76 protein-coding genes and 2 pseudogenes (2 of these 78 cut by a window edge) are annotated in these 115,343 nt (G+C 72.0%); 35 read left to right on the top strand and 43 right to left on the bottom strand.

Features of this window, described 5'->3' with window-relative positions; translation table 11 throughout:
- The 4 genes from ACLJPL_RS20760 to ACLJPL_RS20745 form a co-directional block, all read left to right on the top strand.
- Positions 1–1,201, top strand: partial view of an urease subunit alpha gene (locus ACLJPL_RS20760; RefSeq protein WP_411082358.1) — the 3' portion only. The gene continues 521 nt to the left of window position 1, outside the view; only the last 1,201 of its 1,722 coding nucleotides appear in the window; the start codon falls outside the window, past its left edge; it ends in the stop codon at positions 1,199–1,201.
- A 19-nt stretch (positions 1,202–1,220) separates the two neighbouring features.
- The gene (locus ACLJPL_RS20755) at positions 1,221–1,883 is read left to right on the top strand and encodes an urease accessory protein UreF (RefSeq protein ID WP_411082357.1); all 663 of its coding nucleotides are present in this window, start codon (positions 1,221–1,223) and stop codon (positions 1,881–1,883) included.
- A 65-nt stretch (positions 1,884–1,948) separates the two neighbouring features.
- Entirely contained in the window at positions 1,949–2,626 is a 678-nt protein-coding gene (ureG, locus tag ACLJPL_RS20750) for an urease accessory protein UreG (protein WP_411082356.1), read from the top strand.
- The gene (locus tag ACLJPL_RS20745; protein WP_411082355.1) at positions 2,623–3,411 is read left to right on the top strand and encodes an urease accessory protein UreD; all 789 of its coding nucleotides are present in this window, start codon (positions 2,623–2,625) and stop codon (positions 3,409–3,411) included. Before ureG ends, ACLJPL_RS20745 begins: the two co-directional genes overlap by 4 nt.
- 174 nt (positions 3,412–3,585) lie before the next feature.
- Here ACLJPL_RS20745 and ACLJPL_RS20740 read toward each other — a convergent pair whose 3' ends face one another.
- From ACLJPL_RS20740 to ACLJPL_RS20715, 6 genes are all read right to left on the bottom strand, one after another.
- Positions 3,586–4,302: a lysophospholipid acyltransferase family protein gene (locus tag ACLJPL_RS20740; protein ID WP_411082354.1), complete on the bottom strand. Its 717-nt coding sequence runs from the start codon at positions 4,300–4,302 to the stop codon at positions 3,586–3,588.
- Between the two features lie 198 nt (positions 4,303–4,500).
- Positions 4,501–4,659, bottom strand: a complete 159-nt coding sequence (locus tag ACLJPL_RS20735; RefSeq protein ID WP_411082353.1) for a hypothetical protein — start codon at positions 4,657–4,659, stop codon at positions 4,501–4,503.
- Between the two features lie 68 nt (positions 4,660–4,727).
- A complete protein-coding gene (locus ACLJPL_RS20730; RefSeq protein WP_411082352.1) occupies positions 4,728–5,675 on the bottom strand; it encodes a cytochrome c oxidase assembly protein in 948 nt (315 codons plus the stop codon).
- Between the two features lie 109 nt (positions 5,676–5,784).
- Positions 5,785–6,810, bottom strand: coding sequence for a 6-phosphofructokinase (locus ACLJPL_RS20725; protein ID WP_073881335.1), 1,026 nt, complete (start codon positions 6,808–6,810; stop codon positions 5,785–5,787).
- A gap of 163 nt (positions 6,811–6,973) precedes the next feature.
- Positions 6,974–7,699, bottom strand: coding sequence for a type 1 glutamine amidotransferase (locus ACLJPL_RS20720; RefSeq protein ID WP_411082351.1), 726 nt, complete (start codon positions 7,697–7,699; stop codon positions 6,974–6,976).
- A gap of 34 nt (positions 7,700–7,733) precedes the next feature.
- Positions 7,734–8,972: a MurT ligase domain-containing protein gene (locus tag ACLJPL_RS20715; protein ID WP_411082350.1), complete on the bottom strand. Its 1,239-nt coding sequence runs from the start codon at positions 8,970–8,972 to the stop codon at positions 7,734–7,736.
- Positions 8,973–9,086: 114 nt separating this feature from the next.
- Between ACLJPL_RS20715 and def the strand changes: the two genes are divergently transcribed.
- The gene (def, locus tag ACLJPL_RS20710) at positions 9,087–9,641 is read left to right on the top strand and encodes a peptide deformylase (RefSeq protein ID WP_411082349.1); all 555 of its coding nucleotides are present in this window, start codon (positions 9,087–9,089) and stop codon (positions 9,639–9,641) included.
- On the opposite strand, the gene ACLJPL_RS20705 is transcribed toward def, so the two are convergent.
- Positions 9,638–10,312 (bottom strand): TetR family transcriptional regulator, encoded by a 675-nt coding sequence (locus tag ACLJPL_RS20705; RefSeq protein WP_411082348.1) that lies wholly within the window; start codon positions 10,310–10,312, stop codon positions 9,638–9,640. The genes def and ACLJPL_RS20705 overlap by 4 nt on opposite strands.
- A 187-nt stretch (positions 10,313–10,499) precedes the next feature.
- On the opposite strand from ACLJPL_RS20705, the gene ACLJPL_RS20700 reads away from it, so the two are divergent.
- Positions 10,500–11,726 carry an acyl-CoA dehydrogenase family protein gene (locus tag ACLJPL_RS20700; RefSeq protein ID WP_411082347.1) on the top strand — a complete coding sequence of 409 codons (1,227 nt, stop codon included), beginning with the start codon at positions 10,500–10,502 and terminating at the stop codon, positions 11,724–11,726.
- 85 nt (positions 11,727–11,811) lie between these two features.
- Here the strand turns inward: ACLJPL_RS20700 and ACLJPL_RS20695 are convergent, their stop codons facing one another.
- Positions 11,812–12,300 (bottom strand): glutathione peroxidase, encoded by a 489-nt coding sequence (locus tag ACLJPL_RS20695; RefSeq protein WP_411082346.1) that lies wholly within the window; start codon positions 12,298–12,300, stop codon positions 11,812–11,814.
- A gap of 50 nt (positions 12,301–12,350) precedes the next feature.
- Positions 12,351–12,875, bottom strand: a complete 525-nt coding sequence (locus ACLJPL_RS20690) for a GNAT family N-acetyltransferase (protein ID WP_411082345.1) — start codon at positions 12,873–12,875, stop codon at positions 12,351–12,353.
- A gap of 111 nt (positions 12,876–12,986) precedes the next feature.
- On the opposite strand from ACLJPL_RS20690, the gene ACLJPL_RS20685 reads away from it, so the two are divergent.
- The gene (locus ACLJPL_RS20685; protein WP_411082344.1) at positions 12,987–13,253 is read left to right on the top strand and encodes a DUF6011 domain-containing protein; all 267 of its coding nucleotides are present in this window, start codon (positions 12,987–12,989) and stop codon (positions 13,251–13,253) included.
- A 37-nt stretch (positions 13,254–13,290) separates the two neighbouring features.
- On the opposite strand, the gene ACLJPL_RS20680 is transcribed toward ACLJPL_RS20685, so the two are convergent.
- Positions 13,291–14,157 (bottom strand): acyl-CoA thioesterase, encoded by an 867-nt coding sequence (locus ACLJPL_RS20680; RefSeq protein WP_411082343.1) that lies wholly within the window; start codon positions 14,155–14,157, stop codon positions 13,291–13,293.
- A 46-nt stretch (positions 14,158–14,203) separates the two neighbouring features.
- Complete coding sequence (locus ACLJPL_RS20675) at positions 14,204–16,777, bottom strand: DEAD/DEAH box helicase (protein ID WP_411082342.1); 2,574 nt, start codon at positions 16,775–16,777, stop codon at positions 14,204–14,206.
- Between the two features lie 77 nt (positions 16,778–16,854).
- Between ACLJPL_RS20675 and ACLJPL_RS20670 the strand changes: the two genes are divergently transcribed.
- A complete protein-coding gene (locus ACLJPL_RS20670) occupies positions 16,855–17,646 on the top strand; it encodes a metal-dependent hydrolase (RefSeq protein WP_411082341.1) in 792 nt (263 codons plus the stop codon).
- Between the two features lie 91 nt (positions 17,647–17,737).
- Positions 17,738–19,273 carry an ATP-dependent DNA ligase gene (locus tag ACLJPL_RS20665; RefSeq protein ID WP_411082340.1) on the top strand — a complete coding sequence of 512 codons (1,536 nt, stop codon included), beginning with the start codon at positions 17,738–17,740 and terminating at the stop codon, positions 19,271–19,273.
- A 37-nt stretch (positions 19,274–19,310) separates the two neighbouring features.
- Here ACLJPL_RS20665 and ACLJPL_RS20660 read toward each other — a convergent pair whose 3' ends face one another.
- Positions 19,311–20,672, bottom strand: coding sequence for an NAD(P)/FAD-dependent oxidoreductase (locus tag ACLJPL_RS20660; protein ID WP_411082339.1), 1,362 nt, complete (start codon positions 20,670–20,672; stop codon positions 19,311–19,313).
- Positions 20,673–21,249: 577 nt separating this feature from the next.
- Between ACLJPL_RS20660 and ACLJPL_RS20655 the strand changes: the two genes are divergently transcribed.
- Positions 21,250–22,875 (top strand): fused MFS/spermidine synthase, encoded by a 1,626-nt coding sequence (locus tag ACLJPL_RS20655; protein WP_411082338.1) that lies wholly within the window; start codon positions 21,250–21,252, stop codon positions 22,873–22,875.
- Between the two features lie 18 nt (positions 22,876–22,893).
- Here ACLJPL_RS20655 and ACLJPL_RS20650 read toward each other — a convergent pair whose 3' ends face one another.
- From ACLJPL_RS20650 to ACLJPL_RS20630, 5 genes are all read right to left on the bottom strand, one after another.
- On the bottom strand, positions 22,894–24,675 hold the full coding sequence (locus tag ACLJPL_RS20650) for an ABC transporter ATP-binding protein (RefSeq protein WP_411082337.1): 1,782 nt from the start codon (positions 24,673–24,675) through the stop codon (positions 22,894–22,896).
- Positions 24,672–26,534, bottom strand: coding sequence for an ABC transporter transmembrane domain-containing protein (locus ACLJPL_RS20645; protein WP_411082336.1), 1,863 nt, complete (start codon positions 26,532–26,534; stop codon positions 24,672–24,674). Before ACLJPL_RS20645 ends, ACLJPL_RS20650 begins: the two co-directional genes overlap by 4 nt.
- Before the next feature lie 162 nt (positions 26,535–26,696).
- Positions 26,697–28,169, bottom strand: a complete 1,473-nt coding sequence (locus ACLJPL_RS20640; protein ID WP_411082335.1) for a Gfo/Idh/MocA family protein — start codon at positions 28,167–28,169, stop codon at positions 26,697–26,699.
- Between the two features lie 235 nt (positions 28,170–28,404).
- Positions 28,405–31,422, bottom strand: a complete 3,018-nt coding sequence (locus ACLJPL_RS20635) for an FAD-binding and (Fe-S)-binding domain-containing protein (RefSeq protein ID WP_411082334.1) — start codon at positions 31,420–31,422, stop codon at positions 28,405–28,407.
- A gap of 141 nt (positions 31,423–31,563) precedes the next feature.
- Positions 31,564–32,079, bottom strand: coding sequence for a MarR family winged helix-turn-helix transcriptional regulator (locus tag ACLJPL_RS20630; RefSeq protein ID WP_411082333.1), 516 nt, complete (start codon positions 32,077–32,079; stop codon positions 31,564–31,566).
- A 106-nt stretch (positions 32,080–32,185) separates the two neighbouring features.
- On the opposite strand from ACLJPL_RS20630, the gene ACLJPL_RS20625 reads away from it, so the two are divergent.
- Positions 32,186–34,000, top strand: coding sequence for an ABC transporter ATP-binding protein (locus ACLJPL_RS20625; RefSeq protein ID WP_411082332.1), 1,815 nt, complete (start codon positions 32,186–32,188; stop codon positions 33,998–34,000).
- Between the two features lie 133 nt (positions 34,001–34,133).
- The gene (gene mltG / locus ACLJPL_RS20620; RefSeq protein WP_411082331.1) at positions 34,134–34,985 is read left to right on the top strand and encodes an endolytic transglycosylase MltG; all 852 of its coding nucleotides are present in this window, start codon (positions 34,134–34,136) and stop codon (positions 34,983–34,985) included.
- Positions 34,986–34,997: 12 nt separating this feature from the next.
- Here mltG and ACLJPL_RS20615 read toward each other — a convergent pair whose 3' ends face one another.
- The 6 genes from ACLJPL_RS20615 to ACLJPL_RS20590 form a co-directional block, all read right to left on the bottom strand.
- Positions 34,998–36,104, bottom strand: coding sequence for an NAD(P)-binding domain-containing protein (locus tag ACLJPL_RS20615; protein ID WP_411082476.1), 1,107 nt, complete (start codon positions 36,102–36,104; stop codon positions 34,998–35,000).
- Positions 36,105–36,183: 79 nt separating this feature from the next.
- A complete protein-coding gene (locus ACLJPL_RS20610; protein WP_411082330.1) occupies positions 36,184–37,377 on the bottom strand; it encodes an LLM class flavin-dependent oxidoreductase in 1,194 nt (397 codons plus the stop codon).
- A complete protein-coding gene (locus ACLJPL_RS20605) occupies positions 37,374–38,405 on the bottom strand; it encodes an ABC transporter substrate-binding protein (RefSeq protein ID WP_411082329.1) in 1,032 nt (343 codons plus the stop codon). The genes ACLJPL_RS20610 and ACLJPL_RS20605 overlap by 4 nt, the downstream gene beginning before the upstream one ends.
- Before the next feature lie 48 nt (positions 38,406–38,453).
- A complete protein-coding gene (locus tag ACLJPL_RS20600) occupies positions 38,454–39,308 on the bottom strand; it encodes an ABC transporter ATP-binding protein (protein ID WP_411082328.1) in 855 nt (284 codons plus the stop codon).
- Positions 39,281–40,165, bottom strand: a complete 885-nt coding sequence (locus ACLJPL_RS20595; protein ID WP_411082327.1) for an ABC transporter permease — start codon at positions 40,163–40,165, stop codon at positions 39,281–39,283. The genes ACLJPL_RS20600 and ACLJPL_RS20595 overlap by 28 nt, the downstream gene beginning before the upstream one ends.
- 302 nt (positions 40,166–40,467) lie before the next feature.
- The gene (locus tag ACLJPL_RS20590; RefSeq protein WP_350692898.1) at positions 40,468–40,551 is read right to left on the bottom strand and encodes a putative leader peptide; all 84 of its coding nucleotides are present in this window, start codon (positions 40,549–40,551) and stop codon (positions 40,468–40,470) included.
- 92 nt (positions 40,552–40,643) lie between these two features.
- On the opposite strand from ACLJPL_RS20590, the gene ACLJPL_RS20585 reads away from it, so the two are divergent.
- Both ACLJPL_RS20585 and ACLJPL_RS20580 read left to right on the top strand, forming a co-directional pair.
- The gene (locus ACLJPL_RS20585) at positions 40,644–41,066 is read left to right on the top strand and encodes a YjbQ family protein (RefSeq protein ID WP_411082326.1); all 423 of its coding nucleotides are present in this window, start codon (positions 40,644–40,646) and stop codon (positions 41,064–41,066) included.
- A 206-nt stretch (positions 41,067–41,272) separates the two neighbouring features.
- Entirely contained in the window at positions 41,273–43,234 is a 1,962-nt protein-coding gene (locus tag ACLJPL_RS20580) for an acyl-CoA dehydrogenase family protein (RefSeq protein WP_411082325.1), read from the top strand.
- 65 nt (positions 43,235–43,299) lie between these two features.
- On the opposite strand, the gene ACLJPL_RS20575 is transcribed toward ACLJPL_RS20580, so the two are convergent.
- Entirely contained in the window at positions 43,300–44,829 is a 1,530-nt protein-coding gene (locus tag ACLJPL_RS20575) for a substrate-binding domain-containing protein (protein WP_411082324.1), read from the bottom strand.
- 251 nt (positions 44,830–45,080) lie between these two features.
- Here ACLJPL_RS20575 and ACLJPL_RS20570 point away from each other — a divergent pair, with 251 nt between their 5' ends.
- On the top strand, positions 45,081–45,485 hold the full coding sequence (locus ACLJPL_RS20570) for an FKBP-type peptidyl-prolyl cis-trans isomerase (protein WP_411082323.1): 405 nt from the start codon (positions 45,081–45,083) through the stop codon (positions 45,483–45,485).
- 448 nt (positions 45,486–45,933) lie between these two features.
- Here the strand turns inward: ACLJPL_RS20570 and katG are convergent, their stop codons facing one another.
- On the bottom strand, positions 45,934–48,189 hold the full coding sequence (katG, locus tag ACLJPL_RS20565; protein WP_411082322.1) for a catalase/peroxidase HPI: 2,256 nt from the start codon (positions 48,187–48,189) through the stop codon (positions 45,934–45,936).
- A 367-nt stretch (positions 48,190–48,556) separates the two neighbouring features.
- Between katG and ACLJPL_RS20560 the strand changes: the two genes are divergently transcribed.
- On the top strand, positions 48,557–48,967 hold the full coding sequence (locus tag ACLJPL_RS20560) for a Fur family transcriptional regulator (RefSeq protein ID WP_411082321.1): 411 nt from the start codon (positions 48,557–48,559) through the stop codon (positions 48,965–48,967).
- 192 nt (positions 48,968–49,159) lie between these two features.
- On the opposite strand, the gene ACLJPL_RS20555 is transcribed toward ACLJPL_RS20560, so the two are convergent.
- The 4 genes and pseudogenes from ACLJPL_RS20555 to ACLJPL_RS20540 form a co-directional block, all read right to left on the bottom strand.
- Entirely contained in the window at positions 49,160–49,774 is a 615-nt protein-coding gene (locus ACLJPL_RS20555) for a TetR/AcrR family transcriptional regulator (RefSeq protein WP_411082320.1), read from the bottom strand.
- Between the two features lie 214 nt (positions 49,775–49,988).
- A complete protein-coding gene (locus tag ACLJPL_RS20550; protein ID WP_411082319.1) occupies positions 49,989–51,587 on the bottom strand; it encodes a succinic semialdehyde dehydrogenase in 1,599 nt (532 codons plus the stop codon).
- 15 nt (positions 51,588–51,602) lie between these two features.
- Entirely contained in the window at positions 51,603–52,529 is a 927-nt protein-coding gene (locus tag ACLJPL_RS20545; protein ID WP_411082318.1) for an acetoacetate decarboxylase family protein, read from the bottom strand.
- Between the two features lie 200 nt (positions 52,530–52,729).
- Positions 52,730–53,974 (bottom strand): annotated as a pseudogene (locus tag ACLJPL_RS20540) (NADH:flavin oxidoreductase/NADH oxidase family protein).
- A gap of 479 nt (positions 53,975–54,453) precedes the next feature.
- Here ACLJPL_RS20540 and ACLJPL_RS20535 point away from each other — a divergent pair.
- Together ACLJPL_RS20535 and ACLJPL_RS20530 are read left to right on the top strand one after the other, a co-directional pair.
- Complete coding sequence (locus tag ACLJPL_RS20535; protein WP_411082317.1) at positions 54,454–55,221, top strand: dienelactone hydrolase family protein; 768 nt, start codon at positions 54,454–54,456, stop codon at positions 55,219–55,221.
- Between the two features lie 206 nt (positions 55,222–55,427).
- Positions 55,428–56,402, top strand: coding sequence for an alpha/beta hydrolase (locus ACLJPL_RS20530; protein ID WP_411082316.1), 975 nt, complete (start codon positions 55,428–55,430; stop codon positions 56,400–56,402).
- 457 nt (positions 56,403–56,859) lie between these two features.
- On the opposite strand, the gene ACLJPL_RS20525 is transcribed toward ACLJPL_RS20530, so the two are convergent.
- The 3 genes from ACLJPL_RS20525 to ACLJPL_RS20515 form a co-directional block, all read right to left on the bottom strand.
- Positions 56,860–57,753, bottom strand: a complete 894-nt coding sequence (locus ACLJPL_RS20525; RefSeq protein ID WP_411082315.1) for a bile acid:sodium symporter family protein — start codon at positions 57,751–57,753, stop codon at positions 56,860–56,862.
- Positions 57,754–58,203: 450 nt separating this feature from the next.
- Positions 58,204–59,763, bottom strand: coding sequence for a glycerol-3-phosphate dehydrogenase/oxidase (locus tag ACLJPL_RS20520; RefSeq protein ID WP_411082314.1), 1,560 nt, complete (start codon positions 59,761–59,763; stop codon positions 58,204–58,206).
- Positions 59,760–60,398, bottom strand: a complete 639-nt coding sequence (locus ACLJPL_RS20515) for a TetR/AcrR family transcriptional regulator (protein WP_411082313.1) — start codon at positions 60,396–60,398, stop codon at positions 59,760–59,762. Before ACLJPL_RS20515 ends, ACLJPL_RS20520 begins: the two co-directional genes overlap by 4 nt.
- Positions 60,399–60,479: 81 nt before the next feature.
- On the opposite strand from ACLJPL_RS20515, the gene ACLJPL_RS20510 reads away from it, so the two are divergent.
- From ACLJPL_RS20510 to ACLJPL_RS20500, 3 genes are all read left to right on the top strand, one after another.
- A complete protein-coding gene (locus tag ACLJPL_RS20510; protein WP_411082312.1) occupies positions 60,480–62,075 on the top strand; it encodes an FAD-binding oxidoreductase in 1,596 nt (531 codons plus the stop codon).
- 224 nt (positions 62,076–62,299) lie between these two features.
- Positions 62,300–63,193: a diacylglycerol/lipid kinase family protein gene (locus tag ACLJPL_RS20505; RefSeq protein WP_411082311.1), complete on the top strand. Its 894-nt coding sequence runs from the start codon at positions 62,300–62,302 to the stop codon at positions 63,191–63,193.
- A 61-nt stretch (positions 63,194–63,254) separates the two neighbouring features.
- A complete protein-coding gene (locus tag ACLJPL_RS20500; protein WP_411082310.1) occupies positions 63,255–63,527 on the top strand; it encodes a DUF3253 domain-containing protein in 273 nt (90 codons plus the stop codon).
- 196 nt (positions 63,528–63,723) lie between these two features.
- On the opposite strand, the gene ACLJPL_RS20495 is transcribed toward ACLJPL_RS20500, so the two are convergent.
- Together ACLJPL_RS20495 and ACLJPL_RS20490 are read right to left on the bottom strand one after the other, a co-directional pair.
- The gene (locus ACLJPL_RS20495; RefSeq protein WP_411082309.1) at positions 63,724–64,662 is read right to left on the bottom strand and encodes an SDR family oxidoreductase; all 939 of its coding nucleotides are present in this window, start codon (positions 64,660–64,662) and stop codon (positions 63,724–63,726) included.
- 332 nt (positions 64,663–64,994) lie between these two features.
- Positions 64,995–65,789 carry a hypothetical protein gene (locus tag ACLJPL_RS20490; protein WP_411082308.1) on the bottom strand — a complete coding sequence of 265 codons (795 nt, stop codon included), beginning with the start codon at positions 65,787–65,789 and terminating at the stop codon, positions 64,995–64,997.
- 281 nt (positions 65,790–66,070) lie between these two features.
- Between ACLJPL_RS20490 and ACLJPL_RS20485 the strand changes: the two genes are divergently transcribed.
- Complete coding sequence (locus ACLJPL_RS20485) at positions 66,071–66,577, top strand: hypothetical protein (RefSeq protein ID WP_411082307.1); 507 nt, start codon at positions 66,071–66,073, stop codon at positions 66,575–66,577.
- A 149-nt stretch (positions 66,578–66,726) separates the two neighbouring features.
- On the opposite strand, the gene ACLJPL_RS20480 is transcribed toward ACLJPL_RS20485, so the two are convergent.
- From ACLJPL_RS20480 to ACLJPL_RS20455, 6 genes are all read right to left on the bottom strand, one after another.
- On the bottom strand, positions 66,727–67,224 hold the full coding sequence (locus ACLJPL_RS20480) for a MarR family winged helix-turn-helix transcriptional regulator (protein WP_411082306.1): 498 nt from the start codon (positions 67,222–67,224) through the stop codon (positions 66,727–66,729).
- Between the two features lie 294 nt (positions 67,225–67,518).
- Positions 67,519–70,401, bottom strand: coding sequence for a BTAD domain-containing putative transcriptional regulator (locus tag ACLJPL_RS20475; RefSeq protein ID WP_411082305.1), 2,883 nt, complete (start codon positions 70,399–70,401; stop codon positions 67,519–67,521).
- Positions 70,402–70,577: 176 nt separating this feature from the next.
- Positions 70,578–71,402 (bottom strand): shikimate dehydrogenase family protein, encoded by an 825-nt coding sequence (locus ACLJPL_RS20470; RefSeq protein WP_411082304.1) that lies wholly within the window; start codon positions 71,400–71,402, stop codon positions 70,578–70,580.
- On the bottom strand, positions 71,395–72,462 hold the full coding sequence (locus ACLJPL_RS20465; protein WP_411082303.1) for a 3-dehydroquinate synthase family protein: 1,068 nt from the start codon (positions 72,460–72,462) through the stop codon (positions 71,395–71,397). The genes ACLJPL_RS20470 and ACLJPL_RS20465 overlap by 8 nt, the downstream gene beginning before the upstream one ends.
- A gap of 68 nt (positions 72,463–72,530) precedes the next feature.
- Entirely contained in the window at positions 72,531–73,442 is a 912-nt protein-coding gene (locus ACLJPL_RS20460) for an ROK family protein (protein ID WP_411082475.1), read from the bottom strand.
- Between the two features lie 93 nt (positions 73,443–73,535).
- Entirely contained in the window at positions 73,536–73,970 is a 435-nt protein-coding gene (locus tag ACLJPL_RS20455) for a type II 3-dehydroquinate dehydratase (protein WP_411082302.1), read from the bottom strand.
- A gap of 160 nt (positions 73,971–74,130) precedes the next feature.
- Here ACLJPL_RS20455 and ACLJPL_RS20450 point away from each other — a divergent pair, with 160 nt between their 5' ends.
- The 9 genes and pseudogenes from ACLJPL_RS20450 (at position 74,131) to ACLJPL_RS20410 (ending at position 103,359) form a co-directional block, all read left to right on the top strand.
- Positions 74,131–75,297, top strand: a complete 1,167-nt coding sequence (locus ACLJPL_RS20450) for a DegT/DnrJ/EryC1/StrS family aminotransferase (RefSeq protein WP_411082301.1) — start codon at positions 74,131–74,133, stop codon at positions 75,295–75,297.
- Positions 75,294–76,415: a Gfo/Idh/MocA family protein gene (locus ACLJPL_RS20445; protein ID WP_411082300.1), complete on the top strand. Its 1,122-nt coding sequence runs from the start codon at positions 75,294–75,296 to the stop codon at positions 76,413–76,415. Before ACLJPL_RS20450 ends, ACLJPL_RS20445 begins: the two co-directional genes overlap by 4 nt.
- Before the next feature lie 273 nt (positions 76,416–76,688).
- Complete coding sequence (locus tag ACLJPL_RS20440; RefSeq protein ID WP_411082299.1) at positions 76,689–77,381, top strand: HAD-IA family hydrolase; 693 nt, start codon at positions 76,689–76,691, stop codon at positions 77,379–77,381.
- A 314-nt stretch (positions 77,382–77,695) separates the two neighbouring features.
- Positions 77,696–91,885, top strand: coding sequence for an SDR family NAD(P)-dependent oxidoreductase (locus ACLJPL_RS20435; RefSeq protein ID WP_411082298.1), 14,190 nt, complete (start codon positions 77,696–77,698; stop codon positions 91,883–91,885).
- Between the two features lie 119 nt (positions 91,886–92,004).
- Positions 92,005–97,656 (top strand): type I polyketide synthase, encoded by a 5,652-nt coding sequence (locus tag ACLJPL_RS20430; RefSeq protein WP_411082297.1) that lies wholly within the window; start codon positions 92,005–92,007, stop codon positions 97,654–97,656.
- A gap of 144 nt (positions 97,657–97,800) precedes the next feature.
- Positions 97,801–100,428 (top strand): annotated as a pseudogene (locus ACLJPL_RS20425) (type I polyketide synthase); the annotation flags it as partial.
- 24 nt (positions 100,429–100,452) lie between these two features.
- The gene (locus tag ACLJPL_RS20420; RefSeq protein WP_411082474.1) at positions 100,453–100,812 is read left to right on the top strand and encodes an acyl carrier protein; all 360 of its coding nucleotides are present in this window, start codon (positions 100,453–100,455) and stop codon (positions 100,810–100,812) included.
- A gap of 4 nt (positions 100,813–100,816) precedes the next feature.
- Positions 100,817–101,602, top strand: coding sequence for an arylamine N-acetyltransferase family protein (locus ACLJPL_RS20415; RefSeq protein WP_411082296.1), 786 nt, complete (start codon positions 100,817–100,819; stop codon positions 101,600–101,602).
- A complete protein-coding gene (locus ACLJPL_RS20410; protein ID WP_411082295.1) occupies positions 101,599–103,359 on the top strand; it encodes a bifunctional 3-(3-hydroxy-phenyl)propionate/3-hydroxycinnamic acid hydroxylase in 1,761 nt (586 codons plus the stop codon). The genes ACLJPL_RS20415 and ACLJPL_RS20410 overlap by 4 nt, the downstream gene beginning before the upstream one ends.
- A gap of 134 nt (positions 103,360–103,493) precedes the next feature.
- On the opposite strand, the gene ACLJPL_RS20405 is transcribed toward ACLJPL_RS20410, so the two are convergent.
- Entirely contained in the window at positions 103,494–104,804 is a 1,311-nt protein-coding gene (locus tag ACLJPL_RS20405; RefSeq protein WP_411082294.1) for a 3-deoxy-7-phosphoheptulonate synthase, read from the bottom strand.
- On the bottom strand, positions 104,801–107,587 hold the full coding sequence (locus tag ACLJPL_RS20400) for an AAA family ATPase (protein ID WP_411082293.1): 2,787 nt from the start codon (positions 107,585–107,587) through the stop codon (positions 104,801–104,803). The genes ACLJPL_RS20405 and ACLJPL_RS20400 overlap by 4 nt, the downstream gene beginning before the upstream one ends.
- Before the next feature lie 458 nt (positions 107,588–108,045).
- Here ACLJPL_RS20400 and ACLJPL_RS20395 point away from each other — a divergent pair, with 458 nt between their 5' ends.
- Positions 108,046–109,950: a multicopper oxidase family protein gene (locus ACLJPL_RS20395; protein ID WP_411082292.1), complete on the top strand. Its 1,905-nt coding sequence runs from the start codon at positions 108,046–108,048 to the stop codon at positions 109,948–109,950.
- A gap of 100 nt (positions 109,951–110,050) precedes the next feature.
- On the opposite strand, the gene ACLJPL_RS20390 is transcribed toward ACLJPL_RS20395, so the two are convergent.
- The gene (locus ACLJPL_RS20390; RefSeq protein WP_411082291.1) at positions 110,051–111,502 is read right to left on the bottom strand and encodes an NDP-hexose 2,3-dehydratase family protein; all 1,452 of its coding nucleotides are present in this window, start codon (positions 111,500–111,502) and stop codon (positions 110,051–110,053) included.
- Positions 111,503–111,777: 275 nt separating this feature from the next.
- Between ACLJPL_RS20390 and ACLJPL_RS20385 the strand changes: the two genes are divergently transcribed.
- The 3 genes from ACLJPL_RS20385 to ACLJPL_RS20375 all read left to right on the top strand — a co-directional run.
- Positions 111,778–112,779 carry a Gfo/Idh/MocA family protein gene (locus ACLJPL_RS20385; protein ID WP_411082290.1) on the top strand — a complete coding sequence of 334 codons (1,002 nt, stop codon included), beginning with the start codon at positions 111,778–111,780 and terminating at the stop codon, positions 112,777–112,779.
- Complete coding sequence (gene rfbH / locus ACLJPL_RS20380; RefSeq protein WP_411082289.1) at positions 112,776–114,323, top strand: lipopolysaccharide biosynthesis protein RfbH; 1,548 nt, start codon at positions 112,776–112,778, stop codon at positions 114,321–114,323. The genes ACLJPL_RS20385 and rfbH overlap by 4 nt, the downstream gene beginning before the upstream one ends.
- A gap of 191 nt (positions 114,324–114,514) precedes the next feature.
- Positions 114,515–115,343 carry the 5' portion of an ABC transporter permease gene (locus ACLJPL_RS20375; RefSeq protein ID WP_411082288.1) on the top strand. The gene runs 140 nt beyond the window's last position, so only the first 829 of its 969 coding nucleotides appear in the window; the start codon lies at positions 114,515–114,517; its stop codon lies beyond the right edge, outside the window.

Here is a 115,343-nt window from a genome sequence, read left to right as displayed (position 1 = left end):
CACCACCATCACCCCGGGACCCTGGCACCTCGCCCGGATGTTCGAGGCCCTGGAGACCTTCCCCGTCAACATCGGGCTGCTCGGCAAGGGCAACACCACATCCCGCGACGCCATGTACTCCCAACTGCGCGGCGGAGCACTGGGATTCAAGATCCATGAGGACTGGGGCGCGACCCCGGCCGCCATCGACGCCTGCCTCACCGTCTGCGAGGAGACCGGCGCCCAGCTCGCCATCCACACCGACACACTCAACGAGGCCGGGTTCGTCGCCGACACCCTCGCCGCCATCGCCGGGCGCTCCATCCACGCCTACCACACCGAAGGCGCGGGCGGCGGGCACGCGCCCGACATCATCACCGTGGTCTCGGAGCCGTACGTCCTGCCGAGCTCGACCAACCCGACCCGGCCGCACACCGTCAACACCATCGAGGAACACCTCGACATGCTGATGGTCTGCCACCACCTCAACCCGGCCGTCCCCGAGGACCTGGCCTTCGCGGAGTCCCGCATCCGACCCTCCACCATCGCGGCGGAGGACATCCTCCACGACCTCGGCGCGATCTCGATCATCTCCTCGGACTCGCAGGCGATGGGCCGCATCGGTGAGGTGATCCTGCGGACCTGGCAGACCGCCCACGTCATGAAGAAGCGGCGCGGCGCGCTCGCGGGGGACGGGGCGGCCGACAACCACCGGGTCCGTCGCTATGTCGCCAAATACACCATCAACCCGGCGGTCGCGCAGGGCCTGGACCGGGAGATCGGCTCGGTGGAGACCGGCAAGCTCGCGGACCTCGTGCTGTGGGACCCGGCGTTCTTCGGTGTGAAGCCGCAGACCGTGATCAAGGGCGGGCAGATCGCCTACGCGCAGATGGGCGACGCCAACGCCTCCATCCCGACCCCCCAACCGGTCATGCCCCGGCCGATGTTCGGCGCGCTGGGCCGGGCCGCCGCGCGCGGCTCCCTCAACTTCGTCACCGGGACGGCCATCGAGGACGGGCTGCCCGAACGGCTCGGCCTGGACAAGCGGTTCACGCCGATCACCAGCACCCGAGGCGTGACCAAGGCGGACATGCGGGAGAACGACGCGATGCCGCACGTCCACGTGGACCCCGACAGCTTCGCCGTCACCATCGACGGCGAACCGGTCGAGCCCGCACCGGCCACGGAACTGCCCATGGCCCAGCGCTACTTCCTCTTCTGAGCAGACGGGACCCCCAGCCATGTCACGCGCAGCCCTGCTCGTCCTCTGCGACGGACGGTTCCCCGCCGGCGGTCACGCCCACTCCGGCGGGGCCGAACCGGCCGTCACCCAGGGGCGCATCCGCAACGCCGACGACCTCGCCGCCTTCTGCCGGGGCCGCCTGCACACCACCGGGCTCACCTCCGCCGCCCTCGCGGCGGCGGCCGCCCACGGGCTCGATCCGCTCGCAATCGACGAGGCGGCCGACGCCCGTACGCCCTCGCCCGCCCTGCGGGCCACCGCCCGCAAGCTGGGCCGGCAGATGATGCGGGCCGCCCGCGCCACCTGGCCGGGCCCGGAGCTCGACGCGCTCGCCACGGCCCGGCCGCGCGGCGCCCACCAGCCCGTCGTCCTCGGCCTCACCGCCCGGGCGGCGGGGCTGGGGCCGAAGGACGCGGCGCACTGCGTGGCGTACGAGACGGTCAGCGGGCCGGCCACCGCCGTGGTCCGGCTGCTCTCCCTCGACCCCTTCCAGGCCACCGCCGTACTCGCCCGCCTCGCACCCGAGCTGGACGAGGTCGCCGCTCAGGCCGCCGAGGCCGCCCGACAGGGCGTCGACGCCCTGCCCGCCGCCTCGGCCCCGCTCCTGGACATCACCGCCGAGGCGCACGCGGCCTGGCCCGTCCGCCTCTTCGCCTCCTAGGGCCTATCCGGTCCTGATCCGCCGGACACGCCCCGGCCGGCCCCCTCACCCCGACAGGAGCCCCCATGCACCTCGGCCACACCCACGACGGCCCCGCAGCCGTCAGCGCCGACGCCGCCCGCCCGGACGGCACCCGGCGCGCCCTGCGCATCGGACTCGGCGGGCCGGTCGGATCCGGCAAGACGGCCACCGTCGCCGCCCTCTGCCGCGAACTGCGCGACCAGCTCTCCATCGCCGTCGTCACCAACGACATCTACACCCAGGAGGACGCCGCCTTCCTCCTGCGCAACGCCGTCCTGCCGCCCGAGCGCATCCAGGCCGTGGAGACCGGCGCCTGCCCGCACACCGCGATCCGCGACGACATCTCCGCCAACCTCGAAGCCGTCGAGGATCTGGAGGACTCGGTGGGCCCGCTCGACCTGATCCTGGTGGAGTCCGGCGGCGACAACCTCACCGCCACCTTCTCCAAGGGGCTCGTCGACGCCCAGGTCTTCGTCATCGACGTGGCCGGCGGCGACGACATCCCGCGCAAGGGCGGCCCCGGCGTCACCACCGCCGACCTCCTGGTCATCAACAAGACCGACCTCGCCCCGTATGTCGGCTCCGACCTCCAGCGGATGGCCCGCGACGCCAAGGAGCAGCGCGGCGAACTCCCCGTGCTCTTCACCTCGTTGACCTCCGCCGAGGGCGTCGGACCGGTCGCCGGCTGGGTGCGGGCGCAGCTCGCCTCCTGGACCGCATGAGCGTCCGCGCCACCGCCCGGCTCCGCGCCGAACCCGACGCCCGGGGCTCCACCGCCCTGCCCGTCCTGGAGAGCGCGGGACCGCTCGCCCTGCGCCGCACCCGCTCGCCGCTGCGCCCGTACGCCCGGGTCACCATCGTCGGCGCGATGAGCGCCCCCCTCAACGGCGACCGCCTCGCCCTGGAGGCGGAGGTCGCGGACGGCGCACGCCTCACCGTCGACGCGGCGGCGGCCACCGTCGCGCTCCCGGGCGCACGGGGGGACGGCGAGCCGTCGACGTACGCCGTGGATCTGAGCGTGGGGGAGGGGGCCGTCCTGCACTGGCTCCCCGAACAGCTCATCTCCGCGCACGGCAGCGACCTGCGCCTGGACACCCGCGTCGAACTGGCCGCCACCGCAAGGCTGTTGCTCCGCGAGGAGCAGATCCTCGGCCGCCACGGCGAGCCCACCGGCGCCCTCACCACCCGGCTCACCGTCCGCAGAGCGGGCCGCCCGCTCCTGGACCAGCGACTGGCCTTCGGACCCGGCGCACCCGGTGGCTGGGACGGCCCCGCCGTCCTCGGCGGCCACCGGGCGGTCGGCCAACTCCTCCTGGCCGACCCGGCCTTCGAGGAAGCCCCGCTCCCCGCCCGCCTCCTCGGCCCCACCGCCGCCCTCACCCCGCTGGCCGGCCCCGCCGTCCTGGTCACGGCGGTGGCCGCCGACGCCCGCCTGCTGCGGGCGATCCTGGACGAGGCGATGCGCGAGCTGCTGGACGGGCTGAAGGCGGACCGCTGCGAGGGCTGAGACCGCTCGGAGGAACGCCCCCGGCCCACCGCCACGGACGCCCGCCGGACCGGGATCGGCCCGCCCGGTTGCCCCGCCCTGCTCACTCGCGCCCCGGTCATGGTCCGCCGCCCCCCCCTCAAAGGAAGGCCGGCCCACCCGGACCAGGCCGCTCCGCCCGTGGGGGATCCGCGCTCAGCGTCGCAGCTTCGGGAACTTCCTCGGCGGCGCGGCCTCCTGCTCGGCCGCCTTCACCTTCGCCGCGTACTCGTCCACGTACTCCTGTCCGGACAGTTCGAGGATCGCGTACATGATCTCGTCCGTCACGGCCCGGATCACGGCCTTCTGGTTCTCCATGCCCGCGAAGCGCGAGAAGTCCAGCGGCTCGCCGAACCGGATCGCGACCCGCTTGATCTTCGGGACGACCTGGCCGGGCGGCTGGATCTCGAACGTACCGAGCATGGCGCAGGGGATCACCGGTACCTGGGCGGTGATCGCCATGACCGCCACCCCGACCTTGCCCTTGTAGAGCCGGCCGTCGTGCGAGCGGGTGCCCTCGGGGTAGATGCCCAGCAGCTCGCCCTTGCTCAGCACTCCCAGGCCCTCGCGGATCGCCGCCTGGCCCGCGTCCTTGCCGGACCGGTCCACCGGGATCTGGCCAGCGCTGTGGAAGAACGCGGCGGTGAGCCTGCCCTTGATTCCCGGGCCGGTGAAGTACTCGGCCTTCGCGAGGAACGTGATGCGCCGCTTGATGATGGCGGGCATGAGGAAGTGGTCCGAGAAGGAGAGGTGGTTTCCGGCGACGATCGCCGCGCCGTCCTCCGGGATGTTCTCCAGCCCCTCGATGCGAGGGCGGAACAGCACCCGCAGCACGGGCCCCAGGACCACATATTTCAGGATGTAATAAAACACCTTGTGGGTGCACCTCGCTCTGCCGGGTCGGCGTCAGGGCTGCGTACTACCAGGTCGTCGGGGTGAAGAGGACCGTCAGTTTAAGTCCCCGCCACCCTCCGGCGACCGTGGTGAACCGGTCACCCGGCTCGTACCCCTTCGCACAGCCGACAGGCCCCCGACGCCCCCGTACGGCGGGCGGGCGGGAGGTCGGGCCGGTCAGGTGTCCTGGGCGGCCAGCATGCCGAGGGTGCACAGCCCCAGCACCACCCAGCCGAACCAGAGCCAGCCGCTGCTTCCCAGCGCCACCGTGTACGCCGTCACCGTGACCAGCGCCCCGACCGTCACGTATCCCATGGTTCTCGTCGATCCGGACATGCGCGTAGCCTCCTCGGGTCGGCCGCGCGGCCGTTCACCCCATGGTCACCCCGAGGACGCCTCCCGCGCTACTGTCGCGCCTGCAATGACGCGAGATAGGCGTTGTACGCCGCCAGCTCCTTGTCGCCGTCGCGGTCGGCGGCCCGGTCCGTTCGCCTGGCGGTGCGCTGCTCGGAGCGGTACCACTGGTAGACCAGCGCGATCAGCACCAGCACGGAGGGGATCTCGCTGAACGCCCAGGCGATGCCGCCCGCCCAGTTCTGGTCGGTGAGGGCGTCGATGCCCAGGGACGCGGGCGGATTCCGGTATGTCTCGACCATCGGCGTGCTCGCCATCATCAGCGCGATCCCGAAGAACGCGTGGAACGGCATCCCGGCGAACAGCTCCAGCATCCGCATCACATAGCCCGGCCGGTGCGGGCCCGGGTCGACGCCCATGATCGGCCAGAAGAAGACCAGGCCGACCGCCAGGAAGTGCACCATCATCCCGATGTGGCCGGGCTTGGAGCTCATCAGGAAGTCGAAGACCGGCGTGAAGTACAGCGCGTACAGGCTCGCGATGAACAGCGGAATCGTGAACGCCGGATGCGTGATGATCTTCATGTACCGGCTGTGCAGCAGCTTCATGAGCAGCTCGCGCGGCCCGATCCGGCCCCGGGCGGCCGGCGGCAGCGCGCGCAGCGTCAGCGTCACCGGGGCCCCGAGCAGCAGCAGGATCGGCGACAGCATGCTGATCACCATGTGCTGCACCATGTGCACGCTGAACATGACCATGCCGTAGTCGTTCAGCTTGGTGCACATCACCAGCGCGATGCTCAGCACGCCCACGACGAAGAAGACGATCCGGTTGACCGGCCAGCCGTCCCCGCGCCGACGCAGCCGCACCACGCCGTACCCGTACAGGGCGAGCGCCGCGACGCAGCCGGTCAGGAAGAACGGGTCGGGTGAGAACTCCAGCCCCCGTCCCAGCGTGAACGGCGGCAGATCCATGTTCATGCCGTGCCCGCTGTGATCCATCTGTTCACTCCCGATGGGGACACGTCCCCGTTTCGTGCCGGTTGTCCGGTACAGCGTAGAACTGCCCCCGGGCGCGGTCGCGGCCGGGGGCAGTTCTACGGACCGGGTCCTACAGCACGCACTCCGCTTCGGCGTACCGCTCGGCCGGGACCGTCTTCAGCGTCTCGACCGCCTCCGCCAGCGGGACCATCACGATGTCGGTGCCGCGCAGCGCGGTCAGCATCCCGAACTCGCCCCGGTGCGCCGCCTCCACCGCGTGCCAGCCGAACCGGGTCGCCAGGACCCTGTCGTACGCGGTCGGGGTGCCGCCGCGCTGGACATGGCCGAGGATGACCGGGCGGGCCTCCTTGCCGAGCCGCTGCTCCAGCTCCCCGGAGAGCTGCGTCGCCACCCCGGCGAACCGCTCGTGGCCGTAGATGTCCTTGACGCCCTGCTCGAACTGCATGGAGCCCGCACGGGGCTTGGCGCCCTCGGCGACCACCACGATGGCGAACTTCTTGCCCGCCGAGAAGCGCTTGCCGACCAGCTCGGTCAGCTCGTCGATGTCGAAGGGGCGCTCGGGCACCACGATGGCGTGCGCGCCGGCCGCCATCCCGGAGTGCAGGGCGATCCACCCGGTGTGACGGCCCATGACCTCGACGATCAGCACCCGCTGGTGCGACTCGGCGGTGGTCTTCAGCCGGTCCAGCGCCTCGGTCGCGACCCCGACCGCGGTGTCGAAGCCGAAGGTGACGTCGGTGGAGGCGATGTCGTTGTCGATGGTCTTGGGTACGCCGACGATGGGGAGCCCGGCCTCGGACAGGAGGTTGGCCGCCTTCAGCGTGCCCTCGCCGCCGATCGGGATGATGGCGTCCAGGCCGAGGTCGGCGACATGGCCGCGGGCCCGCTCCACCCCGTCCCGCAGATGCGCGGGCTGGACCCGGGAGGAGCCGAGGATCGTGCCGCCGCGGGCCAGGATGCCGCCCACCGCGTCGAGGTCGAGCTTGCGGTAGTCGGCCTCCAGCAGGCCCTTCCACCCGTCGTGGAAGCCGATGACCTCGTCGCCGTGGTCCACCACCGCGCGGTGCACGACGGAACGGATGACGGCGTTGAGGCCGGGGCAGTCGCCGCCGGAGGTGAGTACGCCAATGCGCATGGCCCGAGAACCTTTGCAACGTTAAGTCGATGACCGGACCACGTCGTCCGGTTGGATCCCCGCCACCCTACCGGCGCAGGGTGGCGGGACCGAACCGGCCGTCCGCCTGCTGGACTCCGCTCAACCGAGCGGAAATCGCCTCAGGCGGGCCGGGCCGACGACCTCAGGCGGGCTGCGTCGCGGAGGCGATCCGCTCGGCGCGCAGCGCCTCGTACCAGCGGTCGTCCGTGGGCGGCAGCGCGTTCACGTCGAGGGCCAGTTTCAGCAGGTGGTCGGCGATCTGCGGGTTGCGGGCCATCACCGGGCCGTGCATGTACGTCCCGAAGACCGTGTCGTTGTACGCGCCCTCCGTGCCGTCCCCCGTGCCGTTGCCCCGGCCGAACCGCACCCGGGCGAACGGCCGTGCGGTCGGGCCGAGATGGGTGACGCCCTGGTGGTTCTCGAACCCGGTCAGCGGCTCAAGCCCGAGGTGCGGGTCGATGTCCGCCAGTACGTCGCCGACGCACCGCGCGCCCTCGCCGCGGGTGGAGACCACGTCGAGCAGACCGAGACCCTGCTCGCGCTCACCGAGGTCGTTGATGAACTCGTGGCCGAGGATCTGGTAGCCCGCGCAGACCGAGAAGATGATCGCGCCGTTGGAGGCGGCCCGGCTCAGCCCGCCGTCGCGGCGCAGCCGCTCCGCCGCGAGGCGCTGGGGCCGGTCCTCGCCGCCGCCGATCAGATAGATGTCGCCGGACGTCGGCACCGGCTGGTCGCTGCGCACGTCGACGCGCTGCACGTCCAGCCCGCGCTGCCGGGCCCGCCGCTCCACGACCAGGGCGTTGCCCTGGTCGCCGTAGGTGCTGAGCAGGTCGGGGTAGACCCAGACCAGACGCAGACCGTTACTCATGCTTCGTCCTCTCCGGAGGTGGCCGGGGCCGGGGTCAGTTGCCGACACGACGGCGCAGATCCTGGAAGGCGGTGTAGTTGGCGATGACCTCGATACGGCCGGGCGGGGCGTACTGCACGGCCTCGTCGAGGCTCTCGCAGACCCGGAAGTCGAGTCCGGCCACTTCGAGGCGGACCGCGAGGTCCAGCTTGCGGTCGCCGAGCACGAAGATCGGGTGGCCGGCCAGCTGGGTGTAGTCGACGTCCCAGAGCCAGGAGGTGTCCGTGCCGTCCGCGCCGCGCGCGTTGACGGAGAGGATCACCGGCGTCGGCGGCGGGTCGATCAGCGAGAACGTCTCCAGCCAGCCGGCCGGGTTCTTCGCCAGCAGCAGGCGCAGCTCACGGTTGTTGAAGGCGACGACGTCATAGCGTCCGGCGACCGCCTGCACCTGGTACATGCGCTCCAGCGCGACCTGCGGCGGCACCCCGAAGACGGCGGCGACGGCGGCCGAGCTGGTGGCGTTCGCCTTGTTCGCGCGGCCGGGCAGCTGGAGGTGGATCGGCCAGGCCGAACCGTGCGGGTCCAGGACGTAGTCGCCGTTGAGCGCCCAGCTCGGGGCGGGGCGGCGGAAGCCGCACTGCCCGCAGAACCAGTCGTCGCCGGGGCGCTGCATCACGCCGCCGCAGGACGGGCAGGACCAGGCGTCGTCCTTCCACGCCTGGCCGGCCGCCACCCACACCACGTTGGGCGAGGAGGAGGCCGCCCAGACGACCAGCGGGTCGTCGGCGTTGGCGATGATCACGGCCTTCGAGCCGGAGAGGCCCTCGCGCCAGTGCTCGGCCATCATCCGGGTCTCGGCCGCGCGGTCCAGCTGGTCGCGGGAGAGGTTGAGCAGGGCGATCGCCTTGGGGGTGGTGTCGCGGGCGACGCCTGCGAGGTACTTCTCGTCGACCTCGATCACGCCGAACTTCGCGTCCGAGCCGCCGGCCAGCGCCGAGGTGATGCCCGCGGGCATGTTCGCGCCGAGCGCGTTCGACACGACGGGCCCGGCGGCCCCCAGTGCCTCGGCGATCAGCCGGGTGGTCGTCGTCTTGCCGTTCGTCGCCGACACGAGGATCACGTCCAGGTGCTGCGCCAGCCGCCCCAGCAGGTCGGGGTCGAGTTTGAGCGCCACCCGGCCGCCGATCACCGATCCGCTGCCCCGCCCCGCGGCGCGTGACACCGCCGCCGCGGCCTTGCCCGCCGTCACGGCCAGCTTGGCCCGCGGCGACAACGGCTCCGTGTTGCCTGCCATCGTCCTAGATCCTCCTTGCATCGGTCCGCGCCCAGCCTATCGATGTCCGGCGCGGCGACCGCACCTCGGCACCACGGGAAGTCCCGGGCGGCGGCGGAACGTACGCTTGCCGCCATGCGAAACCGCCCGATCCCCGGCAGTTCCGGACTCGTCCGTGAGATGAGTCTGCTCGGCGACCCGTTGCTCCACCGCGCCTGTGAGGACGTCACGGAGTTCGGCCCGTCGCTCGCGAGGCTGGTCGAGGACATGTTCGCCACGATGTACGCCGCGCAGGGTGTCGGGCTCGCCGCCAACCAGATCGGCGTCCCGCTCAAAGTGTTCGTCTACGACTGCCCGGACGACGACGACGTCCGTCATCTGGGACACGTCGTCAACCCCGAACTGGTCGAGGCGGACGGACTCACCGTACGCGGACCGGAGGGCTGTCTGTCACTTCCGGGCCTGGAAGCGGGCACGGAACGCTTCGACCATGCGGTGGTCGAGGGCCTGACGATGACCGGCGAGCCGGTGCGGATCGCGGGGACGGGGTGGTTCGCCCGGTGCCTCCAGCACGAGTGCGACCACCTGGAGGGCCGGGTCTACACCGACCGGCTGACGGGGCTGCGGAGGTCCCGGGCGCTGCGGGCCGCGCGCCGGGCGCCGTGGGCCCGCAAGGACACCACCTCTTAGAACCCCGGGCCGCCCTTGAGGTCGCGGTCGCCCGCCTCCGCCAGCCGGCCCCACAGCAGGTCGGCGAGGCTGCGCACCAGCCGCTCGCGGGAGCAGGGCCGGTCGCCGAGCCACCAGTCGCCCGCCGCGTGCATCATGCCGACGATCCCGTGGCCCCAGATGCGCGCCATCTGCTCGCTGTCCGGCCCCAGGTCCACCCGCTCGGCGATCACCTGGCCCAGCTCCTCGCCGAGGCGGCGCAGCAGCGGGGCGGAGTGGCGGCCGACGTCGAAGCCCTGCTCGGTGGAGAGGGCCGCCTCGGCGGAGGCGGCGGAGTCGTCGGAAGGGTGCATCAGGAAGCGGTAGACCTGGGGGCGCGCCTCGATCGCGGCGAGATAGGTGTCGAGCGTGGACTCCACCCGCGCGCGGCGCTCCGCGGGGGCGTCCAGGGCCGCGCGCAGGGCGCTGAGGAGGGCGTCGGTGTGGCGTTTGGCCAGCGCGCGGTAGAGCCCGCCCTTGTCCCCGAAGTGGCGGTAGAGGATGGGCTTGGTGATCCCGGCCTCGGCGGCGATCGCGTTCATCGACGCCTGCGGGCCGTCCCTGAGCACCACCCGGTCCGCCGCTTCGAGCAGTTCGCGGCGGCGGGCCTCGGCCGCGGTCCGCGCCCGCTCGGCGCCTCGTGCGGTCTCCATGTCGTCTCTCCCACCCCTGGCCGTGCGACTTCTTCACCTGTTGCTTCTTCGCGCCTGCGCAACGTAACACCCTGCCCCGCGCCCCCGTCGATCAGCTCCGGGACGGTTGACAGCGGCTACTGTCCGGTAACAGACTGCGGTTACCGCAAGTAACGCATGCTTTTCACGGCAGTGCATGGAGGGGAACATGGCCGAGTTCACGCTTGACCTCAACGACGACCAGAAGCAGGTCCGTGACTGGCTTCACGGCTTCGCGGCGGACGTCATCCGCCCCGCGGCCTCGGAGTGGGACGAGCGTGAGGAAACGCCCTGGCCCGTCATCCAGGAGGCGGCCAAGGTCGGCATCTACTCCCTCGATTTCTACGCCCAGCAGTTCTTCGACCCTACGGGGCTCGGTATCCCCGTGGCTATGGAAGAGCTCTTCTGGGGCGACGCGGGCATCGCCCTGTCGATCGTCGGTACGGGCCTGGCGGCCGTGGGCGTCCTTGCCAACGGCACCGAGGAGCAGATCGGCGCCTGGATCCCGCAGATGTACGGCGACGCGAACGACGTGAAGGTCGCCGCCTTCTGCTCCTCCGAGCCCGACGCCGGCTCCGACGTCGCCTCGATGCGTACGCGTGCCGTGTACGACGGGGCCAAGGACGAGTGGGTCCTCAACGGCACCAAGACCTGGGCGACCAACGGCGGCATAGCCAACGTGCACGTGGTGGTCGCCGTCGTCGACGCCGAACTCGGCTCCAAGGGGCACGCCTCCTTCATCGTGCCGCCGGACACCCCCGGCCTCTCCCAGGGCCAGAAGTTCAAGAAGCACGGCATCCGGGCCTCGCACACCGCTGAGGTGGTCCTGGAGGACGTCCGCGTCCCCGGCCACTGCCTGCTCGGCGGCAAGGAGAAGCTCGACGAGCGCCTCGCCCGCGCCCGGGAGCGCGCCAAGTCCGGCGGCGAGCGCGTCAAGAACGCGGCGATGGCCACCTTCGAGGCGTCCCGCCCCGCAGTCGGCGCCATGGCCGTGGGCACCGCCCGCGCGGCGTACGAGGTCGCCCTCGACTACGCGAAGACGCGCACCCAGTTCGGCCGCCCGATCATCGACAACCAGGGCATCGCCTTCCAGCTCGCCGACATGCGCACCCAGATCGACGCGGCCCGGCTGCTGGTCTGGCGCGCCTCCTGGATGGCCACCACCGGCAAGCCGTTCACCTCGGCCGAGGGCTCCATGTCCAAGCTCTACGCCAGCGAGACCGCCAAGAACGTCACCGCGCAGGCCATCCAGATCCTCGGCGGCAACGGCTTCACCCGGGAGTACCCGGTCGAGCGGATGCACCGGGACGCCGCGATCTACACCATCTTCGAGGGCACCAGCGAGATCCAGCGCCTGGTGATCGCCCGCACGCTGTCGGGCATGCCGATCCGCTAGCGGGCAAGCAGGCAAGCGAGAGGGGGCCGTCCCGGGCGCATGCCCGGGACGGCCCCCTTCCGCACCCTCAAGGGGCTCGAAGCGCTCAGGCAGGCAGCTGCGCCTCGATCGCCGCCACGACCTCAGGCGACTCCGGCTCGCTGCGCGGGCGGATGCGGGCCACTGGCTCACCGGCCGGCGAGATCACGAACTTCTCGAAGTTCCACTGGACGTCCCCGGCCTCCCCGTCCGCGTCGGCCAGCTTCGTCAGCTCCGCGAACAGCGGGTGCCTCTCGGCCCCGTTGACGTCGAGCTTCTCCAGGAGCGGGAAGGTGACGCCGTACGTCGTCGAGCAGAAGGTCTGGATCTCCTCCGCGCTCCCCGGCTCCTGCCCGGCGAACTGGTTGCAGGGCACGCCGAGCACGGTCAGGCCCCGGTCGCCGTACGTCTGCTGCAACCGCTCCAGGCCCTCGTACTGCGGGGTCAGCCCGCACTTGGACGCCACGTTCACCAGCAGGACCGCCCGGCCGCTGTACGCGCCCAGCGTGGTCGGCTCGCCGGTGAGGGTGTGCAGCGGAATGTCGTGCAGCGTCATGAAGCTCTCCTGATCATCGCGTGCGTGGTGCTCATTGTGCCGCCCGCCGCTCAAGAGGCGGCGAGCTCCTTGTAGTAGAAGGTCGTCGGCTTGAGCCTGCCCGCCGGATCCGCCGCGTATCCCGGCACCGAGCCGACTTCCGTCCAGCCCGCCCTGCAGTACACCTGCTCGGCCAGACTGCCGCTCTCGGTGTCCAGGATCAGCAGCGTGATGCCCTCGACCTCGGCGTACGCCTCCACGGCGGCCAGCAGCGCCCGGCCGAGGCCCTGGCCCCGGGCGGCGGGGCGGACCATCAGCTTGGCGACCTCCGCGCGGTGGCGGGCGTTCGGCAGCGGCGCGCGGACCAGGGCGATGGTCCCGGCGACCCGGCCGCCCTCCCGGGCGATCCAGATGGAGACCTCCCCGGACTCCACGGCCCCCGCCCGCGCCCGCCACCAGACGGCGGCCTTCTCCCGGTCCAGCGGGGCCAGGAAGCCCACCGACGAGCCCTCCTCGACGGTCTCCACCAGCAGCTCGGCCATCTCGTCGGCGTACGTGACCAGCTCGGGGCCGCTCACATGGACGATCTCGGTCATGGGTACGGGGTCCTTTCAGACGGACGGCGGCGGTGCGGCTCCGCGGCGGTGCGAGGGCCGGGCGCACCCGGTCGGGGCCCGGTGCTGCTTCCGATGAGGAAGGATCTTCCTGTGCAGTCTCCCGAACCATTCCCAGAACCGCTGCCCGCAGTCGACCGCGAGGAGCATTCCGGTGACGCGGTCGAACGCCAGGAGCAATCCGGTGACGCTCCGGCCCGCCGGCTGATCCGCTGCCGCCTCTGCGGCCGCCCCCTCACCGGCGCCGACTCCCGCCGCACCGGCCTCGGCCCGTCCTGCGACGCCAAGCTGCACCCCGCGCCGCCGGACATCCGCACCCGGCGGCACGAAGTGGAACAGGACCCGCTGCCGGGCACCTGACACGGGGCCGTAGCGGAGCCGCTGACACGGGGCGGTGTCAGAGCCGCCGGAACAGCCCCTCCTGCACCACCGACACCAGCAGTCGCCCCGAGCGGTCGTAGATCCGGCCGCGCGCCAGACCGCGCCCGCCCGTCGCGATCGGGGACTCCTGGTCGTAGAGGAACCACTCGTCCGCCCGGAACGGCCGGTGGAACCACATCGCGTGGTCCAGAGAGGCCATGTCGAAGCCGCGCGGGCCCCACAGCGGCTCCACCGGGATGCGCACCGCGTCCAGCAGGGTCATGTCGCTCGCGTACGTCAGCGCGCACGTGTGCACCAGCGGGTCGTCGCCCAGCGGGCCGACCGCCCGCATCCAGACCGCGCTGCGCGGGTCGGCGTCCTTGATCTCCTCGTGGGTCCAGCGCAGCCGGTCGGCGTAGCGGATGTCGAAGGGCTGGCGCCGGGCCATCCGCTCGAACGCCTCCGGCAGCGCGCCCAGGTGCTCGCGCACCTCGTCGGCGACGGTCGGCAGCTCCTCCGGGTCCGGGACGATCCGGGCCGGCGGCAGCTGGTGTTCGAAGCCCGCCTCCTCGGGGCGGTGGAAGGAGGCCGTCAGGTTGAAGATCGTCCGGCCCTCCTGGACGGCCGTCACCCGGCGCGTGGTGAAGGACCGGCCGTCGCGCACCCGCTCCACCTGGTAGACGATCGGCACGCCGGGACGCCCCGGGCGCAGGAAGTAGGCGTGCAGCGAGTGCACCGGCCGCTCCCCGTCCGTGGTGCGGCCCGCCGCCACCAGCGCCTGGCCCGCCACCTGCCCGCCGAAGACCCGTTGCAGGGACTCCTCCGGGCTGTGGCCCCGGAAGATGTTGACCTCGATCCGCTCCAGGTCGAGAAGATCGACCAGGCGCTCGGCAGGGTTCGTCATGCGTGCGCTCTCCGCTTCCGTGTCCACTCGCTCGCCAGGGGGCCGCTCACAGCTGGCCGACCTCGGTGACCCGGACGACCGCCCGGCCCTCCTCGTCGGACGCGGCGAGGTCCACCTCGGCCTTGATGCCCCAGTCGTGGTCGCCCGCCGGGTCCGCGAACGCCTGCCAGACCCGCCACAGGCCGTGCGCCGGGTCCTCCTCGATCTTCAGCAGCTTCGGGCCGCGCGCGTCCGGGCCGGTGCCGATCTCCTCGTGCGCGTCCCAGTACCCGTCCAGGGCCTCGCCCCACGCGTCCTCGTCCCAGCCGGAATCCCCGTCGAGCTCGCCCAGGTCGCGCACCCGGTCCAGCGCCGCCAGCTCCACCCGCCGGAACATCGCGTTGCGCACCAGCACCCGGAAGGCGCGCGGATTGGCCGTGACCGGCTTGACCTCGTCCGCCCGCTCCTGGGCCTGCTCGGCGGTCTCCACCTCCGGGTTGGCGAGCTGCTCCCACTCGTCCAGCAGACTGGAGTCCACCTGGCGCACCATCTCGCCCAGCCAGGAGATCAGGTCCTGGAGGTCCTCGGACTTGATGTCGTCCGGGATCGTGTGCTCCAGCGCCTTGTACGCGCTCGCCAGATACCGCAGCACGATGCCCTCGGTCCGGGCCAGCTCGTAGTGCGAGGTGAACTCCGTGAAGGTCATGGCCCGCTCGAACATGTCCCGGATCACCGACTTCGGGGACACCGGGTGGTCGTTCACCCACGGGTGGCTCTTGCGGTACACGTCGTAGGCGTGCCAGAGCAGCTCGCTCAGCGGCTTGGGGTACGTGACCTCCTGGAGCCGCTCCATCCGCTCCTCGTACTCGACCCCGTCCGCCTTCATCTGCCCCACGGCCTCGCCGCGCGCCTTGTTCTGCTGGGCGGCCAGGATCTGCCGGGGATCATCGAGCGTCGACTCGACGACCGAGACCATGTCCAGCGCGTACGAAGGGGATTCGGCGTCCAGCAGGTCGAACGCGGCCAGCGCGAACGTCGAGAGCGGCTGGTTCAGCGCGAAGTCCTGCTGGAGGTCGACCGTCAGCCGCACGATCCGCCCCTCGGCGTCCGGCGTCTCCAACCGCTCCACCACCCCGCCGTCCAGCAGCGAGCGGTAGATCGCGATGGCCCGGCGGATGTGCCGCAACTGCGCCCGGCGCGGCTCGTGGTTGTCCTCCAGCAGGTGCCGCATCGCCTCGAAGGCGTTGCCGGGCCGGGCGATCACCGACAGCAGCATCGTGTGGGTGACCCGGAAGCGGGAGTTCAGCGGCTCGGGCTCGGACTGGATCAGCTTGTCGAACGTCGTCTCCGACCAGGCGACGAAACCCTCGGGGGCCTTCTTGCGGACCACCTTGCGCTTCTTCTTCGGGTCGTCGCCCGCCTTCTTGACGGCCTTCTCGTTCTCGATGACGTGCTCGGGGGCCTGCGCCACGACGAACCCGGCCGTGTCGAACCCGGCCCGCCCGGCGCGCCCCGCGATCTGGTGGAACTCCCGCGCCCGCAGGGTCCGCACCCGGGTCCCGTCGTACTTGGTGAGCGCCGTGAACAGCACCGTGCGGATGGGCACGTTGACGCCGACGCCGAGGGTGTCCGTACCGCAGATCACCTTCAGCAGACCCGCCTGGGCCAGCTTCTCCACCAGCCGCCGGTACTTGGGCAGCATCCCCGCGTGGTGCACCCCGATGCCGTGGCGCACGTAACGGGAGAGGTTCTGGCCGAACTTGGTGGTGAAGCGGAAGCTGCCGATCAGATCGGCGATCTTCTCCTTCTCCTCCTTCGTGCACATGTTGATGCTCATCAGCGACTGCGCCCGCTCGACGGCCGCGGCCTGCGTGAAGTGCACGATGTAGACCGGCGACTGCCGGGTGTCCAGCAGCTCGGTCAGCGTCTCGGTGATCGGCGTGAAGCGGTACTCGTAGCTCAGCGGCACCGGACGGGTCGCGGACCGCACCACGGAGGTCGGGCGGCCGGTGCGCCGGACGAGGTCCTTCTCGAACATCGCGACGTCGCCGAGCGTCGCCGACATCAGCACGAACTGGGCCTGCGGCAGCTCCAGCAACGGGATCTGCCAGGCCCAGCCGCGGTCCGGCTCCGCGTAGAAGTGGAACTCGTCCATCACGACCTGGCCGATGTCGGCGTACTTCCCGTCGCGCAGCGCGATGGAGGCCAGCACCTCGGCCGTACAGCAGATCACCGGGGCGTCCGCGTTGACCGAGGCGTCGCCGGTGAGCATGCCGACGTTCTCGGTGCCGAAGAGCTTGCACAGGTCGAAGAACTTCTCCGAGACCAGCGCCTTGATCGGAGCGGTGTAGAAGGTGACCTTGTCCTGGGCCAGCGCCGTGAAGTGCGCCCCCGCCGCCACCAGGCTCTTCCCGGATCCGGTCGGGGTGGAAAGGATCACGTTGGCCCCGGAGACCACCTCGATCAGCGCCTCCTCCTGAGCCGGATAAAGCGTGATGCCCTGGCTCTCGGTCCACGAGGAGAAAGCCTCGAAGAGGGCGTCCGGGTCGGCGGTCTGCGGCAGCTGGTCGATGAGGGTCACGCCCCCATCTTGCCTGTCTCGCGACCGGATCAGGGAACCGGCGGGCGGCACCAAGATCATGGGCGATACGCTGCGCACTCAACCAGCCCGCGCCGCACCGGTGATGGGCGCACCACGCTCTGGGGGCGGAACAAGCCATGATGGGACCGGCACACTCGCTGTCCGGGGCGGCGGCCTGGCTGGGGGTGGGCGCGGCGGCGGCCGCCGCGGGCCACACGATGCCCTGGCCCGTCCTCGTCGTCGGGGCGCTGATCTGCGCCGGAGCCGCGCTCGCCCCCGACCTCGACCACAAGTCCGCGACCATCTCGCGCGCTTTCGGCCCGCTCTCCAAGGTGCTCTGCGAGATCACCGACAAGCTCTCGTACGCCGTCTACAAGGCCACCAAGAGCAAGGCCGACCCCCGCCGCACCGGCGGCCACCGCACCCTCACCCACACCTGGTTCTTCGCCGTCCTGATGGGCGCCGGCTGCTCCTTCGCCGCGGTCAGCGGCGGCCGCTGGGCCGTCCTCGCGATCCTCTTCGTCCACCTGGTCCTCGCCGTCGAGGGCCTTCTCTGGCGGGCCGCCCGGGTCTCCAGCGACGTCCTCGTCTGGCTCCTCGGCGCCACCAGCGCCTGGATCCTCGCCGGCGTCCTGGACCAGCCCGGCAACGGGGCCGGCTGGCTCTTCGACGCCCCCGGACAGGAGTACATGTGGCTGGGCCTGCCCATCGTGCTCGGTGCGCTCGTCCACGACATCGGGGACGCGCTGACCGTCTCGGGGTGTCCGATCCTGTGGCCCCTCCCGATCGGAGGCAAGCGCTGGTACCCGCTCGGACCGCCGAAGTTCATGCGGTTCCGGGCCGGCAGCTGGGTGGAGATCAAGGTGCTGATGCCCGCGTTCATGGTCCTCGGGGGAGTGGGCGGGGCGGCCGCCCTCAACTACATATGACGCACCGGCCCCGCGGCGGACGGGACTACAGATGACGCACCGGCCCGGCGGTGGACGGGCGGCGCGGCCGGGCCCGTAGCACCATGGCTCCATGCTGCTCGCCGAGCTCGCCCAGGTCTCCCTGGAGGTCGCCGCCACCTCCGCCCGCTCCCAGAAGGTGGCCCTGCTCGCCGGACTCTTCCGGGACGCCGGACCCGAGGACGTCCCCGTGGTCATCCCGTACCTCGCCGGACGGCTGCCCCAGGGCCGTATCGGCGTCGGCTGGCGCAGCCTCGGGGACCCCGTGGAGCCCGCCGCGGACGCCACCCTCACCGTCGCCGGGGTCGACGCCGAGCTGACCGCGCTCGCCGCGATCTCCGGCACCGGGTCCCAGGCCCTGCGCCGGGAACGCCTGCGCGCCCTGTTCGCCGCCGCCACCGCCGACGAGCAGCACTTCCTGCGGGCCCTGCTCACCGGGGAGGTCCGCCAGGGCGCCCTGGACGCCGTCGCCGCCGACGCCCTGGCCAAGGCCGCAAAGGCCCCGCCCGCCGACGTCCGCCGGGCCGTGATGCTCGCCGGATCGCTCCAGCGGGTGGCCGGGGCGCTCCTCGCGGAAGGACCCGGGGCGCTCGCCGCCTTCCGCCTGACCGTGGGCCGGCCCGTCCAGCCGATGCTGGCCCACACCGCCGCCTCGGTCACCGAAGCCGTCGACAAGCTCGGCCCCTGCGCCGTCGAGGAGAAGCTCGACGGCATCCGCGTCCAGGTGCACCGCGACGGCGACCGGATCCGCGCCTACACCCGGACCCTCGACGACATCACCGACCGGCTGCCCGAACTCGTCACCGCCGTGGCGGCGCTGGAGACCGGGCGCTTCATCCTGGACGGCGAGGTGATCGCGCTGGGGGACGACGGCAGGCCGCGCCCCTTCCAGGAGACCGCCGCCCGGGTGAGCTCGCGGCGGGACGTGGCCGCCGCTGCCGCCGGCGTACCGATCGTCCCCGTCTTCTTCGACGCCCTCTCGGCGGACGGCGAGGACCTGCTCGACCTCCCCTTCGCGGAGCGCCACGCGGCCCTGACCCGACTGGTTCCCGAGCCCCTGCGCGTCCGGCGCGCCCTGGTGGCCGACCCGGCGGACGCCGACGCGCGCCGGGCCGCCGAGGCGTTCCTCGCCGCGACCCTGGAGCGCGGCCACGAGGGCGTCGTCGTCAAGGACCTGGCCGCCGCCTACAGCGCGGGCCGCCGGGGCGCGTCCTGGCTGAAGGTCAAGCCGGTGCACACCCTGGACCTGGTGGTGCTGGCCGCCGAATGGGGGAGCGGACGGCGCACCGGCAAGCTGTCCAACCTGCACCTGGGCGCGCGCCGCCCGGACGGGACGTTCGCGATGCTCGGCAAGACCTTCAAGGGGCTCACCGACGCCCTCCTGGAGTGGCAGACCGAGAAGCTGCGGGAGCTCGCGACCGACGAGAGCGGCCACGTCGTCACCGTACGCCCGGAACTCGTCGTGGAGATCGCCTACGACGGACTCCAGCGCTCCACCCGCTACCCGGCCGGCGTCACCCTCCGCTTCGCCCGGGTCCTGCGCTACCGCGAGGACAAGACCGCGCAGGAGGCGGACACGGTGGAGACGGTCCTGTCCCGGCAGCACTGAGCGCGCCCCGCCGAAGCGGGGCGCGCTCGCCCGGTGCTCAGTGCCGGATGACCGTCGACTCCGTGTGCTCCTTGATCTGCTCGGGCGTCAGATAGGCGTCGGTGTACTCGAAGTCCCGCAGCGTCGCCGGTTTGCGCGCCTGGAACCCGGTCCGTACGAAGTCGTCGCCGGCGACCGCGTTGAGCATCCAGTTCGTCATGACCCGGGTCTTGGCGACGTTCGTCCGCAGCGCCGACCAGTGGTAACCGCGCGCCACCGCCTGCGCGGGCAGCCCGTGCAGCTCGACGCCGAGCGGCTTGGAGACCGCGTCCTTGCCGCCGAGGTCGACGACGAGCCCCAGGTCCCGGTGGACGTAGTCCTTGAGCGGCTGACGGCGCAGCGAGGCGATCAGGTTGTCCGCCGCCACCTTGCCCTGGCGCATCGCGTGCTGCGCGGTCGGCGGGCAGACCGCCCCGTCGCCCTTCGCCAGGTCGGGCACCGCCGCCGCGTCACCGAGCGAGAACACCCCGTCCGCGCCCGGCAGCCTCAGCTGCGGCGTCACGGCGAGCCGTCCCCGTACCGTCTCGGCGTCCAGTGTGGCGATCAGCGGGCTCGCGGCCACCCCCGCCGTCCAGATCAGGGTCCGGCAGGGCAGCACCCGGCCATCGGTGAACGTCACTTCCTCCGGCCCGGCCTTGGCGATGGAGACCCCGAGCGACACCTCGATGTTCCGCCGGCGCAGCACCTCTAGGGCGCTCCTGCCCAGCTTGTCGCCCAGCTCGGGCATCAGCTTGGGCGCGATGTCGATCAGATGCCACTTGATCAGCTTCGGGTCCAGCCGCGGATAGTGCTTGACGGCGTTGGTGGTGAGGCGCTGGAGGCAGGCGGCCGTCTCGGTGCCCGCGTAACCGCCGCCGACCACGACGAACTGGAGCCGGGAGGCCCGCTCCGCCTCGTCCTGGCTGGCGTCGGCCAGATCCAGCTGGGCGATCACGTGATCGCGTACGTACGCCGCCTCCGCCAGCGTCTTCATCCCGCGCGCGTGGTCCAGCAGCCCCGGGATGTCGAACGTCCTGGTCACGCTGCCGGCCGCCAGCACGATGTAGTCGTACGGCTCGTTCACGGTCTCGTCCGTGATCTTCCGGATGACGCAGACCTTCGCCACGGGGTCCACACCGATCGCTCCGCCGGGGATGATCCGGGTGCGGTGGCGGCGGCTGCGCCGCAGGGAGACCGCCACCGACTGGGGGGTGAGCACGCCGGAGGCCACCTGGGGCAGCAGCGGCAGATAGAGCTGGTAGGAGAACGGCGTGACGAGCGAGATCTCGGCCTCGCCCGGAGCGAGCCTGCGCTCCAGCCGTCGTACACATTCGACACCTGCGAAGCCGGCGCCGACGACGAGAATCCTGGGTGGTGCCACGGTCTGCGTCCCTTCTCGGGCTTGCGTGGTTCTGCGCTCGCCTGCCCCGTTTACCGGCCGATGCACTCCTCATCCTCACCGGATGCCTCCCGGTCCGCCTCCCGGCAGGCGGGAACGCGCCGCCGCACGGTGGATCCGGGCGCTCCGGGCCGTATCGGTCCAGCACCTCCCGCAGCAGCGGCCCGCTGCCCGGCAGGAGGCACCAACCGCGCTCCGCGTCGACGGCGAGCGGGGTCAGGACGGGCTCCGGCACCCACCGCGCCAGGGCCTCGGCGAGCCCCGCCTCGAGGGCGGCGGCGGGCGCGACGGCCTTGAACCACACGGGCGGGCGGTCCGCGACGGGCAGCCGCACCGGCACCGACCAGGGCCGCAGCCGCACGCGCGACGGCCCCGACTCCCGCAGGCCGAGGGCGGCGAGGTTCTCGGCCGCCCGGCCGAGAGCCCCGGCCCGCCAGGCCGGCTCCGCCCGGTGGGGTGAAGGCGTCTGCGCCCGGGACCCGTTGGGACGCGGAGTGCGGGCGTCCGCATCTCGCGGGGGCCACGGGGGAGTTCGGCCGCCGCATGCGAGGATGCTGCCGTGACCACATCGCCCTCCTCTCCCGTGGCCGACGAACCGCCCCGCGACCACGACCCGGACCTCCGCGACCCGGACCCGGGGCCCCGCGAAGGCGATCCGGGCCTCCGTGACCAGGGGCCGGGTCCGGGCGACCAGGGCTTGGGCCACCGCGCCGCGGCGGTCCTCGTGTTCGGGTCGTCGGCCGCCGTCCTGGTGGTCGAGATCGTCGCCCTGCGGCTGCTCGCCCCGTACCTCGGCCTCACCCTGGAGACCAGCACCCTGGTGATCGGCATCGCCCTCACCGCGATCGCCCTCGGCTCCTGGCTGGGCGGGCGCATCGCCGACCAGGTCGAGCCGCGCCGGCTCATCGGCCCCGCGCTGGGGGCGTCGGGCGTGGTCGTGGCGCTCACGCCCGTTCTGCTGCGCACCGTCGCGGAGCTGGCTCCGGTGCTGCTCCTGCCGGCCGCGGCGGTGACGCTCCTCGTGCCCGGCGCGCTGCTCTCCGCGGTGACCCCGCTCGTGACCAAGCTGCGGCTCACCAGCCTCGCCGAGACCGGGACCGTCGTGGGGCGGCTGTCCGGGGTGGGCACCTTCGGAGCCATCGTCGGCACCGTCCTCACCGGCTTCGTCCTGATCTCCCGGCTGCCGGTCAGCTCCATCCTGATCGGCCTCGGAACCCTGCTGGTGATCGGCTCCGCGCTGGTCGAGTGGCGCACGCGCCGATGGAGCCGCGCCACCGCCCTCGCGCTCGCCACCGTGGTCGTCGGCGGGCTCGCCACCGCGATCGCGCCCGGCGGCTGCGACGCGGAGACCAGATACCACTGCGCACGCGTCCTCGCGGACCCCGGCCGGCCGGGCGGCCACACGCTGGTCCTGGACGGCCTGCGCCACTCCTACGTCGACGTCGAGGACCCCACGCACCTGGAGTTCGGCTACGTGCGCGCCATCGCGTCGGTGGTCGACACCGCCTTCCCAGAAGGCGAGCCGCTCGCCGCCCACCACATCGGAGGCGGCGGCCTCACCTTCCCCCGCTACCTCGCCGCCGCCCGCCCCGGAACCCGCAGCCTGGTCTCCGAGATCGACGGCGGGGTCGTGCGCATCGACCGCGAACGGCTCGGCCTGGGACGGTCCACCGGCATCGACGTACGCGTGGAGGACGCAAGGCTGGGCCTGAAGCGGCTGGAGGACGGCAGCCGCGACCTCGTCGTCGGCGACGCGTTCGGCGGCATCAGCGTGCCGTGGCACCTCACGACCTCCGAGGCGCTGAAGGACGTACGCCGGGTGCTCAAGGACGACGGACTGTACGTCGCCAACCTCATCGACCACGGCCGGCTGGATTTCGTCCGCGCCGAAGTGGCCACCCTCGCCGACGTCTTCCCGAACGTCGCGGTCCTCGGGGCCCCCGTCGACATCGGCCTCGAACCGGCCGCGACCCCCGTGGGCGGCAACCTGCTGGTGGTCGCCTCCGACCGGCCGGTCGACGCCCCCGCGATCCAGAAGGCCCTGGACGCCCGGGATACCGGCTGGAGGATCGCCACCGGTGCCACCGTCGCCTCCTGGACCGGCGACGCCCCGGTCCTCACCGACGACTACGCGCCCGTCGACCAGCTCCTCCAGCCCCACCGCACCCGGGTCACCGCTCGGTGACCCCTGCCGGACGGCGGCTCACCCGTGCCAGGACCGCCACAGCGCCGCGTACGCGCCGTCCGCCGCCACCAGCTCGTCGTGGCTGCCCAGTTCGCTGATCCGGCCGTCCTCCACGACCGCGATGACGTCCGCGTCGTGCGCGGTGTGCAGCCGGTGCGCGATCGCCACCACCGTACGGCCCTCCAGCACCCGGGCCAGTGAACGCTCCAGATGGCGGGCCGCCCGGGGGTCCAGGAGCGAGGTCGCCTCGTCCAGGACCAGCGTGTGCGGGTCGGCCAGCACGAGCCGGGCCAGCGCGATCTGCTGCGCCTGCGCCGGGGTCAGCGCGAACCCGCCCGAACCGACCTCCGTGTCCAGCCCCTTCTCCAGCGCCTTCGCCCAGCCGTCCGCGTCCACCGCGGCCAGCGACGCCCACAGCTCGGCGTCCCGCGCCCCCTCCCGGGCCAGCAGCAGATTGTCCCGCAGCGAACCGACGAAGACGTGGTGCTCCTGGTTGACCAGGGCCACATGCTCACGCACCCGCTCCGCCGTCATCCGCGACAGCTCGGCGCCGCCGAGCGTCACCTCGCCGGTGCGCGGGGCGTAGACACCGGCCAGCAGCCGGCCCAGCGTCGACTTGCCCGCGCCCGAGGGCCCGACCAGGGCGAGCCGGGTCCCCGGAGCCACGTCGAGCGACACCTCGTGCAGGACGTCGACGCCCTCCCGGTACCCGAAGCGCACGTCGTCCGCCCGCACGTCCCGGCCGTCCGGACCGACCTCCGCCTCACCGGCGTCCGGCTCGATCTCCCGCACGCCGACCAGCCGCGCCAGGGACACCTGCGCCACCTGGAGTTCGTCGTACCAGCGCAGGATGATGCCGATCGGGTCGACCATCATCTGGGCCAGCAGCGCCCCCGTGGTCAGCTGCCCGACCGTCAGCCAGCCCTCCAGCACGAACCAGCCGCCGAGCAGCAGGACCGCGCCGAGGACCGTCACGTACGTCGCGCTGATGACCGGGAACAGCACCGAGCGCAGGAACAGCGTGTACCGCTCCCACGCCGTCCACTCGGTGATCCGCCGGTCCGACAGCCCCACCCGGCGGGCGCCGAGGCGGTGCGCCTCCACGGTCCGCCCGGCGTCCACGGTCTCGGCGAGCATGGCGGCGACGGCCGCGTAACCGGCTGCCTCCGAGCGGTACGCGGACGGGGCGCGCCGGAAGTACCAGCGGCAGCCCAGGATCAGCACCGGCAGCGAGACCACGACGGCCAGCGCCAGCGGGGGAGCGGTCACGGTGAGCGCGCCGACCAGCAGCCCGGCCCACACGACGCCGATCGCCAGCTGCGGCACCGCCTCCCGCATCGCGTTGGCCAGCCGGTCGATGTCGGTGGTGATCCGGGACAGCAGATCGCCGGTCCCGGCCCGCTCCAGGACGCCGGGCGGCAGCCCCACCGACCGTACGAGGAAGTCCTCGCGCAGATCGGCGAGCATCTCCTCGCCCAGCATGGCCCCGCGCAGCCGCATGCTCCGGGTGAACACCGTCTGGATCACCAGCGCGAGCGCGAAGACCGCGGCGGTGCGCTCCAGATGCAGGTCGGTGACCCCGTTGGACAGGTCCTCGACCAGACCGCCCAGCAGATAGGGTCCGGCGATCGACGCGGTGACCGTCACCGTGTTGGCGGCGATCAGGAGGACGAAGGCTTTGCGGTGCCGCCGCAGCAGGCTCCGTACGTAACTCCGCACGGTGGCGGGGCTGCCCACGGGGAGCGTCGTGGCCGACTCCGGGGCCGCGGGGTCGTGCGCGGGTGGTGCGACGCCGATCATGCCCTCTCCTCGATTTCCTGGGTGTTCTTCATCGCGGGGGCCGTAGTGACGCCCGTCAGGGCGTTCGCGGCCGCCTCTTCGTCGGTCTCGCGGGTGACGACCGCCCGGTAGCGCGGTTCGGTGCGCAGCAGGTCGCGGTGGGAGCCCACGGCGACCACCGAGCCCGCGTGGACGAGGACGACCCGGTCGGCCACGTCCAGCAGCAGCGGGGACGAGGCGAACGCGACCGTCGTACGGCCCCGGCGCAGCTTCGCGACCCCGGCGGCGACACGCGCCTCGGTGTGCGAGTCGACGGCGGAGGTCGGCTCGTCCAGCACCAGCGCCTCCGGATCGGTGATCAGCGACCGCGCCAGCGCGAGGCGCTGGCGCTGGCCGCCGGAGAGGGATCTGCCGCGCTCGGTGATCCGGGTCCGCATCGGGTCCCCGACGTCGTCGGGGGACGCCTGGGCCAGGGAGCTGAGCACATCGCCGCACTGCGCGGCCTCCAGCGCCTGATCGGCGGTGACCAGGCCCGATGACGGTACGTCCAGGAGCTCCCGGAGGGTGCCCGAGAGCAGCACGGGGTCCTTGTCCTGGACCAGGACGGCGGCCCGCGCGGTGTCCAGGGGGAGTTCGTCCAGCGCCACCGCCCCGAGGAGGACGGAGGGGGTTTTCTCGATCGCCGGGGAGTCGCTGGTCTGTGAACCGTCGGCTTGGGGGTCGCCCGTCTGGGCGTGGCCGCCGAGACGTTCGGCCAGCCGTCCCGCCTCGTCCGGATCGCCGCAGACGACGGCGGTGAACTGCCCCTGGGGGGCCATCAGTCCGGTGACGGGGTCGTACAGATCGCCCTTCGGGGCCACCCCTTCGACCGTGGCCGTCCGGTCGCTGCGGCGCAGCGACAGCACCCGTACCGCGCGCTGCGCGGACGGCCGGGAGAAGGAGTAGGCCATCGCGATCTCCTCGAAGTGCCGCAGCGGGAAGATCATCAGCGTGGCCGCGCTGTAGACCGTGACCAACTGGCCCACGTCGATGCGGCCGTCCCGCACCAGCGTGGCTCCGTACCAGATCAGGGAGATCAGCAGGATGCCCGGCAGCAGTACCTGGACCGCGGAGATCAGCGCCCACATCCGGGCGGAGCGCACGGCCGCCTTGCGGACCTCCTGGGAGGCGCGGCGGTAGCGGCCGAGGAACAGCTCCTCGCCGCCGATGCCGCGCAGCACCCGCAGTCCGGCCACCGTGTCCGAGGCCAGCTCGGTCGCCCGGCCCGCCTTCTCGCGCTGCTCGTCGGCGCGGCGGGTGGCGCGGGGGAGCAGCGGCAGCACGGCCAGGGCCAGCAGCGGCATCGCCACGGCCACCATCACGCCGAGGGTCGGGAGGTAGACGACCAGCCCCACGCAGACCACGACCAGGGCGGTGGCGGCGGCCGCGAAGCGGGAGAGGGCCTCGACGAACCAGCCGATCTTCTCCACGTCGCCCGTCGAGACGGCGACGACCTCACCGGCCGCGACCCGCCGGGTCAGGGCCGAGCCCAACTCGGCGGTCTTGCGCGCCAGCAGCTGCTGCACCCGGGCGGCGGCGGTGATCCAGTTGGTCACGGCGGTGCGGTGGAGCATGGCGTCGCCCACTGCGATCGTGATGCCCAGGAGCGCGACCAGCCCGCAGGCCAGCGCCAGCCGTGAACCGGATCGGTCGACGACGGCCTGGACGGCGATGCCCACGGTGACCGGGAACCCGGCGATGCTCAACTGGTGGAGCAGGCCCCAGCCGAGGGCCTTCAGCTGCCCGCCGAGCTGGTTGCGCCCCAGCCAGTACAGGAAGCGGGGGCCCGACCGTACATCGGGGTCGCCGGGATCCGAATACGGAAGATCGCGAATCTGCATGACGTCCCAGGGCTCGGAATGCGGAGGCCGCGCGGACCTCGGAAGAACGGGCTGACCAAACCGTGCAAGGTTCGCTGCCCGCCACCCTCCGGGGCAAGGGGTTTTCCGGGCGGGCGGCCGCCCCCGGGGCCCCGTGCCGAGCCGCACGGGACCCCGCCGACGTCACGCGGCCGGCTTCTCCGAGTCCATCCCGGACCTGGCCTTCTTCCACGCGCCCCGGGTGAAGTCCGGTATGGGCAGCGGCGCCCCCTTGGCCTTGATGGAGAGGTGGCTCAGCGGCACGGGGGCCGTCCAGACGGCCGCGTCGTACACGTCGAAGTCCGGGACCAGACCCAGTCGCATGCACTGCATCAGCCGGAACACCATGATGTAGTCCATCCCGCCGTGGCCGCCCGGCGGATTGGCGTGCTCCTTCCACAGCCAGTGGTCCCACTCGGCGTACTTCTTGAAGTCGTCCCACTGGTGGTTCGTGTTCGTGGGCTCCAGATAGATCCGCTCCGGGTAGTCCTCGAAGACGCCCCGCGTACCGCCGAGGCTGTTGATGCGCGAGTACGGGTGCGGCGACGACACATCGTGCTCCAGCCGGATCACCCGGCCCTTGGCGGTCTGCACGAGGCTGATCGTCCGGTCGGCGCCGATGTACGACTCCTTCCAGCTCGGGTCGCCGGACGGCATGTGCTCCTCGCGGTACGCGGCGAGGCCGAGGGCCGGGGTGCCGACGCTGGTGATGCTGACGGCCCGGTCGCCCCGGTTGACGTCCATGTAGTTGGCGACCGGCCCGAACCCGTGGTTGGGGTAGAGGTCGCCGCGCAGCCGGGTGTGCCAGAGCCGCCGCCACGGGCCCTCGTAGTAGTCCGGGTCGAACATCAGCTCGCGCAGATCGTGGTTGTAGGCCCCCGCGCCGTGCAGCAGGTCCCCGAAGAGACCCGCGTGCGCCATCCGCAGCACCCGCATCTCGTTCTTGCCGTAACAACAGTTCTCCAGCTGCATGCAGTGCCGCCGGGTGCGCTCGGAGAGGTCGACGAGCTGCCAGAGCTCCTCCAGCCGCATCGCGATCGGACACTCCACGCCGACGTGCTTCCCGTTCAGCATCGCCGCCTTCGCCATCGGGAAGTGCAGCTCCCAGGGGGTGGCCACATAGACGAAGTCGATGTCGCCGCGCCGGCAGAGGTTCTCGTAGTCGTGGTCCCCCTTCGCGTACACGGCCGGGGCGGGCTGCCCGGCGGCCGTGACCTTGGCGGCGGCCTTCTCCGTCTTGTCCCGGACCGGGTCGCAGACCGCGACGACCCGGACGCCGGGGACCGCGAGAAAGAGGTCGATCATGCTGTCGCCCCGGTTGCCGAGGCCCACGATGCCGACCCGGACGGTCGAGCGCCGCTCGAAGGGGACGTCGGCCATCGTGCGGCCCTGGCGGGCGGGAGCGGCGGCCACGGCTTCGGCGGCCTCCGGGGCCGCGCTCCCGGCGGCCGACGCGGTCCCGCCCGTGAGGGAGCCGAGGCCGAGGCCGGCGCCGGCCACGCCCGCCGTGGTCCACAGCACCGAACGGCGGCTGGGATCCTGCCGGTCGACGTCCTCGGCGCTGTTGTGCGGGGGGAGGTCCTGCGGTGTCCGTCCGGGCAGGGCGTCGTCGTTCATCGAGCCTCCAGGTGGGGTGTGGGGGTTCTGGACGTGCACGAGCGAGACCCCTCCCGTACGCGCGTGAACGCCCCCGGGACCGGCCTCGGTTAGGACCCTGGACGGTGAGACTGATGGTGCGCAAGAGAGCCAATTGGACTCTCGTCCTCAAACCATGGACTTTTCTCCCGGGCGTGCGAATGCCCCGACTGGTTCAACCAGTCGGGGCATCGGGACCCGGGACGAACAGGGACTTTCAGCGGTTCGGCGGCCGGGTGGCGCGCTCCAGCTCGATCAGCGCCGAGCGGTAGGGGCGGCCGGTGGCCCGCTCCATGCCGATCTCGCACATCCGGTTGGCCGACAGATAGGCGTCGTAGTCGCGGGAACCGACCTCGGCCGCCTCCTTCGCCGTGGCCGAATCGGTCAACTCCTTGTGCAGCATGCCCCGGTCGCCCGCGAAGGCGCAGCATCCGGCGTCGTCCGGGACGGTCACCTCCTCGGCGCAGGCGGCGGCCAGCGCGCGCAACTGCTCGACGTCCCCCAGGTGTTCCATGGAACACGTCGGGTGGACGACGGCCGATCCGGTCCTGGCGACCACCGTCAGCTCCGGCAGCAGCTCGTCGGCCGCCCACACCAGCGAGTCCACGACGGTCAACTCCCGGTGCAGGGCCCGGTTGTCCTCGCTGAGGTAGGGCACCACCTCCTCGGCGATGCCGAGCGTGCAGGAGGACGCGTCCACGACCAGCGGCAGAGCTCCGCCCGCCGTCCAGCCCCAGGCCGCCTCCACGATGCGGTTGGCCATGATCCTGTTGCCCGCGTCGTATCCCTTGGAGTGCCAGATGGTCGCGCAGCACGTCCCCGCCACGTCCTCGGGGATCCACACCGGCTTTCCGGCCCGCTCGGACACGGCCACCACGGCCTCGGCCAGGGAAGGGGCGGGAGCGCCGTCGTGCCCGCCCTCCGGTCCCGCTCCCGGCCTGCCCTCCGGTGCGGCTTTCGGCCCCGCTCCCGGCCTGCCCTCCGGTCCGGCGAAGATGCGGTTCACGCAGGCCGGGTAGTACACCGCGCTCGCCCCGGCCCGTGCGGTGCGCGGCAGATCCCGGGCGGCGGCTCCGGGGAGCTGCGGCAGCCATTCCGGTACGAGATCGGGGCGCACGGCCTTGCGGGCGAGCCGGGTCACGGACGCGGGGAGCCGGTCGCCGCCCCGCTCCCCGATGGCGTTCCCCGCCGCCACGGCCAGCCGCGCCGACGCCTCCACCACGCGGAAGTTCTTCGCGGTGAGCGCGGCGATCCGCTCCTCGCGCGGGGTGTGCCTGCGGTGCCGGAAGTCCTTCATCATCGCCCCGGTGTCGATGCCGACCGGGCAGGCGAGCTTGCAGGTGGAGTCCCCGGCGCAGGTGTCCACCGCGTCGTACCCGTAGGCGTCGAGCAGCCCGGCCTCCACCGGGGAGCCGTCCGCCTGGCGCATCATCTCGCGGCGCAGCACGATCCGCTGGCGCGGAGTGGTCGTCAGGTCCTCGCTGGGACAGGTCGGCTCGCAGAAACCGCACTCGATGCACGGGTCGGCGACCGCCTCCACCTTCGGAATGGTCTTCAGCCCCCGCAGATGGGCGCGCGGATCACGGTCGAGGACGATGCGCGGCGCGAGCACCCCCTCGGGGTCGATGACCCGCTTCGTCCGCCACATCAGCTCCGTCGCCCGCTCACCCCACTCGCGCTCCAGGAACGGCGCGATATTGCGGCCGGTGGCGTGCTCCGCCTTGAGCGACCCGTCGAAGCGGTCCACGACCAGGGCGCAGAACTCCTGCATGAACGCGTCGTACCGCTCGACGTCGGCGGGTCGCGCCGCGTCGAAGGCGAGCAGGAAGTGCAGATTGCCGTGGGCCGCGTGGCCGGCCACGGCGGCGTCGAAGCCGTGCCGCGCCTGGAGCTCCAGCAGGGCCTCGCAGGCGTCGGCCAGCCGGTCCGGCGGGACCGCGAAGTCCTCCGTGATCAGCGTCGTACCCGAGGGGCGGGAGCCGCCGACCGCCGTGACGAACGCTTTGCGGGCCTTCCAGTACCCGGCGATCGTGCCCGCGTCCCGGGTGAAGGCGTTGGTGACGGACGCGGCCGGAACCACCAGGTCGAGCCCCCGCATCACCTCGGCCGCGGCCTCCTCGAACGCCTCCTGGCCCGCCGCGTCGGGGGCGCGGAACTCCACCAGCAGCGCGGTCGTCCCGCGAGGCAGCGCCGCCCAGTCGGCCGGAACGCCCTTCACGCTGACGGAGGCGCGCAGGGTGTTGCCGTCCATCAGCTCCACCGCGATCGCCCCCGCCTCGTTGAACCGGGGGACGGCGGCAGCGGCGGCGGTGAGCGAGGGGAAGAAGAGCAGCGCGCCGGTGACCCGGCGGTCCAGCGGCAGGGTGTCGAAGACGGTCTCGGAGATGAAACCGAACGTGCCCTCGGATCCGACCATGAGCCCGCGCAGGATCCGCACCGGCGTCTGCCCGTCGAGGAAGGCGTCCAGGCGGTAGCCGTTGGTGTTCTTGATGGCGTACTTGGCGCGGATGCGGGCCGTCAGCTCCTCGTCCGCCTCGATCTCCGCCTTCAGCGCCAGCAGCCCGGCGCACAGCTCCGGCTCCGCGCGGGCCAGCTCCTCGTCGGCGGCGGGGTCGGCGGTGTCGACGACGGTGCCGCTCGGCAGGACGAAGGTGAGCGAGGCGAGCGTGCGGTAGGAGTTGCGGGTGGTGCCCGCCGTCATGCCCGAGGCGTTGTTGGCGACGACCCCGCCGACCGTGCAGGCGATGGCGCTCGCCGGGTCGGGGCCCAGCAGCCTGCCGTACCGGGCGAGCGCGGCGTTGGCCCGCATGACGGTGGTGCCGGGGCGGATGCGGGCCCGCGCCCCGTCGTCCAGCACCTCGACGCCGGTCCAGTGACGGCGTACGTCGACGAGGATGTCCTCGCCCTGCGCCTGGCCGTTGAGGCTGGTTCCGGCGGCCCGGAAGACGACCTCGCGGCCCTTGCCGTGGGCGTACGACAGGATCGCGGAGACGTCGTCGACGTCCTCGGGGACCACCACGACCCGGGGGAGGAAGCGGTACGGGCTGGCGTCGGAGGCGTACCGCACGAGGTCGGAGACCTTCCAGAGCACCTTGTCCGCGCCGAGCAGGGCGGTCAGCTCCGAGCGCAGGGGCTCCGGGGTGCCGGCCGCGCTCCGGTCGGTGACCCGGTCGGGGGCGGGTTCGCGCGCACTGCCGGGGCGGAGGGCTTCCGGGTCGGGCTCCAGCAGCGGCATGTCGGGGTCCCCTCGCGGTCGGTGCGGTCGGTGCGGTCCGGCGGTCGGCGCTGTGCCGGGGGCCGGGCGCCGCATGCGCGGTCCCGGTGGCTCATACCCCGTCACGGGTCCCGGCACCTGGCCGCGCCGCCGGTCCAGGTCTCAGCAGTGGCGCTCCGGCATTCCGTCGACCAGAGCGGAGAGCAGTCCGCCGAGCACCTCGCGCTGGCCGGCGGTCAATGGAGCCAGGATCTCCTCCGCGGCCGCCCGGCGCGCGGCGCGCAGGGAACGGAGCGTGGCGCGCCCCTCGTCGGTGATCTCGATGCGCACCACCCGGCGGCTGTCCGGATCCGGGGCGCGGCGGACCCGCCCGCTCGCCTCCAGGGCGTCGACCAGCGTCGTCACGGCGCGTGGGACGACGTCCAGCCGCTGGGCGAGATCCGCCATCCGGGGGGCCGCGTCGTAGCTCGCGACGGTCCGCAGCAGTCGGAACTGGGCCGGGGTGATGCCGATCGGCTCCAGCTGGCGGCTCTGGATGCGGTGCAGCCGGCGCGTCAGCCGCAGCAACTGCTCGGCGAGCATCCCGTCGGAGTCGCGGTCACGATCGCGATCACGGGACCGCTCGGCGGCGGCTGCCGCATCCGCGGCGCCGGCGTCGGGGGAATCGGGGGCGTCCATGCGGGAACAATATCAGGACCCCGTTCATTGTGAGTATAGGTAACAATGAGCTAAGCTCTGAACGCCGGACGCATCCGGCCGTTCCTCACGCCCCACGAAGGAGCCCATGAAACCCGACGCGATCACCTGGACGCCCCCACCCGACGCCCGCGCCGCCGCCGACCGGCCGTCCGGCGAGGTGCGCCGGATCCTCCGCCTCTTCCACCCCTACCGAGGCCGGCTCGCCGTGGTCGGGCTGCTGGTCGGCGCCTCCTCCCTGGTGTCGGTCGCCTCCCCGTTCCTGCTGCGCGAGATCCTGGACACCGCGATCCCTCAGGGGCGCACGGGGCTGCTGACGCTGCTGGCCCTCGGCATGATCCTCACCGCCGTGATGAACAGCGTCTTCGGCGTGCTCCAGACCCTGATCTCCACCACGGTCGGCCAGCGCGTCATGCACGATCTGCGCACCGCCGTATACACCCAGCTCCAGCGGATGCCGCTCGCCTTCTTCACCCGCACCCGCACGGGCGAGGTCCAGTCCCGCATCGCCAACGACATCGGCGGCATGCAGGCGACGGTCACCTCCACCGCGACCTCGCTCGTCTCCAACCTCACCGCCGTCATCGCCACCGTCGTCGCCATGCTCGCGCTCGACTGGCGGCTCACCGTCGTCTCGCTGCTCCTGCTGCCGGTGTTCGTCGCGATCAGCCGCCGCGTCGGCCGGGAGCGCAAGAGGATCACCACCCAGCGGCAGAAGCAGATGGCCGCCATGGCCGCCACGGTGACCGAGTCCCTCTCGGTCAGCGGCATCCTGCTCGGCCGCACGATGGGCCGCTCCGACTCCCTGACCAAGGGGTTCACCGAGGAGTCCGAGCGCCTGGTCGACCTGGAAGTGCGGTCCAGCATGGCCGGCCGCTGGCGGATGTCCACCATCGGCATCGTGATGGCCGCCATGCCCGCCGTCATCTACTGGGTGGCCGGCCTCACCTTCCAGCCGGGCGGCGCCGCCGTCTCGATCGGTACGCTCGTCGCCTTCGTCACGCTCCAGCAGGGCCTGTTCCGCCCGGCGGTGAGCCTGCTCTCCACCGGTGTGCAGATGCAGACCTCCCTTGCCCTCTTCCAGCGCATCTTCGAGTACCTGGACCTCACGGCGGACATCACCGAACCGGACCAGCCCGTCCGGCTGGAGAAGATCCGCGGCGAGATCGCCTTCGAGAACGTCGACTTCAGCTACGACGCCACGAGCGGCCCCACGCTCAGCGGCATCGACGTGACCGTCCCCGCGGGCGACAGCCTGGCGGTCGTCGGCCCCACCGGCTCCGGCAAGTCCACGCTCAGCTATCTCGTGCCCCGGCTCTACGACGTCACCGGCGGCCGGGTCACGCTCGACGGGGTCGACGTCCGCGACCTGGACTTCGACACACTGGCCCGAGCGGTCGGCGTCGTCTCCCAGGAGACCTACCTCTTCCACGCCTCCGTCGCCGACAACCTGCGCTTCGCCAAGCCGGATGCCACCGACGCGGAGATCGAGGCCGCGGCCCGCGCCGCGCAGATCCACGACCACATCGCCTCCCTGCCCGAGGGGTACGACACCCTCGTCGGCGAGCGCGGCTACCGCTTCTCGGGCGGCGAGAAGCAGCGCCTGGCCATCGCCCGCACGATCCTCCGCGACCCGCCGGTGCTGATCCTCGACGAGGCGACCAGCGCCCTCGACACCCGTACGGAACACGCGGTGCAGGAAGCGATCGACGCGCTCTCCGAGGGCCGCACCACCCTCACCATCGCCCACCGCCTCTCCACCGTCCGCGACGCGGACCAGATCGTCGTCCTGGAAGGCGGCCGCACAGCCGAGCGCGGCACGCACGAGGAACTGCTCGACCGCGACGGCCGCTACGCCGCTCTGATCCGCCGCGACTCCCATCTGGCCCCGGCTGCTCCGTGAGCGCCTACGCCCGGGACCGCACGGCGGCGCGGCCGCCCCCGTGCAGGGCGGCGGGTACGGCGTTCGTGTCGCCGGAGCCGACGCCGAAGCCGAGGTACCGGCGGGGAGCCACGGCCCGGGTTAACGTGCCCGCATGGTGAACGAGTCCCCGGACGCCCGTCCCCGTCGCAGACTCCGCCCGACCCGCCGCGGAAAGATCGTGCTCGTCGTCGCCGCGCTGCTCCTCGCGTCGGCCGCCGTAGTGATCCCGCTGACCGTGATCGGGCCGGAAGAGGAGAAGCAGCGGCAGCCGCAGAGCACCCTGGTGATCCCCGAGGGCTGGCGCGCCTCACAGGTCTACGCCGCCGTGGACCGCGCGCTCGCCCTCAAGCCCGGCAGCGCGAAGAAGACCGCGTCGACGGCGGACCTGGCCCTGCCGGACCAGGCCGAGGGCAACCCCGAGGGGTACCTCTTTCCGGCCACGTATCCGCTGGACCCGACGACCACGCCCGCCGGGCTGCTGCGCTATATGTCGGACACCGCCCGCAAGCGGTTCGGCGCGGACCACATCACCGCCGGAGCCCAACGGAACAACGTCTCCGTCTACGAGACGGCCACCATCGCCAGCATCGTCCAGGCCGAGGCCGACACCGCGTCCGACATGGGCAAGGTCGCCCGGGTCGTCTACAACCGGCTGCTCAAGGACATGCCGCTCCAGATGGACTCCACCATCAACTACGCCCTGAAGCGCTCCACCCTGGACACCACCACCGTCGACACCCAGCTGGACAGCCCGTACAACAGTTACGTACGCAAGGGCCTGCCGCCGACGCCCATCGGGAACCCGGGGGAGGAGGCCCTGCGCGCCGCCATCAGCCCCACGCCCGGCCCCTGGCTGTACTTCGTCACGGTCGGCCCCGGGGACACCCGCTTCACCGACAGCTACGACGAGCAGGTGAAAAACGTCGAGGAGTTCAACCGCAACCGCCGAGCGGCCACCGGCTGACGGCGGCAGCGGTCACACGACCGCCCCGGCCCTCGCCTCCACGCCCCGCCGGCCATCCGTCGCCCCGGTCTCCCGCAGCAGCCGCAGCACCGAGCGCACGGCGGTGCGCCCCGCCCGGTTGGCGCCGATGGTGCTGGCGGAGGGGCCGTAGCCGACGAGATGGACGCGTCCGTCCCGTACGGCCCGGGTGTTCTCCGCACGGATGCCGCCGCCCGGCTCGCGCAGCCTGAGCGGGGCCAGATGGTCCACGGCGGGCCGGAAGCCGGTCGCCCACAGGATCACGTCCGCCTCGACGGTCCGGCCGTCGTCCCAGGCCACCCCGTCCGGGGTGATCCGGTCGAACATCGGCAACCGGTCCAGCACCCCGTCCTCGCGGGCCCGCCGCACCGCGTCGGTGACCGGCAGCCCGGTCACGCTCACCACGCTCTGCGGCGGGAGCCCGTTGCGTACGCGCTCCTCCACCATCGCCACGGCCGCCCGTCCCCACTCCTCGGTGAACGGCTCGTCGCGGAAGACCGGTTCGCGCCGGGTCACCCAGAAGGTCTCGGCGGCGTACTCGGCGATCTCCATCAGGTGCTGCGTACCGGACGCGCCGCCCCCGACCACGATGACGCGCCGCCCCGCGAACCCCTCGGGCCCCGGGTAGTTCGCCGTGTGCAACTGCCGCCCCCGGAAGGTCTCCTGACCCGGATAGCGCGGCCAGAACGGCCGGCCCCAGGTGCCGGTCGCGTTGATCAGCGCCCGCGGGGCGTACACACCCTCGGACGTCTCCACCAGCAGCCGCCCGCCGCTTCCCTCCCGTACGGCGCTCACCTCCACGGGCCGGTGCACGCGCAGCCCGAAGCGCTCCTCGTACGCCGTGAAGTACGCGCCGATCACCTCGGACGAGGGCCGGTCGGGGTCCGCGCCGGTCAGCTCCATGCCCGGCAGTGCGTGCATCCCGTGGACCTTGCCGTACGTCAGCGAGGGCCAGCGGAACTGCCACGCCCCGCCCGGCCGGGGCGCGTGGTCCAGGACCACGAAGTCGCGGTCCGGCTCCAGACCGACGCGGCGCAGGTGGTGGGCGGCGGACAGCCCCGCCTGCCCGGCGCCGATCACGACCACGTCCAGCTCGCGCACCCCAGAAATGTTCACGCTTCTACTAACTGCTCGGGCGCCCGGGATCTTCCCGGACGCCCGGCACATCTCACCGCGGGGCTCAGCGCCCTCCCGCGACCAGCAGCGGCGCCCCGCCGGGAGCCGAAGCGGCCCGGGACTCCAGCAGCGGGGACGCCGGTACGGTCGACAGCAGCCCGCGCCGCGCCAGCTCGGGCGTCACGCCCTCGCCGAACCAGTACGCCTCCTCCAGATGCGGATAGCCCGAGAGCACGAAGTGCTCCACGCCCAGCGCGTGGTACTCCTCGATCCGGTCCGCGACCTCCGCATGGCTGCCCACCAGCGCGGTCCCGGCCCCGCCGCGCACCAGGCCGACGCCCGCCCACAGGTTCGGCGCGATCTCCAGCTTGTCCCGCGAACCGCCGTGCAGCGCCAGCATCCGCTGCTGCCCCACGGACTCGCTCCGCCCCAGCGCCTGCTGAGCGGCCGCGATCGTGTCCGCGTCGAGGTCGCCCAGCAACCGGTCGGCGGTGGCCCACGCCTCGGCCGACGAGTCACGCGAAATGGTGTGCAGCCGGATGCCGAACCGGACCGTACGCCCCTGCTCCTCCGCGAGCCCGCGAATCCAGTCGATCTTCTCCTTCACCGCGGCCGGCGGCTCCCCCCAGGTCAGATAGACGTCGGCGTGCGCCGCCGCCACCGGACCGGCGGCCGCCGATGACCCGCCGAAGAAGATCTCCGGCAGCGGATCCGGCGGCAGCGCGGTCAGCCCGCCCTCCACCTGGTAGTGCTCGCCGTCGAAGTCGTACGGCTGCCCGCTCCACGCGCCCCGCACCACCGACAGGAACTCCGCCGTCCGCGCATAGCGCCGGTCATGGTCCAAGTGGTCCCCGAAGCGCCGTTGTTCGGTCGAATCGCCCCCGGTCACCACGTTCAGCAGCAGCCGCCCCCGGGTGATCCGCTGATAGGTGGCGGCCATCTGCGCGGCCAGCACGGGCGAGATCACCCCCGGCCGGAAGGCCACCAGGAACTTCAGCCGCTCGGTGTGCTGGGCGAGCGCCACCGTGGTCAGCCAGGCGTCCTCGCACCAGGTGCCGGTGGGCGTCAACACGGCCTCGAAGCCCAGCTGTTCGGCCGCCTTGGCGATCTGCGCCAGATACTCGATGTCCGGGGCGCGCACCCCGCTCACCGGGGTGATCCGGTCGCGCTTGATGCCGCCGTCGGTGTACGCGTGCCGGTCCACGAGCGTCCGGCCGTCGCCCCCGGTGGGCAGGAACCAATGCAGATGTACGTTCACGACGAGCCCTTTCCGTACGAGCGGGGTGCGGTGGAGGAGGCGGGGAGGTCCCGGTTGAAGCGGGTGTCGACGTAGTCCTTGAAGTCGAACCGCCGTGGGATCAGCTTGAGTTCGGCGAACGTGTCGGCGATCTCCTGCTCGGAGGCGATGGCGGCGTCGTCGATCGCCACCGGGACGCGCGTGCCGTAGGTGAGCTTCACGGCGTCCAGCGCCACCTCATAGGGCAGCCCGGTCTCCTTCGCCCACACCTTCGCCCAGTCCTCCGGGTGCTTGAAGACCCAGTTCTGCGCCCGCTCCAGCCGGACGAGCAGATCACCGATGGCCTTCGACTTCTTCGCGTCCTTGAGCGACGCGGGCGAGGCGACCTGGAAGCCGAGCCCGTTGACGACCCCTTCGCCGGTCGTGAGCACCCGGGCGTTCCCCGTCCGCAGGATCTGCGAGGTGTACGGGTCCCAGATCGCCCAGGCGTCGACCTTGCCCCGGCTGAACGCGGCCAGCGCGTCGGCCGGCTGGAGGTAGTTGAGCTTCACGTCCTTGATGGAGAGGCCGGCCTCCTTGAGCGAGGCGACCAGCTGGAAGTGGGCCGAACTGCCCTGCGCCACCGCGATGGACCGGCCCTTGAGCTGCTCGGGCTTCTTGAGCGGCGAGTCCTTCGGGACGACGATCGCCTCACCGTCCGACGAGCCGTGGCTCGCGCCCACGACGACGATGTTGGAGTCGGACCCGGCGGCGAAGACGGGCGGGGTGTTGCCGACCCCTCCGATGTCCACCGCACCGGCGCTCACGGCCTCCAGCAGTGGCGGGCCGGAGGTGAAGGTGGACCACTTGATGCGGTAGTCGAGGTCGTCGAGCTCTCCGGAAGCCCGCAGGATCGCCTCATAACCCCCCTTCTGGTCACCGACGTTGAGCGTGACGCTGCCCTTGCCGTCGGTGCTGCCTCCCGACCCGGCGGAGGAGGCGCCGCCACCGCAGGCGGCGAGGAGCAGGGTGAGTGGGAGGAGCAGAGCGGGCAGGGTACGGCGTTTCATGGTGGATCTCCGTGATGGGGGGTGAGCGTGGGGAAATGAGGAGTCGGGTCAGACCTTCGTGTGCGCGGCGGCAACCGCCTCCTGCTGCCGGCCGGTCCCGGCGTCGACGCCACCGTCCTGGACGCCGTCCTCGACGTCGTCCTCGCCGCCGCCTTCCCCGACGCCCAGCTCGCTCAGCAGCCGCGAGCGCAGGTCGGCGAAGCCGGGAGCGCCGACCCCGCGCGGGCGGTCCAGGGCGACGGGCGTGTCGTACGCGATGCCGCCGTCCCGCATCACCAGCACCCGGTCGGCCAGCAACAGGGACTCGTCCACATCGTGGGTGACCAGCAGCACCGCGCAGCCGCGCCGCTGCCAGAGCTCCGCCACGAGCTGCTGCGCCTTGATCCGGGTCAGGGCGTCCAGCGCGCCGAACGGCTCATCGAGCAGGAGCAGATCGGGCTCCCGCACCAACGCTCGGGCCAGCGAAGCGCGTTGGGCCTCACCGCCGGAGAGCGTCTTGGGCCACGCGCCCGCCCGGTCGGTCAGCCCGACCTCCGCCAACGCCTTCTCGGCCACGGCCCGTCGGGGCTTTCCGGGCAGGCCGAGCAGGACGTTGCGCCAGACCCGCTTCCAGGGCATCAGACGCGGCGCCTGGAAGGCCACGGCGCGCCGCCGGGGCACCAGGACCGTGCCGGCTATCTCGCGGTCGAGCCCGGCCAGCACCCGCAGCAGGGTGGACTTGCCGCATCCGCTGCGGCCCAGCAGCGCGGTGAACTCCCCGGCTTTCAGGGTGAGATCGAGGCCGTCGATGACCGCCCGCCCGTCGAAGGCCCGGGTGAGCCCTTCGACCCGTACGGCGGCTTCGGGCTCCCCGGCGGGGGAGGGGGCCGGGGCGGTCACTGGCCGGTGAAGGTCGGTCGCCATTGCAGCAGCAGCCTTTCGAGGGTGCGGACGATGACGTCGGCGGTGAGGCCGAGGAAGGCGTACACGACGAGGCAGACCACGATCACGTCGGTCCGGAAGAACTCCCGGGCCTGGTTCATCAGGAACCCGATCCCGGCGTCCGCGTTGATGGACTCCCCGAAGACGAGCGCCAGCCAGGCGGTGGCGAGGGAGTAGCGCAGCCCCGTCATGGCCCCGGGCAACGCCCCCGGCAGCACCACATGACGTACGAGCCCCCAACGGTTGAGCCCCAACGACTCACCGGCTTCGATGAGTTGGGCGTCCACCCCGCGAATCCCCGCGTACACGTTCAGATACAGATGGAAGGCGACCCCGAGCGCGATCAGCGCCACCTTCGGCGCCTCACCGATCCCGAGCCAGATGATGAACAGCGGAATCAGCCCCACCCAGGGGACGGTCCGCAGCATCTGCACGGTCGCGTCGACGAGGTCCTCACCGAGCCGCGAGAGCCCCGAGACCAGCGCGAGCGCCGTCCCGACGACCCCGCCGAGCACCAGCCCCACCGCCACCCGCTGGAGCGACACGCCCATGGCGGCGGGCAGCGTCCCGTCAGCGATCAGATCGGCCCCCGCCCGGGCGATGGTCCCCGGCGACGCGAGCACGTCCGGATGCAGGACCCCCGTGGCGCTGGACACCTGCCACAGCGCGAGCAGCAGCAAAGGCCCCACGGTGCGCCGCAGCCATCGCGGCACGGACCGCAGCCGGGCCCGCCGTGCGGAGGCGGGGACGATCGGCTCCAGATCGGGCGGCGTGCGCCTGGGCGCGGAGGACTCCTTCGAGGTGATGGACGGATCGGGCGGGGCATGGCTGATGGTCACGAGGACTCCACGGGAGGTCGTACGGGGGCGCCGATCGGGAACGACGACGTGCACCCGGCGCCACGCCGACCCGCCTCCTGACGACGACTGCCGCGCCCGGGCCGGACGGCCCCCGGGCGGCTGGAGATCCCGGGAGGCCAAAGGCCCTTGGGGGTCAGGAGACCGGCAGGTCAGCGGCAGCGGGACCGCTGACCTGCAGGGCGAAGCAGCACACAGGAGTGCGCGACGGGGAGGGTGCGGCCGAAGGGGCGGGACAGGCGGAGGGCCCGGTCAGAAGGAACCCGAAAGGCGCTGAGGGAACGTCAGCAGCCGCGACGACACGCGGCGGATGCCACCCGCAGCAGGTCGATGTGACCGCGCGAGGTGAGCAGAGCTGATCGGAACATGGCGATGAACGTAGCCATCCGGTCAGGACACGGTCAATGGCGTCTCGGTGCGTGGACGTGTCATCTCGTCCCATGGAAGAGAAGATGGAGGCATGTCCGATTCCTTCACCACCACGGTACTGAACATCACCACGGGTACGGCCGAGAGCGTCACGGACCTGACGCGTGACTGCGAAGAGTTCCTCACCCGGGCGGCGGCGGGCCGGGACGGTCTGCTGAACGTCTTCGTACCCCACGCCACCGCCGGCATCGCCGTCCTGGAGACGGGAGCGGGCAGCGACGACGACCTCCTGGCCGCCCTCCACCACCTGCTCCCGGCGGACGACCGCTGGCAGCACCGCCACGGCAGCCCGGGCCACGGCCGCGACCACGTACTCCCCGCCCTGGTCCCGCCGCACGCCACCCTGCCGGTGATCGGGGGGAGCCTGGAGCTGGGGACCTGGCAGTCGGTGTGCCTGGTCGATACGAATCGGGACAATCCCGAGCGCCAGGTGCGGCTGAGTTTCCTGGGCTGATCAAGAGCACTTCCACGGGGCGTGGCCCCGGCCCCGCCCGGAACCATGACTCGCGGGTTCAGGCAGGACGGGCGCGGACCGCGGCGCGGGGAACCGGCGCCACCCGTCGAGCCGGCCGGACGACTTCGCCCGCCGTCCGCGTGAGGTACTCGACGGCGCGACGTGAGGTACCGCGTGATCGCTCCCGGGCGGGGTAGCGAAAGGGCATGACCACTGACGAAACATCGCCCGCCCCCGACGGATACGTGCGGCCGGAGCTCGACGTCCGGGCCCTGACCGAGGTGCTCGACGGCGAGTACGCCGAGGTCCGTGACCTGGTCCGCGCCAACCTGGTGACGTACGCCTCGGTTCTCGAGGAGGCCGACGAGCTGGGCCCCGACGCGTTCCGCGAGCGGGTGCGCGAACTCGTGGTCGAGATGGCGGCGACGGGGCAGACCGGCATGGGCTTCCCGAAGCGGTACGGCGGAGGGGGTGACGTCGGAGCCTCGATCGCCGCCTTCGAGACGCTCGCCTTCGGTGATCTGTCGGTGCTGGTGAAGGTCGGCGTGCAGTTCGGGCTCTTCGGCGGCGCGATCCTGCAACTGGGCACCGAACGCCACCACGACGCCTATCTGCCGGACCTGATCACCGGGAAGCTGATGGGATGCTTCGCGATGACCGAGACCGGGCACGGCTCCAACGTGCAGGCGCTCGGCACCGTCGCACGGTACGACGCCGCCCGCCAGGAGTTCGTCATCACCACCGAGGGCGACCAGGCGCGCAAGGACTACATCGGCAACGCGGCCCGCCACGGCGAGCTGGCCGTCGTCTTCGCCCAGCTGGAGGTGGGCGGGAAGTCCGAGGGCGTGCACGCGTTCGTCGTACCCATCCGGGTCGGCGGGAAGGCGGCGCCCGGCGTCGGGATCGAGGACGACGGCCGCAAGATGGGCCTCAACGGGGTGGACAACGGGCGCATCCGGTTCGACGGGGTGCGGGTTCCTCGCGAGGCGCTGCTCAACCGGTTCGCCGACGTCACCCCGGAAGGCGTCTACAAGAGCACCATCGACAACCCCGACCGCCGCTTCTTCACCATGCTCGGCACCCTGGTCCAGGGCCGGGTCAGCGTCGGCGGCGCGGGGGTCAACGCCGCCAAGGTGGCCCTCGCGATCGCCACCAAGTACGCCCTGCGGCGGCGGCAGTTCGCGACAGCCGCCCAGGGGGAGGAGCAGCTGCTCCTCGACTACGGTCTGCACCAGCGCCGTCTGCTGCCGCTCGTCGCGCACAGTTACGCACTGCACTTCGCGCAGGACGTCGTGCGCACCCAGCTCCACGACGTCTTCTCCGGCGTGGAGGACGACCCGCAGGCGCGCCGCCGGCTGGAGGCGCGGGCCGCCGGAACGAAGGCGCTCGGCACCTGGCACGCCACCCGGGTGATCCAGGAGTGCCGCGAGGCGTGCGGCGGCGCCGGCTATCTCGCCGTCAACCGGTTCGCCGCCCTCAAGGCCGACAGCGACATCTTCACCACCTTCGAGGGCGACAACCACGTTCTGCTCCAGCTCGTGGCCAAGGGCCTGCTCACCGACTACGCGAGCGAGTTCGAGGACCTGGACCAGCTGGGCATGGTCCGGTACGTCACCGGTCTCGCCGTCGAGACGGTCATCGAGAAGACATCGGCGCACAAGCTGCTCGAACGGGTACGCGACCTCCTGCCGGGCGGCGACGAGTGGGACCAGGAAGCCGGGCTGCTCGACTCGGAGTACCAGCTCGCCATGGTCCGCTACCGCGAGGAGCACATGCTCGCCGGGGTGGCCCGCAGGCTCAAGGCCGGGGTCGACCGCAAGCGCGACCCCGGGGCGGTCTTCTCCGAGGTGCAGGACCACGTCATCGCCGTCGCCCGCGCGCACATCGAGCGGCTGGTGCTGGAGGCATTCGTCGACAAGGTCCGTACGCTGCCCGAGGGCGGCAACAAGGTCGCGCTCGGGCTGCTGTGCGACCTGTTCGCCCTCTCGACGATCGAGGCGGACCGGGCGTGGTTCATGGAGCACGGCCGGCTGACCGTCCAGCGTTCCAAGGCCATCACCCGTGAGGTGAACGACCTCTGCCGCAAGGTCCGGCCCCTCGCGGGCGATCTGGTGGACGCCTGGGGCATCCCGTCCGCCATGCTGCGCGCCCCGGACCTGGTGGGCTGATCCTGCGACGACCACCCGCGCTCCCGGGGGGCGCTCGGGTCTCTCGGCGTGGGCGGGGAGGCCGGTCAGTCCCCGCCGCAGACCCGCAGCCCCTTCGGGGTGGCGCAGGGCAGGTGGCCGTGGATGTGGATGACGTCCTGGCCGCGCCCCCGGCTCAGGTAGCCGAGGAAGCTGGAGGCCAGGGAGTCGGCGGGCGGGCGGCCGTAGGTGTAGGCGTACTCGATCTCCCGGTACGGGTAGGGGCTGGCGCCGATCGTGTCGACGGACGGGTGGGCGCCGTCGATCGCGATCCGGTGCAGGCCGCGCGGCTCGCTGCCGGAGCGCAGTTCGCTGTAGCCGAGGGCCCCGTCCAGCCGGGCGACGGTGGCCAGGACCTGGTCGGTGCCGTCGAGTTCGCAGCGGACGACCGGGGCCCGCCGGTCGTCCTTGGTGGCGCAGTCGCGGGAGGACTGGGCGGGTTCGTTGCGGTCCAGCACCCGGCGCTGGAACACCTCCCGCGTACCGGAGTCGGCGTTCCGGCTGACGAGCCGGATCTCCAGGTCCGGGCCGCCGAGCTCCCGCCAGTTGCGGATCTCGCCCGCGTAGACGCGGCGGATGTCGGCGAGGGCGAGGTCGCGCACCGGCACCCGGTCGTTCACGACCAGGGAGAACAGCGACACGGCGACGCGGGTCTCGCGCAGCTCCGGGTGGCCCGGCGGTTTCGGGCCGTCGGAGAGGGCCACCAGCGCCGGCGAGCCGCCCTTCGAGGACCGTGCGCCCTCGGCCGAGAGCTCACGGATGCCGGAGTTGCTGCCGTGGGGGTCCACCTCGATCCGGGAGCCCTCGCACTCCTTCATGTACGTCGCGGCCAGCTCCCGTACGACGGGGGCGAAGGCGGTCGACCCGGTCACCCGGAGCTCGCCCCGCGCGCAGTCGAGCGGGGGCGGGGTGTCGTCCCGGACGAGGATGATCGCGGCGAGCGCCATGACGCAGACGGTCAGCGTCACGGTGATGAGCCGGGCGGCCCGGCCGAACAGCGGCGGTTTGTCGTCGGGGCGGGCGGCGCGGTTGACCGTCACCTCACCGTCCCGGATGCCTCCGGTGATCCGGATCGGGCTGCCGACGTCCGCGCCGGTCAGCAGCACCAGCAGCTTGAAGTGCTCGCCCCGGTTCAGCGGGACGCGGGGCAGCCTGATCAGCGATCCGCTGTGCCGCATCCCGGCGGCCGGGGTGAAGTGCTCCATCAGGTGTGCGGCGCCCGGGGGCTGGGTGACCGCTATGCCGCGTACCGTGCGCCCCGTGAACTCGGCGGTCAGGCCGTGCAGTTCACGCCCGGTGTAGTCGCTGTCGACGATGGACTGCGAGCCGTCGTTCTCGACGCGCAGCAGGACGAGCGTGGCGTCCGACATGTCGGGGGCCTCGCTGAAGAGCCCGAGACGTACGTTGGCCCGGCCCTGGCTCACGTCGCTGCCGATGGGCGTGTCCATCTGGACGCGGTAGCCGACGCGTTTGCGGCGGGGCACCCGGCGCTCGTACCAGAGCACGCCGATCGAGGCCAGGACGCCCAGTACGGCGGTGAGGACAGCCACGACGTTCTCGGCGCTGAACCACTCCACGGCTGCCCCCGGTCCCCGTGCTCGCGCGTCGGTGCGAGTCACCGTAGGCGGGTCGGGGGAGGAACGGGAGAGGCGGAAGAGAAGCGACGGCCGCTGTTCTCCCTTTGTTCAAGAGGCGGTTGGTCAGCGCCCCCGCCCCCCTCGCGAGGGCTGAGGCGGACTCCGGCGTAGCGTGATCACCTGCCGCATGGAACGTCCATGTGCCCGGTCGGCCCGCGCGAGGGATTCCGGTGGCGAGCGAGGGGACCGCGATGAGCGAACTGACGAAACCCGTGATCGAGGTTCCGGCGGGTGACGCGCCCACCGAGCTGACGATCCGGGACCTCGTGGTCGGGGACGGCCCCGAGGCGCGGCCGGGCAGGGTCGTCCAGGTCCACTACGCAGGGGTGACGTTCGCGTCCGGGAGGGAGTTCGACTCCTCCTGGGAGCAGGACCGGCCGTTCAAGTTCGCCGTAGGCGGCGGCCGGGTCATCAAGGGCTGGGACCGGGGGGTGAGGGGGATGAGGGTCGGCGGCCGGCGCGAGATCATCGTTCCCCCGCGTCTCGGCTACGGCGGACAGTCACCCTCCCCGCTGATCCCGGCGGGCTCGACGCTGATCTTCGTCGTGGACCTGCTCACGGTGGTGGGCGGCCCGCCGGAGCGGGGCCCGGCTTGACGGGTTCGGCCCCTCAACTCGGCTCTCCTGAAGGGCCGGGGCCCTGTCGCTCGCACGCGAGGACGGACGCACTCATCGACAGACACCTCATCCGGGGGCGGATTCCGTCGTCGACGAGGTTGAGGAAGAAGAAGAGAGCGAAGCCGCACACCGAGGCCCGCTGGGCATCGCCCGCCGCTCAGGCCGTCACGGGCAATCAGCCCCACCGAAGGATCTCCACCCGCATGAGCACCCCCGACACCCTCCCCCTCGGTGGCCCGTGCCACCCGCACCGCCCGCCCATGACCCCGCACTGATCGCCCGGGCGATGCGGGCCATGCGCCTGACCTGACGCGCCCGAGGGATCCTGGCTGGACTCGCCCTCGGCTACTGCGGCGCGGTCACGCAGTCGCCTGTGGGGTCGGCGCGCACGCGCACCGACCCCACAGGCAGTTGGGTTCCGGCTCGGTCAGACCAGGTCGAAGCGGTCCAGGTTCGTGACCTTGGTCCACGCGGCGACGAAGTCCGTGACGAACTTCTGCCGCGCGTCGTCACTCGCGTAGACCTCGGCGAGGGCCCGGAGTTCGGAGTTGGAGCCGAAGACCAGGTCGACGCGGGTGCCGGTCCACTTGACCTGGCCGGACGCGTCGCGGGCCTCGAACTCGTCCTGCGCCGACGACGTCGATTTCCAGGTGATGCCCAGGTCGAGCAGGTTCACGAAGAAGTCGTTGGTCAGCGTGCCTGGGCGGTCGGTGAGGACGCCGCGCTTCGAGCCGCCGGTGTTGGCGCCCAGCACGCGCAGACCGCCGACCAGGACGGTGGTCTCCGGGGCGCTCAGCGTCAGCAGGTTGGCCCGGTCGAGGAGCAGGTACTCGGCGGGCAGGCGGGCGCCCTTGCCGACGTAGTTGCGGAAGCCGTCGTACGCCGGTTCCAGGGCGGCGAAGGACTCGATGTCCGTCTGGTCCTGCGTGGCGTCGACCCGGCCCCCGGTGAACGGCACCCGCACCTCGACGCCGGCGTCCTTGGCGGCCTGCTCGACGGCCGCGTTGCCCGCGAGGATGATCAGGTCGGCCAGCGAGACCTGCTTGCCGCCCTTGGCGTTGAAGGACTCCTGGACGCCTTCCAGGGCGCGCAGGACCTGGGCCAGCTCATCCGGGTCGTTGGCCTCCCAGCCGCGCTGCGGCTCCAGACGGACCCGGGCCCCGTTGGCGCCGCCGCGCTTGTCGCTGCCGCGGAAGGACGCGGCCGAGGCCCAGGCGGCCGAGACCAGCTGCGCCACCGTCAGGTCCGTGGCGAGCACCTGCTCCTTGAGCGCGGCGATCTCCGCGGCTTCCAGCGGCTCGGCGGTGCGCGCGGGCAGGGGGTCCTGCCACAGCAGCACCTCGGAGGGCACCTCGGGTCCCAGGTAGCGCTGGACGGGGCCCATGTCGCGGTGCGTCAGCTTGTACCAGGCGCGGGCGAAGGCGTCCGCGAACTCGTCCGGGTTCTCCTTGAAGCGGCGCGAGATCTGCTCGTACGCCGGGTCGAAGCGCAGCGACAGGTCGGTGGTGAGCATCTGCGGCTTGTGCTTCTTCGACGCGTCGTGCGCGTCCGGGATGGTCGCCTCCGCGTCCTTGGCGACCCACTGCTTCGCACCGGCCGGGGACTCGGTCAGCTCGTACTCGTAGGCGAAGAGGTTGTGGAAGAACTCGTTGCCCCACGTCGTCGGGGTGCTGGTCCAGGTCACCTCCAGACCGCTGGTGATGGTGTCCCCGCCCTTGCCCGACCCGTACGAGTTGCGCCAGCCGAGGCCCTGCTCCTCCAGCGGGGCGCCCTCGGGGTCCGCGCCGACGCTCTCGGCCGGGCCCGCGCCGTGCGTCTTGCCGAAGGTGTGGCCACCGGCGATGAGGGCGACGGTCTCCTCGTCGTTCATCGCCATCCGGCGGAAGGTCTCGCGGATGTCGCGGGCGGCCGCGATCGGGTCCGGGTTGCCGTTGGGGCCTTCGGGGTTGACGTAGATCAGGCCCATCTGGACCGCGCCGAGCGGGTTCTCCAGCTCACGGTCGCCGGTGTAGCGCTCGTCGTCGAGCCACGTGGTCTCCGGGCCCCAGTAGACGTCCTCCTGCGACTCCCAGACGTCCTCGCGGCCACCGGCGAAGCCGAAGGTCTTCAGGCCCATGGTCTCCAGGGCGACATTGCCGGTGAGGATCAGCAGGTCGGCCCAGGACAGCGCCTGGCCGTACTTCTTCTTGACCGGCCACAGCAGACGGCGGGCCTTGTCCAGGTTGCCGTTGTCCGGCCAGCTGTTCAGCGGGGCGAAGCGCTGCTGACCGGCGCCCGCGCCACCGCGGCCGTCGCTGATGCGGTACGTGCCGGCGCTGTGCCAGGCCATCCGGATCATCAGCGGTCCGTAGTTGCCGAAGTCGGCGGGCCACCAGTCCTGCGAGGTGGTGAGCACCTCGGCGATGTCCCGTTTGACCGCAGGCAGGTCGAGCGCCTGGAACGCGGCCGCGTAGTCGAAGTCCGCACCGAGCGGATTCGCCACGGCGGGGTTCTCGGCGAGGATCTTCAGGTTGAGGCGGTCCGGCCACCACTGGCGGTTGCCCCCGCCCTGAGTGGGGTGCGGGGCGCGGCCGTTGGCCACGGGGCAGCCGCCCGCCTGCGCCTCGGGCACTTCCGGGATGGCCGTCTCAGGCGAATCCGGGACGACGGGGTCGAAGACGTGCGACTCGTTGTTCTCGCTCATGGGTGATCCTTCCGGCCCCGGCGGGTCGTGGGGGCGCTGAACGGGGGAGGAGGATTCGGGCCGTGCAGAAGGGGCACACCGTGTGCCGGGGCCTCGCGGGCCACCGCGCCGGGCGGTCCCGGGCGATGCGACGAGGACGGTGCCAGGCCGACGAGCGACGCCGCGCGGTGCTGCCGGCGGTCTCCCGTCCTGTGTCTCTGCTGCCGTACCGGAGTCTTCCTGTCTTTTGGATGTCGCCGGGATCGATCCTACGATGGACTTCGTCCAAGTCAAGAAGTGCACTAAAAACATGGCGACCGGGGTGTTGCGCCGTGGGATCCTTCCGCGGGCCGCGCGCCCCTCCGCGAACCGGAGCAGGTGAGACCAGATGAGCGACCTCCTTCAGCGGCTGCGGGGCCGGGGCTGGCGTTTGACCTCACAGCGGCGTGTCGTCGCGGAGGTGCTCGACGGCGACCATGTGCACCTGACGGCGGACGAGGTGCATGTGCGGGCCGCCGCGCGGCTGCCAGAGATCTCCCGCGCGACCGTCTACAACACGCTGGGGGAGCTCGTCGCGCTCGGCGAGGTGCTGGAGGTCTCCACGGTGGGCCGGGCCAAGCGCTACGACCCGAACGCGCGCCGCCCCCACCAGCACCTGGTGTGCTCCGGCTGCGGCACGGTCCGCGACGTCCACCCGGCAGGCGACGCCCTCGGGGACCTGCCCGAGGCCGAGCGGTTCGGGTTCACCGTCGGCTCGGTGGAGATCACCTACCGCGGCTTGTGCCCGGCCTGCGTCTGACCGGGAGGCGATGGCCCGGGGGTTCTTGAGCCGGATGACCGTCCGCCTGTCCTCGCTACGGCGTTGATGGACCTCACTGTCGGGGAGCGTCCCCGCGGCCGTGCTCAGAACCTTTGGCCACTGGAGGGGCTGCCGCGCCGACCGGTGCCGGACGGGAGGGTTCTCCGGCTCCCGGGCGCGTGATCCGCCTGCCTAGGCTGTCGGCCGGACGGCCGCTGCCGCGGGGGACATCGCCGGGGAGGCGCTGAACAGCGCGTGGACGGCGGAGCTGACCTGGGCGGCGACGACCTCGGGAGTGGAGGAGTCCAGTTTGCCGTCGAGGTGCAGGAACGCGAGGCCGTGCACAAGGGCCCAGACCGTGGTCGACAGGGCGCTCGCGTCCACGCCGGGGAAGGTGGCGGCGACGATGGTGCGGACGTATTCCGAGATGGCCGCGGTCGCCGCGACGCGCTCCTCGCTGGTGGGGTCGCAGGGCTCCGCGAACATCGCCCGGAACAGGGCCGGGTGCTCCAGTGCGAACCGTACGTAGGCGATGGCGACGGCGGCGAGTTCATCGGGTGTCGAGGGGGAGGGGTGGGCCTGCGCCAGGGATCCGGCGAGCTCGCGGTACCCCTCGGACGCCACCGCCGAGACCAGGGCCTCGCGGTCGGCGTAGTGGCGGTAGGGGGCCGTCGCCGACACTCCGGCGCGGCGGGCCACCGCGCGCAGCGAGAGGCCGGCGCTGCCGTCCTCCTCCAGGAGCTCGCGCGCGGCGCGAAGGCAGGCCGCGCGCAGATCGCCGTGGTGGTAGGTGCTGCTCTGAGGCATGGGTTCCGCTCCTCCATGTTTGCTCTGTCCACATCCCCTCCCCGATGTGAACGATGTACACATATTAGGTGATCGAAAAGGAAGACGAAACCGGGACGGACTGCGGGTGGTTCTCGCCATCGCGTCCGTTCAAGCCGGAGAGGGCGGCCCGCCCTCTCCGGACGCTCTTCGTGGCGCGGGTCGATCGGGTCCGCTGCCGGATGGCGCCGGCTGTTCAGCGGACGCCGGCGGCCTTGAGGAGTCTGAGTGCTCCGGTCAGGAGGCCGGCCCAGGTTTCGGGGCTGATGGCGGAGGGCGGGGTGAAGCCCTGGACGCGCTGGTGGGCGATGGTCTGGGCCTCGGTGTACTTGAGGATGCCCTCGCCGCCGTGGCGGCGGCCGAGACCGGAGTCGCCCATGCCGCCCATCGGCGCGTCGACGCTTCCCCACGCGGCGGCGAACGCCTCGTTGACGTTGACGGTTCCGGCGTGCACGCGAGCGGCGACGGCGCGGCCCCGGGCTCCGTCGCGGGTCCAGACGCTGGCGTTGAGACCGTAGGAGGTGGCGTTGGCCCGGGTGACCGCCTCCTCGACCTCCCGGTAGGCGTGGATGGAGACGACCGGGCCGAAGGTCTCGTGCTCGTACAGCGTCATGTCGGGGGTGACGTCGGTGAGGATCGTCGGCTCGTAGAAGAGCGGGCCGAGGTCGGGGCGTGCCCGGCCGCCGGCCAGGACGGTGGCGCCCTTGGCGACGGCGTCGTCGACGTGCTCGGCGACGGTCTTCAGCTGGGAGGGGGTGGTGAGGCTGCCGACGTCCATGCTGTAGTCGTAGGCGGCGCCGATCCTGAGTCGCTTCGTCCGGGCGGTGAACGCGGCGATGAACTCGTCGCGGATGGACTCGGCGACGTACAGGCGCTCGATGGAGACGCACAGCTGACCGGCGGACGGGAAGCAGGCGGCGACGGCGCCCTCCGCCGCCTTCTCGATGTCGGCGTCGGCGAGGACGATCATCGGGTTCTTGCCGCCGAGTTCGAGGGACGCGCCGATGAGGCGTCGGCCCGCGTCGGCGGCGATCTGGCGGCCGCCGGCGGTGGAGCCGGTGAACATCATGTAGTCGGCGTTGTCCATCAGCGGGTCGCCGATGGAGCTGCCGCGTCCGACGACCATCTGCCAGACGTCCCGGGGGAGTCCGGCTTCGTACATGAGGTCCATGGACCACAGGGCGGTCAGCGCGGTCTGGGTGTCGGGCTTCTGCACGACGGCGTTGCCGGCCATCAGCGCGGCGATGGTGTCACTGGCCGCCATGCTGAGGGGGTAGTTCCAGGGGGAGATGACGGTGACGACGCCCTTGGGGTGGTGCAGTTCGGTGGTGTGGGTGAGCAGCGGGATGGCGCCGCGGCGGCGCTTGGGGCTGAGGTGCTTGGCGGCGTTGCGGGCGTAGTAGCGCGAGACGATGCCGATGTCGACGACTTCGAGGAAGGCGTCGCGCCGGGTCTTGCCGTTCTCCGCCTGCATCAGGTCCAGGGCCTCGTCCTGGCGGGCCAGGACGAGGTCGTGGTAGCGCAGCAGGATCTTCTTGCGCTCGCTCAGAGGGGTGGCGGCCCATGCCTTCTGCGCGATCCGGGCGCGGGCGAACGCCGCCTCGACCTCGTCCGGCGTCGAGACCGGGAGGTCGGCCAGGGGGATGCCGGTGTAGGGGGCGGTGGTGGTGAACCGTGCGGCGTCCGGCCCGGCCGAGACCTGCGCGGTCAGCCGCCTGAGCAGGGCCGGAGAGATGGACGCCGGCAGGGCCGGGGTGCGGGAGGTGCTGGGACGGGTCGCGTGTTCGGCGGCCATGGCGGGGCTCCTTGCCTACTTGTTCCGGCGCGGGACGGAGACGGGGACCGGCATGTGCAGGGCGAGCTGGCCTTCGGTCATCACGTCGAACCGGATGGTCCGCTTCGGCTTGAGCGAGCGCAGGTCGTCGGCCATGCGGCCCTCGCCGATCCGGAGGTCGATGCCGCTTCTGCCGCGCTTCGTACCGGCGTTCAGCGTGTTGGTCTGGCTGAGGGTGGAGTGCCAGGCGCCGTTGATCGACGTGTACGAGGTGAGGGACGAGACGCGCTCACCGCTGGGGTGAGCGGTCTGCTTCGGCGTGGCCGCCGAGAGCGCCAGGTCGACTCCGCCGGCGTCGTTGGCCACGCGGGCGGTCGTCCTGTCGTGGGTGATGTCGACGTCGAGGCCGGTGACCCACTTGGGGAAGCCGTAACCGTCGTGACCACGGACCTGTGCGATCTCCGTGCTCACGGGCAGGGACAGTACGTAGGAGTTGAGGTGTTCGTTCTTCATGCCGGAGACGAGGTCGAAGAAGCCGAGCCTTCCGTGCCGGGCCGGCTTGACCGCGATACCGACAGCGGCCTCGGTGTAGAAGTCGATGTCGCACACGTCGTAGCGGAAGAACATCACCGAGACCAGCCCGAGACCGGGGGCGAGCTCCAGCGGCGCCAGTTCCCCGGGCAGCCGGGCGCGGATCGCGCGGGAGGGCGCGAGCATCGTGAGCCGGGCGGTGGAGATCGTGTAGTAGAAGTTCGGGGTGAGCGTCGGCCCGATCGGGGAGTCGACCTTGATCTTCGGCAGCTGCCGGAAGAAGTCCACACCGCTGACGCGCGGGTCGCGGGCGATCGCGTCGAGGTCGGGGTTCATCCGGTACCGGTCGTAGAGACCGCCCTTGGGGACCGTGACCTCGCGGCCTCCCAGGTCGACCTTGACGGTGTCCTTGTCCTTCTGCGGGGAAGGCATGGTGCGAGTTCCTCTCATGTGAGCGATGCATACATGACCGTAGGGTGCGATGTTCTCACCGTCGACAACGGGGTGGGGTGATCCTTTACGGGGGTTGCTCGCCCGCTCCTCTTCCCCGGCCCGGGAGTCACTGCTCGGGCCGCGCTCACGGTCCGGGAGCGACCGCTCGGGCCGCGCTCACGGTCCGGGAGCCACTCTGCTCAGGCCGCGCTCCGGGACTTCGACAGCCAGGCGCGGTAACGGCGCAGGGCGGTGCGCTGCCTGCGCTGTTCGGAGACCAGGGCGATCGCCGGGTGGGTGCCCGGCCTCGGGCTGCTGCCGCGGGCGAGGCGGCGCATCTGGTGGCGGACCTGGGCCATGCTCGCGGCGGAGGCGAGGGCCTTGTCGGACCAGTTCACCGGACGCATGGGGCGGTCGGCCTCGCGGCTGCCGCGCCAGCGGTCGGGCAGATTGGGGGTGACGGCGAGAGCGGTGCCCATGCCGACGACCGCCACACCGCTGTCGAGGACCTTCTCCGCGGTCTCGCGCCGGGTGATTCCGCCGGTGAGCATCAGGGGGATCGGGCTGGTGGCGACCAGGTCCTCGGCCAGGTCCAGGAAGTACGCCTCGCGGGCCTGGGTACGCGTGTCGGTGGAGCGGCCGGTCATGGCCGGGCTCTCGTAGCTGCCGCCGGAGAGCTCGACCAGGTCGACGCCGAGGAGCTCGAGCATCTCGATGACCTGGCGGGCGTCCTCGGCGTCGAATCCGCCGCGCTGGAAGTCGGCGGAGTTCAGCTTGACCGCGACCGCGAAGGACGGTGAGACGGCGGCCCGTACGGCGGTGACGATGTCGAGCAGCATGCGGGCGCGGTTCTCCAAGGACCCGCCCCACTGGTCGGTGCGCTTGTTGACCAGGGGAGAGAGGAACTGCGACAGCAGGTAGCCGTGTGCGGCATGGATCTCGACACCGTCGAAGCCGGCCTGTTCGGCGCGGAACGCGGTCACCGCGTACCGGGTCACGGTCTCCTCGATCTGCTGCGCGGTCATGGCGGTGGGACGGCCGAACCGGCTGCTGTGCTTGCCCAGGCTGACGCCGATGTCGGACGGACCCCAGACGACGCCGGGCATGTCGGCGGCGACCTAGCGGCCGGGGTGGTTGATCTGCATCCATATCGCGCCGCCGCCGGACTTGCCCGCCTCGGCCCACTCGGTGAACGGCTTGAGCGGGGCGTACCCGTCGAGCACGACACCGGCGGGACCGGTCAGCGCCTCGGCGTGGACCATGACGTTGCCGGTGATCAGCAGTCCGGTGCCGCCCGCCGCCCAGCGCCGGTACAGCGTGAAGAGCTGCTCGCCGGGCAACTGGCCGTCGCCGGCCATGTTCTCCTCCATGGCCGCCTTCGCGATCCGGTTCTTCAGTGCCTGTCCGGAGCGCAGGTGCAGTGGTGAGAACAGTTCGCTGGGCATACGGATTCTCGCTTCCCTCTTGATCGCCTAAGATGTGTACACCATTCACATTAACCCAAGAATGTAATCAGCGTAAACATTGAGGAGTGTGGGCTGCGTCGCACGGGATCGGGGGCGAAGGGCCCGAGGGGATCTTCCCCGAGCGCTTCGGGCCCGGCTTCAACGCCACCCCCATCACCGTGGTGGACGCCGAAGGCATCCCGAAGGACCAGGCCGGTCACGCCCCCGCACCTCTCACGGAGAAGGGGAGGTGCGGGGCGCCCCGGGTTTCGGCCGCTCCGGGCCGGCGACCGTCCCCACACCCGTACGCGAAATCCGGACCGCCCCTGCTCCTGGCTCGGTTCCGGCGGACGGGCGCCCGCCTGGGGCGCGGCCCGGGCGATGAGCGGGACCACGGTCGGCACAGGGATGCTCGCGCTGCTCTGCCGGTGGCAGAACACCCGCCGGACCGGGTTCGACGATCACTACTGTCCAGTCTCATGACGACGATGACGACGCGTACGGTCGCGTACCCGGCCGATGGTTTGACGATGACCGGGCACCTCGCGCTCCCGGCCGGTGCCGGCCGCCGGCCCGCGGTGCTGCTCGGACCGGAGGGCGTGGGGCTCAGCGACGTCGAGCGCCGCCGGGCCGATGCTCTCGCCGAACTGGGTTATGTGGCACTGGCCTTCGACCTTCACGGCGGGCGATATCTGAGCGACCCCGAGGAGATGCTGGCCCGTTGTCTGCCGCTGCTCGCCGACCCTGACCGGATGCGGGGCATCGGCCATGCGGCGCTCGACGTGTTGCGCGCCGAACCGCGGACCGACCCCGACCGGATCGCCGCGGTCGGCTACGGCACCGGGGGCGCCATCGCGCTGGAACTCGGGCGCGACGGCGTCGACCTGCGCGCGATCGGGACAGTCAACGCGACCACCACGGGCCGACCGGGCGAGGCGGCGCGCATTCGCTGCCCGGTGTGGGCCGGGGTCGGGTCGGAAGACCCGATCATGCCGCCGGCGCAACGGAACGCGTTCACCGCCGAGATGCGGGACGCGGGCGTCGACTGGCGCCTCACGGTCTACGGCGGCGCCTTGCACGCCTTCCACCACCCGCCGGTCGACCACCCCACGGTCCCCGGCGTCGGCTACCACCCACGGCACGCCCGGCGAGCCTGGCGCGACGTCGTCGACCTGCTCGCCGAGTGCCTGCCCGTGACGGAGGGCCTGGGGGACGGTCCAGGTGGGCATGCCGGTGCCCGGCGCTGACACTCCCTGGCTCACCAGGCCCACTGCGGGACGAGCGCCTGACGGGCTTCCGTACGGGTTGCGGTGGACTAATGGGGCGCGAAGGATGGAATCGCTCATTGCGGTCCGGGGTGTGCACAGCTTCAGCAGCTGATGGGGCCGCCCGTGAACAGGGCATACGGATGTTCTGCGACGGAGCACCCGGTGTGCCCACGACTGGAGTCGACATGACTGATCTTCCTCCTCCGATCACGCCCTACCTGGAACCCGCGGCGAAGGAGCTGTGCGAGGCCACGGACCCCCACCCGCGGATCTACGAGGTCCCCCCGGAGAAAGGCCGCGACATCCTGCTCGGCCTCCAGAGCGACGCGGGCGTGCCCCGTCCCGAGGTCGACGAGGAGTGGGTCGACGTGGACGCGGGCGAGTGGGGCACGGTCCGCACCCGGATCATCCGGCCCGTGGGAGCCACCGGACAGCTGCCGGTGGTGTTCTACATCCACGGCGCCGGCTGGGTCTTCGGCGACGACAAGACCCACGACCGCCTCTTCCGGGAACTCGCTGTCGGCGCCGGTGCGGCGGGGGTCTTCCCCGTCTACGACCGTGCGCCCGAGGCCAAGTACCCCACGCAGGTCGAGCAGAACTACGCCGTGGGCCAGTGGGTCCTGGAACACGGAGCGGAACACGGTCTGGACACCTCGCGGATCGCCGTCACCGGCGAGTCGGTCGGCGGCTGCATGTCCGCCGTCTTCGCGCTGATGAACAAGGAGCGCGGCGGGATCGACCTCAAGGCGCAGGTCCTGCTGTACCCGGTGGCCGACGCCGACTTCGACACCCCGTCGTACCTCCAGTTCGCCGAGGGCTACTACCTCACCCGCGACGCCATGAAGTGGTTCTGGGACGCCTACACCACCGACCCCGCCCAGCGTGCCGAAGTGCACGCCTCCCCGCTCCAGGCATCCCTGGAGCAGCTCCGGGGACTGCCCACCACGCTGGTCATCACCGACGAGGCCGACGTCCTGCGCGACGAGGGCGAGAGTTACGCCAACAGACTGCGCGAGGCCGGCGTGGACGTGACCTCCGTCCGCGTGGCGGGCATGGTCCACGACTTCCTCCTCCTGGACAGCCTGCGCGACACGCGTGCCGCCAACGTCGCCCGCACCCTCGCCGTCGACGCACTGAGGACAGCCCTGCACGACGGCTGAGACGACCTGCCATCCGTCCCCGGGGCCGCCTGCGCTGTGCCACGCCATGTGCGGTCCGGGCTCCCCACCCGTGGCGGAGAGGGAGGAACGGGCCGCTCCCGCTCCTTCGAACGGTGTGTCATGAAGGCAGCGTCGATCAGAGGACTCGGTGGCCCCGAGGCGCTGGAGTGGATCGAGGTCAAGGACCCCGAGCCCGCCGCCGGAGAAGTGGTCGTCGACGTGGTGGCCAGTGCCCTGAACCGTGCGGACGTCATGCAGCGGATGGTGCTCTACCCGCTGGAGCCGGGCGCCTCGCCCTACCCGGGCCGGGCCGATCGAGGCGGCAGGACTTCCCGAGGTGACCGCCAGGGTGTGGTCCGACCTCGTCATGACCGCGGGTCTCAAGGAGGGGGAGACCCTCCTCTGCCCGCGGCCGGACGCCGGCGACCTGCCGTCATCGGGGTGTGAGCGCCGCCGGTCAGCCCACCGGCGCGGGCGCCTCCGTGGGGCGGCGGTGGCCGACACGGGTCATCAGCAGTCCTGCGAGCGCCGCGACGGGGTAGGCGAGTACCCCGTAGACGGCCGCCGGCACGGCCAGGCTGACGCTGCCGAGTACGCTGATCGCCAGTGTCATGGCGATCGCACTGTTGTGCACGCCGATCTCCATGGAACAGGCGATCGCCTGCTGTTTGTCCACGCGGGCCAGGCGCGGCACGAAGTATCCCGTGGCCAGGCTCAGCACACAGAAGACGAGTGCCACAGGCCCCGCGTCCACGAGATAGCCGGCGATGTCGCTCCGCTCGGCGAGCACCGCGCCGACGATCACCGCGACGAGCACGACGACCGACAGGTGGCGCACCGGGCGGTCCATGCGCCGTGCGAACGACTCCGAGCGCCGGCGCACCATCAGGCCGATCACCACGGGCACGAGCACCAGGGCGAAGACCTGGAGCACCTTGCCGAACTGCAGCCCGAGGCCGTCCTGCCCGATGCCCGGTTCGAAGTGGAGCAGGGCGAGGTTGGCGATGATCGGCAGGGTCACGACGGCCACGACCGCGTTGATCGCCGTGAGCGTGACGTTCAGTGCCACGTCACCGCCGAAGAGGTGGCTGAAGAGGTTGGCCGTCGTCCCGCCGGGAGAGGCGGCCAGCAGCATCATGCCGACGGCGAGCTCGGGGGAGAGGCCGAAGGCGACGACCAGGCCGAAACACGCGGCGGGCAGCAGCAACGCCTGGCAGAGCAGCGCTACGACGACGGCGCGTGGGTGCCGACGCACCCTGCGGAAGTCGTCGGCGGTCAGGGACAGGCCCAGCCCGAACATGATGACGGCGAGGGCGAGCGGGAGCATGACGGTGGCGATGGGAGAGTCCATGTGCGGCTTCGTCTCCTGGGCGAGGGGAGTGGGGCAGGCGGGGCGAGGGCGGCTGTGCTGAAGAGAACCGCACAGCCGGCTGTGCGCGAGCGGTCCCCGTCCGGCGAAAGCCCGTGGAGCGTCGTCCGCGCGGCCGGCCCCGGCGTCCGGGGCCGGCCGCGAGAAGGCGGGGCGTGCCGTGGGGTCGGTGAATTCGAGGGGGAAGAAGCCGAGTTCGTCGTGCCGGGCGTGCTCGGGGGCGATGCGGAGGGCGGTCTCGGTGCGGAAACCGATGCCGCGTCACTGGGCGCGATGGTATTTCTTGCGGCCCCTCACGGCTACGTCAGCGGCGGCTGCATGAAGGTAACGCTGCCATGTGTGCACTGTCAACACATGGGTGGGCCGGTCTCGCCGGTTCCGTGGGCCGGCGATGCCGTGCTCGGCCCCGGACCCGTGGCGAGGCCGGGGCCGTCACACCGTCTGCGCCAGCATCTCGTCGGCCGCCGCCACCGCCGCGGCCCGGTCCTCGGCGACCAGGCCGATGCGGGTGCGGCGGTCGAGGAGGTCGGCGGCGTCGAGTGCGCCCTCGTGGCGGACCGCCCACAGGAGTTCGGCGCGCGTGACGGGGTGGCCGGGCACGACGGGGCGGGCGAGGTCCGGGTCCTGGAGCCCGAGTTCGTGGACGGCGGTGGCTTCGGTGCCGTAGCGGCGTACGAGTCGCGCCGGGACGTCGAGGTGGGCGAGGGCCTGCGGCCGGGCGGCGCCCACGAGCGGCGTCGAGGCGGTGCGGCAGGGGCCCGCGGTCAGGGCGCGGGCGGCCACGGCGGCGTCAAGGGTGTCCTGTGCCATCCGGCGATACGTCGTCAGCTTGCCGCCCACCACGGTCACGACGCCGTCAGGAGAGGTGAGGATCGCGTGCTTGCGGGAGACGTCGGAGGTGCGGCCTTCCTCGCCGCGCGTGTCCAGGAGCGGGCGCAGACCGGCGAACGCGCCGACGACGTCCTCGCGGTGGAGGGTGATGTCGAGGGCGGAGCCGAGGACGTCGAGGAGGAAGCCGATGTCGGTCTCGGGGACCTCCGGCACGTCGGGGACCTCGCCGTCGACGGGTTCGTCGGTGAGTCCGACGTACACCCGGCCGTCGCCCTGGGGGAGGACCAGGACGAAGCGGTTGGTCTCGCCCGGGATCGGGATGTGCAGACCCGCGGAGAGCCTGCCGAGGTCCTGGTCGCGCAGGACGAGGTGGGTGCCGCGCGAGGGCCGCAGCCGGATATCGTCGACGAGTCCGCCCGCCCACACCCCGGCCGCGTTGACGACCGCGCGGGCGCGGATGCGCAGCTCCTCGCCGCTCGTCTCGTCCCGGACCCGTGCGCCGTCGCCGGTGAGTTCGAGTGCGCGGGTGCGCGTGAGGATCCGCGCGCCGTGCGCCGCCGCCGTGCGGGCGATCGCGGTGACCAGGCGTGCGTCGTCGGTGAGCTGGCCGTCCCAGGACAGCAGGCCGCCGCGCAGGCCGGTGGGGCGCAAAGGGGGAGCGAGGTGGCGCGTCTCGACGGCGGACAGGGTGCGGGGGGCGGGCAGCGTGCGCCGTGACGTACGGGCCGAGGCCCGCAGCATGTCGCCGGCGAGGAAGCCGGCCCGGGCCAGGGCGGCCTGACCACGGCTGACGAGCGGGGTGAGGGGCAGGACGAACGGCTGGGCGCGGACCAGGTGGGGGGCCGTCCGCTCCATCAGTACGCCGCGCTCGACGGCGCTCTCGTGGGCGACGTCGAACTGCCCGGAGGCGAGGTAGCGCAGTCCGCCGTGGATCAGCTTGGAACTCCAGCGCGACGTGCCGAACGCGAGGTCGTGCGCGTCGATCGCGGCGACGCTGAGCCCGCGCGTGGCCGCGTCGAGCGCGGCGCCGGCCCCGGTCGCGCCGAGTCCGACGACGAGGACGTCGACCTCGGCCCCGTCCGCGAGTTCGGCGAGTTCGCGGCTCCGGCGCTCGGCGTTCAGCGAGGAACCGGGCGGGCGGGGGCTGCTCGTGGGTGTCATGGGCTGAGGGTCCTCTCCAGCAGGATGCGCAGTTCGCCCAGGAAGGCGGCTTCGCTCAGTTCGGGATCGGTCTCGTCGGTCATGGTGCGCAGCGAGAGGGTGAAGGACTGCACGACGAGCAGCAGCGAGCGGGCCTGGAGGTCCACCGGCGCGCGCCGCACGGATCCGTCCTCGTGGCCCGCCGCGATCGCGGCGACGAGCAGCTCCAGGAAGGCTTCCTGGCTCGCGCCCCGGCGATCGAGGATGTACGGGAGCAGCATCTCCGGGTCCACGTCGAGGATCTTGTGGAAGAGCGGATGGGCCCGGAAGGCGGCGGCGCCCGCGGCGAGTCCGTCCACGATCCGTTCCCGGACGGACCGCTCGTCCGGGCCCTCCGCTATGGCCCCGGCGGCGACGGCGGTCCACTCACGGGTCATCAGGTCCCCGACGAGGCTGCGGACGTCGGGCCACCGGCGATACAGCGTCATCCGGGACACGCCTGCGCGCCGGGCGACGTCGGTCAGGGTCGTCCGGCGGACGCCGACGGCCAGTACGCAGTCGCGTGCCGCGTCCAGGACGCGATCGGCGTCCGAGCGGTTGCGCTCCGATCGGCCCGGCTCCGTTGGGTCCGAGTGGTTGTGACGAATGGGCGTCATCTGTCACAGTGTAATGCCAGGAGAGGTGGACGGCATCACCATCCGTGGATCAGAGGGTCAGATCGAGAGGAAAGCCTCGAAGTGGACATGTTGTGGAGCGGCTGGGGCGACCCGGCGAAGGCGGCCCCCCTGCCCGACACGGTGACGGGCCTGCTGCGTGACCTGCTGGGAGTCACTCCCCGCCCGAGCGGACCGTCGACCCTCGACGCCATCGACCTCCCGGCCCCGCCCCTGACCGACGAGGCGCGCACCGCGCTCGCCGGGGCACTCGCCGCTGAGGACGCCCTGCGGGACGACGCCGAGAGCCGCATCCGGCACACCCGGGGCAAGTCCACCCCCGACCTCCTCCGCATCCGCGCGGGCGAGGTCGACGACGTCCCGGCCGCGGTCGTGCTCCCGGGCAGCCATGACGAGGTGGTCGCCGTTCTGCGCGCCTGCGCCGCACACGGCGTCTCGGCCGTCCCCTTCGGGGGCGGCACTTCCGTCGTCGGCGGTCTCGCGCCGGAGACGAAGCGGCCGTTTGTTGCCCTCGACCTGCGCCGCCTCGACCGGCTGGTGACCGTGGACGAGGTCTCCCGCACCGCCACGCTGGAGCCCGGCCTGCGCGGCCCACGGGTCGAGGAACTCCTCAACGAACAGGGCTGGACCCTCGGCCACTTCCCGCAGTCCTTCGAGTGGGCGTCGGTGGGCGGCTTCGCCGCCGCCCGCTCCAGCGGCCAGGCATCGGCCGGGTACGGCCGGTTCGACGAGATGGTCCTCGCCCTCACCGTCGCCACCCCCGAAGGCACGCTGGAGACCGGACGCGCGCCCCGCTCCGCCGCCGGCCCCGACCTGCGGCAGTTGGTCCTTGGTTCCGAGGGCAGTCTCGGCGTCATCACCGCGGTCACCGTCCGCATCCGTCCCCTGCCCCGCAGGCGCGTCTACGAGGGCTGGCGCTTCGACTCCTTCGAGGCGGGCGCCGCCGCCCTTCGCCGGCTCGCGCAGGACGGCCCGCGCCCCACCGTGCTCCGGTTGTCCGACGAGACGGAGACCTTCATCGGGCTCGCCCAGCCGGACGCGATCGGCGCCCTGGACGGCCCGGGGAGCGGGGGTTGCATGGCGATCGCCGGCTACGAGGGCGCCGAGGGCGAGACCGAGGTCCGCCGCGCCGCCGCCCGCGAGATCCTGCTCGACGCCGGCGGCGAGTACGTCGGCGAGGAGCCCGGCGACCGCTGGGAGCACGGCCGCTACAACGCCCCGTATCTGCGCGACGCGCTGCTCGACGCCGGCGCCTTCGCCGAGACACTGGAGACCGCGGCGTTCTGGTCCGCGCTGCCCCGGCTGTACACGGCGGTGCGCGACGCGCTGACGACCGCCCTGACCGAGGCCGGCACCCCGCCGCTCGTCATGTGCCACGTCTCCCACACCTACGAGAACGGCGCGTCGCTGTACTTCACCGTCGTCTCGGCGCAGGGCGAGGACGCGGTCGCCCACTGGGAGCCGGTGAAGCGCGCCGCCAACGACGCGATCCTGGCGGCGGGCGGCACGATCAGCCACCACCACGGCGTCGGCACCGACCACCGCGACTGGTATGCCCGCGAGATCGGCCCCCTGGGCGTCCGCATCCTCCAGGCCGTCAAGACCGAGGTCGACCCCTCCGGCGTCCTCAGCCCCGGCGTCCTCATCCCCATCCGCTGAACCGAAGCCCTGGGCATCCGAAGCCTGGGCATCCGAAGCCCTGGGCATCTGAAGCCCTGAGAATCCGAACGTCAAGAATCCGAACGCCTGAGCAACCGAGCCCCCCAGCAACCGCCCCCTCCCCGTCGAACCGCACCCCTGCCGGTCGCGGAGTCCGCGCCCCTCCGGGCGGAGTCCGTCCGCCCGTCCGCCGTCCCCTTTCTCTCCCGCCGGAGGCCACATCCATGCGACAGTTCACCGCCGTCGTCAACCCCTCGGCAGGGGGGTCCAGCGGCACGGCGGCCCTGCTCCCGCTGGCCCGGCTGCTGCGGGAAGCGGGTGCGCGGCTCGACACCGTGTACAGCCGCAGTCTGGAACACGCCCGGGAACTCGCCCGCAGGGCCGGCGAGCAGGGGCACATCGTGCTCGCGGTCGGCGGCGACGGGATGGCCGGCTGCGTGGGCGGCGCACTCAGCGGTACGGACACGGTGTTCGGCCTGGTCCCCGCCGGCCGGGGCAACGACTTCGCCCGGGCACTCGGCCTGCCCGCCGACGCCTCCGGCCTCGCGCGGGTGCTGCTCGACGCCGAGCCGCGCCCGGTGGACACGATCGAGGTGGAGTCCGCCGCCCATCCGCGTATCTCCGTCCTCGGGAGCGTGTACGCGGGCGTCGACGCGGTGGCCAACCGCCACGCGAACGACTCCCGACTGCTGCGGGGAGCCGCGTCGTACTACGCGGGCGGCCTGCGGGCCATCCTCACCTGGAAGTCCGCGGCCTACCGCATCACCGTCGACGGGGTGACGCACGAGCGGTCCGGCTACACCGTCGTGGCGGCGAACTCCGGCTTCTACGGCTTCGGAAGGAACGTCGCCCCCGGCGCCCGGCTCGACGACGGACTCCTGGACGTCGTCGTCATAGGCGACGCGCCCAAGCGCCACTTCTTCGCGACGATGAACGAACTGAAGACCGGAGCGCACGTGCGACGCCCGCAGGTGGAGATCCTGCGCGGCAAGGAGATCCGCATCGAGGCGGACCGACCGCTTCCGTACGGCGCTGACGGCGAGGTCGACGCGACCCTCCCGGTGACGGCCCGGGTGCAGCCGGGAGCGCTCCGCATCCTGGCCCGCCCTGCGCGGTGACCCATCGGCGGCGGCCGGCCCGGCCCGAGCGCACCGCCCCCGCCGGTGGAACACTGGGGGTGTGACGGACGGCGGACGCGGTCTGGACCGGCGCATTGAGCGGGCGATCGTCGAACTGCTCGAGCGGCGAGGCCCGACCGGGACGATCTGTCCCTCCGACGCCGCACGGGCGGTGTACGCGGGGGACGACGACGGCTGGCGCGCCCTCATGGAACCGGTCCGTCGCGCGGCCCGGCGTCTGGTCGCGGCCGGCGAGGCGGAGATCACCCAGGGCGGACAGCCCGTCGACCCGGACCGGGCCAGGGGGCCGATCCGCATCCGCCGCGCCCGCTGACACGCCGGCCGCCCCCGCGTGACGTGGACGGCCTCCGGGCGACGGCGTTCGAGCGCCCGACGCTGCTCGCTGTGCGGCGCGACGCCTCGCGCCGACGCCGCGAACGCCTGCCGGAGGCTCTGATCGGGGCAGGGGCGTCCGTGGAGCGCCGAAACCGTGGACGGGCCGCGGTCGGCGCGGGGCGGGCAGCCCGACCTCAGGGGTCGCGCTGGGGAGAGGAGCGGGAGGCCCGGTAGGAGTCCCAGTCAGCGCGGCCTCCCGTGCCGAGGACCTCGGCGGCGGAGGTCAGCGCGCTGCGGGGGCGGGCCCGCAGCTCACGTCGGGTGACATGGGCGACGAGTCCCGGGAACAGGGGGCGCAGAGGCTGGCACCAGCGCAACCACGGCGGCGCGTAGATGTGGCGCGCGCGGTGGGTGATACCGGTGGTCAGCCACCGCGCGACCTGGTCCGGGGTGTGGACGCGGCGGGCAGGACGCGGCTGGTTCCGTCGCAGGGCCGCCAGGACGGGTTGGTCGTCGATGCCGTTGAGCATGTCGGTTCCGGTCCAGTGCAGATAGGCGATGCCGACCTGGACGCCGTCCGGTTCGACCTCCCCCCGCAGCGCGAGGGCGAACGACTCCGCCCCGGCCTTGGAAGCGCAGTAGGCGCTCATCATGGGCGCGGCGCCGAAGGCGGCCGTGGAGGCGACTTGCAGAAAGTAGCCGCGGGTGGCGGTGAGCTGAGGGAGGAACACCCGGGCGGTGTTGGCGGACCCGGTGAGGTTGACGTCGATGACCCGTCGCCACAGCTCGGCGGCTGTGCGGTCGAACGGCCCGCTCACCGCGATTCCCGCGTTGGCGACGACGACACTCGCGGGGCCGAGCCGCGCCTCCACCTGCCGTGCCGCGTCCGTGAGCGCCGCGGTGTCCGTGATGTCGCACTCGACGCAGATGTTCGGGGTGGACAGGGACGCGGCGGCCTCCTGAAGGGTCTCCTTCTCGCGCCCGAGCAGGGCGATGTGCATGCCCGTACCGGCCAGGCTCCGTACGAGGGCCTCACCGATGCCACGAGCGGCACCGGTGACGACCGCGACCCGCCCCCGCAGAGGACTGCCGGTATCGGGATGGGGCCCACGCCGACCAGGGGTGTCACGCATCATTGCTCCTCGCTGCCGCGCCGGTCGCCGGTTCGGCCGTACGATCCGGGTCGGCGGGCGGTACGCGCTCTATGGGGGAGTCGCCGCCCGGTCGACGGGGTGAAGGTCGTCCGGGCGGTCGTCACCGCCCACGCTGCACCGGCCCGACAGCGGGAGGGCGCCGACATGCCGGGCGGATCCGAACGAACTGCTCGCACCCTCCCCGGATTCCGCACGCCCCTTCCGGTCGCCGGGGCTCCGGTGCTCTCCGTACGACGTTCGCGCGGGAGCTGCGGGAGCTGCGGGAGCCGCAGGAGCTGCGGGAGCCGCAGGAGCTGCGGGGGCTGTCGGGATCACTGAGGAAGTTCCTCGGCGTATTCGATGGCCTCGCGGTGCTCGTGAACGCTCTCGCGGCCGTCCCGTGCCCTCAGCGACAGGTCACGGGCCAGACGACGTGTCAGTTCGCTCAGCCCGTCGTGCGGCGCGGCCCCCTCGACGTACTCGAGGATTTCCATGAGGGCCTTCAGCTCCCCGGTGTGGAGGGGCAGGTCGACGATCTCCTGCTTCTTTGCCGTGAGCTCCTTCACCGCGTGCCGCAGACCGGCAGCACTCCGCATGGAGGCGAGGCGCCCGCCCCCGTGCGATCGGTCCGCGTGTTCGCCCGCCTCCCCGTAGGCCGCGAGCCGCTGGAGCAGCTTGGCCGGCTCGGCGTGCGAAACACGGTAGAAGGGTCGCTCGTCGCTTCCCGCGTTACGGGCGTCGAGCTGTACCTCGGACAGAAACGCGGCGACGCGCCTCGGCTCGGGCGTGAGCCCGCCGCCCATCCAGCGAGCGGATTCCAGGAGCGCCCGACCGGACCCCTCGGGTATGTGAAAGAAGCACCACCCGGAGACGCCGCACCAGAGGAGGCCCGCCTCACCGCCGTCACCGAGAAACCTTCGCCGGAAGGCATGGGCGAACTCCACGCTCCCTTCCACGTCCCCCTCGAAGTCGTCCTGACGCGGGTCGTCGAAGTCCCCGTACGCCGAGATGGAGGCCACGGGGAGGTCCTCATCGAGCAGAACACCCGCCACGGTCACCATGTAGCCGCTGATCGCGGTCTCCAGGTCGTCCCGCAGCTGAACCGCGTGGTCGTCGTCGTACGTCAAGGTCGTTCTCCCGGGTCAGCGGCGGCGGCCGATCCCGCCACCCCTATCCCCGCTGCCCGGAGAACGCCTGCGCACACAGGTGCGGCTCAACCGAATGCCCGTCAGCCGGTGTCGGCACGGCCGTCCACGCCCGCCCGGCGTGGGGGACGGAAACCCACGGCGGGGCGGGGAGGGTGTGGTGACTCCCGGGTACCCGTTCACGGCGTAAAAGGATCATGGGATCCTGAGCTGAGCGGTGACGCCTTCCGGGCGCCACGTCCTGACGCCGAGGAGGCGCCTGTATGCCGGAAGAGCGCGGGACCGCCCATGTATGGGTCTATTCCCGTCAGTTCTACGTGGTCGATCCCGACCTCGGCACCGACCGGGTGCCAGGCATCGCGGACGCCGTCGGCGGGCTGATCGCCGTCGCGGAGGACGGGGCCGTCATCCTGACCGGATTGACCATCGGACCGGTCGAGGTCACCGTCATCACCCACGAGACCGAGCCACCGCCGCACGAGGGCGACTGGGAGGAGGTGGTGGAGACGTCGTTCATCTCCTCCACCGGATCGGCTTCTGTCACCTCCTGGGGGGACGGCGAAGTCGAGGACCTGCCCGACCTCGTCACCAACGGGCCGGGAAGCCACCGTCTGCGTGTCCATGCCCGCGGCCGTGACGAGGGACGTGCCAGGGACTGCCTCGGTCCGAACGACGACCCGGTCGAGGCGTACCTGATTCAGGTATGGCCCGCTCCCGCGGCGACAGAACGGATCATCCGCCGGACCGGCCGGGTCGCCCGAGATGCCTGACGGGCTTCCTGCCTGCCGCTGTGTGATCTGTCATGACTACGGCGACCGGGATGAGGCCGATCGCATGGACCGGCGCGAGGCCGCGGCGGGAGCACTGCTGGCGAGCGGTCAGGAACACCTCGACATCATCGAGGAGTTGCCGGTTGCCCTCACGCGCAGCCGGCCGATGGGGGCGCGGGGGGAGTGTCGGTGGCGCGCAGGCGGTCGAGCATCGCCTCGGAGGTCTGTGTCAGCGCGTCGATCTGAGCCTCGTCGAGTGGATCGGTCAGCCACTGGCGGATGTGCGCGGCACGGCGCGGGATCGCGGCGGTGATGGCCGCCAGGCCCTCGGGGCTGAGGGCGATGACGGTGCCCCGGGACGCCCCGGGGCACTGCTCGCGGGTGAGCAGGCCGCGGGTGATCATCCGGTTCAGGTGATGATGCAGCCGGCTCTTCTCGAACTGTGTGACATCACTCAACTCGAAGGCGCGCAGCCGCTGTTCGGGAGCCTGCTCCAGTGCGCTCAGGATCGCGAAGTCGGGTTCGGACAGGCCGGTGTCCTGGTGGAGCTGCTGGCCCAGCCGCCGCCAGAAGAGCACCTGGGTCTCGAAGAACGCGCGCCACAGGCGGTCTTCGCGGGCCGTGAGATGGTCTGCGGTGCTGCTCATGGGACGGAATCCTAGAGAGGGCGAGGGGAGGTTGACATGTCACCCCAGTGCGCCATGATCACGCGCCCGTGTCAACCCGTCCTCGTACGCCGCCCGTCCTCATGCGCCGCCCGTCCTCATGCGCCGCCCGTCCTCGTACGCCGCCCGTCCTCGTACGCCGCCCGTCCTCATCCCCCGCTCCGCCTCATCCCAGCCCCGGCCCCTCCCCGGTACGCCCCCCACCCCCGTACCACCGCCCGTCCCCGTCCACCGCCCGGCCGCGCGCGGGAGCGCCGACCGCCGGGGCCGTCTCCGTCAGCGGCACATCTGGTGCACGGCCTCCGGGCCCGGCGAGTCCGCGTTCTGCCGGTGCAGCAGCAGGAGCTGCCGCCGCGCGGTGACGGCGTGCGGAGACAGTTCCGCCGCGCCCCGGTAGCAGAGGAGAGCCGCCTCACGGGCGCCCGCCGCGGCGGCTCTGCCCCCGGCCTCCGTCAGCGACTGGACGATCTGCTGGACCAGTGCGGCGGTCGGCCGGCCGGTGGCGGCTGTCAGGGCCACGATCTGACGGTAGTGGTGGATCAGCAGATGCCCCTGGTCGGCGGGGAGGCCCGCGATCCAGGCGATGGCGCGGCGATGTCTGACCACCCGGTCCCGGCGGGCCAGTTGGGCGTACGCGACCTCTCGTACCAGACCGTGCCGGAAGACGTACCGCACATCGCAGGAGAGCGAACCCTGCCGGACCCGGCGCAGCAGGTCCTTGCGCTCCAGCTGGAGCAGACCCGCCGCCGCCTCATCGAGGTCCAGCTCCGACAGGGCCGCCACCCCGACCGCCCCGATCCGGCCGTCCAGCACCGCCGCGTCCCGCAGCAGGGTCTTCCAGGCGGGCGGAAGCGTGTCCAGCTGGGCTGCGACGACATTGCGCACCCGCCGCGGCACGGGCGGCGTCCCGTTGTGCGGCCGGTCCCGGAGCGCCCGGGCGAACTCCTCGGCGAACAGCGGCACCCCGCCGACCAGGGAGACGAGCTCCGCGTCCGTCCCGGCGTCGACCCGGCGGTCCAGCAGATGGGTCAGGAGCGCGGCCACCGTGTCGTCGGGGAGCGGGTCGAGCACCAGCGTCGTGGCGTCACGCTTCCCGCAGGACCAGCGCGGACGACGCTGCCGCAGCTCCGGGCGCGCGGTCACGACGACCAGCAACGGCACACGGACGAGGCGCTCGGTGAGGTCCTCCACATGATCCAGGAGCGCCCTGTCCGCCAGGTGCACGTCCTCCAGCAGCAGTACGGTCGGCTGCTGGGCCGCCACCTCCTCGATGAAGCGCCGCCCCGCCGCCCACAGCTCCTCCCGGGCGTCGGCGTCCTCGTCGGACCGGACCGCCGCCCCCCGGGCCGGGAGCACGACCTCGGGCCGCAGCCGGTCCAGCATCCAGGCCGCCCCGTCACCGAACCCCACCAGCCGGTGCAACGCCTCGGTGAGCTTCCGGTGGGCGAGCGCCTCCGGCTCGCCATCCGCGATGCCCGCGTACGAACGCACGACGGCGGCCAGTGGCGCGAAGGCCCGTCCGCCGCCGAACGCCGGTACGCGCACCGTGAGTTGCCGGACCGGCCGCGAGCGGTTGCGCAGCGTGCGGCCGAACTCCGCCACCAGGCGGCTCTTCCCGAGGCCCGACTCGCCGAGCACCGTGGCCAGATGGGGCCGGTCGCGGCGCAGCACGTCGGTCAACAGGCCCGTGAGGACTTCGAGTTCACGCTCGCGCCCGACCAGCCGGGTGCTGGGCAGCGCCGGCGCGGGGGAGGGCAGGACGACGCTCACCTCGCGCCCCGCACCCGTGTCGCCCGGCGTCGGGTGGTCGAAGAGGTAGCCGCTGGCGCGCCGTGTGGTCTCGGAGATGCGGACGCCGTTCCGGCCGGCGACGGCGAGCAGGGCCTCGCACTCGTCCAGCACCGCGCCCGTCACCTCGGCGGGCTGGTCGTCGCCCGCGTCGTCGTACGTGGCGAGGACCTCACCGGTGGCCACCGCCAGCTCCACCCGCATGCAGCAGGCCCCTGCGCCGAGCCGCTCGCGGATGGCCAGCGCCAGCCGCACCGCACGCCGCGGGTCGTCCTCGTACGCCCGGGGAACGCCGAAGAACACCGGGCGCACGGAACCCAGGGTGCCGCGCACCAGCCCGCCGAACCGGCCCGCCTCCTCGACGACGATGCCGGTGAGGTCCCGCAGGGCCTCGTCGATCTGCTCGGGGTCGTCCGCACCCGCGTCCACCCGCGCGCGGATCAGCAGGACACTGGCCTGCTTGCGTTCGGTCATCGCCCGGGCCCGGCGGCGCGGCGGCGTCGAGAGGCCCGGCGGGGCGGGGGCGGGAAGGGTTACGGGGCGCTCCGCGGGCACCGGTACGGGCAGGGGGGACACCACCCGCACGCCCGTGTGGTCCGACGCGGGCAGGGGATGGTCGGCCGCGGGCGCGTCGGGCGCCGACTGCCAGGCCAGTGCGGGGCGTTGGTTGAGGATCGCGCGCTCCAGGTCCTGGAGCTCCGGCGCGGGATCGAGACCGAAGCCGTTGACGAGCTCGTCACGGATGCGCTGGTAGACGGCGAGGGCCTCCGGCTGCCGTCCGCACCGGTAGAGGGCCAGCATCAGCAGACCGCAGAGCCGCTCGCGGACCGGTTCCTCCTCGGCCAGGGCGGCCAGTTCGCCCACGAGCTCGCGGTGCCTGCCGAGCGCGAGTTCGGCCTCGGCGCAGTCCTCGAAGGCCGTCAGCCGGGCCTCCCGGACCACGGCGAACTCCGGCCAGGCGACGCCGTTCTCCGACACATCGGCCAGCACCGGGCCGCGCCACAGGGCGAGCGCCTCCCGCAGCAGCCCCGCCGCCGTCGCCCACGACTCGGACGCGAGCGCGGCACGGCCGCGCTGCACCAGTTCCTCGAAGCGGGTCAGGTCGATCTCCGACGCGTCGACGCGCAGCACATAGCCGGGCGGAGACGTCGTCAGCGACACGGACCCGCCCTCCGAGAGAGCCCGGCGCAGCCCCGCGACCGCGTTCTGCACCATCTTGCGGGCCGTGGGCGGCGCGCCCTCCCCCCACAGGGCCTGGACGAGCTCCCTGGTGGCGACGACCTTGTTGGGATGCAACAGGAGATAGCCCAGCACCGCACGCTGATTGACCCCGCCGAGTTGCACCGGGCCCCCGTCACGCGTGGCTTCCAACGGACCCAGCAGATTGAACCGCATCACATGCCCCCCGCTCGTGGCCGGCCGCGGGGGACACAGCGAGGCACCGTGCGCACGCGGCCGTTGGGCCGGTCCGATCGGCGTGTCGAATGCGACCCGGCGGCCAGCATAGGAGAGAACGCCTGTGCCGCCCGGGTCGCTTAATGGGCTGTTCACAGAATTGCCGCGCGGGTGGCCCCTCCCGGTTCGAGGCGGAAGAACCGTTGGTAGAGGGCGACTTGATGGCCCAGCATATGGATGCCGTGATGGACGGGAAGGCCCAGTTCGGCCGCCCTCCTCAGCAACTCCGTCTCCCGGGGGCGCATCACGATGTCGGCCACGACCGAACCCGGCGGCAGCCGGTCCGGCGCGAACGGCAGCGGATCACCGGGCCGGAGCCCCAGCGGAGTGGCGTTCACGGCCACGTCCGCGTCATGCAGACGAGGCGCGGCCGAGCCGGTCGTGCGGCCGGGCGCGCTGCCCTCGAGACGGCCGGTCAGCGTGGCCACCCGGTCCGGATCGGGGTCGTACACCGACAGATGCGAGGCCCCCGCGCCGAGGAGCGCCGCGGCGATGGCCGTGCCCGCGCCGCCGGCCCCCGCCAGGAAGATCCGCTTCCCCCGCGGATCGTGGCCGGCGCTCAGCAGACCGGCGACGAACCCCGCGCCGTCGAAGTTGTCGCCGTACCAGCGGCCGTCCGCCTCGCGCCGCATCGCGTTGGTGCTGTTCACCAGCGCGGCGGCCGGGCTCAGTTCGTCCGCGTACCGGCAGGCTTCGATCTTGTGCGGGACGGTGATGAGCAGACCGTCCAGATTGCCGATGCGCTGCAACCCGCCGATGACCGCCCCTAGCCGGTCCGCCGGCGCGTGTACGGGAAACAGCACCGCGTCCAGCCCGAGGCGCGCGAAGACCGGATTGAGCAGCGCCGGCGCCTGCACCTGCGCGACCGGGTCGCCGAGCACCGCGTACAGCCGGGTGCTTCCGCCGATGTCAGGCACGGGCGACCGGCTCCCTGGGCATGGCGTCCAGGGCGTCGGCCACGACCTGTTCCGGGACGTCCTGTACGAGTTCGGCGCCCCGGGGGCCGTCCAGGACGAAGGTCAGCCCGTCCGTGGCCTTCTTGTCCAGCCGCATGAGCGCGATCAGCGCGGCGACGTCCGCGTCGGCCGGCAGCCGGGCCGGCAGTCCGTACCCCTCGACGACCGCGGTGTGCTCGGTGACCCGTGCCGGGCCGATCCGGCCGAGCGCGCCCGCCAGCCGGCCCGCGAACACCGTGCCCACGGCCACCGCCTCACCGTGCCGCAGCGCGAAGTCGGTGGCCCGCTCCAGGGCGTGCCCCAGGGTGTGACCGTAGTTGAGCAGATGCCTGGGGCCCGCGTCGCGTTCGTCCGCGGCGACGACGGACGCCTTCAGCGCCACGCTCGCGGCGATCTGCTCGTGCAGCGGCAGTCCGCGCAGGTCGCCCGCCCCGATGAAGTGGCAGCGGGCGATCTCGCCGAGGCCGTTGACGTGCTCCCGGGGCGGCAGGGTCTGAAGGTAGTCGGTGTCGCAGAGCACGGCACTGGGCTGCCAGTACGCGCCGACCAGGTTCTTGCCCTGCGGCAGGTTCACCGCCGTCTTCCCGCCGACGCTCGCGTCGACCTGCGCCAGCAGGGACGTGGGCAGATGGATGACGGGCACGCCGCGGTGGTAGAGCGCCGCCGCGAGCCCCACGGCGTCGGTGGTCGTCCCGCCGCCGCACGAGACGACCGCGTCCGACCTGCCGAGCCCGAACTCGGCGAAGCGGGAGCAGAGTTCGCCGACCCAGGCCAGTGTCTTGTTCCGCTCACCGTCCCGGGCCGGCACCACCAGGGACGGCACTCCGGGATCCGGCGTCCACTCCGGCGGCCTGGCCGAGACCACGGCGACCCGCCTCGCCCCGATCGCGGCCACCACCTCGGGGAGCGAGTGACGCACACCGGGGCCGATGTGGACGGGGTACCCGCGGCCGGGCAGCGACACATCGATACGCCTGGGGGCCACGGTGGGAGGGGTGGTCGTGGTCGCAGGGGTGGTCATGGGTCTGCTCCGCATCTGTCGGTTCTGGGCGCCTGGATCCTCGATGGCGTGTGGGGCGTCGGCCGTCCTCACCGGCCGCGGGCCAGGGACACGGCCCCGTACAGGGACGACAGTCCGCCCAGCGCCGCCGGCCGTACCGGGACGGGGGGCGCACCCGGCCGGGCCAGCCGCCCGGCGCGTTCGCCGACGAGCTGGACGAACCCCGGCAGCCCGGCGGCGAAACCCCCGCCGATCAGGACGAGTTCGGGGCGGGCCAGTTCGCACAGGCCGACCACGGCCGCCGCGAGCGCCTCGCCGCTCTCCTCGACGGCGGACGCCGCCCAGTCCGCCCCGGCCGCGAGGCCGTCCCGCAACCCCTCGAAGGACACGGGCAGACCCAGGAGCCCCGACGCCCGGCGCAGCGTCGCCGGGCCGGAGGCCAGCGCCTGCACACAGCCGCGCCGCCCGCAGTCGCAGCGTTCGCCGGCCCGGTCCACGACGATGTGCCCGACCTCGCACGAACCCCGGCCCGGCCCCGGAATCGGCCGGCCGTCCACGACGATCCCGCCGCCGATCCCGGTGCCGACCCCCAGATAGACCAGATCGCGGCAGCCGGCCCGGTCCGCCTCGGCCAGCGCGGCCAGGTCCCCGTCGTCCGCGACCCGCACCGCCGCCCCGGGGAACAGCCCCCGCAGCTCCTCGCTCAGCCCGAGTCCGGCCCAGTGCGGGCGGCCCGGCCAGGTGACGACCCGGCCCGTGCCGTCCAGCGTGGCCGGCATGGCGATCCCGACAGCCTCGACGGGGCCGCCCCACTCCGTCCGCAGCACTTCGACCTGGCGGGCCAGGGCGGCCAAGTCCCTCACGCTGTCAGGCCGATGAGGGGCGGACGGCCCCGGTGGCGTGGGCCATCTGAAGACCGAACCCACGGCCCGCGCACCCTCGCCCCCGCCCGCGCCCTCGATGCGCAGGGCGACCTTGGTGCCGCCCACGTCGATTCCCAGATAGCCGATGACGACTCCCGATTCCGGCCGATGACCACTTCCTCTTCCGGTGCGCCCGTGCGCGTCCGGTGCGCCCGTGTCCAGGCACGGCACTCAGCGAGGCACCTTGACCAACAGCGCCTGGGCGGCCAGCCGGTAGCCGTCCGCGCCCAGCCCGACGATCGCGCCGTCCGCGAGCGGGGCCAGCACCGACGTGTGCCGGAAGTCCTCACGGGCCCACACGTTCGAGAGGTGGACCTCGATCCACGGACGGGGGTACGAGGCCAGGGCGTCGCGCAGGCTCCACCCCGCGATCATCAGCGCGCCGGGGTTGATGATCGCCCCGACCGTGTCGTACGCGCCCTGCACCGCCTGGATCAGCTCGCCCTCGGACTCGCGTTGCACGGAGGTGACTTTCCAGCCCCTCTCCGCGACCTCCCGGGCCACCGACTCCTCGATATCCGCCAGCGTGTCGGTGCCGTAGATCTCCGGCTCACGGCGGCCGAGTATCCCCAGATTCGGTCCGTTCAACAAAAGCAGCTCGGTCATGTCCCCGTTATAACAGCCGCACTTCCGGGCTTTCGCAAAACGAACGGAAAGAACCTGGGACAGGAGAAATATAGGGGGGTCGCTAGGGGCAGTGACGGCCCGCCATTGTGTGGGTTAGCGTGCCGAAATCCGCATCCTCGACGAGAAAGGCAGCGGAATTATGGGCGCGATCGACTACCCGGCTCCGGAGTTCCCCCAGTGGCCGCAGTACGACGCCGAGGAACGTGAAGGTCTCATCCGCGCGCTCGAACAGGGCCAGTGGTGGCGCATGGGCGGCAGCGAGGTCGACTCGTTCGAGAGGGAGTTCGCCGAATACCACGGCGCCGAGCGGGCGCTGGCCGTCACCAACGGCACACACGCCCTGGAGCTGGCCCTCCAGGTGCTGGGCGTGGGCCCCGGGACCGAGGTGATCGTGCCCGCGTTCACCTTCATCTCGTCCTCCCAGGCGGCCCAGCGACTGGGCGCGGTCGCCGTGCCCGTCGACGTCGACCCGGACACGTACTGCATCGACGTGGCCGCCACCGAGGCCGCCATCACCGAGCGCACCCGGGCGATCATGCCGGTCCACATGGCCGGCCACTTCGCCGACATGGACGCCCTGGAGAAGCTCTCGGCCGACAGCGGCGTCCCTGTCATCCAGGACGCGGCACACGCCCATGGAGCGCAGTGGCGCGGCCGGAAGGCCGGCGATCTGGGATCGATCGCCGCCTTCAGCTTCCAGAACGGCAAGCTGATGACCGCGGGGGAGGGCGGGGCGGTCACCTTCCCCGACAACGCCTCCTACGAAGAGGCGTTCCTGCGGCACAGCTGCGGGCGGCCCTTCAGCGACCGCAAGTACTTCCACCGGACATCGGGCTCCAACTTCCGGCTGAACGAGTTCTCCGCCAGTGTCCTGCGCGCCCAACTGCGCCGCCTGGACAGCCAGATCGCCACACGCGAGCAGCGCTCACCGCTCCTGAAGCGGCTGCTGTCCGAGATACCCGGGGTGGTGCCGCAGGGCCGCGACGAGCGCGCCGACCGGGTCCCCCACTACATGGCGATGTTCCGCGTCCCGGGCATCACGGAGGAGCGGCGCAACGCGCTCGTCGACGAACTCGTCGCCCGCGGACTCCCCGCCTTCGTCGTCTTCCGCGCGATCTACCGCTCCGACGGATTCTGGGAGACCGGTGCGCCGAAGGAATCGGTGGACGAGCTCGCCCGCCGCTGCCCCCATACCGAGGCCCTCACCGCGGACGGCATCTGGCTGCACCACCGCACCCTCCTGGGCACCGAGCAGAACATCCACCGGGCCGCGGAGATCATCGCCGACGCCGTGGCCACGGCATGACGGCATCCGGGGGGCGCGAACACCCGGTCAGGGTCGCGCTCGTGGGCCTGGGCTGGGCCGGCAGATCGATCTTCCGGCCGCGCCTGGACAACCACCCGCTGTACGAGGTCACGGCGGTCGTCGAACCCGACGCGTCGGTCCGCGAACAGCACGCCGGCATCGGCCCGCGGGCGCTCGCCCACGACGCCGACCTCGATCCGGCCACCACCGACCTCGCCGTCGTGGCCGTGCCCAACCACCTCCACGCCCCGGTCGCCACCCGGCTGCTGCGCCGCGGCATCCCGGTGTTCCTGGAGAAGCCCGTCTGTCTGAGCGTCGCCGAGGCCGACCAGCTCGCGGACGCCGAACAGGCCGGCGGCGCGGTCCTGCTGGCCGGCAGCGCGGCCCACTACCGTACCGACGTACGGGCGCTGAGCGCGCTCGCCGCCGAGCTCGGCCCCATCCGGCACATCGACCTGGCCTGGGTGCGCGCCGGAGGGGTGCCGGACGCCGGAGGCTGGTTCACCAGCCGCCGGTTCGCCGGCGGCGGAGCCCTCGTGGACCTGGGCTGGCACCTCCTGGACACGGTGGGCTCGCTGCTCGGACCGGCCGACTACGAGCAGGTCGTCGGCACCGTGTCCGACGACTTCGTCAACCGCGGCTCACGCCGGGCCTCCTGGCGACGGGACGGCGGGGAGGCCGCCCCGGCTCCCACGGGCGACGGCGACGTGGAGGACACCGCCCGCGGCTTCCTGATCACCGGCGGCGGTACGTCGGTGGCACTGCGCGCGAGCTGGGCCTCGCACGAGTCGCGTGACGTCACCCGTATCACCGTCGAGGGGAGCGGCGGCACCGCGACCCTGTCCTGCACCTTCGGATTCAGCCCCAACCGCCAGGAATCCGTGCTGACCCGCACCCGGGACGGCGTCACCGTGGAGGCGCCGCTGACCGCCGATCCGGTCGGAGCCGAGTACGCCCGCCAGCTCGACGACCTCCACGGCAGACTCACCGACCCCCGAAGCCGGGGAGCGGCCGTGGCGCAGGCCCGGCAGACCATCGACGTGATCGAGCGGCTCTACGCCTCGGCCCGCACCGCCGGAAGCCGCCACCCGCTCCCGGCCGGTGACGCCGCGCACTGAGCCCCGCCCCACCGGCCGCCGCCCACCGGGCACGGCCGGACCGCGGGCCGTACGACCGCGTACGGCCGGCACACAAGCCGTCCCACCAGGCACGGCAGGACCCCGGACCGCCCGACCGCGTACCGCAGGCCGTGCGGTCGCCTACCGCCGAACCGCGGGCCGTGCGCCGTCGCACAGCCGGATCGCAGTCCCCGACCGCGTACCGCCGAACTGCAGGCCGTCCGACCAGGCACGGCCGGACCACAGGCCGTCCGAACAACCACCGGAGACCTCATGCCCACCCCGCTCCACCCGCCCTCCACCACGTCCACGGCGCGCGCGGCCGTCCCCCGCGCGGTGATCTTCGACCTCGACGGTGTGATCGTGGACAGCTTCGCCGTGATGCGGCAGGCGTTCCTGACCGCATACGCCGAGGTCGTCGGCGACGGCGCAGCCCCGTTCGAGGAGTACAGCCGCCACCTGGGCAGGTACTTCCCCGACATCATGCGCATCATGGGACTGCCGACCGAACTGGAAGCCCCGTTCGTCCGCGAGAGCTACCGCCTCGCCGGCGAGGTGACCGTCTTCGACGGCGTACGCGAACTGCTGCCGGAGCTCGACCGACGCGGACTGCGGCTCGCCGTGGCCACCGGCAAGAGCGGTCCGCGCGCCCGTTCCCTGCTCGACCGGCTGGGACTCCTGGACGCCTTCGAGCATGTCATCGGGTCCGACGAGGTGGCCCGCGCCAAGCCGGCGCCCGACATCGTGCTGCACGCGCTCGACCTGCTCGACGTGCCGGCGTCCCGGGCGATGATGGTCGGCGACGCGGTCACCGACCTGGCCAGCGCGCGCTCCGCCGGCGTCACCGCGGTGGCCGCCCTGTGGGGCGAGACCGATGAGCCCGCCCTGCTCGCCGAACGACCGGACGCCGTCCTGCGCAGGCCCGTCGATCTGCTGGAGCTCTGCCCGCAGAGCCTGACGGCCTGACACGGCATTCCCCTCACCACGTGGCCCCGGCACTTCTCGTGCCGGGGCCGCACGCCGTTCCGGAACCCCTCGGCAGTGAGGGCCGGTTTAGGGGGTTGGTTAGGGGAAGCCCCGGCCTTCCCTACGACAACACTGATGCATGCGAACGACATTATGCCGGGCGTTTCTGTGAGCTCTGCTCGCGCCTCGCTTTCGCCCCGAGCGGCGCGCCCCGCGCATGCCCGACCGAGGCGCCGGACACGGTATGCCGCCCCTGGCGCAGTGCACCGGCGTAATGGTCGCGGCGTTCCACGCTACCAAGGGATGTGAAGGCAATGTTGCGTACGGAGCTCATTCGACCGCTGCCCGAACTGCTGGCGGAGCACGCCCGTGAATTCGGCGACAAGGTCGCATTCCGGGACTCCGTGCGGAGCGTGACGTACGCCGAACTCGAACTGCGCACCCGGAACCTGGCCGGGCACCTCGCGACACGCCGCCTGCACCCCGGCGACCGGGTGGCCATCCTGCTCGGCAACAGCGTGGAGACCGTGGAGAGTTACCTGGCCCTCACCCGGGCCGGCGTCATCGGGGTGCCCCTGAACCCACGCGTCACCGAGGCGGAGCTGACGTATCTCCTCGACGACAGCGGCGCCCGCGCCGTGATCACCGATCCCGCGCGCGCGGAACGACTGGCCGTGCTCCTGGGCCGCCGCACCGACCTGCGGATCCTGGTCACGGGCGAGCTGGGCGTGCCCCCGGGCGCCGACTCCTTCGAGGAACTCGCCACCACGGCCGCGGCGAGCCCCGCCCGGGACGACCTCGGCCTCGACGACCCCGCCTGGATGCTCTACACCTCCGGCACGACGGGCCGCCCCAAAGGCGTCCTGTCCACCCAGCGCAACTGCCTCTGGTCCGTGGCCGCCTGCTACGTGCCCATCCCCGGACTGAGCGCCGAGGACCGGGTCCTGTGGCCCCTGCCCCTCTTCCACAGCCTCTCCCACATCGTCTGCGTCCTGGGAGTGACGGCGGTCGGCGCCACCGCACGCATCGTCGACGGGTTCGCCGCGGCCGACGTCCTGGACGCCCTGCGCGAGGAATCCTCGACCTTCCTGGCCGGCGTCCCCACGATGTACCACCAACTGGTGCGCGCGGCACAGGAGGAGGGGTTCGAAGCCCCCGACCTCCGCATGTGCCTCGTCGGCGGGGCCGTCACCACCGCGGCGCTGCGCCGGTCCTTCGAGGAGGCGTTCGCCGCACCCCTGCTCGACGCCTACGGCAGCACCGAGACCTGCGGCTCCATCACCGTCAACTGGCCCACCGGCGCCCGGGTCGAAGGATCCTGCGGGCTGCCCGTGCCCGGCCTGGGCGTGCGCGTCGTGGACCCGGAGACCGGCCTGGACGCCGCCGAGGGCGAGGAGGGCGAGGTCTGGGTCCGGGGGCCGAGCGTCATGCTCGGCTACCACAACCAGCCGGAAGCCACCGCGGAAGCCCTGCGGCACGGCTGGTACCACACCGGCGACCTGGCCCGCAGGGACGGCTCCGGCTACTTCACCATCACCGGCCGCATCAAGGAACTCATCATCCGAGGCGGCGAGAACATCCACCCCGGAGAGGTGGAGGAGGTCCTGCGCTCCGTCCCCGGCGTCGCGGACGTCGCCGTCGTGGGCAAACCGCACGACGTCCTCGGCGAGGTGCCGGTGGCCTTCCTCGTACCCGGCACGGAAGGCATCGACCCCGAGGCGCTCCTCACCGCCTGCCGCGACCGGCTCTCCTACTTCAAGGTGCCCGAGGAGCTCTACGAGATCGACCGGATCCCCCGCACCGCGTCCGGGAAGATCACCCGCCATGTGCTGCTGGAGCGCCCCGCCCGGCTGCGCGCCGCCAACGGCAGCCATTACGAGCAGCTCTTCCGGCTCGACTGGATCCCCCTCTCCTCCGTGCCCGTCCCGCAGCCGCCCGCCCGCAGCTGGGCCGTCATCGGGGCCGACGCCTTCGGGGTCGCCGGCCACCTGCGCGGGCTCGGACAGTCCGTCGACGCGCACCCGGCGCTCGACGCGCTGCACGGCGACCCCGACGCCGACGCCCCCCGGGTCCCGGACGTCGTCGTGCTGTCCTGCGGAGCCGGGGTGCGCAGGTCGGGACCGCTCCCCGAAACGGTGCAGAACACCGTCCGCGCGCTCACCGGGCAGCTGGAAGCCTGGCTGGCGGACGAGCGGACCGCGGCCTCCACCCTCGTCATCGCCACCCGGGGCGCTGTCGCCGTGGGCGCCGAGGACGACGTCACCGACCTCATCCAGGCACCGCTGTGGGGCGTCGTCCGCAGCGCCCAGACCACCCATCCCGGCCGGCTCGTCCTCATCGACCTGGACGTGGACGACGACGACCCGGCCCTCGCCCTGGCCGACGCCGTGGCCTCCGGAGAACCCCAGATCGTCGTACGCTCAGGAGTCCCCCTGCGCCCCAGGGCCTCCCGGGTCTCCGTCGTCGCCGACCCCGACCGGCCCGCCGGCTTCGACCCCCGGCGGACCGTGCTCGTCACCGGCGCGGACGGCCCGCTCGCCGCCACCGCGGCCCGCCACCTCGTCGGCGGACACGGCGTCCGCCGCCTGCGGCTCATCAGCGAACGCGGCACGGCCGACCGCACCGCCGCCGCTCTCGCGGCCGAACTGACCGCGCGCGGAGCCGAGGTGACCCTCACCGCCTGCGACATCTCCGACCGGGAGGCCCTCGCCGCCCTGCTGGCCCGCGCCGGGCACCGGCCGAAGGCCGTCATCCACACCCCCGGAGCCGTCGCCCGCGACCTCAAGGCCACCCTGGCCGGCGCGCTCAACCTCCACGAACTCACCGTGGGCGCCGACCTGTCCGCGTTCGTCGTGTACTCCTCGGCCACCGGCGCACTCGGCTCCGCCGAGCACAGCGACGAGGCCGCGGCCGGTGTCTTCCTCGACGCCCTCGTACAGCACCGGGCCGCCCGCGGCCTCCCCGCGCTCTCCCTGCGCACGGGCCCCTTCGAGGGAGACGGCCGGGCCGCTCCGGCCGGACTGGGACGGCTCACCGAACAGCAGAGCGCCACCATGTTCGACGCCGCGCACCTCGCCGACCGGACGTCGCTCATCGTCATGCGCCTGGACAACGAGGCCCTCGGCCGCGCCACGCTGGACCCCGCGACGATCGCACCGCCCCTGCGCGGCCTGATCGACGCCCCGTCCCGCAACTCCGCACCGGACAACGCGACATCGGCCGAACTCCGCCGCAGCCTCGCCGACCTCACCGAGGCCGACCAGGACCGCCTCCTGCTCGCCCTCGTACGCGACGAGGTGGGTCATGTACGGGGTGAGGCCGACCATGTACGTGGTGAAGTCGGCGTCGCACGGGGTGAGTTCGGTCACGTACGGGGTGAGGGCGACCGTGTACGGGGTGAGGTCGGCGTCGTACGGGGTGAGGCTGCTCTCGTAGGCGGTGGGGCTGGGGACGTACGCCATGGGGCCGGTCGGGGGCGCCAGACGTCCGGGACCGCCGTGCGGGCCGACCGGCCGTTCAAGGACCTCGGATTCACCTCGCTGACCGCCGTCGAGCTCCGCAACCGGCTCACCGCGGCCACGGGCCTCCAGCTCCCGGTCACGCTGGCCTTCGACCACCCGACCCCCGCCGCCGTCGCCCGCCACCTCCGCGTCCGCCTGCTCGGGGGCCACGCCCCGGGCCGCACCGCCGCTTCCACCGCCGCCTCCACCTCCGTTCCCGCCGTCCGGACGCGCGGCACCGATCCGTACGACGACCCGATCGCCATCGTGGGAATGGGCTGCCGGCTGCCCGGCGGAGTCACCTCCCCCGACCAGCTGTGGCGACTGGTGGTGGAGGGCGTGGACGCGATCTCCCCGTTCCCCGCCGACCGGGGCTGGGACCTCGACGCGCTGTACGACCCCGACCCCGAGCGGGCCGGCACGTCCTACGTCAGACACGGCGGCTTCCTGCACGACGCGGGATCCTTCGACGCCGGATTCTTCGACATCTCGCCGCGCGAGGCGCTCGCGATGGACCCGCAGCAGCGGTTGCTGCTGGAGGTGTCGTGGGAGGCGTTCGAGCGCGCGGGCATCGACCCGACGTCGCTCCACGGCAGCGAAACCGGTGTCTACACCGGTGTGATGTACCACGACTACGCCACCGGACTGGCCCGAGTCCCCGATGGCCTGGAGGGCTATCTCGGCACGGGCAGCGCGGGCAGTGTCGCCTCCGGCCGCGTCGCGTACGCCCTCGGCCTGGAGGGCCCCGCCGTCACCGTGGACACGGCGTGCTCGTCGTCGCTGGTGGCGCTGCACCTGGCGGCGCAGGCCCTGCGCAACGGGGAGTGCACGATGGCGCTCGCCGGCGGCGTGGCCGTGATGTCCCGGCCGACCTCCTTCGTGGAGTTCTCCCGGCAACGCGCCCTGGCGGCGGACGGCCGCTGCAAGCCCTACGCGGACGGCGCGGACGGCACCGCCTGGTCCGAGGGAGCCGGCGTCCTGCTGCTGGAACGGCTGTCGGACGCGCGGCGGTTGGGGCATGAGGTGTTGGCGGTGGTGCGGGGTTCGGCGGTCAACCAGGACGGCGCGTCCAACGGCCTCACCGCTCCGAACGGTCCTTCGCAGGAGCGGGTGATCCGTCAGGCGCTGGCGAGCGCCCGGTTGTCGGCGGCGGATGTGGACGCGGTGGAGGGGCATGGCACCGGGACGACGTTGGGTGATCCGATCGAGGCGCAGGCGTTGCTGGCGACGTACGGGCAGGACCGCGCGCCCGAACAGCCGCTCTGGCTGGGCTCGTTGAAGTCCAACATCGGTCACGCCCAGGCTGCGGCGGGTGTTGCGGGGATCATCAAGATGGTGTCGGCGTTGCGGCGTGGTGTGTTGCCCCGGACGTTGCATGTGGATGAGCCGTCGTCGAAGGTGGACTGGTCTTCGGGTGCGGTGGAGTTGCTGACGGAGTCGAGGTCGTGGCCGGAGGTGGACCGGCCGCGCAGGGCGGGTGTGTCCTCGTTCGGGGTGAGCGGGACGAACGCTCACGTGATCCTGGAGCAGGCCCCCGTTCCCGTGACCGGAGAGCCGCAGGATGCCGCCCCCGTGCCCGTATCCGATCCCGCTTCCGAAGCGGCGGCTGTGCCGTGGGTGGTCTCGGCCCGCACGGCGGGCGCGCTGCGGGCCCAGGCCGAGAGGCTCCACGACTTCGTCGCCGGGCGGCCGGGGTTGGGCCTTGCTGAGGTGGGTCGTTCGCTTGCTGTGGGGCGGGCGGGTCTGGAGCACCGGGCGGTGGTGGTGGCTGCTGATCGTGGTGGTGCGTTGGCGGGGGTGTCGGCGTTGGCCCAGAGCGATGCGGGTGGTGCGGGTGCCGGGTTGGTGGTGTCGGGTGTGGCGGATGTGTCGGGTCGGTCGGTGTTCGTGTTCCCGGGGCAGGGTTCGCAGTGGGTCGGTATGGGGCGTGAACTTCTCGATTCCTCTGCCGTGTTCGTGGATGCGCTGACGGAGGTCAGTGCGGTCCTGGGCGCGGTGAGTGGGTGGTCGGTTCTGGATGTGGTGCGGGGGGTGGAGGGCGCTGCGTCGTTGGATCGGGTGGATGTGGTGCAGCCGGTGTCCTTCGCGGTGATGGTGGCGTTGGCACGGGTGTGGGAGTCCTTCGGGGTGCGTCCGGATGCGGTCGTGGGCCATTCGCAGGGCGAGATAGCGGCCGCGCATGTGGCGGGGGTGTTGTCGCTGGAGGACGCGGCCCGGGTGGTCGTGCTGCGCAGTCGGGCGATTGCGGGGGGTCTGGCCGGCCGGGGCGGGATGGTGTCGGTCGGGCTTTCCGAGGGCCAGGTGCGTGAGCGACTCGGTGAGGGGGTGGAGCCCGCGGCGGTCAACGGGCCGTCTTCGGTGGTCGTTGCCGGTGACCCTGAGGCTTTGGACCGGCTGGTTGCCGTATACGAGGAGGAAGGAGTCCGTGTTCGGCGGATTCCGGTGGACTACGCGTCCCACACCTCTCATGTCGAGCTGATCGAGAGTGAACTCGCTGATGTGCTTGCCGGTTTGAAGCCGCAAGTGGCGGCTGTCCCCATGTTCTCGTCGGTGGACGGGCGTTGGGTGGAGGGTGCGGAGCTGGATTCCGGCTACTGGTTCCGTAATCTGCGGCAGACCGTCCGGTTCGCCGAGGCGACGACGACCCTGGTCGCGGAGGGATTCAGTGCGTTCGTCGAGGTGAGTTCGCATCCCGTGCTGGCGCACAGTGTTCAGGAGACCCTGGACGAGCGGCCCGAGATCCCGAGCGTGGTCACCGGGACTTTGCGTCGTGACGATGGCGGACTGGACCGGCTGTTGCTCTCAGCCTCCGAGCTGTATGTGCGGGGGCTCCCGGTCGACTGGACGACGTCGTTCGGTGAACCTCTGCCGCGTCGGGTCGAGTTGCCCACGTACGCCTTCCAGCACGAGCACTACTGGCTCGAGCCGGCCAGCGGTGCCGGCGACCTCGCTGCGGCCGGCCTGGAGGAGGGGGGCCATCCGCTCCTGCAAGCCGCGATCACGCTGGGCGGTGCCCAGGGCAGCGTGTTCACCGGGCGTCTGACCGAGCGCGACCAGCCATGGCTGTCCGATCACCGCGTGGGAGGGCTGATACTGCTGCCGGGTACGGCGCTGCTGGACGCGTTGGCCCACATCGGTGAGCGGCTGAGGGTGCCGGTCGTGGACGAGCTGACGATCTCGGCGCCTGTCGTCGTCCGGGACGGCGGAGGCGTGGACCTCCAGATCACCGTCGAGCAGGCCGAAGGACCGGGCGATTCCGGCGGGCGCGTGGTCCGTGTCCATACCCGGTCGGACGCCGACGAGGAGTGGAGCGAGAACGCCACCGGCCTTCTGACCGCGTCCTCCGAGCCGTCCCCCGCACAGGCCGATCTCACCTCCTGGCCACCCGCCGACGCCCGGCCCGTCGACCTGGACGGCTTCTACGAACGACTGACCGTCGACTACGGTCCGGCGTTCCGGGCCGTCGAAGCGGCCTGGGTGCGGGACGGTCGCGTGTACGCGGCACTGCGGCTCCCGGAATCCGGCGCGGGAACGTCGTCCGACGACATCGACGGCTACGGAATCCATCCCGCTCTGCTCGACGCCGCCCTCCACCCGCTCTCCGTGTCAGGCTTCTTTGCCGACCCGGACCGCCCCCGGCTGGCCTTCTCCTGGTCGGGCGTCCGGCTCCACGCCACCGGAGCCCGGTCCCTCCGTGTGGTTCTCGCGCCGGCGGGCCCGGACACGGTGTCGATCAGCGCTTCCGACGACACCGGCGCTCCTCTCCTCGACATCGACGCGTTGACCGTACGGCCGGTCGAGCCGGAGCGACTGCGGGTCGCCGCCCCTCATTCGGGCGGATCACTGTACGAAGTTGCATGGATTCCCGCTCCCTCGACAGCGGCAGCGGCAGCCACAGCCCCAGCCACAGTCATAGGGACAGGGACACAGGGCGGGGCTTCGGCCTCTGGTGTCTCCCGCACGTCGTGGGAGTTCCACGCGGACCTGGACATCGCCGCTTCCTCCGTGCCTGCCGTGGTCGTCCTCAGGACTCCGGACGGTGCTACCGATCGGACGGTTCCCGAGCAGGTGAGCGCCGTGGGGCTGGCTGTCCTGGGCGTATTGCAGGAGTGGCTGACCGACCCCCGGGTCCAGGCGTCCCGCCTGGTCGTCGCCACCCGGCGCGGTGACCTGGTCCAGGAACCCGTCCGGGGCCTGGTCCGTACCGCCCAGTCCGAGCACCCCGGCCGGTTCGGGCTGCTCGAAGTGGAACGCTTCGACGAGGACGTGGTGTCCCTCGGACTCGCCCACGCCCTGCGGGAGGAGCCGCAGATCGCGGTACGGGACGGGCAGGCGCTCGTCCCCCGCCTCAAGCGGGCCGATGCGCCCTCCCTCCCGGAGCACTCGCGACTGGCCGGAGGCACGGTGCTGGTCACCGGTGCCACCGGAGGTCTGGGCCGCCTCGTCACCGATCACCTCATCCGCTCCCACGACGTGGCCGAGCTGGTGCTCGTCTCCCGTACCGGAGTAGCGGCCGAACGGCTGGCGGAGCTGACGGCGTCCGGTGTCCGGGTGAGTACGGTGGCCGCCGACGTGGGGGACCGTGAGGCTCTGACGCGGATCGTCGCCTCTGTCTCCGACCGGCTGACCGCCGTGGTGCACGTGGCGGGCGTGGTCGACGACCGCGTGATCGGGGACTTGGACGCGCGGCGGTGGCACACCGTACTGCGGCCGAAGGCGGACGCGGCGTGGCACCTGCACGAGCTGACGGAGGGCCTGGACCTGGCGGCGTTCGTCCTCTACTCGTCGGCCTCGTCCACCTTCGGCGGCTCCGGTCAGGGCAACTACGCGGCCGGCAACGCCTTCCTGGACGCCCTGGCCGTGCACCGACGCGCACAGGGCCTCCCCGCCGTGTCCCTCGCGTGGGGGCTGTGGGCGGAGTCCGACGGCATGGGCGGTCGGCTCAGCGACACCGACCTGGCCAGGATGGCGCGAGCCGGCACGAGGCCGCTCTCCGCCGACCAGGGGCTCGCCCTGTTCGACGCCGCCCTGGAGAGCGACAGTCCGGCGCTCGTACCCATCCGGCTCGATCTGGCCGCCCTGCGCGACAGCGCGGAGGTTCCCGCCCTGCTGCGCGACCTGGTGCCCGCGCCGACACGGCGTTCGGTACGGCGCGACTCCGCGGCCGGCAGCGACAGCGCCTCCGTGCTGAAGCGTCGGCTGGCGGCACTGGGAGGGCCCGAGCAACTCGATGCGCTGCTCGATCTCGTACGGGGGAGTGCCGCGGCCGTCCTCGGCCACGCCACCGCCGACGCGATCGAGGCACAGCGGGCGTTCAAGGAGCTGGGCATCGACTCGCTCACCGCGGTCGAGCTGCGCAATGGACTCACCGCCGCCACCGGCCTGCGGCTCCCCGTCACCCTGGTCTTCAACTACCCGACCGCCTCCGCGCTCGCCGACCACCTCCGCACCGAACTGCTCGGCGAGGAGGCCGAGGACGCGTACCAGGCGCACGAATCCGACGCCGTCGCTGCTCCTTCCCCCGCTCCCGGGATTCCGGCCGACGAGCCGATCGCCATCGTGGCGACGGGGTGCCGTTTCCCCGGCGGGCTGTCCTCGGCGGAAAAGCTGTGGCAGCTGGTCGAGGCGGGCGGCGACGTCATCACCGGTCTGCCGGCCGACCGCGGCTGGGACCTGGACGGCCTCTACGATCCGGACCCCGACGCGGCCGGGAAGACGTACGTCCGGGGCGGCGGCTTCCTCCAGGACGTCGGCGGCTTCGACGCCGGGTTCTTCGGGATCAACCCGCGTGAGGCGCTGGCGATGGACCCGCAGCAGCGGTTGCTGCTGGAGGTGTCGTGGGAGGCGTTCGAGCGCGCGGGCATCGACCCGGCCTCGCTGAAGGGCACGCCCACCGGTGTGTTCGTCGGCACCCACGGCCAGGACTACGGCACGGGGGACACGGCCCGCCAGGCAGACGAGGGCTACCTCGTGACCGGCAACGCGGGCAGCGTCCTCTCCGGCCGCATCTCCTACACCCTCGGGCTGGAGGGTCCCGCGCTGACGGTGGACACGGCGTGCTCGTCCTCGCTGGTGGCGCTGCACCTGGCGGCCCAGGCCCTGCGCAACGGGGAGTGCTCCCTCGCCCTCGCCGGCGGCGCCTCCGTCATGTCGACCCTCGAAGGCGTGGTCGGCTTCAGCCGACAGCGCGGGCTTGCCACTGACGGCCGCAGCAAGGCATTCGCCGAGGGCGCAGACGGATTCGGCATGTCGGAGGGCGTAGGGGTCCTGCTGCTGGAACGGCTGTCGGACGCGCGGCGGTTGGGGCATGAGGTGTTGGCGGTGGTGCGGGGTTCTGCGGTCAACCAGGACGGCGCGTCCAACGGCCTCACCGCTCCGAACGGTCCTTCGCAGGAGCGGGTGATCCGTCAGGCGCTGGCGAACGCCCGGCTGTCGGCGGCGGACGTCGACGCGGTCGAGGCACACGGGACGGGAACGCCTCTGGGCGACCCCATCGAGGCGCAGGCGCTGCTGGCGACGTACGGCAAGGGCCGCCCCGCGGACCGGCCGGTGTGGATGGGATCGGTGAAGTCCAACATCGGCCATACGCAAGCTGCCGCGGGTGTTGCGGGGATCATCAAGATGGTGTCGGCGTTGCGGCGTGGTGTGTTGCCGCGGACGTTGCATGTGGATGAGCCGTCGTCGAAGGTGGACTGGTCTTCGGGTGCGGTGGAGTTGCTGACCGAGTCCAGGTCGTGGCCGGAGGTGGATCGGCCGCGCAGGGCGGGCGTCTCGGCTTTCGGGGTGAGCGGGACGAACGCTCACGTGATTCTGGAGCAGGCCCCCGGTGACGCCGCTGAGGCTGTTGCGCCGTCCGGGGCGAAGGGGCCCGACGTTGTTCCGTGGGTGATCTCCGGTGCGTCGGCCAAGGGGCTGCGGGGCCAGGCAGAGCGGCTGGAGTCGTTCGTACGGGACCATCCGGAACTGCCGGACACGACGATCGGCCATGCCCTGACGACGACGCGCGGCACCTTCGCCCATCGGGCGGTGGTGGTGGCTGCTGATCGTGGTGGTGCGTTGGCGGGGGTGTCGGCGTTGGCCCAGAGCGATGTGGGTGTTGTGGGTGGTGCGGCTGCCGGTGCCGGTGCCGGGTTGGTGGTGTCGGGTGTCGCGGATGTGTCGGGTCGGTCGGTGTTCGTGTTCCCCGGGCAGGGTTCGCAGTGGGTCGGTATGGGGCGCGAACTCCTTGATTCCTCGCCGGTGTTCGCGGGTGCGTTGGCCGAGGTCAGTGCGGTCCTGGGCGGGGTGAGTGGGTGGTCGGTTCTGGATGTGGTGCGGGGGGTGGAGGGTGCTGCGTCGTTGGATCGGGTGGATGTGGTGCAGCCGGTGTCCTTCGCGGTGATGGTGGGACTGGCGCGGGTGTGGGAGTCCTTCGGGGTGCGTCCGGATGCGGTGGTGGGCCATTCACAGGGCGAGATCGCCGCCGCGCATGTGGCGGGGGTGTTGTCGTTGGAGGACGCGGCCCGGGTGGTGGTGTTGCGCAGTCGGGCGATTGCGGGGGGTCTGGCCGGCCGGGGCGCGATGGTGTCGGTGGGGCTGCCCGAGGACCGGGTGCGTGAGCGACTCGGTGAGGGGGTCGAGCTTGCCGCCGTCAATGGGCCGTCGTCGGTGGTGGTTGCGGGTGACCCTGAGGCTCTGGACCGGCTGGTTGCGGTCTATGAGGGGGAGGGGGTTCGTGTTCGGCGGATTCCGGTGGACTACGCGTCCCATACTTCGCACGTCGAGCTGATCGAGAGTGAACTCGCTGATGTGCTTGCCGGTTTGAAGCCGCAGGTGGCGGCTGTCCCCATGTTCTCGTCGGTGGACGGGCGTTGGGTGGAGGGTGCGGAGCTGGATTCCGGCTACTGGTTCCGTAATCTGCGGCAGACCGTGCGGTTCGCCGAGGCGACCGCCGCTCTGGTCGCGGAGGGGTTCCGGGCGTTCGTCGAGGTGAGTTCGCATCCTGTGCTGGCGCACAGTGTTCAGGAGACCCTGGACGAGCGGCCCGAGGTGCAGGGCGTGGTCACCGGGACCCTGCGCCGTGATGATGGCGGACTGGACCGGGTCCTGCTGTCCGCCGCGGAGTTGTTCGTCCGTGGCGTGCGCGTCGACTGGGCCACCGCGCTCGGTGAACCAGCTTCCGAGCGCGTTGAGTTGCCCACGTACGCCTTCCAGCATCAGCGCTACTGGCTGGAGGCTCCGCACGGGGCGGGCGATGTGTCGTCCGCAGGTCTGACCGCCGCTGAGCACCCCCTGCTCGGAGCGGTGGTCGGACTGCCCGATTCCGGTGGCGAGCTGTTCACCAGTCGCTTGTCCCTGCGGGCACAGCCGTGGCTGGCGGACCATGAGGTGTCCGGCAATGTGCTGCTGCCGGGGGCGGCATTCCTGGAACTGGCCCTGCGCGCAGGGGAGGAGGCGGGTCTCGGCACCATTGAGGAACTGGTGATCGAATCGCCGCTCACGCTGCCCGCCCATGGCGCGGTCCAGCTCCGGGTCGTGCTGGGCGTCGAGGACGAGGCCGGCCGCCGAGCGCTGCACGTCTACTCCCGGCCCGAGGACTCCGGTCCCGATGCGGCGTGGGACCGGCACGTCGACGGGCTGTTGTCGGCGGCCGTCCCTGAGCCTCTGTCCGGCTACGAGGAGTGGCCTCCGGCGGGTGCGGTGGCGGTGTCGGTGGAGGGGTTCTACGAGGGGCTGGCGGAGCGGGGGTACGCGTACGGTCCGGCGTTCCGGGGCGTGCGGGCCGCGTGGCGGCGGGACCGGGAGGTCTTCGCGGAACTGGCGTTGCCGGAAGGGCTGACCGCCGAGGCGGGCAGGTTCGGGCTGCACCCCGCGCTCCTGGACGCGGCGCTGCAAGCGGCCAACTTCGGTACGGCGCCTACGGCCGAACCGGGCCAGGTACTCCTGCCGTTCTCCTGGAACCACGTATCCCTGCACGCGGTCGGTGCCACGACCTTGCGCGTGCACGCCCGACCGTCAGACGGCGAGGGTGTGTCCTTCACCCTTACGGATGGCACAGGCCGGCCCGTCGCCGAGATCGGGTCGCTCGTGCTCCGCTCCGTCCGCGCCGATCACGCGGCCGGGGCCGACACCACGGTGCGCGACTCGCTCTACCGCGTGGACTGGCAGCCGCTGAACGCCGCGCACACTCCGGGAGCGGGAGCGGGGCCCGTACGGCCGGAGCACGTTCTCGATCTGACGGCCGAGCCGTCGACACAGGGTGTGCAGGCCGCGCACGACCTGGTGGCCCGCGTACTTGCCGCCCTCCAGAGCCGGGCGGACCAATCGGATCCGGGTACTCCGCCGCTCGTCGTCCTCACCCGGAATGCCATGGCCGGTGATCCGGCGGGGGCTGCGGTGTGGGGGTTGGTGCGGTCGGTGCAGTTGGAGCAGCCGGGGCGCGTGGTGCTCGTGGATGTGGATGGTGGCTCGGTGGCGGGGGTGGCTGGGTTGTTGTCGGGTGTGGTGGCGTCGGGTGAGTCGCAGGTGGGGGTGCGTGCGGGGGAGGTGTTCGTGCCGAGGTTGGTGCGGGTGGGGGCGTCTGGAACGCCCGAGGTGTCCGAGGTGCTTGAGGGGCTTGACGGGTCTGAGGGGTCTGAGGGGCTTGGGGTGTCTGGGGGGTCTGGTGTGTCGGGTTCTGGGCGGGTTTTGGATCGTTCGGGGTCGGTGTTGATCACGGGTGGTACGGGGACGCTGGGTGGGTTGGTGGCTCGGCATGTGGTGGGTGTGCATGGTGTGCGCAGTGTGGTGTTGGTGAGTCGTCGTGGTTCGTCTGCTGAAGGTGCGGGTGAGTTGGTCGAGGAGTTGTCGGCTGCGGGTGCGCGGGTGGAGGTGGTGGCGGCTGATGTGGGGGATCGTGAGGCGTTGGCGGGTGTGCTGGCCAGGGTCCCGGCGGAGCATCCCCTCACCGCTGTCGTCCACACCGCCGGAGTCCTCGACGACGGGGTGCTCTCGTCCCTGACCCCGGAACGCGTCGGCACTGTCTTCCGCCCCAAGGCCGATGCGGCGTGGCATCTTCATGAGCTCACGCGCGGCCTGGACCTGGCGGCGTTCGTCCTCTTCTCCTCCGGAGCCGGAGTCTTCGGCAATGCGGGTCAGGGGAACTACGCGGCGGCGAACGGTTTCCTGGACGGTCTGGCGCGGGCCCGCCGTGAGCAGGGTCTGCCGGCGGTCTCGCTGGCGTGGGGCCTGTGGTCCCAGGCCAGCGGCATGACCGGCCACCTGGACGGCGTCGAGCTCGGTCAGATGGCGCGCGGAGGCCAGACGGGGCTGTCGTCAGCGGAGGCACTGGCGCTGTTCGACCGTGCGTTGCGGTCCGACGAGTCGTTGCTCGTGCCGACGAAGCTCGACTTCGCCGCCCTCCGCAAGCAGGCGGCGGCCGGCGAACTGGCTCCGCTGCTGCGCGGACTCGTCCGCGCCCCGAGGAAGACCGTGCGGACCGTCGTCGACGGGAGCGACCAGTCGCTGACCCGACGCCTCGCCGCGGTCGGCGAGGCCGAGCAGACCCGCCTCCTCGTCGAGCTCGTCCGAAGGGACGCGGCCAACGTCCTCGGCCACGCCGTGCACGAAACGGTCAAGGCGAACCAAGCCTTCAACGATGTCGGATTCGATTCGCTGACCGCCGTCCGGATGCGTAACCGGCTGGCGGAGTCCACCGGTGTCCGGCTGCCCGCCACGGTCGTCTTCGACCACCCGACGCCCACGGCGCTCGCGCACCATCTGCGCGACCGGCTCGAACTGACGGGCGCCGCCGTGGTCCCGGCGGCGCTCGCCGAACTCGACCGGCTGGAGCAGGCCCTCGCCCGCGCGTCCACGGACGACAAGGTGCGGGCCCAGGTGGCCGCGCGACTCGAAGCGCTGACGGCGAAGTGGGCGGAGTCCCCGGCTGCGGCGACCGGGGCCGGGGCCGGGGAGGACGTCGACCTCGACGTGGCCACCGACGACCAGATCTTCGACCTGATCGACAACGAGCTCGGCCTCTCCTGACGCGATCACCGCCGGACGACCCCGGGTGGCCGACCGGGTAATCCGGCGACCCACCGCGTAGCTGACCGGCCCGACCCGCCGACCCCGCCGAACCGCTGACCGACCCAAGGAAGAGCCTCATGTCGAACGACGACAAGCTGCGTGACTACCTCAAGCGCGCGACGGGCGAACTACAGCAGACCCGCAAGAGGATCCGCGAGCTCGAGTCCAGGAGGACGGAGCCGATCGCGATCGTGGGGATGGCCTGCCGGCTGCCCGGCGGGGTGGCCTCACCGGACGACCTGTGGAAGCTCGTCCACGAAGGCGTCGACGCGATGTCCTCGTTCCCTTCCGACCGGGGCTGGGACCTCGACGCGCTGTACGACCCCGACCCGGACCGCACCGGCACGTCGTACGCCGATGAGGGCGGCTTCATCGACGAGCCCGGCGGGTTCGACGCCTCCCTGTTCGGCATTTCGCCGCGCGAGGCGCTGGCGGTGGACCCGCAGCAGCGGTTGCTGCTGGAGGTGTCGTGGGAGGTGTTCGAGCGGGCGGGCATCGATCCGACCTCGCTGCGCGGCAGCAGCGTCGGCGTCTACACCGGGCTCATGTACCACGACTACGGCGACGGCGTGGAGGAGCTCCCCGAAGGACTTGAGGGCTACTTCGGCATCGGCAACTCGGGCAGCGTCGCGTCGGGGCGCGTCGCCTACACCCTGGGCCTGGAGGGTCCCGCGCTGACGGTGGACACGGCGTGCTCGTCCTCGCTGGTGGCGCTGCACCTGGCGGCGCAGGCCCTGCGCAACGGCGAATGCGGAATGGCTCTGGCCGGCGGTGTGGCCGTCATGGCGACCCCCGAGGTGTTCGTCGACTTTTCCCGGCAACGGGGGCTGGCCCGCGACGGCCGGTGCAAGGCGTTCGCCGACTCGGCAGACGGAACCGGCCTCGCGGAGGGCGTGGCGGTGCTGCTGCTGGAACGGCTGTCGGACGCGCGGCGGTTGGGGCATGAGGTGTTGGCGGTGGTGCGGGGTTCTGCGGTCAACCAGGACGGCGCGTCCAACGGCCTCACCGCTCCGAACGGTCCTTCGCAGGAGCGGGTGATCCGTCAGGCGCTGGCGAACGCCCGGCTGTCGGCGGCGGATGTCGACACGGTCGAGGCACACGGGACGGGCACCACACTGGGCGACCCGATCGAGGCGCAGGCGTTGCTGGCGACGTACGGCCAGGAGCGGAGCGCCGAACATCCCGTCTGGCTGGGGTCGTTGAAGTCCAACATCGGTCATACGCAGGCTGCGGCGGGTGTTGCGGGGGTCATTAAGACCGTGCTGGCGATACGGCACGGTGTGTTGCCGCGGACGCTGCATGTGGATGAGCCGTCGTCGAAGGTGGACTGGTCTGCGGGTGCTGTGGAGTTGTTGAAGGAGTCGAGGTTGTGGCCGGAGGTGGATCGGCCGCGCAGGGCGGGTGTGTCCTCGTTCGGCGTGAGCGGGACGAACGCCCACGTAATCCTCGAACAGGCCCCGACCGCCACCGACATCGCAGAGGACGTACCCGACACGCCTCCCGGCGCGTTCGTGCCGTGGCCACTGTCCGGAGCTTCGGCCCGAGCCCTGCAAGCGCAGGCTGGGCGACTGGCGGATCACCTTGCCGGGCGGCCGGGGTTGGGCCTTGCTGAGGTGGGTCGTTCGCTTGCTGTGGGGCGGGCGGGTCTGGAGCACCGGGCGGTGGTGGTGGCTGCGGGGCGTGGTGGTGCGTTGGCGGGGGTGTCGGCGTTGGCCCAGAGCGATGCGGGTGTTGTGGGTGCCGCGAGTGGTGGATCGGTGGTGTCGGGTGTCGCGGATGTGTCGGGTCGGTCGGTGTTCGTGTTCCCCGGGCAGGGTTCGCAGTGGGTGGGGATGGGACGTGAACTCCTTGATTCCTCATCGGTGTTCGCGGGTGCGTTGGCCGAGGTCAGTGCGGTCCTGGGCGGGGTGAGTGGGTGGTCGGTTCTGGATGTGGTGCGGGGGGTGGAGGGTGCTGCGTCGTTGGATCGGGTGGATGTGGTGCAGCCGGTGTCCTTCGCGGTGATGGTGGCGTTGGCGCGGGTGTGGGAGTCCTTCGGGGTGCGTCCGGATGCGGTGGTGGGCCATTCACAGGGCGAGATTGCCGCCGCGCATGTGGCGGGGGTGTTGTCGTTGGAGGACGCGGCCCGGGTGGTCGTGCTGCGCAGTCGGGCGATTGCGGGCGGTCTGGCCGGCCGGGGCGGGATGGTGTCGGTGGGGCTGCCCGAGGGCCAGGTGCGTGAGCGACTCGGTGAGGGGGTGGAGCTTGCCGCCGTCAACGGGCCGTCGTCGGTGGTCGTGGCGGGTGACCCTGCCGCCCTGGACCGGCTGGTTGCCGTATACGAGGAGGAAGGAGTCCGTGTTCGGCGGATTCCGGTGGACTACGCGTCCCACACCTCGCACGTCGAGCTGATTCAGAACGAACTGGCCGACGTGCTAGCCGGGTTGAAGCCGCAGACAGCGACCACCCCCATGTACTCCTCGGTGGACGGGCGTTGGGTGGAGGGTGCGGAGCTCGATGGTGGTTACTGGTTCCGTAATCTGCGGCAGACCGTGCGGTTCGCCGAGGCGACCGCCGCTCTGGTCGCGGAGGGGTTCCGGGCGTTCGTCGAGGTGAGTTCGCATCCTGTGCTGGCGCACAGTGTTCAGGAGACCCTGGACGAGCGGCCCGAGATCCCGAGCGTGGTCACCGGGACTTTGCGTCGTGAGGATGGCGGACTGGACCGGCTGCTGCTGTCGGTGGCCGAGCTGTATGTGCGGGGGCTCCCGGTCGACTGGACGACGTCGTTCGGTGAACCTCTGCCGCGTCGGGTCGAGTTGCCCACGTACGCCTTCCAGCACGAGCACTACTGGCTGGCCGGCGGACGGGGGAGCGGTGACCTCGGTGCAGTCGGGCTTCGGGCGGCCGACCATCCTTTGCTGGGTGCGGTGGTCCATCTGCCGGAAGACCGTGGAGCGTTGCTCACCGGCAGGCTGTCGCTCAAGGAGCACCCCTGGCTGGCCGACCATGCGGTGGCGGGTGCGGTGCTCGTTCCCGGGGCCGCCTTGCTGGAGCTCGCTCTGCGCGCCGCCGACGAAGCCGATCTGGGGACGGTCGAAGAACTCGCCATCGAGGCTCCGCTCGCCCTGCCCGAACAGGGCGCTGCGCAGATTCGGGTCATCGTCGCCGAGGACGACCAGGGTGCCGACGCGCCCCAGGCACACGGTCTCGACGAGGCCGCCGAACGCCGGACCGTAGCGGTGTACTCCCGGCCCGAGGGCACCGATGGGACAGGCCCCTGGACCCGGCACGCCGGCGGGTTCCTCTCCTCGAACGCTCCTGCTCCCCTCGTCCAGCCCGGGCAGTGGCCTCCGGCGGGTGCGGTGGCGGTGTCGGTGGAGGGGTTCTACGAGGGGCTGGCGGAGCGGGGGTATGCGTACGGTCCGGCGTTCCGGGGCGTGCGGGCCGCGTGGCGGCGGGGCCGGGAGGTCTTCGCGGAACTGGCGTTGCCGGAAGGGCTGACCGCCGAGGCAGGCGCGTACGGGCTGCACCCCGCGCTCCTGGACGCGGCCCTTCAGGCGACCAGCTTGATCAGTGATACGGAGCCGGCGCCGGGCCATCTCCTCCTGCCGTTCGCGTGGAGCGGCGTCACGCTGCATGCGGCGGGCGCCTCCGCCCTGCGCCTCAGGGCCGAGGCCACCGGACCGGACGCCTTCTCCGTGACGGTGACCGACCAAGCGGGCGCCACCGTCGCCACGGTCGACTCCCTCACCCTCCGGCCCGTGGCCACGGACCGTCTGACGTCGCTCGGCAGCGCGGCCGATGAACTGCTTCACCGGCTCGACTGGATCCCTCTCACCCTGCCCGAGTCCGGAGCCCCTGTGCCCGCCAGGGCGGTGCTCGATCTCACCGAGCACGGGGGAGAAGGCCCCCATGCGGCACGTGAACTCACTGCCGCCACCGTGGACTTCCTTCACACCAGGCTGTCCGACCCGGACTCGAACGCGCTGACCCTGGTGATCCTGACCAAGGACGCGGCCGGTGATCCGGCGGGGGCTGCGGTGTGGGGGTTGGTGCGGTCGGTGCAGTTGGAGCAGCCGGGGCGGGTGGTGCTGGTGGATGTGGATGGTGGCTCGGTGGCGGGGGTGGCTGGGTTGTTGTCGGGTGTGGTGGCGTCGGGTGAGTCGCAGGTGGGGGTGCGTGCGGGGGAGGTGTTCGTGCCGAGGTTGGTGCGGGTGCGTGCGGGGGCGTCTGGAACGCCCGAAGTGTCCGGGGTGCTTGAGGGGCTTGACGGGTCTGAGGGGTCTGAGGGGCTTGGGGTGCCTGGGGGGTCTGGTGTGTCGGGTTCTGGGCGGGTTTTGGATCGTTCGGGGTCGGTGTTGATCACGGGTGGTACGGGGACGCTGGGTGGGTTGGTGGCTCGGCATGTGGTGGGTGTGCATGGTGTGCGCAGTGTGGTGTTGGTGAGTCGTCGTGGTTCGTCTGCTGAAGGTGCGGGCGAGTTGGTCGAGGAGCTGACGGCTGCGGGTGTTCGGGTGGAGGTGGTGGCGGCTGATGTGGGGGATCGTGAGGCGTTGGCGGGTGTGCTGGCCAGGGTCCCGGCGGAGCATCCCCTCACCGCTGTCGTCCACACCGCCGGAGTCCTCGACGACGGGATCATGACAGCGCTCGACCCCCAGTGGCTCGAGAACGTCTTCCGCCCCAAGGCCGATGCGGCGTGGCATCTTCATGAGCTCACGCGCGGCCTGGACCTGGCGGCGTTCGTCCTCTTCTCTTCCGGAGCCGGTGTCCTCGGCAATGCGGGTCAGGGGAATTACGCGGCGGCGAACGGTTTCCTGGACGGTCTGGCGCGGGCCCGCCGTGAGCAGGGGTTGCCGGCGGTCTCGCTGGCGTGGGGCCTGTGGTCCCAGGCCAGCGGCATGACCGGCCACCTGGGCGACACCGGTCTCGCGCGGCTCGCCCGCAGCGGGCTGGTCGGACTCTCCTCGGCCGAGGGCCTGGCGCTGTTCGACCGTGCGTTGCGCTCCGACGAGTCGTTGCTCGTGCCGACGAAGCTCGACTTCGCCGCCCTCCGCAAGCAGGCGGCGGCCGGTGAACTGGCGCCGCTGCTGCGCGGACTCGTCCGCGCCCCGAGAAAGACCGCCGCCACGGCCACGGACGGCCCGAGTCAGGAGTCCTTCGCCCGCCGCCTGGCGGCACTCTCCGAGCGCGACCGGATCCGTGAGCTGCTCGAACTCGTCCGTGGCGCGGCGGCCACCGTACTCGGTCACTCCACCAAGGACGCGATCGGCGCGGCCCAGGCGTTCAAGGACATCGGGTTCGACTCGCTCGCCTCGGTGGAGCTGCGCAACCGGCTCACCCGGGCCACCGGCGTACGACTGCCCGTGACGCTCGTCTTCGATCACCCCAACCCGACCGCGCTCGCGCACCACCTCCAGGCCGCGATCGTGCCCTCGGCCGAGACTCCCGGATCCACCCATCTCCCCGGCAACGCCCGCAACGGTGGGACAGCTGCCTCCGAGACCGACATCCGGCGGGCGCTGGCCACGGTCCCCCTCGCCACGTTGCGCGAACTCGGCGTGCTGGGCGCGTTGGAGGCGCTGATCCACTCCCAGTCGGCCGGCACAGGCACAGGCACAGGCACAGATGCAGACGCGGACGCGGACGCGGACGCAGGAGATGTACGGGACGACGACGGGACGGCCGCCGACGCCATCGCGTCGATGGGCGTCGAGGATCTCGTCGAACGAGCGCTCGGCAGCAGGCAGTGACCGCTCCTCGGACTTCGGAAGGTTCCCATGACCACGTCCACTGACCAACTCGTCGAAGCCCTGCGCGCCGCCCTCATCGACAAGGACCGGCTGCTGCGCGAGAACGACCGGCTCGCCGCCGCCGCCACGGAGCCGATCGCGATCGTGGGGATGGGCTGCCGGCTGCCCGGCGGGGTCTCGTCGCCCGACGACCTGTGGAAGCTCGTGGCCGAAGCACGCGACGGCGTCACGCCCTTCCCGTCCGACCGGGGCTGGGACCTCGAAGGTCTCTTCGACCCCGACCCGGACCGCTCCGGCACGTCCTACGTCAGCGAGGGCGGCTTCCTGCACGACGCCGGTGAGTTCGACGCGTCCCTCTTCGGTATTTCGCCGCGCGAGGCGGTGGCGATGGATCCGCAGCAGCGGTTGCTGCTGGAGGTGTCGTGGGAGGTGTTCGAGCGGGCGGGCATCGATCCGACCTCGCTGCGCGGCAGCAGCACCGGCGTCTACACCGGTGTGATGTACCACGACTACGCCGCGGGGCTGAGTGCCGTGCCCGAAGGGCTGGAAGGCTTCCTCGGCACCGGGAACTCCGGGAGCGTGGCCTCGGGACGCGTGTCCTACGTCCTCGGCCTGGAGGGCCCCGCCGTCACCGTGGACACGGCGTGCTCGTCGTCGCTCGTCGCCGTCCACCTCGCCTCGCAGGCACTCCGGAGCGGTGACTGCTCGCTCGCCCTGGCCGGCGGGGTCGCCGTCATGTCGAACCCGTCGCCGTTCGTCGAGTTCTCCCGGCAGCGGGGGCTGGCGCGCGACGGCCGGTGCAAGGCGTTCGCGGACGCGGCGGACGGCACGGGGTGGGCGGAGGGCGTGGCCGTGCTGCTGCTGGAGCGGCTGTCGGACGCACGGCGGCTGGGGCACGAGGTGTTGGCGGTGGTGCGAGGGTCGGCGGTCAACCAGGACGGCGCGTCCAACGGGCTCACCGCGCCCAACGGCCCTTCCCAGCAGAGAGTGATCCGTCAGGCACTCGCCAGTGCCCGGTTGTCGGCGGCGGATGTGGACGCGGTGGAGGGGCATGGCACCGGGACGACGTTGGGTGATCCGATCGAGGCGCAGGCGTTGCTGGCGACGTACGGGCAGGACCGTGCACCCGAACAGCCGCTCTGGCTGGGCTCGTTGAAGTCCAACATCGGTCATACGCAGGCTGCGGCCGGTGTTGCGGGGGTCATCAAGACCGTGCTGGCGATACGGCACGGTGTGTTGCCGCGGACGTTGCATGTGGATGAGCCGTCGTCGAAAGTGGACTGGGCCGCAGGCGCTGTGGAGTTGCTGGCGGAGTCGAGGTCGTGGCCCGAGGTGGGCCGTCCGCGCAGGGCGGGCGTCTCGGCTTTCGGGGTGAGCGGGACGAACGCCCACGTGATTCTGGAGCAGGCCCCGGACCCGGCCGCGCGGGCTGCCGTGCCGCCCGGGGCGAAGGATCCTGCCGTTGTTCCGTGGGTGATCTCCGGCGCCTCGGCCAAGGGACTGCGCGGCCAGGCCCGACGACTGGAGTCGTTCGTACGTGAACGCTCCGAGGTGGACATCGCGGGTGCCGCGCACACCCTCGCCACGGCACGGGCTCAACTGCCCCATCGGGCGGTGGTGGTGGCCTCGGGGCGTGATGGCGCCTTGGCGGGGGTGTCGGCCTTGGCCCGGGGTGCCGCGAGTGGTGGATCGGTGGTGTCGGGTGTCGCGGATGTGTCGGGTCGGTCGGTGTTCGTGTTCCCTGGGCAGGGTTCGCAGTGGGTGGGGATGGGACGTGAACTTCTCGATTCCTCAGCTGTGTTCGCGGACGCGTTGACGGAGGTCAGTGCGGTCCTGGGCGCGGTGAGTGGGTGGTCGGTTCTGGACGTGGTACGAGGAGTGGAGGGTGCTGCGTCGTTGGATCGGGTGGATGTGGTGCAGCCGGTGTCGTTCGCGGTGATGGTGGGGCTGGCACGGGTGTGGGAGTCCTTCGGGGTGCGTCCGGATGCGGTGGTGGGGCATTCGCAGGGTGAGATTGCCGCCGCGCATGTGGCGGGGGTGTTGTCGTTGGAGGACGCGGCCCGGGTGGTCGTGCTGCGCAGTCGGGCGATTGCGGGGGGTCTGGCCGGCCGGGGCGGGATGGTGTCGGTCGGGCTGCCCGAGGACCGGGTGCGTGAGCGACTCGGTGAAGGGGTGGAGCTCGCGGCGGTCAACGGGCCGTCGTCGGTGGTCGTGGCGGGTGACCCTGCCGCCCTGGACCGGCTGGTTGCCGTATACGAGGAGGAAGGAGTCCGTGTTCGGCGGATTCCGGTGGACTACGCGTCCCACACCTCGCACGTCGAGCTGATTCAGAACGAACTGGCCGACGTGCTCGCCGGGTTGAAGCCGCAGACAGCGACCACCCCCATGTACTCCTCGGTGGACGGGCGTTGGGTGCAGGGCGCGGAGCTCGATGGCGGCTACTGGTTCCGCAATCTGCGGCAGACCGTGCGCTTCGCCGACGCGACCACCGCCCTGATCGCGGAGGAGTTCCGGGCATTCGTCGAGGTGAGTTCGCACCCCGTGCTGGCGCACAGCATCCAGGAATCCCTGGACGAGAACCCTCAGGCGTCGGGCGTGGTCACCGGGACCCTCCGGCGCGACGACGGCGGGCCGGACCGCGTCCTGCTGTCCGCCGCGGAGTTGTTCGTCCGTGGCGTGCACGTCGACTGGACTACCGCACTCGGTGAACCGGCCTCCGAGCGCGTCGAGTTGCCCACGTACGCCTTCCAGCATCAGCACTACTGGCTGGAGTCCACCCGAGGAGCCCGTCACACCGTGTCCGGCGAAGCTGCCCCCTCATCACCGTCCCTGCCCGTTGCCGTCCCCGACGACGAGACTCCCGGATCGGCCCTGACGCACAAGCTGGCCGAACTGTCCGAGGACGAGCGGCAGCAGTTGCTCCTGGACCTCGTGCGGGCCGAAGCCGCCACCGTGCTGGGCCATGAGACGCCGGACTCCGTGGCCTCGGACAGCGTCTTCTTCGAGGTCGGCTTCATCTCGCTGACCGCCGTCCAGTTCCGCAACCGCCTGGCCGACCTCACCGGCCTGGAACTCTCCGCGATGCTGATCTTCGACCACCCCACGCCGACCCTGCTCGCCGGACATCTGCACGCACTCCTGAACGAGAAGGGCTGATCCCGTGTTCACTGTCGAGACCTATCTCAAGGCTTTGGGCCACGAAGGGCCGGCGGACCCGACCTGGGAGACCCTGCGGGATCTCCACCGGCGGCACCTGATCGCCCTTCCCTACGACAGCTCCCTCAACACCGCGCGGGGCGCGGCGCTGTGGGCGGGCGTGGACATCGACGCGGACGCTGTCTTCGACGAGATCGTCCTCGGCGGGCGCGGGGGCGTGTGCTACGAACTGAACGGCCTTTTCCGGCTTCTGCTCCTGGAGTTGGGCTTCGAGGCCGGGGTGCTCGCCGCCGGCATCCGGCAGGTCGACGACTCTTTCGGGCCGGACCTGGAGCACGTGTTCAACTACGTCAGGCTCGACGGCCGGCTGCTGCTCGTCGACGTCGGCTTCGTCGGTCCGTCGTACCTCGAACCGCTGCCGGTCGTGCCGGGCGAGATCAGTCACCAGTACGGCAACCAGTACGGGATCGTCGAGCAGGACGGCTATCACGTGGTGCAGCGCAAGGGGCAGGCCGGGGACTGGCGGGCCGTGTACCGGTTCGATCCCCGGCCCAGGGAGTTCGCGGAGTGGCTGTTGCCGTCGGCCGAACTGGACGACTTCGCCCGCCGGCTCGCGGGCGCGGGCACGGTCGTGCGCGGGCGTGCCTTCGACAACGGGCAGCGGATCCTGATCGGAAGGCGGCTGCTGACGGTCGACGGCGGTCACGACCGGATCCGGGGCGTCATCGATCCCGACGACCACGCGCGCGTCCTGGCCGACATCCTTCGGACGGAGAGGACGGAACAGTGACCGCCACACCCCCTTCCGCCACCCCTCCTCCTGCGGGCACCTCGGCCTCCCCTTCCGCCGCGCCGCCACGTGCGGAGGCTCCCGCCCCCGCCGCCGACGTCATCGTGGTCGGGTACGGCCCGGTCGGGCAGGTCACCGCGTTGTTGCTGGCCGCGCGCGGATGGCAGGTCACCGTGGTGGAGCGCTGGCCCGCGCCGTATCCGATGCCGCGGGCGGTGTCCTTCGACGGGGAGTCGGCGAGGATCCTGGCAGCGGCCGGCGTCGGCGATTCCCTGGGGCAGTTGGGGGAGCCCTCGGGGGACTACGTCTGGCGCAACGCCGCCGGACAGACGCTCGTCCACGTCGACGTTGCCGCCGCCGGTCACTCCGGCTGGCCGGACTCGACGTCCATGTACCAGCCGGGCCTGGAAGCCGCCCTGGCCGCTCGGGGTGAGGAACTGCCCGGGCTGCGCGTGCTGCGCGGACACCGGGTGACCGCCCTCCAGGACCACGGCACCCGGGTGGAGGTCACCGTCGAAGGGCCTCAGGAGGCACCGGCGGACGGGCCGGACGGGCCGGACAGGCCGGACGCACCGCGTGAGCGTGGGGTGTCCGCTCGCTGGGTGGTCGGCTGCGACGGGGCCAACAGCTTCGTACGGGAGGCCATCGGCGCCCCGGTGACGGATTTCGGGTTCTTCAACGACTGGCTCACCTGCGATGTGAGGCTCCATGAGCCGCGCGAGTTCGTGCCGAACAACCTCCAGGTCTGCGACCCCGCCCGGCCCCGTACCGAGGTGTCCGCCGGACCGGGACACCGGCGCTGGGAGTTCATGCGCCTGGCCGACGAGGACCCCGAGGAGTTCGGGCGACCGGACAACGCCTGGCGGCTGCTGGGCCTGTTCGGCATCGACCGTGCCGACGCCACCCTGGAGCGGCATGCCGTCTACACCTTCCAGGCACGGTACGTGGACGCCTGGAGGGTGGGCCGGGTGCTGCTCGCGGGGGACGCCGCCCACCTCATGCCGCCGTTCGCCGGTCAGGGCATGTGCTCGGGCTTCCGGGACGCCGCCAATCTGGCCTGGAAGCTCGACCTTGTCCTGGGCGGGCGGGCCGACGAACGGTTGCTGGACACGTACACCAGTGAGCGGCGGGAGCACGTCCGGCACGCGCTGAAGATGTCCATGGACCTGGGCCGGGTCATCTGCGAGACCGATCCGGCCGCCGCCCGGGACCGTGACACGGTGATGCTCGCCGTACGCGAACGGGGCATCGCCACCGCACCGCCCCGGTCCGCGGTCCAGGCGCTGACCACCGGGTTCCTCCACCGGCGGGACGGCGACGGGCTACCCGCTCCGGCTGCTGGAGACCTCGTGCCCCAGGCCGCCGTCGCCCGCGCCGATGGGGCCGGGCCGTTCGACGCGGTGGTGGGGCCCGGCTTCGCCCTGCTCACCACGGCCCCGCCCGGCGAGCTGCTGGACGACGAGCGCCTGGCGTTCCTCGGCCGGATCGGGGTGAGCCTGGTCCATCTGCTGCCCGCCGGTACGCCGGCCGCCGAGGTCACCGCACCCGCCGCCGTGGACGTCGATGGCGTGTACCTGCGCTATCTGGCGGAGGCGGGGGGCGGTGCCGGGGGGAGGGGCGGTGACGTCGGCGGGGCGGTGGCCCTGCTGGTGCGGCCGGACTTCTACGTGTTCGGAGCGGCCCCGGACCGGGACGCGCTGGCCGCGCTCGTCGACGACCTGCGGGCCGGGCTCCGGTCCGGGGCGCTCATCGGCTGACTCACCCCTGCCTTTTGGCACCGAGCGCCGAGCGCCGAGCGCCGAGCGCCGAGCGCCGAGAACCGAGAACCGAGAACCGAGCGCCGGGCGTCGTGCGGGAACGCCCGGCGCCCGGCGCCCGACACCCGGCACGCCTAAGCCCCCGCCGGAGCGCTCAGCAGGCGCGCGACATGGTGCGCCAGCTCCAGCGACTGCCGGCCGTTGAGCCGGGGATCGCACGCCGTCTCGTAACGCGTGCCGAGGTGGGCGTCGCTGATCTCCTGCGCGCCGCCCAGGCATTCGGTGACGTCGTCACCGGTCAGCTCCAGATGGAGGCCGCCCGGGTGGGTGCCCAGTGCGCGGTGCACCGCGAAGAAGCCCCGGACCTCGTCGAGGATGCGCCCGAAGCGGCGGGTCTTGTAACCGGTGGACGACGTATGGGTGTTGCCGTGCATGGGGTCGCACTGCCACACCACCTGATGTCCCGACGCGGTCAGCTTCTCCACGACCGGCGGCAGGACGTCGCGCACCCGGTCGCTCCCCATCCGGCTGATCAGGGTGAGCCGCCCGGGGACCCGGTGGGGGTCCAGCCGTTCCGCGTACTCCGTGACCTCCTCGGGCGTGACCGAGGGGCCGATCTTCAGGCCGATCGGGTTGGCGATCCGCTCGGCGAAGGCGATGTGCGCCCCGTCGAGGTGACGCGTCCGCTCACCGATCCAGAGGAAGTGCCCGGACAGTCCGTAGAGACGGGAGCCGGGCGGTTCGCCCGCGCCCCCACCGGCCCCCGCCTCCGCGCTGTCGTCTCCCCGGCCGCTACCGGGCGAGTGCCGCGCCAGTGCCTGCTCATAGTCCAGCAGCAGCGCCTCATGACTGGTGAAGAGCTCCGTACCCGACGCCTCGGCCTCCGACCTGACGATGTCCATCGCCGCACCGGCGGCCGCGTGGGCGCGCAGCATCCGGCGGGGGTCGGGCGTCCTCGACACGGCGTCGGGCGTCAGGGAGTTGACGATGTCACCGCGGTACGAGGGCAGCCCGCCGGCCTCGAACGGGCTCGACCGGGGTTTGGCGTACTGACCCGCCACGCGCCCCACCGTGACCACGGGCAGCCGGGCGGCGACGGCCAGCACCCCGGCCACGCACAGCAGGGTGCGCAGATTGCCCAGCACATGCGCGTCCGTGTTGCCGGCGAAGGTCTCGGCGCAGTCGCCGCCCTGCACCAGGAACGCCCTGCCCAGCGCCACCTGGGCCAGCCGCTCACGGAGCCGGTCGACCTCCGACGGCTCCACCGTGGGCGGCAGACCGCTCAGCACCTCGCCCACCCGGCGCAGTTCGTCGCGGTCGGGCCAGTCGGGCTGCTGCTCGGCCGGGCGTACGGGATCGGCGGCCGGCAACGCGCGTGAACCGGGGACGCCCGCCGGCGCCGCGGGGGTGTCGAAGGTTCCCAGGGACGTGGTCATCGGGGTCATCCCGCCTTCCGGAGGTTGGCCCAGAGATCCGCCGGAAGATCCTTGCGGCGTCTGATCTTGAGCTTGCGGTAGACACGGGTGAGGTGCTGCTCGACGGTGCTGGCGGTGACGTACAGCTTCACGGCGATCTCCCGGTTGGTGTAGCCGAGGACGGCGAGCGAGGCGACCCGGCGCTCCGAGTCCGTGAGCGAGGCGACGCCCTCCAGGCCATCGGCCATCGACTCGGAGCCGCCCAGGTCGGCGGAGACCGACAGCAGCTCCTGCGCCAACGGCTTCATCTCGCACATGTTCGCCACGTGGAGGGCCTGCCGCAGCAGCAGCCTGGCCCGCCGCTTGTCGTTGTTGGCCCGGTGGGCGCGACTCAGCTCGGTCAGCACCCGTACCTGCTCGAACCGGTCGCCGGACGCCTCGGCCAGATCGATCGCCTCGGTGAGCAGCGGCAGCCGCCGTCCGGGCGGCCCCACGGCGGCGAGCAGCCGCAGGGCCGGGCCACGGGTGCGCGAGGTGCCGGCGCCGGAGCGGGCCAATTGCTCGTGGATGAGGCGGCTCGCCTGGTCCTTGTTGTCCAGCCGCAGCCACGCCTCCGCGGCGTTCGTCCGCCACGGCAGCAGCCCCGCCGTGTCCAGCCCCCAGTCACGCAGGAGTTCGCCGCAGGACAGGAAGTCGGCGAGGGCGGCGTGGCAGTGGTCGGTGGCGAGGTAGTGGTGCCCGCGCGCGTACAGGTACTGGAGCCCGTACCTGCTGTGGAACATCGTGTCGCCGATCGAGTGGGTGAGCTGGCGCGCCGCCTCCTCGCGCTCGCCCATCCGGGTCGCGGCCAGGATCAGGACGCTCAACGGCAGCCCCACGGCGACACCCCACGAGCGGGGCGTGAGCAGCCCCAGAGCGTCGTGCGCATGGCGTCCCGCGGCGGTGAGGTCGCCCTGCTGCACCGCCACCTCCGCCCGTGCCGCGGCGAACACGGCCTGTGCGGTCGGGGCGTTCCGGCCCTCGGCATCCGCGAGCAACCGGTCGCACCAGGCAGCCGCGGCCTCCAGCCGGTCCACCTGGATCAGGACCCGGACCGCCACCAGCGCGGCCTCCTCCGCCCAGGGGCTCCTGCGGTGCAGCGGGAGGTCCCGCAGCACCCGTTCCGCCCGGTCCGCGGCGTCCTCGGCCCGGCCCCGGGACAAGGCGTCGGCCAGCGCGGCCGCCGCCTGCAACTGCGGATCCGTGCCGGGCGTCACCACCCCGTGCCGCAGGTCGGCGGGCAGGACCGGAGTCCTGCGGCCTCGTGCCAGCGCGGGATGCGTCCAGGCGAGCCACACCTCGATGTCCCGCAGCGCCGCCGCCTCCGCCGGACTCGCCTGGGCCCCGCCCGCGAGCGCTCGGAGCCGCCCCAGCACGTCGACGGCCTCCTCGCTCCGGCCGTGCCAGAGCAGTTGCCTGATCAGGACGAGGCCATCGGACAGGCTCAGCTGGTCCGCGCGGACCGCCGCGGTCAGGGGCGCCAGATGCCGGGCCGCGGACGACGGGTTGAGCTGCCACTCCGCCTGGGCCAGCCGGGCCCGCAGCGCCGAACGCGACCGCTCGTCGGCGCTGGCCGCGTGCGCCAGTTTCAGGCAGTCGGCGGCCAGTTCGAGACGGTCCTCGAGCAGCGCGTGCTCCGCCGCCTCGGAGAGGACCGCCTCGGCCCACGGCAACCGGGTGTGCCCGGCCTCGATGAGGTGGCGGGCCACGTCCAGGGCCCCGGCGCCACGCTCGTACAGGAGGCAGGCGGCACGTCGGTGGAGCTCGGACCGGTCGTACGGGGACAGGTCGTCCAGGACCGCCGCCCGCGCGGCCGGGTGCCGGAACGCACTCCCCTCCAGGAGGTCGGCCGCGTCCAGGGCGCGCAGCGCCTCCTCCGCCGAGGAGGACGTACCGAGGTCCCCGGACATGAGCCGGCCGATCTCGGCGGGCGTACCGCCGGGGCCCAGTACCGCCAGCGCCCGTACGGCCTGGAGCATCACCGGTTCGGCACGCTGGAGGCAGCTCAGCAGGGCCAGACCGTAGCCCTGCGCGCTCGGAGCCCCGCCGGGCTGGCGGTGATCCTCGATCAGGGCGTGCAGCAGCAGCGGATTCCCGCCCGCGGCGGCGAGGAACTCCTCCCCGACCCGCCGCGCTGCGACCTCCCCGAGCTCGTCGGCGACCAGCCGGAGGGCGCCGGAGCGGGAGAGCGGGTCCAGACGCAGCCGCTGCGCGTACGGCGGCCGGGACAGCTCGCCGCGGAACCGGCGGTTCAGCGGCCACGGCGTGGTGTGGTCGGTGAGGACGAGGAGGATGCTCGCCTGCCCGAGCCGCCGGACCAGGTGGAGCAGGAAGCGCAGGGACGGGACGTCGGCGTGGCGCAGATCGTCCACACCGAGCACCAGCGGCACATCGGCGGCCAGGCCGAGCAGCGCCACGGACAGTTCGTGGCAGGCGCGGACCACCTCCGGCGACGGCACATCGGCGGAGCCGTCGGCGAAGTCGCCGGTGGCGAGGCCGTCCAGCAGGGCGTCCACCCGGTCCGCCTGCTCCCCGGGCCAGTCCGTGCCGCGGAAGAGCTGGTTCACCATGCCGAACGGCAGCGCGCTCTCCGCGGGGGAGCAACTGGCGCCCAGGAAGCGGGCCCCCCGCCGGGTCGCGTGCGCCGCGAAGGCCCGCAGCAGTTCGGTCCGCCCGCCGGCGATCGGCCCCTCCAGCAGAACGGTGTGGCCGCGGCGCGCGAAACAGTCGGTGAGCAGCTGGTCCAGTCGACGCATGTGTTCGTCTCGTTCCACCAGCGAAACCACTCGATCCCCCAGGACGTCATGTTCGTGACCAACGGCGTACGCGACCCGCGGCAGGAGCGCCGGCTTTCGCGTGACGGTGGCCGTGTTCCGGCCATCGGCGTGCGCAGGTGTCCGTCGCGGGATGGCCGTCTGTGCGGTGCAGGGGTCTGAACGGGCCTCTTTGCGCGCTCCCCCTGCCCGGATTCCATGATGGTCGGACGCCGCCTACTCCCCGGGAACCGGCCACCCACGGACTGCCTACTGGGGCACGGAGGCCCAGGGTGAGGGGGGTGTCCACGGGGTCGAGGCCGACGATGCCGGGTGAACCCGCCACATCCCCCTAAGACCCCTTGTTTCCATTGATTATCAGCCACTTTCCGCACACGATCGGCTCCGTCAATCGACACGCGTCGACACGCGTCGACCTTTCACCCCAAGGCCGTTTCGGCCATCGAGGGAGCCTCGCCATGCCCAGTCGCCGGCAGTTCGTCATAGGATCCGCGGCAGCCGCCGCCGCCACCGTGGGCGGGGGAGCGGCGCTGCTGAGCAGCCGCGGAGCGTCGGCCACTCCTCCGGAAGGCGCCCAGAGACCCGGCTCCGGGGGGCCCGTCGCCACCGGGGTCCCGCGGGCCACCTCGACGAACCTCACCAAATTCGCCGACGCCCTCCGGATCCCGCCGGTCCTCAAGCCGGGCGCGTCCCTGACGATCCGCCAGAAGGCGGCCTCCGTGCTGCTGCACTCCCAGCTCCCGCCGACCCCGCTGTGGACCTACGAAGGGTCCTTCCCCGGCCCCACCATCGACCTGTCCAGGGAGAAGCGCCTCACGGTCTCCTGGCGCAACGAGATCAGCGGCGCCTTCCCCGTCACCGGGATCAAGGTGCCGTTCACGGACCTCGACTCGATCCTGGGCCCCGGCCGGGGCTCCGCCACGCGTGACGCCTCGGTCGCCGCCCTGCCCGCGTGGACCGTGGTCCATGTGCACGGCGCGATCACCGGCGGCGGCAACGACGGGTGGACCGAGAACGGCGTGTCACCCGGGGACACCCAGCTCGCCGAGTACCCCAACATGCAGCGTTCCAGCGGCCTCTGGTACCACGACCACGCGATGAACATCACGGCGTTCACCGTCTTCGCCGGACTGGCCGGCACCCTGTTGATCCGGGACCCGGAGGAGGCCGCGCTCAACCTGCCGAAGGGCGACTACGAGATCCCGCTCATGATCAACGACCGGAACCTGGACACCGACGACGCGGGCGTCCCGACCGGCCGGCTCCTGCACAAGATCGGCTACCTCGACACCGGCATCCCCAGCTCCCCGGCCCGGCTGAACCTGCCCTTCATCGGCCCCTACAACCTGGTCAACGGGGTGATCTGGCCCCATCTGAAGGTGAAGCCGCGGTGGTACCGCTTCCGGATCCTCAACGCGGCCAACACCCGCCCCTACACCCTCAGCCTCCAGGTGGAGAACGCGAACGGCACCACCACACCGGTCACGGGGGCCCTGGTGCAGATCGGCAGCGACCACGGGCTGCTGCCGAGTCCCGTGCCCGCGAGCGAGCTGACGCTCCACCCGGCCGAACGGGCCGACGTCCTCATCAACTTCGCCGCCTTCCGGGGCAAGCGGCTGCGGCTCGTCAACACCAACGCCAACGGGGCGTCCCCGCTCGGACCCGACATCATGCAGTTCCGCGTCGACGCGGCGGCCGTCACCGACCCGTTCTCCCTGCCGGCGACCACGTCTCCCTCGTTCGTCCGGCTGACCCGCTCCGCGATACCCGCCGGCCACACCAACCGGTGGATCGCCTTCGGCACATCGGACGGCACCCCCCTCGGCCACCCCGAGATGTGGGAGCTGTCCGAGACGAAGCCCGGATACCAGCCCCGGACCGGCGACCGCCTCGTGCGCGTCAAGGACCAGGGCGGGACCATCCGCACCTTCCGCAAGGAGGCGGCCGCCTTCGACGACAAGGTCGGCTTCCACGTCGCGAGCGGCGCCTGGGAGGTGTGGAACTTCCTCCACCTGGTGGGCCCCGGCCACCCCATGCACGTCCACCTGCTGGGGTTCCAGGCGCTGAACAGGGACATCTACACGGTGACCGACACCGCCGGGCCGGGCGCCGACGTGGTCACCTGGAACGCGGAGTACGACCGGGCGGGCGTGCTCGGCGACGAGGAGAAGGGCTGGAAGGACACGATCAGGGTCGAGGAGCACGAACTGGTCTCCGTGGCAGGTCAGTTCACCGGTGCGACCGGTCGCTTCGTCTACCACTGCCACATCCTGGAGCACGAGGACGAGGGCATGATGCGGCCGTTCGTCGTGGCCCCCCAGGAGATCCTGGACCGTATGCCGCACAGCGCGCACCACCACTGATCCAGTCGCACCCGGGCCCGGTGCGCACCCGCGCCGGTCCGCACCCGCGCCCGGTCCGCTGTCCGCGCCCGTGCTGGTCCGCGGTCCGGGCGCGGACGCGTCAGCCGTCGGCGGACGCGCCGGTCAGGCTGTGCAGGCAGGCGATCAGGCTGCGCGCCTCGACGTTGACGTAATGGCTGTGGCGCAGGAGCCCGACCAGCTGGTGCAGGGTGAGCCAGCGGAAGTCCGGGCCCGGGTCCGGCGCGTAGTCCGCGTCGGTCTCGATCACGAGATACCGGTTGCGGGCGTGGAAGAAGCGGCCGCCCTCCTCCGAGAGCAGGCTCTCGAACCGGATGCGGTCGGGCCCTGCCTCCAGTACGTCGTCGAGGAATCGCGGGCGCGCCGAGGGCGGCAGCCAGCCGTAGTTGTCCGGGGTGCACTGCACGGTCGGCGCGAGTTCGATGACGTCCAGGAAGCCCGGCTGGACGCGGGCGTTCACCAGGGCGTGCAGCACCCCGTCCACCTGCTTCACGAGGAAGGCGTTGATGCCTGCCCCGACCGGTTCCACCACGGGCTGCGTCCAGCCGGAGACCTCACGGTGCTCCGTCCGGACATCGATGCCGATGACCTTGAAGAAGAGCCCGGAGTCATGGGCGACCGACTCCGGGCCGCGGGTCCACCCGGTCACCTCGCGCAGGGGAACCCGCCGGGCGCGGACCTCGTGGCGCGTACGCGTCTCGGTGATCCAGCTCAGCGTCTCCCCGATGGTGTGCAGGCCGGCCAGGTCGGCGCTGCTCGACCGGATGACCGACCGCCGGAATTCCTGACCGTGGAAGGGAAGCCGGTCCGCGAGACCTATTCCCGAGAAGGGCAGGCAGGACAGCACGGTCCGGGAATCCATATTGATCACCGCGTCGCCCGCCAGCAGCTGGTGAATCTGTCCCAGGGTCAGCCACCGGAATCCGTCGAGCAGTGCGACGTCCTGGTCCGTCTCCACGATGATGTTCCGATTGCGCTTCTGGAAGAACCAGGAGCCCTGCTCGGACTGGAGGACGTCGGCGAGCACCTTCCGGCGGTTTTCCTCCTGGAAGTACTCGACATACGGAACGAAACTTCCCCGGTGCACCCGTGTGTAGTTGCTCCGGGTGGCCTGCACCGTGGGGGAGAGCTCCACGCCATCGATATTTCCGGGCTCGTTCTTGGCCTGCATGAGGAAGTGCAGCACCCCGTCGAATTCCTTGGCCAGAATTCCCAGGATGCCGATCTCCGGCTGGTGGATGATGGGCTGGCTCCAGGAGTCGACCGCCCCCGCCGGCACCTCGGCGGCCAGCCCTTCGAGGCTGAAGAACCTTCCGCTCTCGTGCACGATGTTGCCGGTGTCCGGGTCGGTCCGCCAGCGGACCAGATCGGCCAGGGCGATCCTCTCCACCCCGGCGACGTCGACCCGTCGGCGCTCGTCGAACCATCGCCGGATCTCCGTGAGGCTGGAGATACCCGTGACCGAGAGCGCGGATTCGGCGATTCGCTCGGCATTTCTCTGATCCACCGCCAACGTCGACAAGATTCCGGACACCGAGCCTCCCTGTATCGCGTGACAATGGCGCTCACTATGCCGGTATGTTGATTAGCACTGCCGTCCGGATCGGATACTCAGGGGTCGTGTAGGGGGGTATTCGTGGGTTTCCGTGACAGGGGCAGGGGGTTGACCGCCGATGGCGTCCCTGCCTACCGTCGTGCCCGAATTCAATGAATCGAATAATTCCCCGGTGCGCGACCGGTCAGCCCGATGGAGGTCGTGGAGTGCAGCATTCTTCCGGGGGGAGCCCCCCGAATCCCGGTGCGAAGCCGGTGCCGTTGAGAATCGGTGTGGTCGGCTGTGCGGGGATCGCCTGGCGGCGCATGCTTCCGGCGATCGACCGGGATCCGGACGTGGAACTGGTGGCCGTCGCCAGCAGGGACGAGGCCAAGGCTCGGCGGTTCACCCGGCGATTCGGCGGGGACCCGGTGCGCGGCTACGACCGGCTGCTGGCCCGGGGCGACATCGACGCGGTGTACGTACCGCTGCCCGCCCTGCTGCACGCCGAATGGATCGAGCGGGCGCTCCTGGCAGGCAAGCACGTGCTGTCGGAGAAGCCGCTCGCCGCCACGGCGAAGGACGCCGCGTCCCTGGTCGCGCTCGCCGAGTCCCGCGGGCTGGCGCTGCTGGAGAGCTTCATGTTCCTGTGCCATCCGCAGCACGCCCGGGTCCGCGAGCTGGTGGCGGACGGAGTCATCGGGGAACTGCGCACCCTGACAGCGGACTTCGCCTTCCCCGCCAAGGGCGGGGACGACATCCGCTACCGGCCCGATGTGGGAGGCGGGGCGCTGACCGACATCGGCGTCTACCCCGTCCGTACGGCTCTGCTGTATCTGGGGGAGGAGATCGAGGTACTCGGGTCCTCCCTCCACCTGGACCACCGGCTCGGGGTCGACCTGGGCGGATCCGCCCTCCTGGCCAGGCGTGACGGCGTCACCGCCCATCTGACCTGGGGCATGGAGCACTCCTACCGCTCGCGCTACGCCCTCTGGGGCAGCTCGGGGCGGATCTCCGTCACCTGGGCCTACACGCCGCCCCCGACGCACGGTCCGGTGATCCGCGTCGAGCGGCAGGACCACACCGAGGAGCTCACCCTGCCGGCCGTCGACCAGTTCGCGCGGGTGATCGCCGCGTTCGTGGCCCGTGTGCGCGACGGGACGCCGTCCGGCATCGAGGGCGAGTCCGTCCTCTCCCAGGCCCGGCTCGTCGACCGAGTACGGGAGCGGGCGCTGTTGAGTTCCCAGCCTGACCGCGAGCCGATGGGGTTGTCATGAGCGGCACTGAACACATTGCAGAGACCAAGACCAAGACCGAGACCAGGACCGAAGCCGCCGACGCCACCGGGCGTACCGAGGACTCAGGACCCACGACCGCCCACTTCGGACGCGCGACCGAGGACTCCGGACCCGTGACCGAGGACTCAGGACCCACGACCGCCTACTCAGGACGCGCGACCGACCACTCCGGACCCGTGGCCGAGGACCCGGCGCCCGCACCGGACACCGAGTTCACCGGGACGGCCGACTACGGCCCCGTACTCGAACTGGTCCGCAAGCTGCACCGGGAGCAGGAGGCCGGCCGGCGCTTCGTGCCCGGTGAGACGCCGATCCTTCCCTCGGGCGCGGTCTTCGACGAGGACGACCGTGTCGCGCTGGTCGAGGCCGCGCTGCACATGCGCATCGCCGCCGGTCCGGCCGCCCAGCAGTTCGAGCGGAAGTTCGCGGCGCTGCTGGGCCGCCGCAAGGCCCATCTGACCAACTCCGGCTCCTCCGCGAACCTGCTGGCCCTGACCGCCCTCACCCAACGGGAGCTGGGCAAGCGGCGGTTGCGCCCCGGCGACGAGGTCATCACGGTCGCGGCCGGCTTCCCCACGACGGTCAACCCGATCGTGCAGAACGGCCTGGTGCCGGTGATGGTCGACGTCTCGCTGGAGACGTACAACACCACCGCCGAGCGGGTGGCCGAGGCCGTGGGGCCGCGTACCAAGGCCATCATGATCGCCCACGCGCTGGGCAACCCGTTCCCCGCCGCCGAGGTCAGGGAGATCGCGGATGAGCACGGTCTGCACTTCGTCGAGGACAACTGCGACGCCGTCGGCTCCTTCTACGGGGGCAAACCCACCGGCAGTTTCGGTGATGTCGCCACCGCGAGCTTCTACCCGGCCCACCATCTGACGATGGGCGAGGGCGGCTGTGTGGTGACCGACCGGGTGGCCCTCGCCAAGATCATCGAGTCCCTGCGCGACTGGGGACGCGACTGCTGGTGCCCGCCCGCGGCCAGCGACACCTGCCACAAGCGGTTCGGTCACCAACTGGGCAGACTCCCCAAGGGATATGACCACAAGTACACGTTCTCGCGCGTCGGCTACAACCTCAAGACCACCGACCTGCAGGCGGCCCTGGGCCTGACCCAGATGAGCAAGCTGCCGGAGTTCGGCGCGGCCCGCCGGCGCAACTGGCAACGGCTGCGCGAGGGTTTGGACGGGGTGCGGGGACTCAGGCTGCCGGAGGCGACACCGGGCAGCGATCCCAGCTGGTTCGGATTCGTGCTGACGGTCACCGACGACGCGCCCTTCGACCGGGGTGAGATCATCTCCTTCCTGGAATCCCGGAAGATCGGCACGCGCATGCTGTTCTCCGGGAACCTCGCGCGCCAGCCCGCTTATCAGGACGTCGAATTCCGGGTGGTCGGCGATCTGCGCAACAGCGACGTCATCACCGAGCGGACGTTCTGGATCGGTGTGTATCCCGGACTGACCACGGAAATGATCGATTACGTCGCCGCATCGATCCGCGACTTCACCGCGGGACGCCGCTGACACACGGCGAAACACTGCCGATACCTTTCGCCCCGAGGTCAGGGCGGGCATAGGGGTGGGTGCAGGGGGGCCGTTATGCCGATTCCCCGGCACAGTCCTATCCACAAAGAGTTCCTGCGAATCACCATGCGCGGCCTTCTGAGCTGCCGGGCGCGGAACTGTGAACGACAGTCCGCACATCTGGAGAGGCCGTGAGATTGCTACCCGACTCCCCGCCGAGCGCGGTGAAAGGGCCGGATACCGACCGGGCCGGCGCCCCGGGGACTTCACCGGCCGGACCCGCCGAGGCGCGGGAGGCATCCGGTGACGGGCCCCCGAAGTCCCGGCCGCGGCTCCGCCCCGGCTTCCGGTGGCCGGCCGCCGTCCGGCCGGGACCGGCGGTGGCGGTGCTCTGGCTGCTGATCGTGGTGACCGCCGCACTCGCCCCGGAGCTCTTCACCTCGCGGGACCCGCTGGCGGTGGACACCCCGGACCGGCTGCTCGGCCCCTCCGCGGAACACCTGCTGGGGACCGACCAGCTCGGCCGGGACCTCTTCACCCGGCTGGTCCACGGCACCGGGGCGTCCCTCCTGGCCGCCCTGATCGCGACGGTCATCGGACTGACCGCCGGAACGGTGCTCGGCCTGCTGGCCGGGTTCCTCCGGGGCGGCGCCGACATGGTGATCATGAGAATCGTGGACATGCTGCTGTCGATCCCCGGCCTGCTCCTGTCCCTGGTGCTGATCGTGGCCCTGGGACCCGGCATCCGGAACGCGGCGATCGCGGTCGGTCTGACGAGCATCGCCACCTGCACCCGCATCATGCGCGCCGAAGTCCTCAAGGTCCGCGAGAGCCTGTACGTGGAGGCGGCGCACTCCGGCGGGGCACGGTGGCCGCGCGTCCTGGCACGCCATGTGCTGCCGAACACCCTGGGCCCGGTCTGGGCCCTGGCGGCCCTGGAGTTCGGCACCGCGATCCTCGCGGTGTCCGCGCTCAGCTTCCTCGGCTACGGCGTCCAGCCCCCGACCCCCGAGTGGGGCG

It is taken from the genome of Streptomyces sp. cmx-18-6 (assembly GCF_046548915.1).
Lineage (GTDB): Bacteria > Actinomycetota > Actinomycetes > Streptomycetales > Streptomycetaceae > Streptomyces.
This window is presented reverse-complemented; position numbering and strand designations above follow the sequence as displayed.

Bases quoted from the DNA above. Each gene is read 5' to 3' on its own strand.
- ACLJPL_RS20650 (WP_411082337.1), bottom strand. From the start codon at position 24,675: ATGATCGGCGTCGCACCACCCGCGCACGACCCCGCGGCCCCGGAGTCG.
- ACLJPL_RS20670 (WP_411082341.1), top strand. From the start codon at position 16,855: ATGATGGGACCGGCACACTCGCTGTCCGGGGCGGCGGCCTGGCTGGGG.
- ACLJPL_RS20700 (WP_411082347.1), top strand. From the start codon at position 10,500: ATGGCCGAGTTCACGCTTGACCTCAACGACGACCAGAAGCAGGTCCGT.
- ACLJPL_RS20720 (WP_411082351.1), bottom strand. From the start codon at position 7,699: ATGAGTAACGGTCTGCGTCTGGTCTGGGTCTACCCCGACCTGCTCAGC.
- ACLJPL_RS20725 (WP_073881335.1), bottom strand. From the start codon at position 6,810: ATGCGCATTGGCGTACTCACCTCCGGCGGCGACTGCCCCGGCCTCAAC.
- ACLJPL_RS20755 (WP_411082357.1), top strand. From the start codon at position 1,221: ATGTCACGCGCAGCCCTGCTCGTCCTCTGCGACGGACGGTTCCCCGCC.
- ACLJPL_RS20665 (WP_411082340.1), top strand. From the start codon at position 17,738: ATGCTGCTCGCCGAGCTCGCCCAGGTCTCCCTGGAGGTCGCCGCCACC.
- ACLJPL_RS20505 (WP_411082311.1), top strand. From the start codon at position 62,300: ATGCGACAGTTCACCGCCGTCGTCAACCCCTCGGCAGGGGGGTCCAGC.
- ureG (WP_411082356.1), top strand. From the start codon at position 1,949: ATGCACCTCGGCCACACCCACGACGGCCCCGCAGCCGTCAGCGCCGAC.
- ACLJPL_RS20530 (WP_411082316.1), top strand. From the start codon at position 55,428: ATGACTGATCTTCCTCCTCCGATCACGCCCTACCTGGAACCCGCGGCG.
- ACLJPL_RS20435 (WP_411082298.1), top strand. From the start codon at position 77,696: ATGTTGCGTACGGAGCTCATTCGACCGCTGCCCGAACTGCTGGCGGAG.
- ACLJPL_RS20695 (WP_411082346.1), bottom strand. From the start codon at position 12,300: ATGACGCTGCACGACATTCCGCTGCACACCCTCACCGGCGAGCCGACC.
- ACLJPL_RS20590 (WP_350692898.1), bottom strand. From the start codon at position 40,551: ATGTTCCGATCAGCTCTGCTCACCTCGCGCGGTCACATCGACCTGCTG.
- ACLJPL_RS20495 (WP_411082309.1), bottom strand. From the start codon at position 64,662: ATGCGTGACACCCCTGGTCGGCGTGGGCCCCATCCCGATACCGGCAGT.
- ACLJPL_RS20605 (WP_411082329.1), bottom strand. From the start codon at position 38,405: ATGAAACGCCGTACCCTGCCCGCTCTGCTCCTCCCACTCACCCTGCTC.
- katG (WP_411082322.1), bottom strand. From the start codon at position 48,189: ATGAGCGAGAACAACGAGTCGCACGTCTTCGACCCCGTCGTCCCGGAT.
- ACLJPL_RS20675 (WP_411082342.1), bottom strand. From the start codon at position 16,777: ATGATCTTGGTGCCGCCCGCCGGTTCCCTGATCCGGTCGCGAGACAGG.
- ACLJPL_RS20730 (WP_411082352.1), bottom strand. From the start codon at position 5,675: ATGGATCACAGCGGGCACGGCATGAACATGGATCTGCCGCCGTTCACG.
- ACLJPL_RS20715 (WP_411082350.1), bottom strand. From the start codon at position 8,972: ATGGCAGGCAACACGGAGCCGTTGTCGCCGCGGGCCAAGCTGGCCGTG.
- ACLJPL_RS20545 (WP_411082318.1), bottom strand. From the start codon at position 52,529: ATGCCTTCCCCGCAGAAGGACAAGGACACCGTCAAGGTCGACCTGGGA.
- ACLJPL_RS20570 (WP_411082323.1), top strand. From the start codon at position 45,081: ATGAGCGAACTGACGAAACCCGTGATCGAGGTTCCGGCGGGTGACGCG.
- ACLJPL_RS20690 (WP_411082345.1), bottom strand. From the start codon at position 12,875: ATGACCGAGATCGTCCATGTGAGCGGCCCCGAGCTGGTCACGTACGCC.
- ACLJPL_RS20585 (WP_411082326.1), top strand. From the start codon at position 40,644: ATGTCCGATTCCTTCACCACCACGGTACTGAACATCACCACGGGTACG.
- ACLJPL_RS20645 (WP_411082336.1), bottom strand. From the start codon at position 26,534: ATGCAGATTCGCGATCTTCCGTATTCGGATCCCGGCGACCCCGATGTA.
- ACLJPL_RS20560 (WP_411082321.1), top strand. From the start codon at position 48,557: ATGAGCGACCTCCTTCAGCGGCTGCGGGGCCGGGGCTGGCGTTTGACC.
- ACLJPL_RS20445 (WP_411082300.1), top strand. From the start codon at position 75,294: ATGACGGCATCCGGGGGGCGCGAACACCCGGTCAGGGTCGCGCTCGTG.
- ACLJPL_RS20625 (WP_411082332.1), top strand. From the start codon at position 32,186: ATGAAACCCGACGCGATCACCTGGACGCCCCCACCCGACGCCCGCGCC.
- ACLJPL_RS20515 (WP_411082313.1), bottom strand. From the start codon at position 60,398: ATGACGCCCATTCGTCACAACCACTCGGACCCAACGGAGCCGGGCCGA.
- ACLJPL_RS20455 (WP_411082302.1), bottom strand. From the start codon at position 73,970: ATGACCGAGCTGCTTTTGTTGAACGGACCGAATCTGGGGATACTCGGC.
- ACLJPL_RS20630 (WP_411082333.1), bottom strand. From the start codon at position 32,079: ATGGACGCCCCCGATTCCCCCGACGCCGGCGCCGCGGATGCGGCAGCC.
- ACLJPL_RS20600 (WP_411082328.1), bottom strand. From the start codon at position 39,308: ATGGCGACCGACCTTCACCGGCCAGTGACCGCCCCGGCCCCCTCCCCC.
- ACLJPL_RS20440 (WP_411082299.1), top strand. From the start codon at position 76,689: ATGCCCACCCCGCTCCACCCGCCCTCCACCACGTCCACGGCGCGCGCG.
- ACLJPL_RS20465 (WP_411082303.1), bottom strand. From the start codon at position 72,462: ATGACCACCCCTGCGACCACGACCACCCCTCCCACCGTGGCCCCCAGG.
- ACLJPL_RS20450 (WP_411082301.1), top strand. From the start codon at position 74,131: ATGGGCGCGATCGACTACCCGGCTCCGGAGTTCCCCCAGTGGCCGCAG.
- ACLJPL_RS20705 (WP_411082348.1), bottom strand. From the start codon at position 10,312: ATGGAGACCGCACGAGGCGCCGAGCGGGCGCGGACCGCGGCCGAGGCC.
- mltG (WP_411082331.1), top strand. From the start codon at position 34,134: ATGGTGAACGAGTCCCCGGACGCCCGTCCCCGTCGCAGACTCCGCCCG.
- ACLJPL_RS20535 (WP_411082317.1), top strand. From the start codon at position 54,454: ATGACGACGATGACGACGCGTACGGTCGCGTACCCGGCCGATGGTTTG.
- ACLJPL_RS20405 (WP_411082294.1), bottom strand. From the start codon at position 104,804: ATGACCCCGATGACCACGTCCCTGGGAACCTTCGACACCCCCGCGGCG.
- ACLJPL_RS20525 (WP_411082315.1), bottom strand. From the start codon at position 57,753: ATGGACTCTCCCATCGCCACCGTCATGCTCCCGCTCGCCCTCGCCGTC.
- ACLJPL_RS20520 (WP_411082314.1), bottom strand. From the start codon at position 59,763: ATGACACCCACGAGCAGCCCCCGCCCGCCCGGTTCCTCGCTGAACGCC.
- ACLJPL_RS20635 (WP_411082334.1), bottom strand. From the start codon at position 31,422: ATGCCGCTGCTGGAGCCCGACCCGGAAGCCCTCCGCCCCGGCAGTGCG.
- ACLJPL_RS20395 (WP_411082292.1), top strand. From the start codon at position 108,046: ATGCCCAGTCGCCGGCAGTTCGTCATAGGATCCGCGGCAGCCGCCGCC.
- ACLJPL_RS20680 (WP_411082343.1), bottom strand. From the start codon at position 14,157: ATGACGAACCCTGCCGAGCGCCTGGTCGATCTTCTCGACCTGGAGCGG.
- ACLJPL_RS20550 (WP_411082319.1), bottom strand. From the start codon at position 51,587: ATGGCCGCCGAACACGCGACCCGTCCCAGCACCTCCCGCACCCCGGCC.
- ACLJPL_RS20430 (WP_411082297.1), top strand. From the start codon at position 92,005: ATGTCGAACGACGACAAGCTGCGTGACTACCTCAAGCGCGCGACGGGC.
- ACLJPL_RS20480 (WP_411082306.1), bottom strand. From the start codon at position 67,224: ATGAGCAGCACCGCAGACCATCTCACGGCCCGCGAAGACCGCCTGTGG.
- ACLJPL_RS20735 (WP_411082353.1), bottom strand. From the start codon at position 4,659: ATGTCCGGATCGACGAGAACCATGGGATACGTGACGGTCGGGGCGCTG.
- ACLJPL_RS20485 (WP_411082307.1), top strand. From the start codon at position 66,071: ATGCCGGAAGAGCGCGGGACCGCCCATGTATGGGTCTATTCCCGTCAG.
- ACLJPL_RS20555 (WP_411082320.1), bottom strand. From the start codon at position 49,774: ATGCCTCAGAGCAGCACCTACCACCACGGCGATCTGCGCGCGGCCTGC.
- ACLJPL_RS20580 (WP_411082325.1), top strand. From the start codon at position 41,273: ATGACCACTGACGAAACATCGCCCGCCCCCGACGGATACGTGCGGCCG.
- def (WP_411082349.1), top strand. From the start codon at position 9,087: ATGCGAAACCGCCCGATCCCCGGCAGTTCCGGACTCGTCCGTGAGATG.
- rfbH (WP_411082289.1), top strand. From the start codon at position 112,776: ATGAGCGGCACTGAACACATTGCAGAGACCAAGACCAAGACCGAGACC.
- ACLJPL_RS20745 (WP_411082355.1), top strand. From the start codon at position 2,623: ATGAGCGTCCGCGCCACCGCCCGGCTCCGCGCCGAACCCGACGCCCGG.
- ACLJPL_RS20640 (WP_411082335.1), bottom strand. From the start codon at position 28,169: ATGAACGACGACGCCCTGCCCGGACGGACACCGCAGGACCTCCCCCCG.